Here is a 112172-nt window from a genome sequence, read left to right as displayed (position 1 = left end):
TTCCGCGGCTCGGTGCCCAACGGCCTGCCATTCACCAAGGACTTGTCCTACCTCAAGGGCTTCATCATGGTTTACAACTACATTCAGTTGGCCGTGAAGAAGGGCAAACTGGAACAGATCCCGTTGCTGTTCTGTGGCAAGACCACCCTGGAAGACATGCGTACCCTGCGCCAACTTGTCGAGGAAGGGTTGGTCGAGCCGCCCAAGTACCTGCCTGAACAGTTCCGCGACCTGAGTGCGCTGTCGGCCTGGATGTGCTTCTCCAACTTCCTCAACCACCTGAGCCTGGATCGCATTGAAGCCGACTACGCGAACATTCTCTGAGCACTGCCGCCTGCTCGTCCTCGGCCTGGTCCTGGTGAGCCTTGGCGGCTGCAGCAGCCTGTTGTTCTATCCCGAGCGTGGTCAGGCCTTCACCCCTGAGCGCGCCAAGCTGGAATACCGCGATGTCACGCTGACCACGGCTGATGGCATCCGCCTTCACGGTTGGTGGCTGCCAGCCAAGGCCGGGGTCGAGGTCAAGGGCACGGTGCTGCACCTGCACGGCAACGGCGGTAACCTGCCAGGGCACCTGGGGGGGAGCTACTGGCTGCCGGAGCACGGCTACCAGGTGTTGATGATCGATTACCGCGGCTATGGCTTGTCTCAGGGCCAGCCGAGCCTGCCGGCGGTGTACCAGGACATTGCTGCAGCCATGGCCTGGCTGCAGCAGGCGCCCGAGGTCAAGGGCAAGCCGCTGGTCCTGCTGGGGCAGAGCCTGGGCGGTGCCATGGCCATTCATTACCTGGCGGCCCACCCCGAGCAGCGTCAGCGCTTCAGCGCCCTGGTGTTCGATGGCGTGCCGGCCAGTTACCGCGCGGTGGGGCGCTTTGCGCTCAGCACCTCCTGGATGACCTGGCCAATGCAGGTACCGCTATCGTGGCTAGTGCCGGACGGCGACAGCGCGATCCACTCGATCGAGCGATTGAGCAGCCCGCCCAAGTTGTTTTTCCACAGCATCGACGACAACCTGGTGCCGATGGACAACGGCATCCGCCTGTATCAGCACGCGCCACCACCGCGGGTGCTGCAACTGACCCGAGGGGGGCACGTGCAGACCTTCGCCGACCCTACCTGGCGCCAGGTGATGCTGCGGTTCCTCGATGACCCCAGCCATTTCAACGGCCTGCGGCGGCTTGCCGAAGTGCCCAATTTCCCTGACGAGAAGAACAAGCAATGAGTGAAGAACGCAACGCCATCCCGCTGATCCTGACCGGCGTCGGCAGCATCATCGTGACGGTGGGGGCCTTGTGGTATTACGGTTACCTGCATTTCGCCAAGCCCGAAGATGCCCTGCTGCTGCAGGACTTCACCATGCTCAAGACCATCCCCGGCGAGGACTACAAGGTATCGCTGGACCCGGCGCCGCAAGTGGCCCAGTGCGTCGACGGCGTGCTGGTACTGTTCGACACCCAACAGAAAGGCCTGACCGGCGTGCTGGTGGACAACCGCAAGCGCGCGGTGCGCTGCATGGGCGAGGAAACGCCGCAGCAGGTGCAGTGAGTGTTCGGCGTGGCATTTTTTGCGCCTGCGAGATCGAGCGCCGCGCGGGCGGTGCTCGATCTCGCAGGCGCCAGAGCGTTATCGGCGGACAAAGAAAAGCCCCGCGTCGATCGCGGGGCTTATCCTTTCAGCTAGCCAGCCTTAGCGCTGAACCTGGCTCACCGAGCGTGGTGCCACCGGCTGGTTGTCGTTGGAGATGGTCACCTCCACCCGACGGTTCTGCGCACGTCCCGAGTTGCTCGAGTTGTCCGCTACCGGGTACTCCTTGCCATAGCCCTGGGATACGATACGCGCCGGATCTACACCGGCACGCACCAGTGCCATGCGCACGCTGTTGGCGCGGCGCTCGGACAGGGACTGGTTGTAGTTGGCCGAGCCGACGCTGTCGGTGTAGCCCTCGACGATCACCTTGCGCTCCGGGTTTTCCTGAAGGAACTGCGCCAGCTTGGTGATGTTCGGGTAGGCGTTGCTCTTGAGTTCGGCCTTGTTGAAGTCGAACAGCACGTCACCGAAGGTCACCAGCGTACCGCGGTCGGTCTGCTTGGCGTTGAGGCTGTCCTGCAGCTTGGCGATCTGTGCATCGCGGGCGTCCAGCTTGGCTTTGGCGCGCTCAGCCGAAGCGTTCTTCAGCTCACCTTCGGCGGTGCGCAGGGCAATGGTCTGCTTGGCCACTTCGACGCGCTGGTTGGTCAGGTAGGCCAGTTGGTCGACCTTCTTCTCGTCTTCACGGTCCATGTAGGCCTTGTCGGCCTTGTTCAGCCAGTCCTGGGCGTCCTTGGTCTCCAGTGCCGCGACTTTGCTCGCTTGCGGGTCGCTCTGCAGCGAGGAGAAGTTGGTGCGGGCCGCTTCCAGATTGGCATTCGGATCATGCGAGCAGGCAGCAAGACCGACGCTCAGGGCCAGCAGTGCGGGAATCATGACGTGTTTGCGCATAGTGTTCATCCTTTGATCGTGTGCGAAGGCTAAGGTTGGCGGGGCAGGGCTCACTGAGCGCTGCGCAGGCCTTCCTCACGTACGTCCTGAACGCCTTGGCGGGCATCCTGCACGGCCTTCTGGGCTTTGGCTGCCTGGGCCTTGCGTTCGGCGAGGCGTGCATCCCACTCGGCCTGTTGGGCCAGGCGCTTGGCCTCGTCGTACTTCTTGTCGTGCATGGCGATTTCGGCTTGCTTGAACTTGTCCTGAGCCGCTTTCATTTCCACGGCGGCGAACTCGGTACCGCCAGCACTGACGGCGGAGTTCACGGCGGACTGGGTAACGGCATACTGCTCGGTGGGCGGATTGCCCGCACAGCCGGCCAGGACCAGGCTACTGCCCAGCGCCAGCGCGGCCAGCTTGAACCCGCGCACATGAGTAGATGACAGTCGGCTAGTGCGGGTCTTCATGATGGTCAGCTCCATTGGATCACTCCTGATAACGACGATGTCCGTAGCAGTCCATCGCTCATTCCCTGACAAATCCGCGCGCTTCAGCTCAACGGTGCACGAGGGCAGTGTGCAGGGTTTTAGCGTGATGGCTATTGGCTCCGACTCGAACGTTTTTCGAATAGTTCAGAAAAAAGTGCCGTAATCGAATAACTATTTCTGACTGATCGGTCAGTGCGATTTGCCTGGAACTTTCACCGGCTGGAGTGGTATTCCGGGCCTTGAGCGGGCCCGGAATGCTGGCGCGCAGGCTTATCTGTCGCTGTCGACTGGCGCGTTGCTCAAGTCGTGCAGGTGCTGGCGGGACAGGGAGAGAAAGCGTGGCGTAGGACCCACGTCTTCGTAAAGCGGGTCGCCTTCTTCGTCGGTGGCGATTACCTGGCGGCCCTGCACATAGGGGAAGCTGGCTTCCAGTTCTTCAAGGGCGGCTGCGACCAGTTCGCCGAGCAGTTCTTCGGCGGTGCGCTTGGGGTACATGTCGATCAGCGCGGCCAGGCGCGCTTCGGACTCCAGGTCCAGATGCAGGACATGGCCGGTACGGCTGAGAGCACCGGCGGCATTCTGTTCCCAGTGCTGGGCAAGTTCACGGATTTTCATGATGACCTCTGTTGACGCCTGAAAATGCTGCACTGCATGGGAGTGCTGTGCTTTCACTTTAGTTTGGTTTGGCCGATCACGGCTTGCCATCGTCGCCCGGCTATGGGCACTCTTGGGCTATACCGCTCGCTCCTGCACAGGGCGCGCTGAGGCTGATAGGGATGCAACGGAGAGAGCGCCAATGACCGATATCGATGTGCGTTTGCGTGAAGATGTCCATGTGTTGGGTGAGCTGCTTGGCGAAACCATTCGCCAGCAGCATGGCGATGCGTTCCTGCAAAAAATCGAGGATATCCGCCACAGTGCCAAGGCCGACCGCCGCGGCCCGGGTGAGCAACTGAGCTCGACCTTGGCGGACCTGGCCGAAGAAGACCTGCTGCCCGTCGCGAGGGCGTTCAACCAGTTCCTCAACCTGGCCAACATGGCCGAGCAGTACCAGTTGATCCGCCGCCGCGATGCTGACCAGCCCGAGCCGTTCGAAGCGCAGGTACTGCCCGAGCTGCTGGGGCGCTTGAAGCAGGCCGGCCACAGCAACGATGCCCTGGCCCGGCAACTGGCCAAGCTCGATATCCAGTTGGTGCTCACCGCACATCCCACCGAAGTGGCCCGTCGCACGCTGATCCAGAAGTACGACGCGATCGCCGGCCAACTGGCCGCGCAGGACCATCGTGACCTGACCTCGGCAGAACGCCAGCAAGTGCGCGAACGCCTGCGCCGGCTGATCGCCGAGGCCTGGCACACCGAAGAAATCCGCCGTACCCGACCTACGCCGGTCGACGAAGCCAAGTGGGGTTTCGCCGTGATCGAGCATTCACTGTGGCATGCCATCCCCAGCCACCTGCGCAAGGTCGACAAGGCCCTGCTGGAGGCCACGGGCCTGCGCCTGCCGCTGGAAGCCGCGCCGATTCGCTTTGCCTCGTGGATGGGCGGGGACCGTGATGGCAACCCCAATGTGACTGCTGCCGTCACCCGCGAAGTGCTGCTGCTGGCGCGCTGGATGGCCGCCGACCTGTTCCTGCGCGACATCGATGCACTGGCCGCCGAGTTGTCCATGCAGCATGCCAGCGACGCCCTGCGCAAACAGGTTGGCGATAGTGCCGAACCCTACCGCGCTGTGCTCAAGCAACTGCGCGACCGCCTGCGTGCGACACGCGCATGGGCGCATTCAGCCTTGACCAGCAACCAACCGGCCGGTGCCGACGTGCTGGTGGACAACCGCGAGCTGATTGCGCCGCTGGAGCTGTGTTACCAGTCACTGCACGATTGCGGCATGGGCGTGATCGCCGAGGGGCCGCTGCTTGACTGCCTGCGTCGTGCGGTGACCTTCGGCCTGTTCCTCGGCCGCCTGGATGTACGCCAGGACGCTGCCCGTCACCGTGATGCGCTGACCGAGATTACCGATTACCTGGGCCTGGGGCGTTACGCCGACTGGGATGAGGAGCAGCGCATCGCGTTCCTCCAGGCCGAGCTGAAAAACCGCCGGCCGCTGCTACCTGCGCATTTCAAGCCGCAAGCAGACACCGCCGAAGTGCTGGCGACCTGCAGGGAAGTGGCCGCTGCGCCGGCTGCTTCGCTGGGGTCTTACGTTATTTCCATGGCGGGTGCCGCCTCGGATGTACTGGCGGTGCAGCTGTTGCTCAAGGAAGCCGGCCTGACCCGCCCCATGCGTGTGGTGCCACTGTTCGAGACCCTGGCCGACCTCGACAACGCCGGCCCGGTCATGCAGCGCCTGCTTGGCCTGCCGGGCTACCGCGCGGGCCTGCGCGGCCCGCAGGAAGTGATGATCGGCTACTCCGATTCGGCCAAGGACGCCGGCACCACGGCTGCTGCCTGGGCACAATACCGCGCTCAGGAAGACCTGGTGCGTATCTGTGCCGAGCATCAGGTCGAGCTGCTGCTGTTCCACGGCCGTGGCGGTACGGTTGGGCGAGGTGGTGGCCCGGCCCATGCGGCGATCCTGTCGCAGCCACCGGGTTCGGTGGCGGGGCGTTTGCGCACCACCGAGCAGGGTGAAATGATTCGGTTCAAGTTCGGCTTGCCGGGCATCGCCGAGCAAAACCTCAACCTGTACCTGGCTGCCGTGCTGGAAGCGACGTTGTTGCCACCACCGCCCCCGCAGCCGGCCTGGCGTGAGGTGATGGACCAGTTGGCCGCCGATGGTGTCCAGGCTTACCGCAGCGTGGTACGGGAGAATCCCGATTTCGTCGAGTACTTCCGCCAGTCGACGCCAGAACAGGAGCTGGGGCGCCTGCCGTTGGGCAGCCGCCCGGCCAAGCGGCGTGCCGGGGGCATCGAAAGCCTGCGGGCCATTCCGTGGATCTTCGGCTGGACCCAGACCCGGCTGATGTTGCCGGCCTGGCTGGGCTGGGAAACGGCGCTGACCAATGCCTTGGCCCGTGGTCAGGGTGAGCTGCTGGCGCAAATGCGCGAGCAATGGCCGTTCTTCCGCACCCGCATCGACATGCTGGAAATGGTGCTGGCCAAGGCGGATGCGCAAATTGCCGAGGCCTACGACGAACGTCTGGTGCAACCGCACTTGCGTCCTTTAGGTGCACACCTGCGCGACCTATTGTCGCAGTCATGCCAGGTGGTGCTGGGCCTTACCGGGCAGCCGGTGCTACTGGCGCACAGCCCCGAGACACTGGAATTCATTCGCCTGCGCAATACCTATCTGGACCCGTTGCACCGCCTGCAGGCAGAGTTGCTGGCTCGCTCGCGCAGCCGCGAAGCCGCTCTGGACAGCCCGTTGGAGCAGGCCTTGCTGGTGACCGTGGCGGGTATTGCTGCCGGGCTGCGCAACACCGGCTAAGGGCATGCCTGGGTCCTGTCTGGTGACTGCCATACAGGCCCGGCACAACGACGGGGAGGGTGGTTGCGCCGGGCGCAACCGCCTGCCTGGTCAGCCGCAAGTGGCGCATTCCTGCAACTTTGGGACGCTTGTCTGGCTGCCGGGCGCTGTGTATCTTGAGCAGCCTTCTGACCGATTTATGGTCATACCCGATTTTCCGGACTTGGCCCTGGTTGCCGAATCCATTGAATTTCATACAAAAATTTGAGGAGCACGAGATGCGCGTAATTCTGCTGGGAGCTCCCGGGGCCGGTAAAGGTACTCAGGCAAAGTTCATCACCGAAAAGTTCGGTATTCCACAGATCTCCACCGGTGACATGCTGCGTGCCGCCGTCAAGGCCGGCACCCCGCTGGGCCTGGAGCTGAAGAAAGTCATGGATGCCGGCCAACTGGTCTCCGACGAGTTGATCATCAGCCTGGTGAAGGAGCGCATCGCTCAGCCTGATTGCGCCAACGGCTGCCTGTTCGACGGCTTCCCGCGCACCATCCCGCAGGCCGAAGCCATGGTCGCTGCCGGTGTCGACATCGATGCCGTGGTCGAAATTGCCGTGGACGACGAAGAAATCGTCGGCCGCATGGCGGGCCGCCGCGTCCACCTGGCCTCGGGCCGTACCTACCACATTCAGTACAACCCGCCGAAAGTGGAAGGCAAGGACGACGAGACCGGTGAAGACCTGATCCAGCGTGACGACGACAAGGAAGAAACCGTTCGCCATCGCCTGTCGGTCTACCACAGCCAGACCAAGCCGTTGGTAGATTTCTACCAGAAGCTTTCGGCTGCCAATGGCGGCAAGCCGAAGTACAGCCACATCGAAGGTGTCGGCTCGGTTGAAGCCATCACCGCCAAGGTCCTGGCAGCCCTGAGCTGATCCGGCGCCTGACGCACCTCGACAACGGCCCGCTTGCGGGCCGTTGTCGTTTGTGGGCCGCACAGCGGCCCCCTCGGGACACAACGCCGCTGCTGCTCTATACTGCCGCTCTTTTTCATTCGCACCTGGATACCCGTTCGATGACCACCCTGCTGGCCCTGGATACCGCCACCGAAGCCTGTTCCGTCGCGCTGCTGCATGACGGCAAGGTGACCAGCCATTACGAGGTGATCCCGCGCATGCATGCCCAGAAGCTGCTGCCGATGATCAAGCAGCTGCTGGCCGACTCTGGCTTGGCACTGAATGCGCTGGACGCCATTGCCTTTGGCCGTGGCCCGGGCGCGTTCACCGGCGTGCGTATTGCCATCGGTGTTGTGCAAGGCCTGGCGTTCGCCCTCGAACGCCCGGTGCTGCCGGTGTCCAACCTGGCCGCTTTGGCCCAGGGTGCATTGCGCGAGCATGGCGTGCAGCAGGTGGCAGCTGCCATCGATGCGCGCATGGATGAAGTGTACTGGGGCTGCTACCAGGCCTCGGCAGGCGAAATGCGCCTGGTCGGCCGTGAAGCCGTGTTGCCGCCCGAGCAGGTGGCGCTACCGGCAGGCAGCAATGGCGAGTGGTTCGGTGCCGGTACCGGATGGGGCTATGCCGAGCGCCTGGCGGTACAAGTGGCGGCTAGCAACCCGGGTGCCTTGCCCAACGCCCTGGACGTCCTCAGCCTGGCCACCTTTGCCTGGGCCCGTGGCGAGGCAATCGCCGCCGAGCAGGCGCAACCGGTTTATCTGCGCGATAATGTAGCCACGCCCAAGAAGCACTGAGTGCTGTTTGTCGATTTTGCCGAACACGCCAAAACCTTTTGCGCGATCTGTGGTCCAGTTATCACTCAAGCATTAGCGACGGAACCCTGATGCTGCTAAATTGCCATCATTGGTCCTGAGTGCTCATGCCATGCGTATCGACGGTTTCTCATCGCAGTCCTACCCGCTCAAGCGTATCTCGCGCAAAGCTGCGGTGCGTGACGAGGCCATCGACGATGCCGAGGTGATCGAGGAGGCAGAAGCCGCCCAGCAGGAAGCCACTGCCCGCCGCCCTGGCGGTGGCCTGCCAGCCCGCCAGCAGGACATGGTTTTCCCTCGCGCCCGTGACCGGCGCACCGCCACCGCACTGGCCAGCTACCTGAGCACTGCAGGCTTTACGGACTGGGACATGGAAGTCCTGGGGCTCGACCTGTACATTTGATGGATGAATCCCTCACCACTGCCTTACTTTCTCGGTTGCCCGTCGTGGAGCGAAAACGCCTGGCGCGACTACCTGTACCCCGCTGACGCCAACAGCAATCAAATGCTGGGCTTCTACAGCCAGGTATTCAACGCCGTCGAAGGCAACACCACTTTCTATGCACGCCCCGCTCCCGGCACGCTTGCCCGCTGGGCGCAAGTCATGCCCGAGCACTTTCGCTTCACTGCCAAGTTTCCGCGGGATGTCAGCCATGAGGGCGACCTGCGTGACCAGCTTGAGGCTGCCTTCGACTTCACTCGGCTGATGGCCCCGTTGGGCAGGCGCGTATCACCCTACTGGTTGCAGTTGCCGGCCCAGTTCGGCCCGGCGCGCCTGGGTGAGCTTTGTCACTTCCTCGATCAGATCGCCGTGCCTGTGGCCGTGGAAGTGCGCAATCAGGCCTTTTTTGCCAAGGGCGAGGAAGAACGCCTGCTCAACCGCCTGTTGCATGAGCGCGGAGTGGAGCGTATTTGCCTCGACCCCCGTGCGCTGTTCAGCTGCGCCTCGCGCGACCCTGCCGTGCTGCATGCGCAGTCGAAGAAGCCCAAGGTGCCACCACGTCCGGCAGCCTTCAGCCAGCACCCGCAGGTTCGTTTCATCGGCCATCCGGAACTGGAGGCCAATCAGGCCTTCCTTAGCCCTTGGGTAGAAAAAGTCGCCACCTGGATCGAAGAAGGCCGCAGTCCCTATATCTTCCTGCACACCTCGGACAATCGCCTGGCTGCGGCGCTGGCCCAACGTTTCCATCAGCGCCTGATGGCACGCCTGCCGGGCCTGGCACCTTTGCCGGAATTGCCGCGCGCCCCTGAGGTCGAACAACTGGGGCTACTCTGACCTTTCCCTGACTGCCGGAGGTTGAACCATGGATGTGCAAACCCTGCGAGCCGAGGCCTTCAAGGCACTACACGAGCGCGATGGCGCGTTCGTCATCCCCAACCCGTGGGATGCCGGCTCCGCCAAGTTGCTCGCCAGCCTGGGGTTCGAGGCGCTGGCTACCACCAGTGCTGGCCTGGCCTTCAGACTTGGCCGGCCCGACGCCGAAGGCGCCTTGAGCCTGGACGATACGCTGGACAATGCCGGCGAGATCGTCGATGCCACCGCGCTACCGGTGGCCGCCGATCTGGAAAACGGCTTTGGCGATTTGCCTGAAGACTGTGCCCAGACCATTTTGCGTGCCGCCGAAGTTGGCCTGGTGGGCGGCTCCATCGAAGATGCCAGTGGCCGCAGTGATGCGCCTATCTATGACTTCGGGCTGGCAGTGGAGCGCGTGCGCGCCGCTGTGCAGGCTGCGCGAAGCCTGCCGTTCCCGTTCACCTTGTGCGCCCGTGCAGAAAACCTGCTGCACGGGCGCATGGACCTCGACGACACCATCTTGCGTCTGCAAGCCTATGCCGAAGCCGGTGCCGACGTGCTCTACGCCCCCGGGCTGCGCACCGTTGAGGAAGTCCGTGCCGTGGTGCAGGCAGTTGCACCGCGCCCAGTGAATGTGCTGATGGGCATGGCGGGCGTGCCGCTGAGCGTCAACCAGTTGCAGGACCTGGGCGTGCGCCGTGTCAGCGTTGGTTCGTCGCTGGCCCGTGCGGCAATCGGGGCCTTCTACCGGGCGGCGCAGGAAATTCGCGATGAGGGCACGTTCGGCTACGGGGAGCAGGCAATGCCGTTTGCCCAGCTGAACGACCTGTTCCGCCGCTGATGCGGGCAGTGCTGGCGCTACTGGCTGGCCTGCTGACGGTGGCCGGCCTGGCCTGGCACTTCGGCTGGCGCCTGCCTGCCTCATGGAACCCCTGGGCGCCGCTGGACGTACGCCAGCCGCCCAACCTGCTGACCCCCTACAAACTGTCGCGCCTGCGCGATGACCCCACGCTGTGCCGGCAAGCGCTGGAAACCAGCCACCTGCGTTACCGGGCACAAGCCGACAGCCCGGCGTCGGCCAACTGCCCGCTGCAGAACGTATGGCGCATCGAGAGCGGCCAGGCGCGGTTGAGCAGCAGCTTTCTGGCCAGTTGCCCGCTTGCAGTGGCCTATGCGCTGTTCGAAAACCATGGCTTGCAGCCAGTTGCACAGCGGGTGCTGGGCCAGCCGGTGACGCAGGTTGATCACCTGGGCAGCTTTGCCTGCCGTAACGTTTATCACCGTAAGCGGGGCCGTCTGAGCCAGCACGCTACGGCCAATGCGCTGGATATCAGCGGTTTCCGCCTGCAGGACGGCCAGCGCATCGTGCTGGCGCGTGACTGGCAGGCGGGTGGGCAAAAGGGCGAATTCTTGCGTCAGGTGCAGCAGGCGGCGTGTGAGAGCTTCAGCACGGTACTGGGGCCGGACTACAACGCGGCTCACCACAATCACTTTCACCTGGATATGGGGCGCTGGCAGGTGTGCCGCTAGCCTCAGGCGTGCGCGCGCACGTTGTTCAGCACAACGGGTCGTGCCCAGTGGATGTCGAATTCCAGGTCATTCTGCTGCTTGGCCAGGGTGGCGTCGTCGAACGGTTCGGGCGCTGGGTCCAGCAGGTTGGTCTCGAACTCGGCAATGGGCAGGAACAATGACCGCGGAGTGGGGCCAGGGCCGGGTTCGGCGATCGGCTGACCCTGGCTCATCACCACCGGGCGCAGCCAGCTGTTGTTGATGTCGAGCTGGCGCTGTTGCTCGATCAGTTCCATGGCGCTGTATGGCTCGGGGGCGGGCGGCAGCAGCTTGGCTTCAAGCTCGGCCTTGGGCAGAAACAACGGTTCGGGCGGCGCCACGATGGTGTCGTGCACCGGGCAGGCGCGCTGGGCGTCGATCAATGCCAGTGCACGGGCGCCGCCGATGGGTTCACCGCTGTCCTGGTCGTACTGCACGAACGACTGGCTGATGCTGTCTACCGGCTCTTCCTGCTGCTCGGCCATCGCCCGGGCAAAGAAATCCTGCCACAGGTGGCTGACGCCCCCGAGTGCCTGGGTGTTGTGCTGACTGTAGTTGCCGACAGGCGACAAATAGGTCAAGCCGATGGGAAGAGTATCTGACATGGCAGTCGTGCGCGCTGTGCTCTGGCAGAATAGCGGGATATTGCCTGTATCGGCCGTGGCTGCCGATTAATTAAGGGCTTGGTTTGATTTTTCGGGTGTGAACGATGGAAGAGCAAGGCACGGGTATCAGGGTCGAGGCGATGACAGCTGAGTATGCGCAACAGGCCAGCGCGTGGGCTGAACGCCTGGGCCTGCCGCTGCAGGACGATACCGCCGGCTTCGCTGTGCAGGTGGGTGCCGACGGCTTGCAGATTCAGCAACTGGGCCCGCAGGCGCCTGGGCCGGTGCGTGTGGACTTCGTCGAAGGCCAGGCCGCTCACCGCCGCCAGTTTGGCGGTGGCAACGGGCAGATGATCGCCAAGGCCGTGGGCATTGCCCAGGGCATCCGGCCGCAGGTGCTGGATGCCACGGCGGGGCTGGGCAAGGACGCATTCGTGCTGGCCAGCCTTGGCTGCCAGATGACCCTGATCGAACGCCAGCCGCTGATTGCCGCGCTGTTGGAAGATGGCCTGGCGCGGGCGCGGGTGGATGAAGAGGTGGGCCCGATTGTCGGGCGTATGCGCCTGCTGACCGGCAACGCCATCGAGCGCATGCGCGCCTGGGAAGGGGAGGCGCCGCAGGTGATCTACCTCGACCCGATGTTCCCGCACCGGGACAAGAGCGCCCTGGTGAAAAAGGAGATGCGCGTGTTCCGCCCTTTGGTGGGCGATGACCTGGATGCCCCGGCGCTGCTTGAGGCCGCCCTGGCGCTGGCCAGCCACCGGGTGGTAGTGAAGCGCCCGCGCAAGGCTCCGATCATCGATGGGCCAAAGCCCAGCCATAGCCTTGAGGGTAAGTCGAGCCGGTATGACATTTATCCGAAGAAAGCCCTGAAAGCCTGACCTGCCCCTATCTGGCGGGCTAGCACGATCATTGTAGGAGCGGCTTTAGCCGCGAACACCGGCAACGCCGGTGCCTTCCACTGCGTCGCCTCCTTCGCGGGTAAACCTGCTCCTACAATGACCTGTTATTTCTGCCAGTAGTCATTAGTTGGCTAAGGGCGCGATCCTAACGGAAATTTGATCCTGATTGAGGGTAATGTTCATGTCGCCTGCTCCTGATGCCCGGCAAGCTGGCCGCCAGCTTTTTTACTGTAACAGCAAGATAGCTACTGAATTGAATGGCGATGCCTGCTGGCGTTTCCTTCAGGCTAATGACCTGGTGCTGGCTCAGAAAGATCACCAACCCTCGGGCTTTTCCAGCATGCTGGCGGCATCCGACCAGCAGCGCTCGATCCTATCCATTTATGAAAGGAAACGCCTGGAATCAGAGGCTTACTCGCCCTATGGGCATCACAATCAGGGTAGCGGCTTGCGGTCGTTGCTTGCCTTCAGTGGCGAGCGGCTGGATGCGCGTTCGGGGCTTTACCATCTGGGGAATGGTTACAGGCAATTCAGCCCGGTCATGATGCGCTTTTGCAGCCCGGACAGTTGGAGCCCATTTGGTGCAGGTGGTTTCAATGCGTACGCATACTGCGCCGGAGACCCCATTAATCGCACTGATCCGACTGGACACTTTTGGGGGATTGGAAAGTTCTTCAGAAGACTATTTCGGCTGAAGCCGAAGCGGCCAACGGTAACGAAGACCTTCGCTCCAGAGACTCAAAGCGCCACCATTCAAGCTGCCCAAACCACCTTATTGCCGAAAGCTCAGCAGTCAGGTAGCGGGGAAAGTCAATTCATGAAGGGCTTTAATCAAGTCCAGATTGATGAGCAATTTGCGATCGAGCTACAAAACAAGCGTTCGTCGACTGCCAGTATTACTGGTCAGTCGCAGATGATCACTCCGGTGGCCTCTCAGGCTCCCCGGCCCAGAAAAACCTTGGCCGAACGAAGGTCGGAACAGGAGCAACTCAACAAGAAGGCTGCGATTCAAAGGGCTTTGGCGGAACTTGAAGAGGTTAACGTCAGGACGCGAGACGGGATGAGCACATCGAGAGACGCCATAATTATTGAACAATTGCAGAGCAATATTCGGAGATGGGTGGATTAATTGTCTAAGTTGTTGTCTCTGCCTTCCGTAGATGGCGCACGAAAGGCAGAGACAGAACTTCAGGCCGGTATGTATTTCAACCCTTCAAGGCTGGAACGCTTTCAAGAACACCCCCACCACATCTCTCACATGCACTTCAGCCTCATCGCCCTCCAGCGGCCCCGCACACCCCAGCAGCAAGCGGTAATCCGGCGCGCCCTTGACCAGGCAGAAGAAGTGCTCCGCCGCCCGCAGCGGATTGTCGATGCGCAGCACCCCGCGCTCGTGCGCCCCACGCAGCAGCGCCTCCATTCCAGCCAGCACCCGCTTGGGCCCGGCCTCGTAGAAGTACTCGCCAAAGCTTGGATCCAGGCTGCCCTGGGCCATGATCAGGCGGCTGAGCTTGACCGCTTCGTCACTGCTGATAAGCGCCTGGAAGTTGCGGGCAATGGTCAGCAGCACTTCTTCTACCGGCACCCCCTCGGGATACGCGAACAGCAGGTCAGGCAACTGGACCTGGCAGGTGGCCATGACCGCCGAGCAGAAGAGTGTCTGTTTGTCGGTGAAGTGGCTGTAAACGGTGAGCTTTGAAACACCTGCCGCCGCAGCGACCGCATCCATGCTGGTGTTGGCGTAGCCAAGGCTGAGGAACAGCGTCTTGGCCGCTTCGAGAATCGCCTCGCGCTTGGCCAGGTCCTTGGGCCGGCCCGGGCCGATGGGTGCGTCGTTGGACATTGTGGTCTGCATCTGGTTGAAGGAACACCATCTTAACGGGTCAGGCGGCATCCGGCGAAAGCCAGGCTGCATTACCTGCTCACCGCACCCTCGAAAAACCCGCGCATCCCCTTCCCGCCATGGGTCTGCTGACTTAATATACCCGTCAGTACAAATATTAAATGTGCACTCCGCGAAAGGATTCATCATGTTGCGCCATGCCTTGTCCATCGCTCTGCCTGCCGCCGCTGCCCTGCTTCTGGCGGCGTGTGGCCAGGAAGCCGCCCCACCCGCCGCGCCGCGCCCGGCGCTGGTGGTGCAGCCGCAGCCTGCCGAAGCCGCTGCCGACAGTTACCCCGGCGAAGTGCGCGCGCGCTTCGAGCCGGAGCTGGCCTTCCGCATTGCCGGCAAGGTCAGCAAGCGCCTGGTGGAGGAGGGGCAGCGGGTCAAGGCCGACCAGCCGCTGGCCGAGCTGGACCCGCAGGACGTGCGCCTGCAACTTGAAGCCAACCGCGCCCAGCTGACGGCTGCCGAGGCCAACCTGGCATTGGTGCGCGCCGAGCGCGACCGCTACCAGAAGCTGCTGGAGCGGCAGATGGTCAGCCACTCCCAGTACGACAATGCCGAAAACCTCTACCGTGCAGGCCTTGCCCGTCTGAAGCAGGCCAAGGCCGAGTTCGATGTGGCTGGCAACCAGGCCGAATATGCCGTGTTGCGTGCGCCGCAGGCCGGGGTGATCGCCAAGCGCCAGGTTGAAGTGGGCCAGGTGGTCGCCGCCGGGCAAACCGTGTTTACCCTCGCCGCCGATGGCGAGCGAGAAGTGGCCATTGGCCTGCCGGAGCAGCAGTTCGCCCGCTTCGCTGTGGGCCAACCGGTGAGCGTGGAGCTGTGGTCCAACCCGCAGGCGCGTTTCCAGGGGCGCATTCGCGAGCTGTCACCGGCTGCCGACCCGCGTTCGCGCACATTCGCGGCGCGCATCGCCTTTACCACGGCCGCCGTACCGGCTGAACTGGGCCAGAGCGCCCGGGTGTTCATCGCCAAGGATGGGCTGATCCCGCTGGCGGTACCGCTGTCGGCAGTGACTGCGGAAAACGGCCAGGCCTATGTCTGGCGGGTGAACAAGGAAAGCCGCCTGGAGCGGGCGACCGTGCGCCTGGGGGCTTATGGCAGCGACAGTGTGCCGGTGCTTGAGGGCCTGGCCCCGGGTGACTGGGTGGTTGCCGCTGGCGGCCACGTACTGCGCGAGGGCCAGGAGGTACGCCCCGTGGATCGCAGCAACCGTGTAGTGAACCTGACGGCCAAGGAGTAAGTCCCGATGGGTTTCAACCTTTCTGCCTGGGCGCTGCGCAACCGCCAGATTGTCCTGTTTCTGATGATCCTGCTGGCCGTCATTGGCGCCATGTCGTACACCAAGCTTGGCCAGAGCGAGGACCCGCCATTCACCTTCAAGGCCATGGTCATCCGCACCCTGTGGCCCGGTGCCACGGCGGAGGAAGTGTCACGCCAGGTGACCGAACGCATCGAGAAAAAGCTGATGGAGACCGGCGAGTACGAGAGGATCGTTTCGTTCTCCCGCCCCGGCGAATCCCAAGTCACTTTCATGGCCCGCGACTCGCTGCATTCCAAGGACATTCCCGAGCTGTGGTACCAGATCCGCAAGAAGGTTGCGGACATTCGCCACACCCTGCCGCCAGAAATCCAGGGGCCGTTCTTCAACGACGAGTTCGGCACCACCTTCGGCAACATCTACGCGCTGACCGGTGAAGGCTTTGATTACGCGGTGCTCAAGGATTACGCCGACCGCATCCAGATCCAGCTGCAGCGGGTCAAGGACGTGGGCAAGGTCGAGCTGATCGGCCTGCAGGACGAGAAAGTCTGGATCGAGCTGTCCAACCTCAAGCTGGCCACGCTTGGTGTGCCGCTGGAGGCTGTGCAGAACGCCTTGCAAGAGCAGAACGCGGTGAGCACCGCCGGTTTCTTCGAAACCCCCAGCGAGCGCCTGCAACTGCGGGTGAGCGGGCGCTTCGACAGCGTCGAGCAGATTCGCCAGTTCCCCATCCGGGTGGGTGACCGCACCTTCCGTATCGGCGATGTGGCCGAAGTGCACCGTGGCTTCAATGACCCACCCGCACCGCGGATGCGTTTCATGGGCGAAGATGCCATTGGCCTGGCGGTATCGATGAAGGATGGCGGCGATATCCTGGTGCTGGGCAAGGCCCTGGAAGGCGAGTTCGAACGGTTGGCGCACAACCTGCCGGCCGGCATGGCGCTGCGCAAGGTCTCGGACCAGCCGGCAGCGGTCAAGGCCGGCGTGGGCGAGTTCGTGCAGGTGCTGGTCGAGGCACTGGTCATTGTGCTGCTGGTGAGCTTCTTCTCGCTGGGCCTGCGCACTGGCCTGGTGGTGGCGCTGGCCATTCCGCTGGTGTTGGCCATGACCTTCGCCGCCATGCATTATTTCGGCATCGGCCTGCACAAGATCTCCCTTGGCGCGCTGGTGCTGGCCCTGGGCTTGCTGGTGGACGACGCGATCATCGCCGTGGAGATGATGGCGATCAAGATGGAGCAGGGCTACGACCGCCTCAAGGCGGCCAGCTATGCCTGGACAAGTACGGCCTTCCCGATGCTTACCGGTACGCTGATCACGGCTGCAGGCTTCCTGCCGATTGCCACCGCGGCCTCCAGCACAGGCGAATACACCCGGTCGATCTTCCAGGTGGTCACCATCGCTTTGCTGACCTCCTGGGTGGCGGCCGTGGTGTTCGTGCCTTACCTGGGCGAGCGCTTGCTACCCGACCTGGCCAAGCTGCACGCCGCGCGCCATGGCAAGGACGGCCATGCGCCAGTCCCCTACGCCACCCCGTTCTATCAGCGCGTGCGACGGCTGGTGGAGTGGTGCGTACGGCGGCGCAAGACGGTAATCCTGCTGACCGTTGCCGCTTTTGTCGGCAGCCTCCTGCTGTTCCGCTTCGTACCCCAGCAGTTCTTCCCGGCCTCCGGGCGCCCGGAGCTGATGGTTGACCTGAAACTGGCCGAAGGCGCCTCGCTGGCCAATACCGCCGAGCGGGTCAAGCAGCTGGAGGCGCTGCTCAAGCAGCAGGAGGGTATCGACAACTACGTGGCCTATGTGGGTACCGGTTCGCCGCGTTTCTACCTGCCGCTGGACCAACAACTGCCGGCAGCCAGCTTTGCCCAGTTCGTGGTGCTGGCCAAGTCGATGGAGGACCGCGAGCGCCTGCGCAGTTGGCTGATCAGCACGGTGGACCAGCAGTTCCCCGACCTGCGCGCCCGGGTCACGCGTCTGGAAAACGGCCCACCCGTGGGCTACCCGGTGCAGTTCCGGGTCACTGGCGAGCATATCGAGAAGGCCCGTGCGCTGGCCCGTGAAGTGGCGGACAAGGTGCGCGAGAACCCGCATGTGGTGAACGTGCACCTGGACTGGGAAGAGCCCAGCAAGGCGGTGTTCCTCGAAATCGACCAGGACCGCGCCCGTGCGCTGGGCGTGAGCACTTCGCACCTGGCGAGCTTCCTGCAAAGCTCGCTGATCGGCACCACGGTCAGCCAGTACCGCGAGGACAATGAACTGATCGAGATCCTGCTGCGCGGCACCGTGCAGGAACGCAGCGAGCTGGGCAACCTGGGCAGCCTGGCGTTACCCACCGACAACGGCCAGAGCGTGGCGCTGTCGCAGGTGGCGACTCTGGAATACGGCTTTGAAGAGGGCATCATCTGGCACCGCAACCGCTTGCCGACGGTGACCGTGCGTGCCGATATCTACGACCAGGAGCAACCTGCGACGCTGGTGAAGCAGATTTTGCCGACCCTGCAGGACATCCGCGCCAAGCTGCCCGATGGCTACCTGCTGGAGGTGGGTGGCACGGTGGAAGACTCCGAACGTGGGCAGAAATCGGTGAATGCCGGCATGCCACTGTTCATCGTGGTCGTCCTGAGCTTGCTGATGATCCAGCTACGCAGTTTCTCGCGCACGGTGATGGTGTTCCTTACCGCGCCGCTGGGGCTGATCGGTGTAACCCTGTTCCTGCTGGTGTTCCGCCAGCCCTTCGGCTTTGTCGCCATGCTCGGCACCATTGCCCTGGCGGGGATGATCATGCGCAACTCGGTGATCCTGGTGGACCAGATCGAGCAGGACATCGCAGCGGGGATGGAGCGCTGGCAGGCGATCATCGAGGCTACGGTGCGGCGCTTCCGGCCGATCGTGCTGACCGCGCTGGCGGCGGTGCTGGCCATGATCCCGTTGTCGCGCAGCGTGTTCTACGGGCCGATGGCGGTGGCGATCATGGGCGGGTTGATCGTGGCCACAGTGCTTACACTGCTGTTCCTGCCGGCGTTGTATGCGGCGTGGTTCAGGGTGAAGAAAGGCTGAAGACCGCTCCTACGACGGCCTGTGTCCAACCCCACCGCCGTGGCAGGAGCGGGTTTACCCGCGAATACGGTGGTGGCGGCAACGGTGAATGACTGGTGAGAATTGGCCAGCAGGCCCGGCCCTTTCGCGGGTAAACCCGCTCCTACAGAGGACCGCGCAGTCCAGATCAGTGTAGAGCGGGTTTACCCGCGAATACGGTGGTGGCGGCAACGGTGAATGACTGGTGAGAATTGGCCGGCAGGCCCGGCCCTTTCGCGGGTAAACCCGCTCCTACAGAGGACCGCGCAGTCCAGATCAGTGTAGGAGCGGATTTACCCGCGAATACGGTAGCGGCAGCAACGGTGAACGGCTGGTGAAAATTGGCCAGCAGGCCCGGCCCTTTCGCGGGTGAACCCGCTCCTACAGCGCGCCGAAAACCTTCTTGGCCAGGCTGGTCGCCGCAGCTGCTGGGTTCTGGCGAATGCTCTGCTCCTGTTTGCCGATCATCTCGAACAGGCCATCCAGCGCCTTCTCGGTCACGTAGTTCTCGATATTGGCGTCATCCTTGACCAGCCCCAAGCCTTTGGCCTGGGCGGCGAAGGCATTGTATTGCTGGGCCACGCCCACCTTGTCGGTGGCCTGCTTGACGATTGGCAGGAACCTGGCGCGGATCTGCTCGCGGCTGCTCTTGTTCAGGTACTGAGTGGCCGAGTCGTCACCGCCGCTGAGGATGCCTTTGGCGTCGGTCACGCTCATGTTCTTCACGGCATCCACCAGAATCGCCTGGGCCTGCGGCACGGCGGCCTCGGCGGCCTTGTTCATGCTGGTTTCCAGGGCTTCGACCTGTTCACCCTTGCCGAACATTTTCATCGCCTTGGCGGCTTTGCCCAGGTTGCCTGGCAGCTCGATGCGCACGTCCGGGTTGTTGCTGAAGCCGCCTGGGGTGCTCAGTTGCTTGACGGCCAGCTGCGCACCTTGGGTCAGGGCATCTTTCAGGCCGCCGGTGGCGTCTTTCTGGCTGAGGTCGCCCAGCGACAGGGCCAGGGCACTGGCCGACAGCAGCAGGCCGGCGCACAGGGTGGTGAAGCGCAGGGAAGTGCGGATCATGAAGCTTTCCTTGTAAACGGATGAGTACGGGTATCAGCGAACCTGGTCTACCTTGATGCGTACCGATTGCGGGTCACTGCCGTCGAGCATGACGCCGTGGTGTTCGGTATTGATGAACAGCAGCTTGCCGTCCAGCTCGATGCGCGCGCTCACCGCATAGCGGTGGCCAGGCTTGACCTGCGCGGGGTCATAGGTGAGATGGAACGGCAGCGGCACGTTGCCCTTGACCGGGCCTGCCTGGCGCGCCAGGGTCACGGCAGGGGCGTCCATCAGCGACACATCCTGCAGTTCCACACTCAGGGTGGCGGCAGGCGGCAGGGCAATGCGCTGCAGGTAGAAGACTTCACCGTCCAGGCTGGCCTGGTTGTGTGGGGTTTGGCTGGAACAGGCTGCAAGCAGGGATGCGCAACACAGCATAAAGAGCTTTTTCATGGAATCTCCGTTGTCCTTGGCGCTGGCTTGTGGCCAACCCCAGGGACTTTAACGGATTTTCCCCGGTGATGAACTGTTAGAGGGTGGAAGTTTCCAGCCCGTCGTCACGGTGCAGGGCCACCTGGCGGATGGACAGGCGCAGCTCGGCCGACAGCACACGCTTGGCCACGCCCTCGGCCAGCTCGCCGAGCTTGTCGTGATAACCCAGCTTGCCTTGCGCGTCGGCCTGCAGCACGCCTTGCTGGAGCAGGGTCTGGATGAAGTGGCGGAACAGCGTCTTGTCGAAGAACTCCGGGGCGTTCAGGCCATGCAGGATCGACAGGCGCTGGGCCATCATCACGCACAGGTCTTCCAGCGCTTCGGCGCTCAGGCTGTTCTGTCCGCTGTTGATCAGCAGCGAGGTGGCCATGTAGAAGCGCTGCAGGGTCTGGGTGATGGTGCGGGCGAGCAGGGTCAGCAACACGAACTGCCGCGAGCTGGGCGCCGGGCGCACGTACAGATCGTTGTCCTGGCGCAGCAGGCCCTGTTCTACCAGCGCGACCAGCCATTGGTCGATGACCTCGTCCAGCTGTTCTGGTGTCCAGCGCAGGAACAGTTCGGCCTGTAGATAGGGGTAAAGCGCGTGCACATACTGGCCCAGCAGTTGCCGGCTCAGGCGTGAACTGCTGAGGAAGAAGCTGGCCAGCAGCGCCGGCAGGGCGAAGATGTGCAGCACGTTGTTGCGGTAGTAGGTCATCAGCACCGCGTTGCCTTCATCCAGGTAAAGGATGCGGCCCAGGGCGTCCTTCTGCTCGGCCACCAGGTTCATGCTGCGTACATGTTCGATCAGTGCTTTGCCGTCGCCTTCGGGCAGGGTGGTGTGCGGCGAATAGGGCACTTGGCGCAGCAGCGCCAGGTACAGGTCGAGTACGCGGGTCAGGGCGCGCTCGTCCAGGGCAAGGCGGCTGGTGGACAGCAGTGCCAGGGCCACCAGGTTGACCGGGTTGATGGCGGCCGCCTCGTTGAGGTGGCGGGCCACGGTTTCTCCCAGGCGGGCGGTGGTGGCGTTGAGCCAGTCTGGACGGTACTGAGGACCGTGATCCTGTTCACGCCAGCCGGGCTGCTGCTGGTCGAGGAAGCCAGCCAGGCGGATGGGTTCGCCGAAGTTGACGTAGACCTGGCCAAAGCGCTGCTTGAGTGCGCCGAACACCTTGAAGATGTCGAACACCGACTCCTTCCTCTTGCTGGCGCCGCGCAGTTCGCCCAGGTAGGTACGGCCTTCAAGCACGCGCTCGTAGCCAATGTACACGGGCACGAACACGATGGGCGTACGCGACGAACGCAGGAAGCTGCGCAGGGTAATGGCCAGCATCCCGGTGCGCGGCTGCAGCATGCGCCCGGTGCGCGAGCGGCCGCCTTCGACGAAGTACTCGACCGGGAAGCCCTTGGTGTACAGGGTGTGCAGGTACTCGTTGAACACCGCCGTGTAGAGTGGGTTGCCCTTGAACGTGCGGCGCATGAAGAAGGCGCCACCACGGCGTAGCAGGTTACCCACCACCGGCATGTTGAGGTTGATGCCGGCAGCCACGTGCGGCGGAGTGAGGCCGTTGCGGAACAGCAGGTACGACAGCAGCAGGTAGTCGATGTGGCTGCGGTGGCACGGCACGTAGATCACTTCATGGCCAGGGGCGATACCCTGTACCTGTTCGATGTGGTTGACCTTGATGCCGTCGTAGATCTTGTTCCAGAACCAGCTGAGCACCACTTCGAGGAAGCGGATGGCGGTATAGGTGTAGTCAGAGGCGATCTCGTTGCCATAGCGCAGTGCCTGGGCCTCGGCTTTGGCCAGCGGCAGGTTCTCGCGCTGTGCTTCGTCGGCAATCGCCTGGCGCACTTGCGGGGCATGGACCAGGCCTTTGACCAGGGTGCGTCGGTGCGAGATGTCCGGGCCGATGACGGCCGTCTTGAGGTTGCGAAAGTGCACGCGCATCAGGCGCTGGGCCATGCGCACGGTGCGCTCGTGGCCTTTGTTGTGCTGCACCAGTTCGCGCAGGTGGATTGGCGCGGAGAACTGAACCCGGGTCTTGCGGCCCAGGATCAGTACGGTCAGCAGTCGGCGCAGGCGCCCGGTTACCGCCCAGCTGTCGGCGAACAGCAGCTTCCAGGGGCTGGACTCGCTGGCCGGGGTCTGGCCCCAGAACACGCTGACAGGAATGATCTGGGCATCTTCTTCGGCATGCTGGCTGACGGCAGCCACCAGGCGCTCGAGCGTGGGGGGCGCGCCGCTTTTGTCCTGGCGGCCGAGCCAGTCCGGGTCGGGGGTCAGGTAGAAGAAGGCGGCGGGCTCCTGCAGTGGGCCGACAGCTACCGGCAGCACCGGGCGCGGTAGCCCCGCCTTGGTGCACTCGTGGTCGAGCACCGCCAGGTCAGTGAGCGCGGGCGAGGGCAGCGCATAGAACACCGGCCGGCTGCGGTCGAGGTTGAGGGTCATGGAAGACTGGTTGATGGTCTCGGAGCGCACCCACAGGTACAACAGGCGACGCAGGCCGCCGAAGATCAGGCGGTGCAGGGGGGAACGGGTCATGGGTTGTGTGCCCTGGGTGTGATTTTCAGGTGAGTATTCTGCTATTTAGTCTGCCGTATCGGCGTAAGTTCAGCAAAATTCGGCCAACGACGGGACCGTCATCAATTTTTTTTGTTCTGTGTCATATACTCGGCCTGCCACTTGCAGGATATTTCGGCAAGCGGCGTTGGCACGGGGCAGATGACCTCATGCCTGCAAGGCGATCTTCACAATAAAAATCCGGAGTAGTTCAGATGTCGTCTCGTGAGACTGGGAATGTAAAGTGGTTCAACGATGCCAAGGGTTATGGCTTCATTCAGCGCGAAGGTGGTGCGGATGTGTTCGTCCACTATCGGGCGATCCGTGGTGAGGGGCATCGTACCCTGGTCGAAGGGCAGCGGGTGGAGTACGCCTGCGTGCAGGGCCAGAAAGGCCTGCAAGCCGAAGACGTAGTGGGCCTCTGAACCTCTGGTTTCAAGCCGTAGGAGCGGGCTTGCCCGCGAAGCAGCCACCATGGTGGCTGCCACGGGCCTAGCCCGTGTTCTCGGGTAAACCCGCGCCTACAGAAACGAGCCAGTCTGCAGTTTCATGATGTACGCCAGGTGATTTCCTCTTCACCGTCGGCGCTGATGCGAACCCAGCGGTCGGCATCTTCTTCCCCGTCTTCCTCAACCCAGCCACCCGGCGCACAGCGCACTTCCACACCCAGCGCGGCAAATGCGGCGCGGGCGCAGGCAACGTCATCGGCCCACGGCGTCTGGTCGCTTTCCAGGTACAGGCTGTTCCATTTCCCTACAGCCTTGGGTAACCACGTGACCGGAATGTTACCGGCCTGGCATTTGAAGGTATGGCCTTTCTGCTTCCACTCGGTGCACGGGCCGATTGCCTGGGCGAGCCACTCGGCAATCTGCTTGTGGTCGACGTCGGCGTCCTTCAGGTAGATCTCGATATCAGGTTGACGCATAAGGGCTCCGGGTGTGCTCAGTCTTGGCGCACGAAATAGTCATAACGCATGGAAACCGTGACCTCGAACGGCTCGGGCTGGTCGATCACCCGGGCACGTTTTTCGGCGCTGGCGCGCCATCCGTGTGGGGTCATTGCCAGCAGATCGGCGCGGGCCTTGGGCGCGGCCAGGCTCAGGCGGAACTCGAGGGTTTCGCTGTGAGCATGGGCCATGCCTTCAGGGACCAGGGCCAGGTGCTTGTCGTCGGCGTAAGGGCGTACTTCATCGTAGAGCACTTCACGCAGTTCCATCAGGTGACCGCTGGTCGGGCCGACCCGCATCAGGCCGCCGCCGGGGCTGAGCAAACGCTTGGCCTCGGCCCAGTCCAGCGGGCTGAAAACGCTGGCGATGAACTGGCAGCTGGCGTCGGTCAGCGGCACGCGGGCCATGCTGGCGACCATCCAGGTGACCGCCGGTGCTCGGCGGCAGGCACGCTTGACCGCTTCGCGGGAGATGTCCAGCGCATAGCCGTTGGCGGCCGGCAAGGCCTGGGCGATCTGTGCGGTGTAGTAACCCTCGCCGCAGCCGATGTCCAGCCAGGCGCCAGGCTGGCGCTCGGCAGCCAGCTCGGCCAGGCGGTGGGCGACTGGCGCGTAATGGCCGGCGTCCAGAAAGTCGCGGCGTGCCTCGACCATGGCCTGGTTGTCACCGGGGTCGCGGCTGTTCTTGTGCTGCACCGGCAGCAGGTTCAGGTAACCCTGGCGGGCGCGGTCGAAGCGGTGGCCGGCCGGGCACACCACACCATTGTCGAGCCGGCTCAGCGGCGCCTGGCAAAGCGGGCAGGCAAGCATCAGGCGAGCAACCGGACCAGGGTCTGGTAGTAGATTTCGGTCAGCAGATCGAGGTCGCTGGCCAGGATCCGCTCGTCAACCTGGTGGATGGTGGCGTTGACCGGGCCGAGTTCGACCACCTGGGTGCCCATGGTTGCGATGAAGCGGCCATCGGAGGTGCCGCCGCTGGTGGAGGGCTGGGTATCGCGACCGGTGACGCCCTTGATGCTGGCCGCCACGGCGTCGAGCAGCTCGCCTGGTTCAGTCAGGAACGGCAGACCAGACAGTGCCCAGTCGACTGACCAGTCCAGTTCATGCTTGTCGAGAATCGCCGATACCCGCGCCTGCAGGCCTTCAACGGTGGACTCGGTGGAAAAGCGGAAGTTGAACAGCGCAGTCAGCTCGCCTGGGACCACGTTGGTGGCGCCGGTGCCGGAATTGAGGTTGGAGATCTGGAAGCTGGTTGGCGGGAAGAACGCATTGCCTTCGTCCCAGTGTTCGGCAGCCAGTTCCGCCAAGGCCGGGGCGGCTAGGTGGATCGGGTTGCGCGCCAGGTGCGGGTAGGCCACATGGCCTTGTTTGCCGCGTATGCTCAGCTTGGCGCCCAGCGAACCACGGCGACCGTTCTTGACCACGTCACCCAGCAAGGTGGTGCTGGACGGTTCGCCGACGATGCACCAGTCCAGGCGTTCGTTGCGCGCTTTCAGGCGCTCGACCACGGCTTTGGTGCCGTGGTGGGCGGGGCCTTCCTCGTCGCTGGTGATCAGAAACGCGACCTTGCCACGGTGGTTCGGGTAGTCCTGCACGAAGCGCTCGCTGGCGATCACCATGGACGCCAGGCTGCCCTTCATGTCGGCGGCGCCTCGGCCGCAGAGCATGCCGTCGGCGTCGATCAGCGCCTCGAACGGTTCATGCTGCCATTGCTGGACCGGGCCGGTAGGCACCACGTCGGTGTGGCCGGCAAAACACAGTACCGGGCCGTCCTGGCTGCCGTGAGTAGCCCAGAAGTTGTCAACGTCTTCAATGCGCATCGGCTCCAGCTGGAAACCGACGGCCCCCAGACGGTTCATCATCTGCGCCTGGCAATCGGCGTCGACGGGGGTGACCGAAGGGCGACGGATCAGGTCGCAGGCCAGTTGAAGGGTAGGCGAGAGCTCGGCAGGGGCCGTCATGGGGAACTCCGGGGCAAGGCAAGGCTGGGAAATCTGAGGGGCGTTATCTTATATCAAACCGAAGGGCCAATGGGGCCGCTTTGCGGCCCTATCGCGACCCAAGGCCGCTCCTACATGGGGATGCGGTTACTTGTGGGAGCGGCCTTGGGTCGCGATAGGGGCGCAAAGCGCCCCTGGCAATCTCAAGCCTGCTGCGGTTCGGCAGCCTTTTCCTGCGGCTTGGGCAACGACGACAGGAATGCCATTACCAGCGCCGCCACATAAGGCAACGACTGCACCAGCAACATCGCCACCCAGAAGCGCATGTCCGAGCTCGGCAGCCCCTGAACCAGGTAAATGCCCAGCGCCGCGCCCCACAGCAGCAACATGATGAACAGCTCTTCGCGTGCTTCGGAAATCGCCACCAGCAACCCATGGCTGTCAGCGTTCTTCGGCGTGCGGAAGAACGGCATGCTGCTGGTGAAGAAACCATACAGCACCGCCTTGGCGATGGTGTGCGACAGTGCCAGCCCGGCCAGCGCAGCTGCAAAGGCATCCTTGAGGTTCACCCCCACCGCTCGGCGGTACAGGAAGATGATCTTGCCGACCTTGAAGAAGAACAGCGCAAGCGGCGGGATGGCGAAGATCATCAGTGGCGGATCGACCCGATGCGGCACGATGATCATCGCCGCCGACCACAGCAGCGCGCCGATGGTGAAGAAGATGTTCATGCCATCGGCGATCCACGGTAGCCAGCCGGCCAGGAAGTGGTAGCGCTGGCCACGGGTCAGCTGGCTGCCTTTGCCGCGCAGCAGTGCGCCGGCGTGGTGCTTGATGATCTGGATGGCGCCGTAGGCCCAGCGGAAGCGTTGCTTCTTGAAGTCGATGAAGGTGTCGGGCATCAGGCCCTTGCCGTAGCTGTTGTGGGCGTAGGCGGCGGACAGGCCTTTCTCGAACACACGCAGGCCCAGTTCGGCGTCCTCGCAGATGCACCATTCGGCCCAGCCCAGTTCTTCCAGCACACTGCGCCGGGTCATGGTCATGGTGCCGTGCTGGATGATGGCGTCACGGTCGTTGCGGGTGACCATACCGATGTGGAAGAAGCCCTTGTATTCGCTGTAGCACAGCTTCTTGAAGGCGCTTTCGTGCTGGTCGCGGTAATCCTGCGGTGACTGCACCACGGCAATTTTCGGGTCGGCGAAGTGAGGCACCATGTGCTTGAGCCAGTTGCGGTCGACGCAGTAGTCCGAGTCGATTACCGCGATCACTTCGGCGTCCTTGGCCGTGTGCGGGATCAGGTAGTTCAGCGCGCCCCCCTTGAAGCCGGCCAGAGGTGCAACGTGGAAGAACCTGAAGCGCTCGCCAAGCTTCTCGCAGTGAGCCTTGAGCGGCTCCCACACGGCCGGGTCCTTGGTGTTGTTGTCGATCACCAGCACTTCGTAGTCGGGGTAGTCCAGGGCGGCCAGGGCGTCCAGGGTTTGTTTCACCATTTCAGGTGGCTCGTTGTAGCACGGCACATGCACCGACACCTTGGGCCGGTAGGCACTGTCGGCCTGCACGGGCAGGAATTCGCGGCGGCGCTTGTGTATCCAGACCGCTTCGGCCAGTTCGTGGGCCTCGGTGAGCAGCACGATGAACACGCCCAGCGCGCCGAGGGCCAGCAGCACGCCCACGGTCAGGCTGAACCAGGTGCTGTATTGCTGGCTGTAGTCATAGGCGATCCACACCAGCACCGACCCGCACAGGAAGGTGATGAACGTCAGGAAGGTACGGCCACGCTGGCGCAGGGCCGAGCCGTCGATGAACAGCACCATCAGGGCGATCATTGCCAGCACCACCGACGCCACTGCCAGGGCCCGCCACTGCGGGATCGCCACCACGGGGCCGTCGAAGTTGAACTTCTGCTGGCGCTCGGCGTTGTAGACGCCCCAGTAGGCGCCTACCGAACCTTCGTCGCTGGCCTTCCAGGGTTGGTCATAGGCTTCAATGACAAAGTAGTTGTAGCCACGGCGGTTGAGGGTATTGACCAGGGTGCGCAAGTAGATGGCCTGGTCGGCCTGTGTGGCATCGCCCCCCCCGCGCATGCGGCCGTTGCTCGGCCAGCCCACTTCCGACAGCAGCAGGGGTTTGCGCGGGAACTGTTGTTTCAGTTCACGGGCACGGTCGAGGACGAACTCGACCGAATCCTTCATCGGCACGAACTCCCAGTAGGGCAGGATGTGCGCGGCAATCAGGTCGACGTGCCTGGCCAGCTCGGGATGTTCCTTCCAGATGTGCCATTGTTCACTGGTGGTCACGGGCACCTTCACGGCTGCGCGTACCCGGTCCAGGTATTTGATCAGGTTCTCCGGTGTGACTTCTTCACGGAACAGCGCCTCGTTGCCGACCACCACCCGCACCACGCTGCGCGACGTGTTGGCCAGCTGGATGGCTGTGGCGATTTCGCGCTCGTTGCGCTCCAGGTCCGGGCTGATCCATATCCCCAGCGTTACCCGCAGGCCTAATTCCTCGGCCAGGCGCGGGATGTCGGCCTGGGTGCCCTCCACGGTATAGATGCGGATGCTGTCGGTCAGTTTGCTCAGCTGCTCCAGGTCCTGGCGCATTTCGTCGTCGGTGGGGTACTGCCCCTTCTGTGGGCTTTCGCCCAGGCGGAACGGCGAATACGAAAAGCCAGAGATCTGCTCTGGCCAGGCGGGGGCCGAGACCGGGCGGTTTATCAGTGCCCAGAACCCGGTGAACAGTGCGGCGATGGCCAGCACCACTACCAGGTTCAGGCCGAATTTACGTGAAGACATCGTCGTCCATTCATGTCGAAGTGATAGGACATTAAAGCAGGGTTGGTAGTCTCTTTCCTAACGATGCAGGCCAACGGTTCACTGGCATATAATGCGCGCCGGCTTTTTGGGGGTATGAACATGAGCACAGAAGATCCACGCTTTGCCGGCGTTGCCCGGCTGTATGGCGACCAGGGGCTGCAACGTCTGGGCCAGGCCCATGTGGCTGTGGTCGGTATTGGCGGGGTGGGCTCGTGGGTGGCCGAAGCACTGGCACGCAGTGGCGTGGGCGAGATTACCCTGTTCGACCTGGACGATGTCTGCGTCAGTAACACCAATCGCCAGGCCCATGCGCTGGAAGGGCAGGTGGGGCGGCCCAAGGTCGAGGTCATGGCCGAGCGCCTGCGGGCGATCAACCCGGGGTGCACGGTGCATGCGGTGGCCGACTTCGTCACTCGCGAGACCATGGCCGAGTACATCACCGAGCAGCTCGACTGCGTGATCGACTGCATCGACAGCGTCATGGCCAAGGCGGCGCTGATCGCCTGGTGTCGGCGGCGCAAGATTGCCATCGTTACTACCGGTGGCGCGGGCGGGCAGATCGACCCGACGCAGATCCAGATCGCCGACCTGAACAAGACCTTCAACGACCCGTTGGCTTCACGGGTGCGTTCCACCCTGCGCCGCGACTACAACTTCTCGCGTAATGTCAGCCGCAACTATGGCGTGCCGTGCGTGTTCTCCAGTGAACAGCTGCGTTACCCCAAGGGTGATGGCAGCGTTTGCCTGCAGAAAAGCTTTGTCGGTGAGGGCGTGCGGCTGGACTGCTCGGGTGGCTTTGGTGCGGTGATGATGGTGACTGCAACCTTTGCCATGGTAGCGGCAAGCAAGGCGATCGAGAAGCTGGTGGCCGGGGCGCGCCGGCCGTCGGAGCGGGTCAAGCCTGAATAGGCCGCGTGGGGCTCTACGCGGGCCGATTCAGCGATTGGACGCCATCTCCGCCATCCGCTGCAACACCGCATGCAGCCCATTGCTGCGCGACGGCGACAATTGGCGTTCCAGCCCGAGCTGGGTAAACCACTCGCGCAGATCAATCCCGGCCAGCTCCTCACTGGCCAGTCCCTGCACCCGCACCAGCAACAGCGCCAGCAGCCCACGCAACAAGCGGGCATCGCTGCTGGCCTTGAACCGCCACACGCCCTCGCTCTGCTCGGCCACCAGCCACACCTGGCTCTCGCAGCCATGCACCCGGTTGGCCTCGGTCTTTTCTGCGTCTGCCAGCGGCTCCAGGCGGTCACCCCACTGCATCAGCAGCCGCGCACGCTGTTCCCAGCCTTTGCCCTGTTGAAACGCTTCCAGTGCTTGGTGCGCCTGTTCCGGCAGGCTCATCGCAACAGCTCCAGGCCTTGGTCCAGCGCGTCGAAGAAACGCTGCAAGTCATCGCTGTCGTTGTACAAACCCAGCGAGACCCGTATCGCGCCCTCCAGCCCCAGCCCCTTCAGCAATGGCATGGCACAGTGGTGACCGGCACGCACGGCAATGCCCTGTTCCGTCAGCAGATGAGCGATATCGGCGTTGTGCACGCCCTCGATGACGAAGCTGGCCAGGGCCGTCTGCGGTGCGCCCAACACCCGCACACCCTCGCGGTCGCCCAGGCCACGCAGCAGGTGCTGGTGCAGGCTGGCTTCATGCGCTGAGACCGCATGGGCATCGAGGCTGGCCAGATAGTCCAGCGTTGCACCCAGGCCGATCACACCGGCAATCGGCGGCGTACCCGCTTCGAAGCCCAGGGGGGCGGGACGGAAGCTGGCGCTGTGGTACTCGGCCAGCTGCACCATCTCGCCACCGAACTGCCAATGGCGTAACAGCGCCAGGGCCTGGCTGCGGCCATAGAGCACGCCGACGCCGTCCGGACCGTATAGCTTGTGGCTGGAAAACACATAGAAGTCGCAGCCCAGTTGCTGCACGTCATGGCGACCATGCACCACGCCTTGGGCACCATCGACCACAGTCAACGCGCCCTGGGCGCGGGCATGGGCCAGCAGCGCTGGCAGCGGCTGCCACGTACCCAGCACGTTGGACAGCTGGCTGACGGCGAGCACCCGGGTGCGCGGGCCTATCAGTTGCAGTGCCTGGTCCTGGTCGATACAACCATCGGCATTCAGCGGCAGCACCACCAGGCGCAGGTTGCGCCGGTGCGCCAGCTGTTGCCACGGCAGCAGATTGGCATGGTGCTCCAGGGCGCTGACGGCAATCTCGTCACCGGCCTCGAAGCGGTGTTCCAGGCCATAGGCCAGCAAGTTCAGCGCCGAGGTGGCGCCGTGGGTGAACACGACCTGCCGTGAGTCTGCGGCATTGAGCCATGCGGCGACCTTGTCGCGGCTGGTTTCGAAGGCCTGGGTCGCCAGCGCACCCGGCAAATGCTGGGCACGGTGCACGTTGGCTGCGCCATGGCCGTAGTAATGGCTCAGGGCATCGAGCAGGGCTTGCGGCTTCTGGGTGGTGGCGGCGCTGTCCAGATAGGTCTGGTGCTGCCGTTGCAGGGCGGCGATGGCGGGGAAGTCGGCACGCCAGGGAGAGGGCTGGAACATGTTTGCGAGGCCTGGAATGAAAATCGGGTCTGGTGCATTGGCGCCAGACCCGATCTTAACACCTCAAACCCGGCGAGGTTCTCAGTTGTGAGCGTGCAGCGCTTCGTTCAGCTCGATGGCCGACTTGTGGGTCTTGCACTCCACCGCGCCGTTCAGCGAGTTGCGACGGAACAGCAGGTCGGTCTGGCCAGCCAGGTCGCGGGCCTTGACCACTTTGACCAGCTCGTTTTTCTCGTCCAGCAGGTTCACCTTGGTGCCCGCGGTGATGTACAGGCCGGCTTCGACGGTGTTGCGGTCGCCCAACGGAATACCGATACCGGCGTTGGCGCCGATCAGGCAGCCCTCGCCAACCTTGATGACGATGTTGCCGCCACCGGACAGAGTGCCCATGGTCGAGCAGCCGCCGCCCAGGTCCGAGCCCTTGCCAACGAATACGCCAGCGGACACGCGGCCTTCGATCATGCCTGGGCCTTCGGTGCCCGCATTAAAGTTGACGAAGCCTTCGTGCATGATGGTGGTGCCTTCGCCGATGTAGGCGCCCAGGCGCACACGGGCGGTGTCGGCGATACGCACGCCGGCCGGGACCACGTAGTCGGTCATTTTCGGGAACTTGTCCACCGAGAACACTTCCAGCAGTTCGCCCTTCAGGCGTGCTTCCAGTTGCAGTTCGGCCAGTTCGCCCAGGTCGACTGCGCCCTGGTTGGTCCAGGCCACGTTCGGCAGCAGCGGGAAGATGCCGGCCAGGCTCACGCCATGCGGCTTGACCAGGCGGTGCGACAGCAGGTGCAGCTTGAGGTAGGCCTCTGGGGTCGAGCTCAGTGCGGCGTCTTCGGCCAGCAGGGTGGCGACCAGCGGCTTGTGGCTCTCTGCCAGGCGGGTCAGCAGGGCGGCCTGGGCAGCGTCCACGCCTTTCAGGGCTTCGGCCAGTTGTGCGGCCTGGGCGTTGCTGAAGGCGATGGCCTGGTTGCCACCTTCGTAACCGAGAACAGGGGCTACTGCAGCAACCAGTTCGGCGCTCGGGTTGAGCAGCGGTTGTGCGTAGAACACTTCCAGCCAGGCGCCCTGGCGGTTCTGGGAGCCGACACCGAAGGCCAGGCTGAACAGGGTATTGGACATGTGATTACCTCGTGCGAAATAGGGTAGGGCTCAGGCCAGGGCAGTGGCGTACAGGTCGGGCTTGAAGCCCACCAGGGTACGCGCGCCAAGGTCGAGCACCGGGCGTTTGATCATCGACGGCTGGGCCAGCATCAGCTCGACGGCCTTGGCCTGGTCGAGGTCTGCCTTGCTGGCGTCGTCCAGCTTGCGGAAGGTGGTGCCGGCACGGTTGAGGATGACTTCCCAGCCGTGTTCGTCGCACCAGCGGTTCAGGCTGTCACGGTCGATGCCTTGGGTTTTGTAATCATGGAATTCGTAGGCGATGGCGTTGTCTTCGAGCCAGGTACGCGCCTTTTTCATGGTGTCACAGGCTTTGATGCCGTAGAGCGTGTAGGTCATTGTGCACATTGGGGATACAGGTTGCCCCAATCTCTCCGTTTTTCGATGTCAGTCGCGGGATTATGCGGGAACGTAACTGGGAGCGCCACGGGTGTGCATGTCTTGGGTTTTGGTGGGGCGTGGTTGGGGCTGCCGTGAGTCTTGCAGCGGCGTGGTCAGACCTGCCTTGAGTCTTGTAGCGCCTGTGAGATCGAGCGCCGCGCGGGCGGCGCTCGATCTCACAGGCGCTGAATGACTTAAGCCGGGAGCGCGCTGCAGACTCAAGCCAGGCCCTACCATCAAACCGAAGTATCATCATGTTACATATTCAACCACCACCTGCGACTATCGTGCAGCGGCCCCGAACCGTCGGTCGCCGCTAACATATTGTTCCAATGGCGATGTTTCGCCTTGCTATCGTTTCTGGTTCACAAAGGAAGCCTTACCGGATGCAGTCCGCCTACACCGTCCTCATCCTGCTGACACTGGTCAGCCTGTCGAAGCTGGTCGGCCGTGTGATCCCGCTGCCATTGCCGCTGGTACAGATTGCCGCCGGTGCCTTGCTGGCGTGGCCGACGCTGGGCCTGCATGTAGCCCTTGACCCCGAATTGTTCCTGTTCCTGTTCCTGCCTCCGCTGCTGTTCGCCGACGGCTGGCGCATCCCCAAGCGTGAGTTATGGCGCATTCGTGGCCCGGTAGTGGCGCTGGCCGTGGGGCTGGTGTTGTTCACCGTGGTCGGCGCCGGTTACTTCATCCACTGGTTGCTGCCGAGCATCCCGTTGCCGGTGGCCTTCGCCCTGGCCGCAGTGCTTTCGCCGACCGACGCCGTGGCCGTTTCGGCCATCGCCCAGGACCGCCTGCCCACTCCCCTGATGCACATGCTGCAGGGCGAGGCGCTGATGAACGACGCGTCGGGCCTGGTAACCTTCAAGTTCGCCTTGGCGGCGGCGATCACCGGGGTGTTTTCGTTGGCTGACGCCAGCTTCAGCTTTGTGTTGGTCGCACTGGGCGGCCTTGCGGTGGGCGTGGTACTGAGCTGGTTGATCGGTCGCCTGCGCATGTGGATGATCACCCGGGGCTGGGACGATCCGGCTACCCATGTGGTGTTCATGTTGCTGCTGCCGTTCGCAGCCTACGTGCTGGCCGAGCGCCTGGGCGTTTCGGGTATTCTCTCGGCGGTGGCGGCCGGCATGATGCAGAGCTGGCTCGACCTGCTGCCGCGTCAGACCAGTACCCGCCTGCTCAACCGCAGTGTGTGGTCGTTGCTGGAGTTTGCCTTCAATGGCCTGATCTTCCTGTTGTTGGGCTTGCAGTTGCCAGACATCATCAAGGCTGTGGTCAGCCACGAAGCTACCCTGTGGCCGACATTGGCCTACCGCTGCCTGGACGTGGTGGCTATCTTTGCCGCTCTGATTTTGTTGCGGTTCATCTGGGTCCAGAGTATCTGGCGCTCGATCGATGTGGTACGTCGCTGGCGCGGCAAGCCGGCACTGGTGCTGATGCCTACGGCGCGTTCCTGCTGGTTGCTGACCTTGGGTGGTGTGCGCGGCGCTGTCACCCTGGCGGGTGTCATGTCGATCCCGTTGCTGATAGGGGCTGGCACAGCTTTCCCGGAGCGTGACCTGCTTATCTTCATTGCGGCGGGGGTCATACTGCTGTCGTTGATCAGCGCCTGCATCGCGCTGCCGGTATTACTGCGCGGGGTGACCAAGAGCCCGGACGAGCGCTTGCACCAGGAAGTGCAGGAAGCCTGGCGGCGCACGGCCGAAGCGGCGATTCATGCCTTGGAGGCAGAAGAGGTGATTGACAGCAACGCCCCGCAGGATGCTGCGCAGGCAACCTTGGCGACCGAGTTGAAGGCGCGCCTGATGGCTGAATACCGGGATGAGCTGGACAGTTATAACGACAGTGCCGAGGCCAAGGCCCTGGCCGAACAGATGGACTTGCTGGAGCGGCGCTTGCGCTTACGTGCCCTGAGGGCGCAGCGGCTGGAATTGTATAACCTGCATCGCCAGCACCTGGTGGGGGATGAGGTGGTGCGGCAAGTACTGGGTGAGCTGGATATGAGTGAGGCGAACCTGGGTTCAGTCAAATAGACCCCAAAAGGGCTGCGTTGCAGCCCTGTAGGAGCGGGTTCACCCGCGAAGAATCCAACGCGGTATGCCGGTGTTCGCGGGTAAACCCGCACCCACAGGCCTCTGCCAGATCAGCGGTTTTGCAGGAAGGTGCGAATCCGCTCGGCCGCCTCGATGCATTCGGCCAGCGGTGCAACCAATGCCATGCGCACGCGCCCGGCACCCGGGTTCACCCCATCCACTTCACGCGACAGGTACGACCCCGGTACCACGGTCACATGCTGGGCTTCGAACAGGTCACGGGTGAACTCGGCATCGTCGCCCGGTACCTTGGCCCACAGGTAGAAACTGCCGTCCGGCCGTTGCACGTCCAGTACCGGTTGCAGAATATCCAGCACGGCATCGTACTTGGCTCGGTATTGGTCGCGGTTTTCGCGCACATGCGCCTCGTCCTGCCAGGCGGCGATGCTGGCCAGCTGGGTTTGCACCGGCATCGCGCAGCCGTGGTAGGTGCGGTACAGCAGAAACGGCTTGATGATCTGGGCATCGCCCGCGACGAAGCCCGAGCGCAGCCCAGGCAGGTTGGAGCGCTTGGACAGGCTGTGGAACACCACGCAGCGCGCAAAATCGCTACGGCCAAGCTCGGCGCATGCCGACAGCAGGCCTGGCGGTGGCGCGTCCTCGTCGAAGTACAGCTCGCTGTAGCACTCGTCGGCGGCGATCACAAAGTCGTGTTCGTCAGCCAGGGCAATCAGCTTCTTCAGGGTGTTCATTGGCACCAGCGCACCGGTGGGGTTGCCCGGCGAGCACAGGAACAGGATCTGGCAACGTTTCCACACCTCGGCCGGTACGGCGTCGAAGTCCGGGTTGAAACCGTTGTCTTCAAGGCATGGCAGGTAGTGCGGGGTGGCACCGGCCAGCAGCGCTGCGCCTTCGTAGATCTGGTAGAACGGGTTGGGGCTGATCACCAGGCCGTCATCGGCGCGGTTGACCACGGCCTGGGTGAAGGCGAACAGCGCTTCCCGGGTACCGTTGACCGGCAGGATGTGGCGGTCGGCGTCCAGCCAGCCGGCTGGCACGCCAAAGCGTTGTTCGCACCACTGGCCGATGGCCTGGCGCAGGGCTGGCAAACCCAGGGTGCTGGGGTAAACCGCCAGCTTGTCGAGGTTGTCGGCCATGGCCTTGGCGACGAACGCCGGCGATTCGTGCTTCGGCTCACCAATCGACAGGGCGATGGCGCGTTTGTCTGCCGCAGGCTTCACGCTGCCCAGCAGGGCGCGAAGCTTTTCGAATGGATATGACTGAAGCTGGGTCAAGGCATGGTTCATCGGCGCAAGGTCTCGTCAATCGTCTAATCGTTAAAAGGTCACGCGGGTCTGATGGGTGTCGCTGCCTTGGCCGGCCTGCAGTTGCTGCACGATGGCTTCCTGCAGGCGGCTGCACAGCTGCGGGTCTGACAGCGGCTGGTTGTCGGCATCGGTAATGAAGAACACGTCTTCTACCCGCTCGCCGAGCGTGGCGATCTTGGCGTTTTGCAGTGACAGGTCGAACTCCAGGAAGATCCGCCCCAGCCGAGCCAGCAGGCCCGGGCGGTCTGGCGCGGTGATTTCGAGGATGGTCACCGGCCGCTGGGCATCGTTGAGGATGGTCACTTGCGGCGGGAAGTCGAAGTGTTTGAGCTGGCGCGGCACCCGGCGCTGGATGATGGTCGGGTAGTCCTCCGGGTTGCGCAGCGCTTCTGTCAGGCCGTCGCGAATCTGCTTGACCCGCTGTGGGTTGTCGCCAATCGAGCCGCCGTCGTTGTCCAGCACAATATAGGTGTCGAGGGTGAACTGGCTGCTCGACGTGATGATTCGTGCGTCGTGGATGTTCAGGTTCAACTGCGACATGGCCGCCACCGTCACGGCGAAGAAATCGTGCTGGTCGGGGGCATAGATGAAGATCTGCGTGCCGCCTTCGAACTCGCGCTGGGTGGTTTCCTTGATCAGCACCAGCGGCCCGCCATCGGCCGGTTGCTGCAGGATCGCATCCGTGTGCCAGGCCACGTCGGCGGCAGTGTGCTTGAGGAAATAGTCATCGCCCAGTTGCGCCCACAGCTGCTCGACGTCATCCGGGTCGGTGCCCTCGCGCACCAGGATATCCAGCGCTGACGACTGGGTCTGGCGAATCTGCTCTTCACGGTCCAGCGGGTTTTCCAGGCCGCGGCGCAGGGCGCGCTTGGTTTCGGTGTACAGCTGGCGCAGCAGGCTGGCCCGCCACGAGTTCCACAGGCTGGGGTTGGTGGCGTTGATGTCGGCCACAGTCAGTACATACAGGTAGTCAAGGCGCGTCTCGTCGCCCATGTGCAGGGCGAAGTCGTTGATCACCTGCGGGTCGGACAAGTCCTTGCGCTGAGCGGTGGTCGACATCACCAGGTGGTTCTGCACCAGCCAGACGATCAGGCGGCTGTCCCAGGCCGGCAACTGGTGCCGTTCGCAGAACTTCTGCGCGTCCACTGCACCGATTTCCGAATGGTCGCCCTGGCGACCCTTGCCGATGTCGTGGTACAGGCCGGCCAGGTAGATCAGCTCGGGTTTGGGCAGGCGCCCCATGAGCTTGCTGGCCAGCGGGAATTTCTCGGACACCGGCGTGTATTGCAGCTTGCGCAGGTGCTTGATGAGATTGAGGGTGTGTGCGTCGACCGTATAGATGTGGAACAGGTCATGCTGCATCTGCCCGACGATCAGGCCGAACTCCGGCAGGTAACGGCCGAGAATGCCGTAGCGGTTCATCCGTCGCAGGTTGCGGTGGATGCCGATTTCGCACTTGAACAGCTCGATGAACAGGCTGGTATTGCGGATGTCGGTGCGGAACGTGTCGTCGATCAGGTGGCGGTGTTCGCGCAGCAGGCGCACGGTATCGGCACGTACGCCCTTGATCTCGGGGTGTTGGGCCATCAGCACGAAGATTTCCAGCATGGCGAATGGCGTGCGCTTGAACACGTTCGGGTGGGCGGCCTCGATATAACCGTCATGCAGCCGGAACCGCGCGTTCAGCGGCTGGGTGCTGCCACTTTCCTCATCGGCGAGGATAACCTCTTCGAAGTGCTGGATGATCAGGTCGCACAGCTGGCTGATGCTCATCACCACCCGGTAGTACTGCTGCATGAATTGTTCGATCGCCCGCTTGGGGTTTTCATCGCTGTAGCCCAACAGCGTGGCGATGCTGCGCTGGTGGTCGAACAGCAGGCGGTCTTCGGCGCGTCCGGCCAGCATGTGCAGGGCATAACGGACTTTCCAGAGGAAGTCCTGGGACGAGGCCAGCAGTTCATTCTCGCTTTCCAGCAAGAAGCCTTCGCCGGCCAGTGCATGCAGGTTGAGCGTCCCGTACTGGCGGCGGGCCACCCACAGTACCGTCTGGATGTCACGCAGGCCACCTGGCGAACCCTTGACGTTGGGTTCGAGGTTGTACTCCGTATCGTTGTACTTGTGGTGGCGGGCCTTGAGTTCGGCACGTTTGGCCAGGAAGAACTCCTTGCTCGGCCACATGTGCCCGGTGCTGGTGACTTCCAGCATGCGCTGGCGCAGGGCCTCGGGGCCGGCGATGGTGCGGCTTTCCATCAGGTTGGTGATTACCGTCAGGTCGGCGCGGGCCTGTTCGACGCACTCGTCGACGGTGCGCACGCTCTGGCCGACTTCCAGGCCAATGTCCCACAGCAAGGTCAGAAAGCGCTCGATGGCGTCGCGGTACTGCTCGTGCTCGGCAGCGCCCAACAGAATCAGCAGGTCGATGTCCGAGTGCGGGTGCAGTTCACCGCGCCCGTAGCCGCCCACCGCAACCAGGGCAATGCCGCTCTGGTCGCCCCAGTCGAACTGGTTCCACGCCTGTTGCAGGATATTGTCGACGAGCCAGGCGCGGGCCTCGATCAGCGGGCGAATGTCGCTGCCGGCGCGAAAACGTTTGTCGAGCACCTCGCCGGCCAGGCGAATGGCTTTCTTGAAGGCGGCAATGGGGCTCGCCTTGAGGGCCAGTTCCGCCTGGAACTGACCACGGTCGAACAGCTCGGGGTCCACCTGGGGCATCGCGTCACGTTCCTGTCGTGGGGTGGCCTGTCGGCGTGCGGTCAGGCCGAAGTGCGCGGGATGGTGTCGTCCTTGCGCAGGGTGAAGATCTCGTAGCCCGTCGCGGTCACCACCAACGTGTGTTCCCACTGGGCCGAGAGCTTGCGGTCCTTGGTGATGGCGGTCCAGCCGTCGCCCAGCACCTTGGTGTCGGCCTTGCCCTGGTTGATCATCGGCTCGATGGTGAAGGTCATGCCTTCCTTCAGCTCCATGCCCGTGCCGGCGCGGCCGTAGTGGAGGATCTGCGGCTCTTCGTGGAACACCTTGCCGATGCCATGGCCGCAGAACTCGCGTACTACCGAGAAACCGTTCTTTTCCGCGTGCTTCTGGATCACTTCACCGATGTCGCCCAGGCGGCAGCCCGGCTTGACCAGCTCGATGGCCTTGTACATGCATTCCTGGGTGACCTTGGACAGGCGCTCGGCCCAGACCGGCACGTTACCGACGTGGAACATGCGGCTGGTGTCACCGTGGTAGCCGTCCTTGATCACGGTGACGTCGATATTGAGCGTGTCACCGTCCTTGAGCGGCTTGTCGTTGGGGATGCCGTGGCAGACCACATGGTTGATCGAGGTGCAGATCGACTTCGGGTAGCCCTTGTAGTTGAGCGGTGCCGGGATGGCCTGCTGGACGTTGACGATATAATCGTGGCACAGGCGGTCGAGCTCTTCGGTGGTGACACCGGGCTTGACGTGTTCTTCGATCATTTCCAGCACTTCGGCGGCCAGGCGGCCAGCGATGCGCATCTTCTCGATGTCTTCTGCGGTCTTGATGGTGACGGTCATTACAGGCTCTCTACGGCGCCGTGCACGGCGCGAACAAACGGGAAAGGCCGGATTCTAGCAGAGCAGGGCGCCGATCGGTCGGGATAAAGGCGGCCATGCTGTTGTCTACAGCTGGCATTCTGGCGCGAAAGCCGGGGTGCTGCAAAAAGTGCTGACGGACGCAACAGTATCCGGGTTTCGTTCGCTCGCGGTCTGTGGTATAAAATGCGCCGCTTTCGGGGACGCCCCCGTCAGTACTTAACCCACACACGTGTCGACACGATGACCTGGGTGCCCCGAGTTGCAGAATTCGCGGGTTGGTCATTGGGATACGTGGAGGCCCAACCCGACTTATCAAGGAACTATCATGTCCCAAGTCAACATGCGCGATATGCTGAAGGCCGGTGTGCACTTCGGCCACCAGACCCGTTACTGGAACCCGAAAATGGGCAAGTACATTTTCGGCGCGCGTAACAAGATCCACATCGTCAACCTGGAAAAAACCCTGCCAATGTTCAACGACGCTCTGTCGTTCGTAGAGCGCCTGGCCCAGGGCAAGAACAAGATCCTGTTCGTCGGCACCAAGCGTTCCGCCGGCAAGATCGTCGCCGAGCAAGCAGCTCGTTGCGGTTCGCCGTACGTTGACCACCGTTGGTTGGGCGGCATGCTGACCAACTACAAGACCATCCGTGCTTCGATCAAGCGCCTGCGCGACCTGGAAACCCAGGCCGAAGACGGCACTTTCGCCAAGCTGACCAAGAAAGAAGCCCTGATGCGCTCCCGCGACCTGGAAAAACTGGATCGCAGCCTGGGTGGCATCAAGGACATGGGCGGTCTGCCAGACGCTCTGTTCGTTATCGACGTTGATCACGAGCGCATCGCGATCACCGAAGCCAACAAGCTGGGTATCCCGGTTATCGGCGTTGTCGATACCAACAGCAGCCCGGAAGGTGTTGACTACATCATCCCAGGTAACGATGACGCCATTCGCGCTATCGAGCTGTACATGACTTCGATGGCTGACGCAGTCATCCGCGGCCGCAACAACGTTGCCGGCGGCACTGAAGTTTACGCTGAAGAAGCGGCTGCACCTGCTGCTGAGTAATAGGCGCTAGCGTCTACTTGGCACGCAAAAAGGGGGCTTTGCCCCCTTTTTGCCACCTTGAAATCCTGCTGTCAGCATCGCCCCCGCATGATGGGCCTGCTGAAATGAAAACAGCGGATTTGCAGAATTGAACGCCCGTGATTGACGGGTGGAATGGTTGAAAAACTTTCCAAGAGGATTTTGAAATGGCAGCAATTACTGCAGCGCTGGTAAAAGAACTGCGCGAGCGTACCGGCGAAGGCATGATGGATTGCAAAAAGGCCCTGGAAAAGGCCGGCGGCGACATCGAGAAAGCCATTGACGACATGCGTGCCTCGGGCGCCATCAAGGCCGCCAAGAAGGCTGGCAACGTCGCTGCTGAAGGCGCTATCGCCGTCAAGACCGACGGCAAATCCGCCGTCCTGCTGGAAGTGAACTCGCAGACCGACTTCCTGGCCCTGCAAGACGACTTCAAGAACTTCGTGGCCGAAAGCCTCGAAGAAGCCTTCGCCCAGAAGCTGACCGACGCCGCTCCGCTGATCGCCTCGCGTGAAGCTGCTCGTGAAGCCCTGGTTGCCAAGTGCGGCGAGAACGTCAACATCCGTCGCCTGGTGCGCGTTGAGGGTGACGTTGTCGGTGCCTACCTGCACGGCAACAAGATCGGCGCTGTCGTCGTTCTGAAAGGCGGTGACGTTGAGCTGGCGAAGAACATCGCCATGCACGTTGCAGCTTCGAACCCTGAGTTCCTGGATTCGTCGGAAATCTCCGCCGAGGCCATCGAGCGCGAGAAGAACGTCTTCCTGCAGCTGAACGCCGACAAGATCGCCGGCAAGCCGGAAAACATCGTTGAGAACATGATCAACGGTCGTATCACCAAGTTCAAGGCCGAAGCCTCGCTGAAAGAGCAAGCCTTCGTCATGAACCCGGAAATCAAGGTTGGCGAGCTGGCCAAGAAAGCCGGTGCTGAAATCGTTTCCTTCACCTACTTCAAAGTAGGCGAAGGCATCGAGAAGCCAGTCGACGACTTCGCTGCTGAAGTTGCCGCTCAGGTAGCTGCTGCCAAGCAGTAAGACAGCCCCGTCTGTCGCCCCAAAGAGGCTGCCCGCTCACGCGCGCAGCCTCTTTGTCAAAACGGGGAGGGGTTTATACGACTCCCTCTTCGCTGGCACCGAAGCGGTGCCACGCTACAGTTAGCAGGCTGCAAGCAGCCCGCACGAATTTTCTAAAAGTACGCCGCAGGAGAGACTCGCAATGGCTCAGCAGGTGAGTGGTCGCCAACCTCGCTATAAACGCATTTTGCTCAAACTTAGCGGCGAGGCCCTGATGGGCTCGGAAGACTTCGGGATCGACCCGAAAGTGCTGGATCGCATGGCGCTTGAAGTTGGCCAGCTGGTAGGGATCGGCGTCCAGGTCGGCCTGGTGATCGGTGGTGGCAACCTGTTCCGCGGCGCCGCGCTCAGCGCAGCCGGCATGGACCGCGTCACGGGTGACCACATGGGGATGCTGGCTACCGTGATGAACGGCCTGGCCATGCGCGATGCGCTGGAGCGCTCGAACATCCCGGCCCTGGTCATGTCGGCCATTTCCATGGTGGGTGTCACCGATCATTACGATCGCCGCAAAGCTATTCGTCACCTCAACTCCGGGGATGTGGTAATTTTCTCCGCCGGTACCGGCAACCCGTTCTTCACCACCGACTCCGCGGCCTGCCTGCGCGCCATCGAAATCGATGCTGACGTGGTGCTGAAAGCGACCAAGGTCGATGGCGTGTACACTGCCGATCCATTCAAGGACCCGCATGCCGAGAAATTCGATCACCTGACCTACGATGAGGTTCTGGATCGCAAGCTGGGTGTGATGGACCTGACCGCAATCTGCCTGTGCCGTGACCACAAGATGCCATTGCGGGTATTCAACATGAACAAGCCTGGCGCCCTGCTGAACATCGTGGTGGGTGGCGCTGAAGGTACTCTGATCGAGGAAGGCCAAGCATGATCAACGACATCAAGAAAGACGCGCAGGAGCGCATGGGCAAGTCCATCGAAGCCCTGTCCCGCAACCTGGCTGCAATCCGCACCGGTCGCGCTCACCCAAGCATCCTGGACAGCGTCAAGGTTACCGCCTGGGGTAGCGAAATGCCGCTGAACCAGGTCGCCGCGATCACCGTCGAAGATGCCCGCACCCTGAAGATCGTCGCACACGACAAGAACCTCAGCGCTGCCATCGAAAAGGCCATCCTCACCTCCGATCTGGGCCTTAACCCGTCCAGCGCCGGTACCACCATCCGTGTCCCGATGCCGGCCCTGACCGAGGAAACCCGCAAGGGCTACACCAAGCAGGCCAGCGGTGTTGCCGAGGATGCCAAGGTCGCCGTGCGCAACGTGCGCCGCGACGCCCTGGCTGACCTGAAGAAGCTGACCAAGGACAAGGAAATCAGCGAAGACGAAGAGCGTCGCGCCGCTGACGAGATCCAGAAGCTGACCGACAAGTTCGTCGCCGAAGTCGATGCTGCCTTCAAAGCCAAGGAAAAGGACCTCATGGCCGTCTAAGGCCGGGGTTTTTTAATGGAAAAGACCAAGCCAGCGGCGCCGTCCTCGGTGCCGCGTCATGTCGCGATCATCATGGATGGCAACAATCGCTGGGCGAAAAAACGCCTGCTGCCCGGCGTGGCCGGGCACAAGGCGGGTGTGGACGCCGTTCGCGCGGTCATCGAAGTCTGTGCCAAGTCCGGGGTCGAGGTACTGACCCTGTTCGCCTTCTCCAGCGAGAACTGGCAGCGTCCTGCCGAAGAGGTCGGTGCGCTGATGGAGCTGTTCTTCTCGGCGCTGCGCCGTGAGGCCAAGCGCCTTGACGAGAACAACATCAGCCTGCGCATCATCGGCGACCGATCGCGTTTTCATCCTGAGCTGCAGGCCGCCATGCGCGAGGCCGAGGCAGTGACTGCCGGCAACAACCGCTTCATTCTGCAAATAGCCGCCAACTACGGTGGCCAGTGGGACATCGCCCAGGCGGCCCAACGGCTGGCGCGCGAAGTGCAAGCCGGGCACCTGCGCCCCGAAGACATCACTCCGGGCCTGCTGCAGACCTGTCTGGCCACCGGCGAGTTGCCGTTACCGGACCTGTGCATTCGCACCGGTGGTGAGCACCGCATCAGCAATTTCCTGTTGTGGCAGCTGGCCTATGCCGAGTTGTACTTCTCCGACCTCTACTGGCCGGACTTCAAACACGAGGCCATGCGCAATGCCCTGGCCGATTTCGCTTCGCGCCAGCGCCGCTTCGGTAAGACCAGCGAGCAGGTCGAGGCTGGAGCTCGTGCTTAATGCTTAAACAACGCATCATTACTGCGCTGATCCTGCTGCCGGTCGCGCTGGGTGGTTTCTTCCTGCTCAATGGCGGGGATTTCGCCCTGTTCATCGGCTTCGTAGTGACCCTCGGTGCCTGGGAGTGGGCGCGCCTGGCCGGGCTGATGGCCCAGCCGCTGCGCATTGCCTATGCAGCAGTGGTCGCGGGGGCGCTGATGCTGCTCTACATCCTTCCGGAACTGGCGCCCTGGGTACTGGGCGCTGCGGTGATCTGGTGGGGGCTGGCCACCTGGCTGGTGCTTACCTACCCGCGCAGCAGCGACCTGTGGGCCAGTGCTGCCTGTCGGTTGTTGATCGGCCTGCTGGTGTTGCTGCCGGCCTGGCAAGGGTTGGTGCTGCTCAAGCACTGGCCTTTGGGAAACTGGCTGATCCTGTCCGTCATGGTGCTGGTGTGGGCCGCCGACATCGGTGCGTACTTTTCTGGCCGGGCGTTCGGCAAGCGCAAGCTGGCTCCGCAGGTCAGCCCGGGCAAGAGCTGGGAAGGCGTGTACGGCGGCCTGGCGGTCAGCCTGTTGATTACCCTGGGTGTCGGCATCAGCCGCGACTGGGGCTTTGGTCAGATCCTGCTGGGCCTGTTGGGCGCTGGGTTGCTGGTGATGTCCTCGGTGGTCGGTGACCTGACCGAGAGCATGTTCAAGCGACGCTCCGGCATCAAGGACAGCAGCAATCTGCTGCCGGGGCATGGGGGTGTGCTCGATCGCATTGACAGCCTGACTGCGGCAATCCCGATCTTCGCCGTACTGTTGTGGGCTGCCGAATGGGGTGTGATGTGAGTAGCCCACAGCGTATTACCGTGCTCGGGGCCACCGGCTCCATTGGCCTGAGCACGCTGGATGTGATTGCGCGTCATCCTGACCGTTATCAAGCGTTTGCCCTCACTGGCTATTCGCGCATCGATGAGCTGTTGGCGCTATGTGTGCGTCATCGTCCGGCATTCGCTGTGGTGCCGAGCACTGAGGCGGCGGTCAGGTTGCGTGCGGGTCTGGCTGCAGCCGGTTGCACCACCGAGGTGCTGGAAGGTGAGGCCGGGCTTTGCCAGGTGGCATCGGCCGCTGAAGTGGATGCAGTGATGGCAGCCATTGTCGGTGCTGCCGGCCTGCGCCCCACGCTGGCGGCGGTCGAGGCAGGCAAGAAGGTGTTGCTGGCCAACAAGGAAGCACTTGTGATGTCCGGCGCACTGTTCATGGAGGCGGTGCGGCAAAACGGCGCCGTGCTGCTGCCGATCGACAGCGAGCACAACGCTATCTTCCAGTGCATGCCAGGCGACTACGCCCGTGGCCTGAGTGCCGTCGGTGTGCGCCGGATCCTGCTTACCGCGTCCGGCGGGCCGTTCCGCGAAACGCCGGTCGAGGCGCTGCTGGACGTCACCCCGGAGCAAGCCTGTGCGCACCCTAACTGGTCCATGGGGCGCAAGATCTCCGTGGACTCGGCCAGCATGATGAACAAAGGCCTCGAGTTGATCGAAGCCTGTTGGTTGTTCGATGCCATGCCGTCCAAGGTTGAGGTGGTGGTGCACCCGCAGAGCGTAATCCACTCGCTGGTCGACTACGTGGATGGGTCGGTACTCGCGCAGTTGGGCAACCCGGACATGCGTACGCCGATCGCCAACGCGTTGGCCTGGCCGGAACGGATCGACTCCGGGGTTGCGCCTCTGGACCTGTTCGCCATCGCCCGTCTGGATTTCCAGGCGCCCGACGAACAACGCTTCCCTTGCCTGCGCCTGGCGCGGCAGGCTGCCGAGGCCGGCAACAGCGCGCCTGCCGTGCTCAATGCAGCCAACGAGGTTGCGGTCGAGGCATTTCTTGAACGGCGCATCCGCTTCCCGGAGATCGCGGGTATGATCGAACAAGTACTCGACCAGGAACCGGTCGTGCCGCTGCCGTCGCTGGATGCGGTATTCGCCGCCGATCAGCGTGCCCGGGAGCTTTCCCGTGAGTGGCTGAGGCGTCACGGTCGCTGATGCAGCCCCGCCAAGGTTAGTGAGGGGACTGGGCAGGCGTGCCCGCCCGCTGAACATCATTCGGAGATGAACATGACAGCGCTCTACATGATTATCGGCACTCTCGTGGCGCTGGGTGTGCTGGTCACTTTCCACGAATTCGGTCACTTCTGGGTGGCGCGCCGCTGTGGCGTCAAGGTGCTGCGTTTCTCGGTGGGTTTCGGCACGCCGCTGCTGCGCTGGCATGACCGCCACGGCACCGAATTCGTTGTTGCGGCCATTCCTCTGGGTGGCTATGTCAAGATGCTCGACGAGCGCGAAGGCGATGTGCCGCCGGCACTGGCCGGGCAGTCGTTCAACCGCAAGTCGGTGCGCCAGCGTATCGCGATTGTCGCGGCAGGCCCGATCGCCAATTTTCTGCTGGCTATCCTGTTTTTCTGGGTGCTGGCGATGCTGGGGACCCAGCAGATCCGCCCGGTTATCGGCGCGGTCGACAGTGGCAGCCTGGCAGCCTCTGCAGGGCTGACCGCGGGTCAGGAAATCGTTTCTGTGGACGGCAAACCGACCAACGGTTGGTCGGCGGTCAACCTGCAGCTGGTTCGTCGTCTGGGCGAGAGCGGTACCTTGCAGATTGGTGTGCGCGATGAAGGTGCCAGCGCCGAGCGCCAGCTGCAGGTCAAGCTGGACAGTTGGCTCAAGGGCGACGACGAGCCGGACCCCATTCAATCCCTGGGGCTGCGCCCTTGGCGACCGGCGATCACACCTGTGCTGGCCGAGATCGACCCGAAGGGGCCGGCTGCCGCTGCGGGCCTGAAAACCGGTGACAAGCTGCTGGCGCTGGATGATGTGGCAGTGACCGAATGGCAGCAGGTTGTCGACCGCGTGCGCGCCCGCCCGGATGCCAAGGTAGTGGTGCGCGTGGAGCGCGATGGCGCTGCCCTGGAACTGCCGGTGACCTTGGCCCGCAAGGGGGAGGGTAAGGCGGTCGGTGGCTATCTTGGCGCTGGCGTCAAAGGTGGCGAATGGCCTGCCAGCATGCTCCGCGAAATCAGCTACGGCCCGCTGGATGCGGTGGGTGAGAGCTTGTCGCGTACCTGGAGCATGAGCGTCCTTACCCTTGAATCGATGAAGAAAATGCTGTTCGGGGAGCTCTCGGTAAAAAACTTGAGTGGACCGATAACCATTGCTAAAGTGGCGGGCGCTTCAGCCCAGTCCGGCGTGGGGGATTTCCTGAATTTCCTGGCCTACCTGAGCATAAGCCTGGGGGTTCTTAACCTGCTGCCCATTCCAGTACTGGACGGGGGGCATTTGCTGTTTTACCTGGTCGAGTGGGCGCGCGGTCGTCCACTGTCGGATCGGGTGCAAGGTTGGGGGGTTCAGATCGGTATCAGTTTGGTCATAGGGGTGATGTTGCTCGCTCTGATCAACGATCTGGGTCGACTATAAAGCTTCGCTCAATTGCGAACCTGTCGTTTTGTGACGGCAGGTTGTTTATTGCCAGTTGGAATAAAAGGACTTCATGAAACGTCTGCTGCTAACTGCGGTCATGTCCGCACTGATGATCGCTGAAGTTCACGCCGAGTCCTTCACCATCTCCGATATCCGCGTCAACGGTCTGCAGCGGGTTTCCGCCGGCAGTGTGTTCGGCGCCTTGCCGCTGAACGTCGGTGACCAGGCCGACGACCGCCGCCTGGTGGACTCGACCCGTTCCCTGTTCAAGACCGGGTTCTTCCAGGACATCCAGTTGAGCCGCGATGGCAATGTGCTGATCATCAACGTGGTCGAGCGCCCGTCGGTGTCGAGCATCGAGATTGAAGGCAACAAGGCGATCAGCACCGAAGACCTGATGAAGGGCCTGAAGCAATCGGGCCTGGCCGAAGGCGAGATCTTCCAGCGTGCCACCCTCGAAGGTGTGCGTAACGAACTGCAGCGCCAGTACGTGGCCCAGGGGCGCTACTCGGCCGAGGTCGACGCCGAGGTGGTGCCGCAGCCGCGCAACCGTGTGGCGCTGAAGATCAAGATCAACGAAGGCACCGTCGCCGCCATCCAGCACATCAACATCGTGGGCAACAACGTATTCGATGATGAGACCCTGGGGCAGCTGTTCGAGCTGAAGACCACCAACTGGCTGTCGTTCTTCAAGAACGACGACAAGTACGCCCGTGAAAAACTTTCCGGTGACCTGGAGCGCCTGCGTTCCTACTACCTGGACCGCGGCTACATCAACATGGACATCGCCTCCACCCAGGTGTCCATCACGCCGGACAAAAAGCACGTCTACATCACCGTCAACATCAACGAAGGCGAGAAATACACCGTTCGCGACGTGAAGCTGTCCGGTGACCTCAAGGTGCCGGAAGACCAGGTCAAGTCGCTGCTGCTGGTGCAGCCGGGTCAGGTATTCTCGCGCAAGGTGATGACCACCACGTCCGAGTTGATCACCCGCCGCCTGGGTAACGAAGGCTACACCTTCGCCAACGTCAACGGCGTGCCGCAACCGAACGACCAGGACCATACCGTCGACATCATGTTCGTGGTCGACCCGGGCAAGCGTGCCTACGTCAACCGCATCAACTACCGCGGCAACACCAAGACCGAAGACGAAGTGCTGCGCCGCGAAATGCGCCAGATGGAAGGTGGCTGGGCTTCGACCTACCTGATCGACCAGTCCAAGACCCGCCTGGAGCGCCTGGGCTTCTTCAAGGAAGTCAACGTCGAGACCCCGCCGGTGCCAGGCACCGACGACCAGGTCGACGTCAACTACAGCGTCGAAGAGCAGGCCTCCGGTTCGATCACCGCCAGCGTCGGTTTCGCCCAGAGCGCCGGCCTGATCCTGGGTGGTTCGATCAGCCAGAGCAACTTCCTCGGTACCGGTAACAAGGTATCCATCGGCCTGACCCGTTCGGAATACCAGACCCGTTACAACTTCGGCTTCGTTGATCCCTACTTCACCGCCGATGGCGTCAGCCTGGGCTACAACGCCTTCTACCGCAGCACCGATTACGACGACCTCGACGTCGACGTTGCCAGCTATGCGGTGGACAGCTACGGTGCCGGCGTCAGCCTGGGCTACCCGATCAGCGAAACCTCGCGCCTGACCTACGGCCTGAGTGTGCAGCAGGACAAGATCAAGACTGGCAAGTACACCGTTGACGAGATCTTCGACTTCCTCGAGCAGGAAGGTGACAACTTCCTGAACTTCAAGGCCTCGATCGGCTGGTCCGAGTCGACCCTGAACAAAGGCGTACTGGCCACGCGTGGTCACTCGCAAAGCCTGACCCTGGAATCCACCGTCCCGGGCAGCGACCTGTCGTTCTTCAAGCTTGACTACCGTGGTCAGCTGTTCAAGCCGATCACCAGCGATTACACCCTGCGCCTGCATACCGAGCTGGGCTATGGTGATGGTTACGGCAGCACTTCCGGCCTGCCGTTCTACGAGAACTACTTCGCGGGTGGTTTCAACTCCGTCCGTGGCTTCAAGGACAGCAGCCTGGGCCCGCGCAGTACCCCGAGCATAGGCGAGGCCGCGGGTGGCAAGCCAGGCACCATCGCCGACCCGGATCAGGATCCGTTGCCGTTTGGTGGTAACGTGCTGGTGCAAGGCGGTGCCGAGCTGCTGTTCCCGCTGCCGTTCGTCAAGGACCAGCGTTCACTGCGCACTTCCGTGTTCTGGGACGTGGGTAACGTGTTCGACACCAATTGCGGCAACAAACCTGATTGCGAGAAGGTCGGGTTCTCGGGCATGGCCAGTTCGGTCGGCCTGGGCGTGACCTGGATTACCGCACTGGGCCCGCTGAGCTTCAGCCTGGCAATGCCGGTCAAGAAGCCGGACGATGCCGATACCCAGGTGTTCCAATTCTCTCTGGGCCAGACCTTCTAAGGTCGGCCCTTGCTTAATGACAACGGTTTATCCAGGAGTGCATCGTGCGTAAATTGGCTCAATTGGCCGTAGTGGCCGCGGCGCTGGTCGCCACCCCGGCTTTCGCCGAAATGAAGGTTGCCGTCCTGAACTACCAGATGGCGCTGCTTGAGTCGGATGCCGCCAAGAAGTATGCGGTTGATGCCGAGAAGAAATTCGGCCCGCAACTGACCAAGCTGAAAAGCCTGGAAAGCAGCGCCAAGGGCATCCAGGACCGCCTGATCAAGGGCGGCGACAAGATGCAGCAGCAGGAGCGTGAGCGCCTGGAGCTCGAGTTCAAGCAAAAGGCCCGCGATTTCCAGTTCCAGTCCAAGGAACTGAACGAAGCCAAGGCCGTTGCCGATCGCGACATGCTCAAGCAACTGAAGCCGAAGCTGGATGGTGCTGTCGAGGAAGTGATCAAGAAGGGCGGCTACGACCTGGTCCTCGAGCGTGGTGCGGTCATCGATGTCAAACCTCAGTACGACATCACCCGCCAAGTCATCGAGCGCATGAACCAAGCCCGTTGATATGAGTGTGACCATGACGCTAGGCCAGCTGGCCGAGGTACTCGGAGCGACCCTCAAGGGGCCCGAGGCGCTGCAGATTACCGGGCTTGCCACCTTGCAGGAGGCTGGCCCCGGTCAATTGAGCTTCCTCGCCAACCCGCAGTACCGCAAGTACCTGGATAACAGCCAGGCCGGCGCGGTGCTGCTCAAGGCTGCGGATGCCGAAAGCTTTGCCGGCAATACCCTGGTCGTAGCGGATCCGTACCTGGCTTACGCGCGGATTTCGCACCTGTTCGATCCCAAACCCAAGGCTGAGGCGGGAATACATCCCAGCGCCGTGGTGGCGGAAGATGCCCAGGTGGACGCCAGTGCCAGCATCGGGCCGTTCGCGGTCATCGAAAGTGGTGCGCGCATCGGCGCCAACGTCAGCATCGGCGCCCACTGCTTCATCGGTGCCCGCTGTGTGGTCGGTGAAGGTGGTTGGCTGGCACCGCGGGTCACGCTGTATCACGACGTGACCATCGGTAAGCGTGTGGTCATCCAGTCGGGTGCCGTGATCGGCGGCGAGGGCTTCGGCTTTGCCAACGAGAAGGGCATCTGGCGCAAGATTGCACAGATCGGCGGCGTCACCATTGGTGATGACGTGGAGATCGGCGTCAATACTGCTGTCGACCGTGGCGCGCTGTCCGACACCCGGATCGGCGACGGGGTCAAGCTGGATAATCAGATCCAGATCGCTCACAACGTGCAGATCGGTGATCACACTGCCATGGCCGCTTGCGTCGGAATCTCCGGCAGCACGCGCATCGGCAAGCACTGCATGCTGGCCGGTGGTGTGGGGCTGGTTGGGCACATTGATATTTGCGATAACGTTTTCGTTTCCGGAATGACCATGGTTACCCGTTCGATCACTGAACCGGGTTCCTATTCTTCCGGCACTGCCATGCAGCCGCTGGCTGACTGGCGCAAGAGCGCCGCGCGTATCCGCCACCTGGACGACATGGCCAAGCGTCTCCAGCAGCTGGAAAAACGCGTCGATACCGTGACCTCAGGTGGCCTGCCGACATCAGAAGGCTGATACCATTCCCTGAGCAAGAGTGAACAGTCGCTAGCTGGCTCCTCTTTGGATTGCAAAAGGAGCGTGTGGTCAGCACCTGCGCTCCCTATTCTTATTACAGGCTTCCCCACCGAAATGATGGACATCAACGAGATTCGCGAATACCTGCCTCACCGCTACCCGTTTCTGCTGGTAGACCGTGTGACGGATCTGGACTTCGAGGCCCAGAGCATTCGTGCCTACAAGAATGTCAGCATCAACGAGCCGTTTTTCAATGGCCACTTCCCAGCACACCCGATCATGCCGGGTGTCCTGATCATCGAAGCCATGGCCCAGGCGGCCGGCATCCTTGGTTTCAAGATGCTCGATGCCAAGCCGGCCGATGGCACCCTGTACTACTTTGTCGGTTCCGACAAACTGCGTTTCCGTCAGCCGGTTCTACCGGGCGACCAGCTCGTGCTGGAAGCCAAGTTCCTCAGCCGTAAAAGCATGATCTGGAAGTTCGAGTGCCGCGCCCTTGTCGATGGCAAGCCGGTGTGCTCGGCAGAAATCACCTGCGCGGAACGCTCCCTATGAATTCGATTGATCCTCGGGCCATTATCGATCCGTCGGCCAAGCTGGCCGACGGCGTCGAGGTCGGCCCTTGGTCGATCGTTGGCCCTGATGTAGAAATCGGGGAGGGCACCGTTATCGGCCCGCATGTTGTGCTCAAAGGCCCGACCCGCATCGGCAAGCACAACCGTATCTTTCAGTTTTCCTCGATCGGTGAAGACACCCCGGACCTTAAGTACAAGGGTGAGCCGACGCGCCTGGTGATCGGCGATCACAATGTGATTCGCGAAGGGGTGACCATCCACCGCGGTACTGTTCAGGACCGCTCGGAAACCACCGTGGGTGACCATAACCTGATCATGGCCTATGCCCACATTGGCCACGACAGTGTCATCGGCAACCACTGCATCCTGGTCAACAATACAGCGCTGGCAGGTCATGTGCATGTGGGCGATTGGGCGATCCTGTCCGGTTACACCCTGGTTCACCAGTACTGCCATATTGGCGCCCACGCGTTTTCCGGCATGGGCACGGCCATTGGCAAGGACGTTCCAGCCTTCGTTACCGTGTTCGGCAGCCCGGCCGAAGCCCGCAGCATGAACTTCGAGGGCATGCGCCGCCGCGGTTTCAGCGACGAGGTGATCCATGTGCTGCGTCGTTGCTACAAGATTGTCTACCGTCAGGGTCTGACCGTCGAAGACGCGCTCAAGGAGCTGGCCGAACCGGCCACGCAACACCCTGAGGTGGAGCTGTTCCGTCAGTCGATCCTAAGCTCCGCTCGCGGCATCACGCGCTGATATGGCCCAGCTTTGCGTAGCGCTGGTCGCCGGTGAGGCCAGTGGCGATATCCTTGGTTCAGGCTTGATGCGTGCCCTCAAGGCACGCCACCCCGACGTGCGTTTCATCGGGGTTGGCGGCCCTTTGATGGAGGCTGAGGGCCTGCAATCCTATTTCCCCATGGAGCGCCTGGCCGTCATGGGGCTGGTCGAGGTTCTGGGGCGTCTGCGCGAGCTGCTCAAACGCCGCAAGTTGCTGATCCAGACCCTGATCGAAGAAAAGCCCGACGTGTTCATTGGCATCGACGCCCCTGACTTCACCCTCAATATCGAGCTGAAGCTGCGCCAGGCCGGGATCAAGACCGTGCACTATGTCAGCCCGTCAGTGTGGGCCTGGCGGCAGAAGCGCGTGCTGAAGATTCGCGAGGGCTGCGACCTGATGCTGACGCTGTTGCCGTTCGAGGCGCGGTTTTACGAAGAGCAGGGCGTGCCAGTGCGTTTTGTCGGCCACCCGCTGGCAGACACTATCCCGCTTGAAGCCGATCGCCCGGCTGCGCGCGCCGCGCTGGGCCTGGGCGACGGACCGGTGGTGGCACTGATGCCGGGCAGCCGGGGTGGCGAAGTAGGGCGCCTGGGTGCGGTATTCCTCGACGCCGCCGAGCGCCTTTGCCAACAGGTGCCGGGTGTGCGCTTCGTGTTGCCCTGCGCCAACGCCGCACGGCGCGCCCAGATCGAACAGATGCTTGAAGGGCGCCAACTGCCGCTGACCCTGCTCGATGGCCAGTCGCACCAAGCGCTGGCAGCCTGTGACGCGGTGCTGATCGCTTCGGGCACTGCCACCCTCGAAGCGCTGCTGTACAAGCGGCCGATGGTGGTGGCGTACCGCCTGGCGCCGTTGACCTTCTGGATTCTCAAGCGTCTGGTGAAAAGCCCTTACGTGTCATTGCCGAACCTGCTGGCCCAGCGAGCGCTGGTGCCCGAGTTGCTGCAGGACGACGCTACCAGCGAAGCGCTGGCCAACACCCTGGCGCCGCTGGTGCGCGATGGAAGCCAGCAGACCGAACGTTTCGACGAAATTCACCGCACCCTGCGCCGTGACGCTTCCAATCAGGCGGCCGAGGCGGTACTGGCCCTGCTCAAGGACCGCTGACATGCAAATTGGACTGGACTTCAACCTGGTAGAAGACCTGGTCGCCGGCGTTGACGAAGTGGGCCGTGGTCCGCTGTGTGGCGCGGTGGTAACGGCGGCAGTGATTCTTGATCCTGCGCGGCCGATTCTCGGTCTGAACGATTCGAAAAAACTCACCGAAGCCAAGCGTGAGGCGCTGTTCGACGAGATCTGCGAAAAGGCCTTGAGCTTCTGTGTCGCCCGCGCCGAGGTCGAGGAAATCGACCACCTGAACATCCTGCAGGCCACCATGCTGGCCATGCAGCGGGCAGTGGAGGGCTTGCACATTACGCCGAAGCTGGCCCTGATCGATGGCAATCGCTGCCCGAAGCTGGCAGTGCCGGCAGCACCGGTGGTCAAGGGGGATAGCCAGGTGCCGGCCATTGCGGCGGCATCGATCCTGGCCAAGGTGACCCGTGATCGGGAGATGAGTGCGTTCGAGCTGATCTACCCGGGGTATGGCATTGGCGGGCACAAGGGTTACCCGACCCCGGTGCATCTGGAAGCCTTGGCGCGCCTTGGGCCTACGCCCATTCATCGGCGTTCCTTCGCCCCGGTGCGGGCGGCCTGGGAAGCGCGCGAAGGCGTCACCGATTCCCTGATCTGACCTATTGGGGCCGCTTAGCGGCCCCAAAAAAAGCCCCCAGTTAGGCTACAATCCCGCCCTTGTCGTTCGCCTCTGCTACAGGATCTTCCATGTCGGTTCCCTTCGTTCACCTGCGCGTCCACTCCGAATTCTCGCTGGTCGACGGCCTGGTGCGGATCAAACCGCTGGCCAAGGCGCTGACCGGGATGAACATGCCGGCGGTCGCGATCACCGATCAGAGCAACATGTGCTCGCTGGTGAAGTTCTACAAGACTGCCATGGGCGCCGGCATCAAACCGATCTGCGGTGCCGACATGTGGCTGGCCGGTGCCGACCCGGAAGCCCCGCTATCGCGCATCTGCTTCCTGGCCATGGACCCCAAGGGCTATCGCAACCTCACCGAACTGATCTCGCGCGGCTGGACCGATGGCCAGCGCAACGGTCTGGTCATCCTCCAGCGTGAATGGATCGCCCCTGCCAGCGAGGGCCTTATTGCCCTGTCGGCGGGCAAGGAAGGCGACATCGGTATGGCGTTGCTGGCGGGCCGGCAAGACGAAGCCGAAGTGCTTCTTCAAGACTGGATGGGCATGTTCCCCGAGCGCTTCTACGTTGAAGTGCAGCGCACCAATCGCGCACGCGACGAAGAATACGTGCACGCGGCCGTGGCATTGGCCGACAAGCTTGGCGCCCCGCTGGTGGCTACCAACGACGTACGCTTCATCAAGCAGGCTGACTTCGACGCCCACGAAACCCGCGTCTGTATCGGCGAGGGCTGGACCCTCGACGACCCGCGCCGTCCGCGCTGCTACAGCGACCAGCAGTACCTGAAGTCTGCCGAGGAAATGGCCGAGCTCTTCAGCGACCTGCCAGACGCCATCGCCAACACCGTCGAAATTGCCAAGCGCTGCAATATCCAGGTACAGCTGGGCAAGTACTTCCTGCCTGACTTCCCCACGCCCAACGGCATGGGCATCGACGATTACCTGCGGCATGTGGCCCACGAAGGCCTGGAAGAGCGCCTGGCCGTGCTGTGGCCGAAAGAGACCACGCCCAATTACGAAGAAAAGCGCCAGGTCTACCTGGACCGCCTGAAGTTCGAGCTGGACATCATCATCCAGATGGGCTTCCCCGGTTACTTCCTGATTGTTATGGACTTCATCAAGTGGGCCAAGAACAACGACGTACCGGTTGGCCCGGGCCGTGGTTCGGGTGCTGGCTCGCTGGTGGCCTATGTACTGAAGATCACCGATCTCGACCCGCTGGCCTACGACCTGCTGTTCGAGCGCTTCCTCAACCCTGAACGTGTTTCCATGCCCGACTTCGACGTCGACTTCTGTATGGACGGCCGTGACCGGGTGATCGACTACGTGGCCGAGGCCTACGGCCGTAATGCAGTAAGCCAGATCATCACCTTCGGTACCATGGCCGCCAAGGCGGTGGTGCGTGACGTGGCGCGGGTGCAAGGCAAATCCTATGGCCTGGCCGACCGCCTGTCGAAGATGATCCCCTTCGAAGTGGGCATGACCCTGGAGAAGGCCTACGAGCAGGAAGAAATCCTGCGTGACTTCCTCAAGGGCGACGAAGACGCCCGTGAAATCTGGGACATGGCCCTGAAGCTGGAGGGTGTGACCCGGGGTACCGGCAAGCACGCCGGTGGTGTGGTTATCGCACCGACCAAACTCACCGACTTTTCGCCGATCGCCTGTGACGAAGAGGGTGGTGGCCTGGTAACCCAGTTCGACAAGGATGACGTCGAGGCCGCCGGCCTGGTGAAGTTCGACTTCCTCGGCCTGCGGACCTTGACCATCATCAAGTGGGCGATGGAGATCATCAACCGCGAGCAGGCCAAGAAGAACCTGCCCGACCTCAACATCGACTTCATCCCGCTGGACGACCGCAAGACTTACGAGCTGTTGCAGAAGGCCGAAACCACGGCGGTGTTCCAGCTTGAATCGCGTGGCATGAAGGAGCTGATCAAGAAGCTCAAGCCCGACTGCCTGGAAGACCTGATCGCACTGGTTGCGTTGTTCCGCCCGGGCCCTTTGCAATCGGGCATGGTGGACGACTTCATCAACCGCAAGCACGGCCGCGCCGAGCTGGCCTACCCGCACTCCGACTACCAGTACGAAGGCCTCAAGCCGGTACTGGCGCCGACCTACGGCATCATCCTGTATCAGGAACAGGTGATGCAGATTGCTCAGGTGATGGCAGGTTATACCCTGGGTGGCGCCGACATGCTGCGCCGCGCCATGGGTAAGAAAAAACCCGAGGAAATGGCCAAGCAGCGCGGCGGTTTCATCGAAGGGTGCGTGGCCAACAATATCGATGCGGACCTTGCCGGTAACATCTTCGACCTGGTAGAAAAGTTCGCGGGCTACGGCTTCAACAAATCCCACTCCGCCGCCTATGGTCTGGTGTCGTACCAGACCGCCTGGCTGAAAACCCACTACCCGGCGCCGTTCATGGCCGCGGTGCTGTCGGCGGATATGCACAACACCGACAAGGTGGTGGTGCTGGTGGAGGAGGTGCGCAGCATGAAGCTGCGCCTCGACGCGCCGGACGTGAACTTCTCGGACTTCAAGTTCACCGTCAACAACGACGGCCGTATCGTCTACGGCCTTGGTGCCATCAAGGGTGTCGGTGAAGGCCCGGTGGAGGCGATTGTCGAGGCCCGTGCCCAGGGCGGTCCCTTCAAGGACCTGTTCGATTTCTGTGAACGCATCGACCTCAAACGGGTCAACAAGCGTACCCTCGATGCGCTGGTGCGCAGTGGCGCGCTGGACCGCCTTGGCCCGCACTTTCATGACGAGATCAAGGCCTACCACGCCAACATCGACATCAACCGGGCAACCTTGCTGTCGGCGCTGGGCGAGGCCATCAAGGCAGCCGAACAGGCCGCACACACCGCTGACAGTGGTCATGTCGACCTGTTCGGCGGCATGTTCGACGCGGCAGATGTCGATGTCTATGCCAACCATCGCAAGGTGCGCGAGCTCACCCTCAAGGAGCGTCTGAAGGGGGAGAAAGACACCCTTGGCCTGTACCTCACCGGCCACCCGATCGACGAGTACGAGACCGAGATCCGCCGCTTTGCCCGCCAGCGCATCGTCGACCTCAAGCCGTCGCGCGAAACCCAGACCATCGCTGGCATGATCATTGCGCTGCGGGTGATGAAGAACAAGAAGGGCGACAAGATGGGCTTCGTCACCCTGGATGACCGTTCCGGGCGGATCGAGGCATCGCTGTTTGCCGATGCCTTCATGGCGGCACAGTCCTTGCTGCAGACCGATGCCATGGTGGTGGTGGAAGGCGAGGTCAGCAATGACGACTTCTCCGGGGGCTTGCGCCTGCGGGTGAAGCAGGTGATGACCATGGAAGACGCACGCACCAAGCTGGCCGAGAGCCTGCGCCTGAAGGTGGCGCACGACGCGCTGAAGGGCGACCGACTGAAGTGGCTGGGCGAGCTGATCACCCGCCATCGCGGTGCCTGCCCGATCACGCTGGAGTACACCGGCAGCGACGCCAAGGCCATGCTGCAGTTTGGCGAGCAGTGGGCAATCGACCCGGCCGATGGGCTGATTCAGGCGCTGCGTGACCAGTTCGGGCGTGAGAACGTCTTCCTGCAATATCGTTGAACCGACAAAAATTTAATCTCGACCTGAATGCGCCTGATCCCTTAAGGTATGGCGCCAAACGGATCAACCGGCCGGCCGCCTGGCCGTAGACCCAAGACGGATGACTATGAACCCGAATTTCCTCGACTTCGAACAGCCGATTGCCGACCTGCAAGCCAAGATCGAAGGCCTGCGCCTGGTGGGCAACGACAACTCGCTGAACATCAGCGATGAAATTGCCCGTCTGCAAGACAAGAGCAACACCCTGACCGAAAGCATCTTCGGCAACCTGACCAGCTGGCAGATCGCGCGCCTGGCCCGTCACCCGCGTCGTCCTTACACCTTGGACTACCTGGAGCACATCTTCACCGAATTCGAAGAGCTGCACGGGGACCGTCACTTCTCCGATGACGCCGCCATCGTGGGTGGTACTGCGCGTCTGGACGGCAAGCCGGTCATGGTCATTGGCCACCAGAAGGGCCGTGAGGTGCGCGAGAAAGTGCGTCGCAACTTCGGCATGCCGCGCCCGGAAGGCTACCGCAAGGCCTGCCGCCTGATGGAAATGGCCGAACGCTTCAAGATGCCGATCCTGACCTTCATCGACACGCCGGGCGCCTACCCGGGCATCGACGCCGAAGAGCGCAACCAGAGTGAAGCCATCGCCTGGAACCTGCGGGTCATGGCTCGCCTGAAAACCCCGATCATCGCTACCGTGATCGGTGAGGGTGGTTCCGGCGGGGCGCTGGCCATTGGCGTGTGCGACCAACTGAACATGCTGCAGTATTCCACCTACTCGGTTATCTCGCCGGAAGGCTGTGCTTCGATTCTGTGGAAAACGGCCGATAAAGCAGCAGACGCGGCCGAGGCCATGGGCATCACCGCCGAGCGTCTGAAGAGCCTGAACATTGTCGACAAGGTCATCCAGGAGCCGCTGGGCGGAGCCCACCGTGATCCAGCCAAGATGTCCGAAAGCATCCGTGCCGATCTGGTGCAGCAGCTTGACATGCTCGGCAAGTTCGACAGCGATGCGCTGCTGGCCCGTCGTTACGAGCGTCTGATGAGCTACGGCCTCTGATTCTGATTTGCCCCGGGGGCCGTTTTGCGGCCCTTGTTATTGATGGCACCGGCTTCGCCGGTGTTCGCGGGTAAACCCGCTCCTACAGGTCATGCACGGCCCCCTGTAGGAACGGGTTTACCCGCGAATGCGACATCAAACCTTTCGAGGTCCTGATGATTGATCTCGCCCCCTGGCTCAACGCCCCCGCCTGGTGCATCGCGTTCTCTGGCGGCCTCGACTCCACCGTCCTCCTGCACCTGCTGGCCGAATACGCCTGCACTCACGTTTCCCCCCCGCTGCGCGCCATCCATATTCACCACGGCCTGCAAGCCGCTGCCGACGCCTGGCCCGCCCACTGCCAAGCCATCTGCGACAATTTCGACGTCGAACTCCAGGTCATCCATGTCCAGGTCTCCCCAGGCGCCAGCCTGGAACAGGCTGCTCGAGATGCCCGCTATGCCGCCTTCAGGCAAGTGCTCGGCCCGGGCGATGTCCTGTTCACCGGCCAGCACCGCGACGATCAGGCCGAGACCTTGCTGTTGCGCCTGTTGCGCGGCGCCGGCCTGCGTGGCCTGGCGGCAATGCCGAGGCAGCGGGCGCTGGGGCAGGGCAGCCTGGTCAGGCCGTTACTGGCCTGTTCCCGGCAACATTTGCAGGAATATGCCCAAGCCCAAGGGCTGGCCTGGATCGAAGACCCGTCAAACGCCGACACACAATTCGCCCGCAACTACCTGCGCGGCGAAGTGATGCCGCACTTGCAGCAGCGTTGGCCACAGGCCAGCCAGAACTTCGCCCGTGCAGCAGAGCATCTGGGCGAGGCGTTGGGTTTGCTGGACGAACTGGCCCGGGAGGATCTGGCGCTTGCGGGCAAGGGGGCGCCCATCGCTTGGCCGGGGATGGATTCCCTCGACCTGGCCGCCCTGTTGGCGTTATCGCCGGCCCGCCAGCGCAATGCCTTGCAGTACTGGCTGAGCCAGCGCACCCGTTTGCCCGATACCCGGCACTGGGCCGGCTGGGCAGACCTGCGCGATGCCGCTGCCGATGCCCGGCCTGTCTGGCGGCTTGCCGATGGACGGTTGGTGCGTAGCCACGGACGCATCTGGTGGTTGAGCGGTGATTGGCTACAGCAACCCACTGGCTCGCTGGCCTGGCCCGACCCTGATGGGCCGTTGCGGTTGCCTGGCAATGGTTGCGTGCGTCTTGTTGGCGCAGCCGTGCCGAGCGGGTTGCGTGTCGCCTACCGTCAGGGTGGTGAAATGCTGGAGGTTCCCGGCCGTGGTCGGCGTGACCTCAAGCGCCTGCTCAACGAACAGCAGGTGCCGCATTTCCTGCGCTCGCGCCTGCCGTTGCTGTATCACGGCGAACGCCTGCTGGCGGTGGCCAACCTGCCCGGGCTGGTGCAGGCGAATTGCCAACTGCACTGGCAGTTACCGACGAACGCGCAAGGTTTGAGCTGAAGGGTACATTCCGGTAGACTACCCTCCCTTCTTGATACAACTTCTGTGGGTTCCGCGAAAACACAGGAGTTGCCGATTACCAAGCAGTTTTTTGCCGAGCTGATTCTGGAAATGACGAGCGAACGCCATGCCGGGTATACCCTGGCTGTACAGACGCGGCAGTTTTTCGAGATGCACTGTGATTGACGCAGGTGATCGGGGGCTTCGGCCTTCCTTCGCTTTCTCCGGCGGCGCTGGCCGCCTTAACGCAGACTTCTAGGGTTTTTCATGACGCGCTACATATTCGTCACGGGCGGTGTTGTTTCTTCATTGGGGAAAGGCATTGCCTCGGCTTCCCTGGCGGCCATCCTGGAAGCGCGGGGCCTGAAGGTCACCATGCTCAAGCTGGATCCGTACATCAACGTCGACCCGGGCACCATGAGCCCGTTCCAGCACGGTGAAGTTTTTGTCACCCACGATGGCGCCGAGACCGACCTCGACCTGGGTCACTACGAGCGGTTCATCCGCACCACCATGACCCAGAACAACAACTTCACCACTGGCCGCATCTACGAGCACGTGCTGCGTAAGGAGCGTCGTGGTGATTACCTGGGCGCGACCATCCAGGTCATCCCGCACATCACCGACGAAATCAAGCGTCGCATCATCAAGGGTGCCGGCGATGCCGACGTGGCCCTGGTGGAAATCGGCGGTACCGTGGGTGATATCGAATCGCAGCCGTTCCTCGAGGCGATTCGCCAGCTGCGTGTCGAAGTGGGCTCCAAGCGTGCCATGCTGATGCACCTGACCCTGGTCCCGTACATCGCCACCGCTGGCGAAACCAAGACCAAGCCGACCCAGCACTCGGTCAAGGAGCTGCGCTCCATCGGCCTGCAGCCTGACGTGCTGATCTGCCGCTCCGACCACCCGGTGGATGCTTCGTCGCGTCGCAAGATCGCGCTGTTCACCAACGTTGAAGAGCGTGCGGTGATTTCGCTGGAAGACGTCGACACCATCTACAAGATCCCGGGCGTACTGCACGCTCAGGGCCTGGACGACTTCGTCGTCGAGCGCTTCGGCCTGCAGTGCAATGGCGCCGACCTGTCCGAGTGGGACAAGGTGGTCGATGCCAAGCTCAACCCCGAGCACGAAGTGACCATCGCCATGGTCGGCAAGTACATGGAGCTGCTGGATGCGTACAAGTCGCTGATCGAAGCGATGAGCCACGCCGGCATCACCAACCGTACCAAGGTCAACCTGCGTTACATCGACTCCGAAGACATCGAGAACCAGGGCACCAGCCTGCTCGAAGGCGCCGATGCCATCCTGGTGCCGGGCGGTTTCGGCCTGCGCGGTGTGGAAGGCAAGATCACTGCGGTGCAATACGCCCGTGAAAACAAGGTGCCGTACCTGGGTATCTGCCTGGGCATGCAGGTGGCCGTCATCGAGTTCGCCCGTAACGTGATGGGCTGGAAAGACGCCAACTCCACCGAGTTCGACCGTAACAGCGGCCACCCAGTGGTCGGCCTGATCACCGAGTGGGCCGATGCCACCGGTGCCGTCGAGACCCGCGACGAGGCTTCCGACCTGGGCGGCACCATGCGCCTGGGCGCACAGGACTGCCAGCTGGCTGCCGGTTCCAAGGTGCACGACTGCTACGGCAAGGACGTGATCACCGAGCGTCACCGTCACCGCTACGAAGTGAACAACAACCTGCTGCCACAACTGGTGGAAGCTGGTCTGGTGGTTTCCGGCCGTTCCGAAGACGGCGCGCTGGTGGAAGTGGTCGAGTCCAAGGACCACCCATGGTTCGTCGCTTGCCAATTCCACCCGGAGTTCACTTCGACGCCGCGTGACGGCCACCCGCTGTTCAGCGGCTTCGTCAAGGCAGCCCTGGCTCAGAAGAACAAGGCCTGATCGATGACCCAGAAGATCATCCGCGTCGGTAACATCGAGATCGCTAACGACAAGCCTTTCGTCTTGTTCGGCGGCATGAATGTTCTGGAATCCCGTGACCTGGCGATGAAGGTCTGTGAAGAGTACGTGCGGGTTACCGAGAAGCTCGGTATCCCGTATGTGTTCAAGGCCAGCTTCGACAAGGCCAACCGTTCGTCGGTGACGTCCTACCGTGGCCCTGGCATGGAAGAGGGGCTGAAGATCTTCGAAGAGATCAAGCGCACCTTCAACGTGCCGGTGATCACCGACGTGCACGAGCCTTACCAGGCCGAGCCCGTCGCCAAGGTATGCGACATCATCCAGTTGCCGGCTTTCCTGTCGCGGCAAACTGACCTGGTGGTGGCCATGGCCAAGACCGGCGTGGTGATCAACATCAAGAAGGCTCAGTTCCTCGCACCTCAGGAAATGAAACACATCCTGGCCAAGTGCGAAGAGGCCGGTAACGACCGGTTGATACTCTGCGAGCGCGGTTCGAGTTTCGGCTACAACAACCTGGTGGTCGACATGCTGGGCTTCGGCATCATGAAGCAGTTCGACTACCCGGTGTTCTTCGACGTGACCCACGCCCTGCAGATGCCGGGTGGCCGCGCCGATTCCGCCGGCGGCCGTCGTGGCCAGGTCACTGACCTGGCCAAGGCCGGCATGAGCCAGGGCCTGGCCGGGCTTTTCCTCGAGGCCCACCCCGATCCGGACAACGCCAAGTGCGATGGCCCATGCGCCTTGCGCCTGGATAAACTGGAGCCGTTTCTGGTCCAGCTCAAGCAATTGGATGACCTGGTGAAAAGTTTTCCGACGGTAGAAACCGCGTAAAGCTCATTTCTCGGGTAAAGTACCGCCCGATCCACCCCTGACCAGTCGGTCAGGGGCTCCCTTCATCAGGCCTGCCCAAAGCAAGTTCGCCTGGTGAACGGCAAGAATTTCCTAAGCTAAGTTGTTTTCGTCAAATTCTGGAGTGCTTACAACAATGGCAAAAATCGTCGACATCAAAGGTCGTGAAGTTCTCGATTCGCGTGGCAACCCCACTGTGGAAGCCGATGTACTGCTCGACAACGGCATCATCGGCAGCGCTTGCGCGCCGTCCGGTGCTTCTACCGGCTCGCGCGAAGCGCTGGAGCTGCGTGATGGCGACAAGAGCCGTTACCTGGGCAAGGGCGTGCTGAAGGCCGTCGCCAACATCAACGGCCCGATCCGTGACCTGCTGCTGGGCAAGGATCCTTCCGACCAGAAGGCGCTGGACCGCGCCATGATCGAGCTGGACGGTACCGAGAACAAGGCCAAGCTGGGCGCCAACGCCATCCTGGCTGTTTCCCTGGCTGCCGCCAAAGCTGCTGCCCAGGACCAGGACCTGCCGCTGTACGCGCACATTGCCAACCTTAACGGTACCCCGGGCCAGTACTCGATGCCGGTGCCGATGATGAACATCATCAACGGTGGCGAGCACGCCGACAACAACGTCGACATCCAGGAGTTCATGGTTCAGCCGGTTGGCGCCAAGACTTTCTCCGACGGCCTGCGCATGGGCACCGAAGTCTTCCACCACCTCAAGGCCGTCCTCAAGGCCCGTGGCCTGAACACTGCCGTAGGTGATGAAGGTGGTTTCGCCCCGAACCTGGCATCCAACGAAGACGCCCTGGGCGCCATCGCTGAAGCTGTCGAAAAAGCCGGCTACAAGCTGGGTACCGACGTGACCCTGGCCCTGGACTGCGCGGCTTCCGAATTCTACGAAGACGGCAAGTACAACCTGTCCGGCGAAGGCAAGTCGTTCGACGCCGAAGGCTTCGCCGACTACCTGAAAGGCCTGACCGAGCGTTTCCCGATCATTTCGATCGAAGACGGCCTGGACGAGTCCGACTGGGCTGGCTGGAAAATCCTCACTGACAAGATCGGTGAAAAAGTCCAGCTGGTCGGTGACGACCTGTTCGTAACCAACACCAAGATCCTCAAGGAAGGCATCGAGAAAGGCATCGGTAACTCGATCCTGATCAAGTTCAACCAGATCGGCTCGCTGACCGAAACCCTGGAAGCCATCCAGATGGCCAAGGCTGCTGGTTACACTGCAGTGATCTCGCACCGTTCCGGTGAAACCGAAGACTCGACCATTGCCGACCTGGCTGTGGGTACTGCTGCTGGCCAGATCAAGACCGGCTCACTGTGCCGTTCCGACCGCGTTTCCAAGTACAACCAGCTGCTGCGCATCGAAGAGCAACTGGGCGCCAAAGCGGTTTACCGCGGTCGTGCCGAGTTTCGCGGCTAAGCAAGAGATGGTAAAAAGGCAGCAGCCGAAGTTGTAGGAACGTTCGTACTGAACTTTCCTACGTACCAACGGGTTTCTGTCGACGAAGCCTGGCCTCGGCCAGGCTTCGTGCTATTCGAGGCCCCGAAGTAAAACACGCGGCAGCCTTTTTAACCTGGATAACGTGATGCGCAGTCCCTATTGGTTGTTCCTCGTTCTGCTCTTGCTGTTGGGTGGCCTGCAGTACCGCCTGTGGGTGGGTAACGGCAGCCTGGCGCAAGTGACCGAACTGAAGCAGCAGATTGCCGATCAGCATGCCGAGAACGAGCGCTTGCTCGAGCGTAATCGTGTGCTCGATGCTGAGGTGCTAGAGCTGAAAAAAGGCATGGAGACCGTTGAAGAACGGGCCCGCCATGAATTGGGGATGGTCAAAGAGGGCGAAACCCTCTTCCAGTTGCCACAGAAATGATCGATACCTTGCCGGCCTTCTGGGCCGTGATTCCTGCGGCGGGTGTAGGTGCCCGCATGGCTGCCGACCGCCCCAAGCAATACCTGGAGCTGGCTGGGCAGACCCTTCTCGAGCACAGCCTCGACTGTTTTCTTGGCCACCCGGCGCTTAAAGGCGTGGTGGTCAGCATTGCCGAAGACGACCCGTACTGGCCTGACCTGCGCTACGCCCGCGACCCACGCATCCAGTGTGCGGCGGGCGGGCGTGAACGCGCTGACTCGGTGCTCAACGCCTTGCTGGTGCTGCATGCCCAGGGGGCGTTGGACAGCGACTGGGTGCTGGTGCACGATGCTGCGCGGCCGAACCTGGCGCGCAGCGACCTGGACAAGCTGTTGTCGGAGCTGGCGGACGACCCGGTGGGTGGCCTGCTGGCGGTGCCTGCGCGCGATACCCTCAAGCGTGCCGACAGCCATGGCCGGGTGAGTGCTACCGTGGACCGCAGCACGATCTGGCAGGCATACACACCACAGATGTTCCGCCTTGGCGCGTTGCACCGGGCGCTGGCCGAGTGCCTGGTGTCGGATGTGGTGGTGACCGACGAGGCTTCTGCCATCGAATGGTCCGGTCAGGCGCCGCGGCTGGTGGAAGGGCGCAGTGACAACATAAAGGTCACCCGGCCCGAAGATCTCGAATGGTTGCGCCAGCGCTGGGCGGGTAAACGCTGAGCGTTCTCCTGGGCCGGCCTCTTCGCGGGAACCCGCCCTACAGGGCGGTGGACACACATCGGTGGTTGGACACAGGCCCTTGTGTAGGAGCGGGTTTACCCGCGAAGAGGCCGGTACATGCAGCACATCCCGTCAGCCGAAACGATACTCCGGCAACCCCGCCAACCCCTCCTTCAGGTAATCCACCAGCCGCCGCACCTTCGGCGACAGGTGCCTCTGCTGCGGATACAGCGCCCACACCGCCGTATTCGGCGGTTGATGCGCCTCCAGCAGCGACACCAGCGCACCACTGTTCAGGTGTTCCAGCACGTAGTAATCCGGCAACTGGCACAACCCGATCCCTTGCAGCGCCGCATCCAGCACTGCCTGGCCACTGTTGCAGCGCCAGTTACCCTGTACCCGCTGGCTGATCTCACGGCCATCCTGCTGTAGCGCCCACACGTCCGAACTCCCCACCAGGCAATTGTGCCGCGCCAGTTCCGACAGGCTGTGTGGCCGACCATAGTGCTCAAGATAGGCTGGCGAGGCGCACAGGTACATGCGCCGTGGCGCCAGGCGGGTAGCCACCAGGCGAGAGTCGGCCAGGCGACCCAGGCGGATTGCCAGGTCCATGCCTTCATGCAGCAGATCGAGGGTGTGGTTGCTCAGCTCAACATCCACGCGCAGCTGCGGGTACAGCGCCATGAATCGCGTCACCAGCGGCACGATGAAGCGCTCGCCGTAGGCCACTGCGCACGTCATGCGCAGCAAGCCCTTCGGTTCGCTGGCCAGGTCGCCCATGGCGCGCAGCGCTTCCTCGCGGCCATCCTGCAAGCGCTGGCAATGCTGCAGGAAGGTCTGCCCGGCCTCGCTCAGGGTTACCCGGCGGGTACTGCGGTACAGCAAGCGCGTTTGCAGGCGTTCTTCCAGGCGGGCGATCTGCCGGCTGATGTGCGACGAGGAGACCCCCAGGCGCTCGGCGGCGGCTGTGAACTGGCCCGATTCAGCTACGGCGACAAATTCGTCGATGCCTTCCCATCGGCTGCTCATCGATTATCCCTGTATGGCAATAATGTTTTGTCTTTGGGCTGATTATTCATCAAAAGTCGCTGAATTACACTGCAAGACTGAATCGATCCACTGTCTGGAGACCTTTGATGATCAAGTCCCGTGCTGCCGTTGCCTTCGAAGCCAAGAAACCCCTGGAAATCGTCGAAGTCGACGTGGCCATGCCAAAAGCCGGTGAAGTGCTGTTGCGTGTGGTCGCCAGCGGTGTCTGCCACACCGATGCCTATACCCTGTCCGGTGCCGACCCGGAAGGGATCTTCCCATCGATCCTCGGCCACGAGGGCGGTGCCATCGTCGAAGCGGTAGGCGAGGGGGTGACCTCGGTCGCCGTGGGTGACCACGTCATCCCGCTGTACACCCCGGAATGCGGCAAGTGCAAGTTCTGCCTCTCGGGCAAGACCAACCTGTGCCAGGCCATCCGCGCCACCCAGGGCAAGGGCCTGATGCCGGACGGCACCACGCGCTTCTCGTACAAGGGCCAGCAGCTGTTCCACTACATGGGCACCTCGACGTTCTCCGAATACACCGTGCTGCCGGAAATTTCCGTGGCCAAGATCCAGAAAGAAGCACCACTGGAAAAGGTCTGCTTGCTGGGCTGTGGCGTCACCACCGGTATTGGCGCAGTACTCAACACTGCCAAGGTCAAGCCGGGTGATACCGTGGCCATCTTCGGCCTCGGTGGCATCGGCCTGTCGGCCGTGATCGGTGCGGTCAAGGCCAAGGCCTCGCGTATCATCGCCATCGACATCAACCCGGCCAAGTTCGAAATCGCCCGTCAATTGGGTGCCACCGATTGCGTCAACCCGAAAGACTACGATCGCCCGATCCAGGAAGTGATCGTCGACCTCACCGATGGTGGTGTGGACTTCTCCTTCGAGTGCATCGGCAACGTTCAGCTGATGCGTGCCGCCCTGGAATGCTGCCACAAGGGCTGGGGTGAGTCGGTGATCATCGGTGTGGCCGGTGCCGGCCAGGAAATTTCCACGCGTCCGTTCCAGCTGGTTACCGGTCGGGTTTGGCGGGGGTCGGCGTTCGGCGGCGTGCGTGGCCGCAGCGAGCTGCCGAGCTACGTGGAAATGTCCGAGAAAGGCGAGATCCCGCTGGACACCTTCATCACCCACACGATGGGTCTGGAAGACATCAACAAGGCCTTCGACCTGATGCATGAAGGCAAGAGCATCCGTAGCGTGATCCACTTCTGAGGTCTGCCATGAGCCTGGATAATATCTCCTGCCAGAAGAGCTTCGGCGGCTGGCACAAGCGTTACCGGCATCATTCCAAGGTGCTGGGTTGCGATATGGTGTTCGCTGTGTACCTGCCACCGCAGGCCGAGCAGGGCGAAAAGCTGCCGGTACTGTACTGGCTCAGCGGCCTCACCTGCACCGACGAGAACTTCATGCAGAAGGCCGGCGCCCAGCGTCTGGCCGCCGAGCTGGGGCTGATCATCGTGGCCCCCGATACCAGTCCGCGTGGCGAGCAGGTGCCGGGCGATCCGGACGGCGCCTGGGACTTCGGTCTGGGCGCTGGCTTTTACCTCAACGCCACCCAGCAACCCTGGGCCCAGCACTACCGCATGCACGACTATGTGGTGGAGGAGTTGCCAGCCCTGATCGAGGCACACTTCCCGGCGTCGGGCGCGCGCAGCATCAGTGGCCACTCCATGGGTGGGCATGGCGCGCTGGTGTGCGCCTTGCGCAATCCGGGGCGCTATCGTTCGGTGTCGGCATTCTCGCCGATCAGCAATCCGATGGATTGTCCTTGGGGCGAGAAGGCCTTCAGCCGCTACCTGGGTGAAGACCGTGGGCGCTGGCGGGAGTGGGATGCCAGCGTGCTGCTGGCCGAAACCCCTGCTGGCAAATGCCCGCCGTTGCTGGTGGACCAGGGCGACCGTGACGACTTTCTCGAGAAGCAACTCAAGCCTGAAGCGCTGGAACAGGCGGCACGCAAAGGTGGCCATGAAATGACCCTGCGTATGCAGCCGGGCTATGACCATAGCTACTACTTCATTGCCAGCTTCATCGAGGAACACCTGCGCCATCATGCGGTGGCACTGGGGCGGGTTTAACGCAACCTGTGGGCGCGGGCCTGCCCGCGAAGGGCTGCACAGCAGCCCCAATCCCACACATCCCCTGCAAAGCAGGTAGAATCACGCCCTGACTCATTCAGGGCGTTTTTTTATGCGTATTGGCCACGGCTACGATGTGCACCGGTTCTGCGACGGTGATTTCATTACCCTGGGCGGGGTGCGTATCCCCCACAAATACGGCCTGCTGGCCCACTCCGACGGTGACGTGCTGCTGCACGCCCTGAGCGATGCCTTGCTGGGCGCTGCTGCGCTGGGCGATATCGGCAAGCACTTCCCTGACACTGACCCGCAGTTCAAGGGCGCTGACAGCCGCGCGCTGCTGCGCCATGTGGTCGGTATCGTCAAGGCCAAGGGCTGGAAGGTCGGCAACGTTGACGCCACCATTGTCGCCCAGGCACCGAAAATGGCCCCGCACATCGAAACCATGCGCCAGTTGATCGCCGAAGACCTGCAGGTCGGACTGGACCAGGTCAATGTCAAGGCCACCACCACAGAGAAGCTGGGCTTTACCGGCCGCGAGGAGGGCATCGCCGTGCATTCGGTCGCCCTGCTGCTGCCAGCATGACCGAACTGGAACTGCTGGGCCCGCGCGCATCGGGCGAACCCCTGGGCACCGCCGTCCTCAAAGCGGTTGCCGAAGACTTTCAGGTTGACGAAGTCCTGGACATACCGCTATCGGGCCAAGGCGAGCACCTGTGGCTGTGGGTCGAGAAGCGTGATCTGAACACTGAAGAAGCCGCCCGGCGCCTTGCCCGCGCCGCTGGCGTGCCGGTGCGCAGCATCAGCTACGCCGGCCTGAAGGACCGCCAGGCGCTGACTCGCCAGTGGTTCAGCCTGCACCTGCCAGGCAAGGCCGACCCGGATCTGTCACGTGCCGAGGATGCCAGCCTGCGTGTGCTCAAACAGGTGCGTCACCAGCGCAAACTGCAGCGCGGCGCGCATTCGGCCAACGGGTTCACCCTGCGCCTGACGGCCCTGGCTGCCGATCACCAAGCGGTGGATGCGCGCCTGGAGCAGCTCAAGCAGCAAGGTGTGCCCAACTACTTCGGCACCCAGCGCTTCGGGCACGGTGGTGGCAACGTCCATGACGCCCTCGATTGGGCTGCGCGCAAGGCTTTGCCTGAACAGCGCAACGTGCGTTCGCGGCTGCTGTCGGCCGGGCGCAGCTACCTGTTCAACCAGTTGTTGGCTGCGCGTGTCGCTGACGGTAGCTGGGCCCGGGCCCAGGTCGGGGACCTGCTGGCGTTCACCGACAGCCGCAGTTTCTTCCCGGCGGGTGAGGCGGAATGTGCCGACCCGCGCCTGGCGATTCTCGACTTGCACCCAACCGGCCCGATGTGGGGGGAGGGCGCTTCGCCTGCTGGCGGTGCACCCGCCCAGCTGGAAAACACGATCGGCGCACGTCAGCCGGCACTTTGCCAGTGGCTGGCCCAGGCGGGCATGGATCACGAACGGCGAATTCTGCGGCTCCCTATTGGCAGCCTGACGTGGCATTATCCCGAGCCTGATATCCTGCAACTGGAATTCGTCCTGCCGGCCGGATGCTTCGCCACCGTGGTGGTGCGTGAAGTCGTGGATCTGGTGTCGGCAGGGCAGACGGACAGCCCATGCGTATTCTGATTTCGAATGACGACGGTGTTACCGCACCTGGCATCGCCGCGCTGCACGCTGCGCTGGTGGATTATGCCGAGTGCGCGGTGATCGCCCCGGATCAAGACAAGAGCGGCGCCAGCAGTTCGCTGACGCTGGACCGGCCACTGCATCCGCAGACCCTGGCCAATGGCTTCATCAGCCTCAACGGCACGCCGACCGACTGCGTGCACCTGGGGCTCAATGGGCTGTTGCCGCAGGCGCCGGACATGGTCGTGTCGGGGATCAACCTCGGTGCCAACCTGGGCGATGACGTGCTGTATTCGGGAACGGTCGCTGCGGCGCTGGAAGGCCGCTTCCTCGGCGGTACCTCGCTGGCGTTCTCGCTGTTGTCGCGCCAGCCGGACAACCTGCCGACTGCGGCCCATATCGCCCGTCGTCTGGTCGAGGCACAGTCGCGCCTGGTGTTGCCGCCACGCACCGTACTCAACGTCAATATTCCCAACTTGCCACTGGAGCACATCCGTGGCATCCAGCTCACCCGTCTCGGTCACCGGGCGCGGGCAGCGGCGCCAACCAAGGTGGTCAACCCGCGTGGCAAGGAAGGCTACTGGATTGCCGTGGCCGGTGATGCCGAGGACGGCGGCCCGGGCACCGACTTCCACGCGGTGATGCAAGGCTACGTATCGATTACCCCGTTGCAGCTCGACCGCACCTTCAATGATGCCTTCGAGCAGCTCGATGGATGGCTGGAGGGCCTGCTCTGATGCGCGAGGACGATATGCTGCGGCGTGGCATCGGCATGACCTCTCAGCGTACCCGGGAGCGGCTGATCCAGCGCTTGTGCGAAGAGGGGGTTTCGAACGCCAAGGTGCTCGACGTGATCCGTCGTACGCCGCGCCACCTGTTCGTCGACGAGGCGCTGGCGCATCGGGCTTACGAAGACACCGCGCTGCCGATCGGCCACAACCAGACCATCTCCCAGCCGTTCATGGTTGCTCACATGAGCGAACTGCTGCTCGAGGCTGGGCCGCTGGACAAGGTGCTGGAAATTGGCACCGGTTCGGGCTACCAGACGGCGATCCTGGCCCAGCTGGTCGAGCGGGTGTTTTCGGTAGAGCGCATCAAGGTGCTGCAGGACCGGGCCAAAGAGCGCCTGGTGGAGCTTAACCTGCGCAACGTGGTATTCCGCTGGGGTGACGGGTGTGAGGGGTGGCCGGCGCTTGCGCCGTACAACGGCATCATCGTCACCGCCGTGGCGCCGGAAGTGCCACAGGCCCTGCTCGACCAACTGGCACCCGGTGGACGCATGGTCATCCCGGTAGGGCCCGCCGGCGAAGCGCAGCAACTGATGCTGATCGTGCGCGAGGAGCACGGATTCTCCCGTCGCGTACTGGGGGCTGTGCGTTTCGTGCCGCTGCTCAATGGGCCGCTGGCCTGAGGCCTGTTGATCCGAGCTGTGCAGGCATGAGGCTCGGTGTATTTTTGTGCCGGTGGCGAATTCTTGTCGCTTCGCCCTGTCTATCAGGCGGTGCGAAGCGCTAACGCACGGCGTGCACCGGGTTTTGCCCGTCATTTGAACCCGTCTGCCATTACCGGCTGGCTTGGTTATAATTGCAACAATATTGCATTTCTTGTCTTCATATCGATTTTCGGCACCATGAGGGGAGCGCGGGTGGGTCACACAGTCATTCGGCAGCGCAAGGACGGGTCGGGTTTCAAGCTTCTGGTGATTGCATTGGCCATGGGCACGTTTCTGGTGGGTTGCTCAAGCACCAGCAGCACCAGCGCGCGGGTGGTCGACCGCAACAGCACCGTGCCCAAGCGCCCGGCGGTGACGTCTGGGCAGTACATCGTCAAGCCTGGCGATACCCTGTTCTCCATCGCCTTCCGTTATGGTTGGGACTACAAGGAGCTGGCTGCACGCAACGGCATTCAGGCGCCTTATACCATCCGCCCGGGCCAAGCGATTCGTTTCAGCAGCGGTTCCAGCAGCCGCACCACGGTGGTGTCCAGCCCGTCCTCGTCAAGCCGCACCACGGTCACGCGGCGGCCTGTGGGCAGCACTGCCACCGCGCCTGCCAGCACCAGCAAGCCGGCCACGCCGGCCTCTTCGAGCAGCGCGCCAGTGGTTGCCACCGTACCGGCTGCGGAGCGTGCGGTAGGCGGCTGGACCTGGCCTGCCAATGGCGTGCTGATTGGAAAATTTGCTTCAAACGGTAGTTTGAATAAAGGCATTGATATCGCCGGTGATTTGGGACAGCCTGTTTTTGCTGCGTCTGATGGTGCGGTGGTTTATGCCGGGAGTGGTTTGAGGGGCTACGGCGAGCTGATCATCATCAAGCACAGCGACACCTACGTCAGTGCCTACGGTCATAACCGCAGGCTGTTGGTTCGGGAGGGGCAGCAGGTCAAGGCAGGGCAGTCGATTGCTGAAATGGGGTCTACGGGCACAGATCGGGTGAAGCTGCATTTCGAGATTCGCCGCCAGGGAAAACCCGTCGATCCGCTCCAGTTCCTGCCACGTCGTTGACCGTTGTACCCAGCCTGTTCCTGTGATGTAGAGGGGACAGGCTCAAGCGCTGCCAGGGAGAAAGGTGCCGCTCGAGTCTGAGTTCGAACTCAGCAAAGGATTATAACAATGGCTCTCAGTAAAGAAGTGCCGGAGTTTGACATCGACGATGACGTACTCCTGATGGAGACGGGTATCGTTTTGGAAACGGATGTGGTGTCAGACGAACCTGCTGTATCTTCGGTTCGGACGAGGGCCAAGTCGGGCTCTTCGCTCAAGCAACACAAGTACATCGATTACAGCAGGGCGCTCGATGCCACCCAGCTGTATCTCAACGAGATTGGTTTCTCGCCGCTGCTTTCGCCGGAAGAAGAAGTGCATTTTGCGCGCTTGTCGCAAAAGGGTGACCCTGCCGGGCGCAAGCGCATGATCGAAAGCAACCTGCGCCTGGTTGTCAAAATTGCCCGTCGTTACGTGAACCGTGGCCTGTCGTTGCTCGACCTGATCGAGGAGGGCAACCTGGGGCTGATCCGTGCGGTCGAAAAGTTCGACCCGGAGCGTGGTTTCCGTTTTTCGACCTACGCGACCTGGTGGATTCGCCAGACCATCGAACGGGCGATCATGAACCAGACCCGCACCATTCGCCTGCCGATCCACGTGGTCAAGGAACTGAACGTCTACCTGCGCGCCGCGCGCGAGCTGACGCAGAAACTCGACCACGAGCCCTCGCCGGAAGAAATCGCCACCTTGCTGGAAAAGCCGGTCGCCGAGGTCAAGCGTATGCTCGGCCTGAACGAGCGGGTGTCTTCGGTAGACGTGTCGCTTGGCCCGGATTCGGACAAGACCCTGCTCGATACCCTCACCGACGACCGCCCGACCGACCCATGCGAACTGCTGCAGGATGACGACCTGTCGCAGAGCATAGACCAGTGGCTGGGTGAGTTGACCGACAAGCAGCGCGAGGTGGTGGTGCGTCGCTTCGGCCTGCGAGGGCATGAAAGCAGTACACTCGAAGATGTTGGCCTGGAGATTGGCCTGACCCGGGAACGGGTGCGGCAGATTCAGGTAGAAGGGCTCAAGCGCTTGCGCGAGATCCTTGAAAAGAATGGTCTGTCCAGCGAGTCATTGTTCCAGTAGCCAGTGCTGCAACAAAGGACGCCCCGATAATCTCGGGGCGTCTTTGTTTGTGGCGAAAAGCGAGTTTCCGTTCAGATTGCCGGGGCGAATGACGCCCAGACTCTGCCAGGCAGGACACCTATCAAATGTGTACAGCGCTACCCCAGTAACATCGCGTGTAAGCCTTTGCTTACTCGTTGTGTAAGCTTTCCATACAACCTTCAGTAAATCAAAGCCGTTTCCAAAGGCTGCATTTTTACAACCCATTGAAAAGCATGGTTTATTCACCGGTGAGTAAATGTGTCCGCGGAAATACCTTGCAAGCTCCATCGCTTGCTCGTGTGGCTGAACCCGCTAGTATTCGAACTGTGCACAGGGACATGCACAGGCTTTCAGGATGAAGGCCAGGGACATCGCAAGAAGCGATTTCATCAGGATGATGTTCGGGACAAGCAGGGACTACGGAAAAAATGTGGGCGGGTCAAACCGCCCCTTTTTTTTGCCCGTAGGAAAACAAAAAAAGGCCCCGAAGGGCCTTTTTTGCGTCTGGGCGCTATCAGCGCTCCAGGTCGGCAATCTTGCCAGGCTTGCCGTCCCATTCTTCAGCGTCCGGCAGGGCGTCCTTACGCTCGGTGATGTTAGGCCAGATTTCCGCCAGCTCGGCGTTCAGCTCGATGAAGTTTTCCATGCCAGAAGGCACTTCGTCTTCCGAGAAGATGGCTTGCGCTGGGCACTCCGGCTCGCACAAGGCGCAGTCGATGCACTCGTCCGGGTGGATGACCAGGAAGTTCGGGCCTTCGTAGAAGCAGTCCACCGGACAGACTTCCACGCAGTCGGTGTATTTGCATTTGATGCAGTTGTCGGTGACGACGAAGGTCATTTCTAATTCTCTCCTCAGGCGACGGCGGCGGCCCTTCCTCTCAGGGCCGCGCGGTTTACGGGTATGTGGCTGCAGGCCAGGCTAATAACCTGCAGCACCAGCAAACCGCGGCGGATTCTACCAGCTTGTAATGGGCGCCGTTATAACAGGTTCTTTAGTTGATATAGCATTTCGATAGCTTGACGCGGGGTCATGTCGTCCAACTGCAGCTTGCCCAGCTTCTCGATGGCTGGATGAGGCAGGCTGGCAAACAAGTCGCTCTGGTGCGGCACTTGCGGCGCATCCTTGGCCTTGTGGGCCGCAGGCTGCTCATGGGGCAGGCTGTTGGTTTCCAGCCGGCCAAGGTGTTCGCGGGCACGCTGGATCACCGCCGTTGGTACGCCGGCCAGCTGCGCGACGGCCAGGCCGTAGCTTTGGCTGGCAGGGCCGGGGAGCACGTGGTGCAGGAACACGATGCGTTCATTGTGCTCGGTGGCGTTCAGGTGCACGTTGGCCACCAGCGGCTCGCTCTCCGGCAGCACGGTCAGTTCGAAGTAGTGGGTGGCGAACAGTGTGTAGGCACGCAGCTGGGCCAGGCGCTCGGCGGCGGCCCACGCCAGCGACAGGCCGTCGAAGGTGCTGGTACCGCGGCCCACCTCGTCCATCAGCACCAGGCTGCGGTCGGTGGCGTTGTGCAGGATGTTGGCGGTTTCGCTCATCTCGACCATGAAGGTCGAGCGCCCGCCGGCCAGGTCGTCACTGGAGCCGATGCGGGTGAAGATGCGATCGACCAGCGACAGCTCGCAGCTGGCTGCCGGCACGAAGCTACCGATGTGGGCCAGGAGCACGATAAGCGCAGTCTGGCGCATGTAGGTAGATTTACCGCCCATGTTTGGGCCGGTGATGATCAGCATGCGCGTGCTGTTGTCCAGGCCCAGGTCGTTGGCCACGAACGGCGTGGTCAGTACCTGTTCCACCACCGGGTGGCGGCCCTGCTCGATGCGCAGGCACGGTTCGTCGACAAAGCGCGGGCAGTTAAGGTCGAGGTTCAGCGCCCGCTCGGCCAGGTTGCTGAGCACATCCAGTTCGGCCAGGGCGGCGGCGCTGTCCTGCAGCGGCGCCAGGTGGCTGATCAGGGTTTCCAGCAGGGCGTCGTAGAGCATCTTCTCACGGGCCAGGGCGCGGCTCTTGGCCGACAAGGCCTTGTCCTCGAACGCCTTCAGTTCCGGGGTGATGAAGCGCTCGGCGCCTTTGAGGGTCTGGCGGCGGATGTAGTCGCCCGGGGCCTGCTCGGCCTGCTTGGTCGGCAGTTCGATGAAGTAGCCGTGCACGCGGTTGTAGCCGACCTTTAGGTTGGCAAGGCCGGTGCGAGCCTTTTCCCGGGTTTCCAGGTCGATCAGAAACTGGCCGGCGTTCTCGCTGATTGCCAGCAGCTCGTCCAGTTCGTTGTCATAGCCGGCCTTCAGCACACCGCCGTCGCGGATCACCGCCGGCGGGTTATCGATGATCGCCCGCTCCAGCAGGCTGGCCAGCTCCGGATAGGTGCCGGTAATGGCCGCCAGACGCGCCAGGTGCGGCGCTTCGAGCTCGGTCATGGCGTTCTGCAACTCTGGCAACGCGCCCAGCGCATCGCGCAGGCGTGCCAGGTCGCGCGGGCGGGCATTGCGCAGGCCAATACGGGCGAGTATCCGCTCGATATCGCCAATCTCCTTCAGCTGCGGCTGCAGCTTCTCGAAGCGGTAGCCGTCGAGCAGACAGCGGATCGAGTCCTGGCGTGCCTGCAGCACCTTGAGGTCGCGCAGTGGACGGTTCAGCCAGCGGCTCAGCAGGCGGCTGGCCATGGCAGTCTGGCAGCGGTCGATCACCGATTGCAGGGTGTTGTCGCGCCCGCCAGCCAGGTTGATGTCCAGCTCCAGGTTGCGCCGGCTGGCTCCATCGAGGATGACCGTATCGTCCAGGCGCTCGTGGCGCAGGCTGCGCAGGTGCGGCAGGGCGGTGCGCTGGGTTTCCTTGGCGTAGGTCAGCAGGCAGCCGGCGGCACCGATGGCCAGGGTCAGCTTGTCGCAGCCGAAGCCCTTGAGGTCCTTGGTCGCGAACTGTTGGCACAGGGCCTTGCGTGCCGAGTCGCGGTCGAAGTCCCAGGGGGCGCGGCGGCGGGCGCCTGGGCGTTTTTCCGCAGGCAGGTCCCGTGGCCAGTCGTCGGGGATCAACAGCTCGACCGGGTTCAGGCGCTCGAGTTCGGCCAGCAGGTTTTCCCAGCCCTTGATCTCCTGCACGCTGAAATTGCCGCTGGTGATGTCCAGTACCGCCAGGCCGAACAGGCGCTCGTCACCGAGCAGTGCGGCAATCAGGTTGTCGCGGCGCTCGTCGAGCAGTGCCTCGTCACTGACCGTGCCGGGGGTGATGATGCGCACCACCTGGCGCTCCACCGGGCCCTTGCTGGTGGCGGGGTCGCCGATCTGCTCACAGATCACCACCGACTCGCCGAGCTTGACCAGCTTGGCCAGGTAGCCCTCCAGCGAATGGAACGGGATCCCGCACATGGGGATGGACTGGCCGGCCGACTGACCGCGGGCGGTCAGGGTGATATCCAGCAGTTTCGCGGCCTTTTTCGCATCTTCGTAGAAGATCTCGTAGAAGTCGCCCATGCGGTAGAACATCAGCTGGTCCGGGTGCTGGTTTTTCAGCTTCCAGTACTGCTGCATCATCGGGGTGTGTGCGGAAAGATCTGACATTCAGGGCCTTACAGGGGGGATCTGGTTGGCGATGGTAAACCGGTAATGGTACAGGCTTTTTCGTTGCGATGCAGGCGCGCGCTATGGGGCATGCGCGCGCAGCCTGGCGGGCAGTGGTGGAGCTGCGCCGCGTAACCCTCTAAAATGCGCGCCCCTCGACGAATGCCCCTAGCCCTGATTTGCAAGATGAATGTGTCCAGCCCTGTCCCTTATGTAACGCAACAGCTGATCTACCTCCTTTATGGCGAGCGCCGGATCTATCAGCTGGAGGCAAAACTCAGCATCCTCACCGCCCTGGCCCGTTGCAAGCCGGCTGAGCTGCCGGTGATCCGCGTGCTTACCGACCAGCCACAGGCTTTTGCCGGCTGGCCGGTGGAAGTGATCGCACTGGACGAGCAGACCTTGCAGGCCTGGGCTGGCGACGGCGGCTACACCCACCGGCGCAAGGCCTGTGCCATTGCCCAGGCCGGGCAGTGGGCGGACAAGACCGTGTTCATCGATACCGATACGGTATTTTTGCAGTCGCCGCAAAAACTGTTCAGCCAGGTCGATGCCGGGCAATTCCTGGTCGACGAGGTGGAACTGAGCTGGGCCGAGGCCTCGCGCAGCAGTTATTACCGCAGCTTCACCGAGGGCCTTGCGGGGGCGGGCGAAGCACCGGCCGATGACTTGCGGCTGTGTAACAGCGGTGTCATGGGCTTTACCCGCGACAACGTTGGCATCGCCAAGCGCGCCATCGGGCGGATCGACCACTGGACGCCGTATGCCCGTGACCTGCATACGATCGAGCAGATCGCCTTTTCCTTCGAATTGCACGGCGCGCCGATCAACGAGGCGCGCGGCGTGATCAGCCATTACTTTGCGATGAAGCAGTACGTGCATGCCATCCTGGAAATCTTCTTTGCCCGGCACGGCGAGCATTTCCATTCGAAGATGCCAGGTCTGGCCCTGAAGGTGCCGGCGCATCGCCCGGCACCCTCGTGGCTGGGTCGGCTCTCGGTGAAATGGAGCCTCAAGCATGTACCCCGCGAGCTGCGTGGCATCGGCCGCAAGTTGCTCTACGGCAGTGTGATGAGTGGTGATGACTATCAGCGTGCGTGCAAGGTGGTCTGGTGGCGTTCGGCAATCGAGGACATGCGCAAGCTGGGCGGCTTCGACTGGAGCCAGGACTGGCCTGACGGGCTGCCGCGGCTGGGGCAGCGTGACGAACTGGCGTTCAGCGAAATCGCCCGGGACAGCCTGAAAGTTTCCTGAGCCAGAGCCCGAAGCAGGGTGATAGGGTAGAGAACCGCCCTCAAGGAGCACCCTGCATGGACCCGATCACCACGCTCGCCACCCGCCTGGGTGAGCACCTGCGCCGATTCAATGCGCAGGTGACTACCGCCGAATCATGCACCGGTGGTGGCATTGCCGAAGCCATCACCCGCATTCCTGGCAGCTCGGCCTGGTTCGAGGCCGGTTACGTCACCTATTCCAATCCCCAGAAAACCCGCCAGCTGGGGGTGCCTGAAGCGTTGTTCGGTCAGGTGGGGGCCGTCAGCCAGGAAGTGGTCGAAGCCATGGTCCGCGGGGCTCAGGCTGCCAGTGGCGCACGGTTTGCCGTGGCGGTGAGTGGTGTGGCCGGGCCGGACGGCGGCTCGCCAGCCAAACCGGTGGGCACTGTGTGGCTGGCCTGGGGTGACGGCAACCAGGTGTTCAGCGAGCGCCGGCAGTTCGACGGTGACCGCGAGGCGGTGCGCCGACAGACGGTGATCGCCGCGTTAGACGGCTTGTTACAGCTTGGTGCCGAGTAAATCGACAACAGGGGTTTGCGCGAGCGTCTGCCTGTGGAATAATACTGGCTACTTATACAGGTATTCCGGCCGTCAGGGCCAAGTCGAACACGTGAGGATTTCAATGGACGACAACAAGAAGCGCGCCTTGGCTGCGGCCCTGGGTCAGATCGAACGCCAATTCGGTAAAGGCGCGGTCATGCGCATGGGTGACCATGAGCGTCAAGGCATTCCGGCCATCTCCACCGGCTCGCTGGGCCTGGATATCGCCCTGGGCATTGGCGGTCTGCCAAAAGGCCGTATCGTCGAGATCTACGGCCCGGAATCGTCGGGTAAGACCACGCTGACCCTGTCTGTCATCGCTGAAGCGCAGAAGAACGGTGCCACCTGCGCCTTCGTCGACGCCGAACATGCTCTTGACCCTGAGTACGCCGGCAAGCTGGGTGTCAACGTCGATGACCTGCTGGTTTCGCAGCCAGACACCGGTGAGCAGGCCCTTGAAATCACCGACATGCTGGTGCGTTCCAACGCGGTCGACGTGATCATTGTCGACTCCGTTGCCGCGCTGGTGCCGAAGGCCGAGATCGAAGGCGAGATGGGTGACATGCATGTGGGCCTGCAGGCCCGTCTGATGTCCCAGGCGCTGCGCAAGATCACCGGTAACATCAAGAACGCGAACTGCCTGGTCATCTTCATCAACCAGATCCGTATGAAGATCGGTGTGATGTTCGGCAGCCCGGAAACCACTACCGGTGGTAACGCCCTGAAGTTCTACGCTTCGGTCCGTCTGGACATCCGCCGTACCGGCGCGGTCAAGGAAGGCGACGAGGTGGTTGGCAGCGAAACCCGCGTCAAGATCGTCAAGAACAAGGTCTCGCCTCCGTTCCGTCAGGCTGAGTTCCAGATTCTTTACGGAAAAGGCATCTACCGTAACGGCGAGATCATTGACCTGGGTGTATCTCAGGGCCTGGTCGAGAAGTCCGGTGCCTGGTACGCCTACCAGGGCAACAAAATCGGTCAAGGCAAAGCCAACGCTGCCAAGTACCTGGCTGAGAACCCGGCTATTGGTGCCGAGATCGAGAAGCAGATTCGTGAGAAGTTGCTGAAAGCCGGTGCTGCTGCTGAGGCTGGCAAGGCTGCTGCTGTTGCCGAAGCTGATGCGGATGACATGGCCGACGCTGACGCCGGTTATTAATTGCGCAGTAGATAGCCGAATATGTCTGCCGTACTCGACACCCCCGTCGCCATCCGGCGGACAGCCATGGACCTGCTTGCACGACGTGAGCACGGTAGAGTCGAGCTGACGCGCAAGTTGCGTCAGCGCGGCGCTTCGGACGAGTTGATCGAGCCTGAACTCGATCGGCTCGCCGAAGAAGGGTTGCTTAGTGAAGCCCGCTACCTCGAGAGTTTCATCCGCTATCGTTCCGGCTCTGGCTATGGCCCTGCGCGTATTCGCGAAGAGCTGTGTCAGCGTGGTTTGGCGCGTGCAGATATCGACCAAGCCCTGCGTGAAAGCGAGGTGGATTGGGGCGAGCGTATGCGAGACGTGTGGCAGCGCAAGTTTGCAGGGCAACGCCCGCAAGACCCGCGTAGCCGCGCCCAGCAGAGCCGGTTCCTGGCTTACCGTGGGTTCCCCATGGACATGATCGGCCGTCTGCTCAGCGGGCGTGATCTCGACGATTATTGACTCTCCAAACTACAGGGGGACGTGCACGTCGCGGACAATCTGTTTTGCCCAATGCCCCCAGCTGTCTCCCTTCCATTGTAGGAGCGGGTTCACCCGCGAATACGGTGGCGGCCACGACGGTAAATGGCCGGGGATATTGGCCAGCAGGCCCGGCCCTTTCGCGGGTAAACCCGCTCCTACGGCGGGCTGCGCTGCTCATCAACATCAACTCACTTTCAGCGCCTGCCTGGCCCTCTGTGTGGTGTGCATGGGTTGCGGCTTGGCCCAGTTCTCCGGCAGGTTGATGAAATCCACCAGCTCACGCAAGCGGCCCTGATCCCGGCCGTTGAAGGCGAATGAAAGGCGGGTCAGATGGCTGTAATTGCCAACTTCGTGCTCGGCGCTGCTATCCGCTTGCTGGTGAAATTTGCCACTCAGGCGTAAATCGGCAAACCCTTCCTGAATGTCATACAACGCCGCGTCGCTGAGCGCATGGTGCATGCGGATCACAAACTGGCTCTTCAGCCAGCGGCTGGAGTGATAGTTGCTGTAGAACTGGTTGATTTCCTCAACCGCCTCGTCAGCACTGTGTACCAGGCGCACCAGCTTCAGGTCGCTGGGCAGGATGTAGCGGTTTTCTTCCAACTGGCGGCTGATGAAGTCCAGGCAGTCACGCCAGAAGCTGCCGCCCGGTGAGTCCAACAGTACCACCGGCACCAGTGGGCTCTTGCCGGTCTGGATCAGGGTCAGTACCTCCAGCGCTTCATCCAGGGTGCCGAAGCCGCCAGGGCACAACACCAGGCCATCGGCCTCCTTGACGAAGAACAGCTTGCGGATGAAGAAAAAGTGGAACGGCAGCAGTTTGTCGGTACCGTTCACCGTCGGGTTGGCGTGTTGTTCGAAGGGTAAGGTGATGTTGAAGCCCAGGCTGTGCTCGCTGCCGGCGCCTTCGTGGGCGGCCGCCATGATGCCGCCGCCGGCGCCGGTGATAACCATCAGATCGGAGCGCGCAAGCGTGGCGCCCAGCTCGCGGGCCAGGGCGTACATCGGATGCTCGAGCGGGGTGCGTGCCGAACCGAATACGGTCACTTTGCGTCGGCCCTTGTAGCGCTGCAGGGTGCGGAACGACTGGTCCAGTTCGCGCAGGGCCTGCAGGGTGATCTTGGCGCTCCAGCGGTCGCTGTCGTCATGGGCCATGCGCAGGATGGTCAGCATCATGTCGCGGTAGAGCGGCAGGTTAGGGCTGTTGGGGGCAACCAGTTGCAGTTGTGCTTCGATATTGCTCAGGTCGATATTGTTGTCGCGGAAATGGCTGAACAGCAGTTCATTCGAATGGTAAGGCATGCGACGTCTCCTTCTGCACCAATACCTCTGACCTCAATCTAGACCCTGGCGCCCGATTGTGCCGAGGTGTTCGGCGCAGCCGCCTGTCGGGCTGCGGCCATCGCCAGCACGGGTTTGGTTAACTGGTAGAGCGAAACGTGTCGATGCAGGAGGTGGCGGTATGCATCGCTTGGTCATCGAAGTGGACTGGCAGCTCTACCAGCAGCTGGAGAATGCGGCCCAGGTGCATCACCTGAGCCTTGAAGCCGAGTGCCGCCGCAGGCTGTCGGGGCTAGAGTGTCGGTCACGATACTTGCAGGCGTTGTTGGCGGAAATGCGCGCCGATGCCGTTGAAGGGCGCTGGCGCGCTCATGAGGACGAGAAGGTGTAGCGTTATCGCTGTGCTTACTTCTTCTTGTTGCCGGCCACGCAGCTGGCGTTGTCGAAGGCCTGGTCCATGACGGGCTGGTTGGTCTTGTAGACCGTGAAGCGGTAGACCATGACGGCGCCCTTGGACATCAGCTTGCGGAAGCCGTTGTTGCGGCACACGCTGTCGCCGAGCTGGCTACGCACCTGCTCAGGGTTGGCCTGCATGCGCTCTGCGTGGCTCTGGCGTACGCTCAGATGGTTGACCAGCGCCTTGCCTTCAACGGTGTAACCCTGATCGAGGATGTCCTCGTTGATTGCGCGTGGGGTGCCGACGCTGCTCTCTTTAGCGACCTTCTGCAGCAGGGTGTTCAGGTCGTAATCCTGCTTGGATGCCGCCTGGGCTGCCAGAGGCAGGGCGAGCAGCAGGCTCAGGGCGGGGGCGATAAGGCGCAGCATGAATCTCTCCTGGTTCGATGACTGGCGCTTTGACATGCGCGGGTCGACGGCGTTCCGTGAAATTGCGTGCGGCGAGGTCCGGCACGGTCAAAAAAAACGATTATAAGGAGCGCTTTGCCGGCTGCACAGCAATTGCCACCTGTTCTGGTAGACTGGCCGTCTTGTTTTCGCCGAGTCATCCTTGTGTCCATTTTCAATCTGTCCAGAGGCCTGCCGGCATGAGCCATGCGGTAGCGCGTCTGCGCGCCGAACGCCTGGCCCGCAGCAACAAGCCTTTCATCGCCCGAGGCTCGCGTGCCGAGCGTTGCCCGGATTGCCGGGTCATCGCCACCCATTGCCTGTGTGCCTGGAAGCCCAGGGTGCAGGCTGACGCAGGTGTGTGCCTGCTGATGCACGACACCGAGCCGCTGAAACCCACCAACACCGGCTGGTTGATTGCCGACCTGGTTGAAGACACATGGGCCTTCGGCTGGTTGCGCACTGCGGTTGACGAGCGCCTGCTGGCCTTGCTCGATGACCCGCGCTGGCAGCCTTATATCGTTTTTCCGGGCGAGTTCGTTGCCCAGGAGCGGGTGGTCAGCGAGGTGGTGCGCGAGCCGGGCAAGCGTCCACTGTTCATCCTGCTAGATGCCACCTGGACCGAAGCGCGCAAGATGTTCCGCAAAAGCCCGTACCTGGACCGCTTCCCGGTGTTGAGCCTGCAAGCCGAGCAAATGTCGCGCTACCGCCTGCGGCGCTCAAAGCGCGATGATCATTTCTGTACGGCAGAAGTTGCGGCCATGTGCCTGGACCTTGCTGGCGATAGCCAGGCTTCGCAGGCGCTGGATGCCTATCTGGATGTGTTCAGCCTGCATTACCTGAGCGGCAAGCGGCGTCTGCCGCTTGACGAGCAGGACGACACCCACCAGCGTTTGCATACCTTCCTATAGTACAAGGGGCACAACCCCTGCTTTGGTTCATAATGACGGAGCTGGCAGCCAGGGTGGGCGAGACGGCAGGGCGATTGGCTAGATCCCCCTTGACCGCGCTCGGCCTCCTTGGCGCCGATTCCCCGCCGGGCGCTTTCCTTCCCTTCGAGTGCCTGGCACAGAACAGGATCCTTAGATCGATGGCCACATACGAAATCCTGATTGCCGATGACCACCCACTGTTCCGTGGCGCCCTGCGCCAGGCCGTTACCCTCGGGCTGGGCTCCGATGTGCGTCTGGTCGAAGTCGCGAGCATTGCCGAACTGGAAACCCGCCTGAGCGAAAAAGCCGACTGGGACCTGGTGCTGCTGGACTTGAACATGCCGGGTGCCTACGGTTTTTCCGGTCTGGTGCTGCTACGTGGGCAGTACCCGCAGATCCCCGTGGTGATGGTTTCGGCACAGGAAGAGGCCGCCGTGGTGGTCAAGTCCCGCGAATTCGGCGCCAGTGGTTTCATTCCCAAGTCCAGCCCCCTGGAAGTGATCCAGGATGCGGTGCGCAAGGTGCTGGACGGCGAGGTCTGGTGGCCGCCGCAGGCGTTCGAAAAGGTCGATGTTTCGGCCGAGGCCAAGGCCGCCAGCGAAGGCTTGGCCAGCCTCACGCCGCAGCAGTTCCGCGTATTGACCATGGTCTGCGAAGGCTTGCTGAACAAGCAGATCGCCTATGAGCTGAGCGTGTCGGAAGCAACCATCAAGGCCCACGTGACCGCGATCTTCCGCAAGCTGGGCGTGCGTACCCGGACCCAGGCTGCGTTGCTGCTGCAACAACTTGAATCGGTTGCCAGCAACTGACAGCATGTGGCTTCACGCTTTTTTGACCCGAGCCGGTCTAGTCTGCTGGCCTTTCTGCTGTGAAGTGACGCACATGACATCACCATTCAAGGGCCAGACCGGCCTCAAACGCATCTTCAACGCCGCTGGCTACTCGCTGGACGGCCTGCGTGCCGCCTTCACTGGCGAGGCCGCGTTCCGCCAACTGGTGCTGCTCAACGTGCTGCTGATCCCGATCGCCTTCTGGCTGCCGGTCAGCCGCGCCGAGCGGGCAATAATGATCGCCGTTTGCCTGCTGGGGCTGATAGTCGAGCTGTTCAACTCGGCGGTGGAAGCGGCCATCGATCGCATTTCGCTGGAGCGCCACCCGCTGTCGAAAAATGCCAAGGACATGGGCAGCGCCGCACAGCTGGTGGCACTGACCATGGTGGCGCTGGTGTGGGGTGTGATCCTGCTTTAAGCGATCGGCGGCAGCACGATCTCGTCACTGCGGGTAAAGCCCGCAGTGAAGCTGCGGCATAGCTCGAGAAACTCACGCATGGCCGAGGTCTGGTACTTCTGTTTGTGCCAGATGAAGTAGAACTGACGCAGCAGGTCCAGCTCCGGTGTTTCCACAGGTACCAGGCTGCCACGGCGAAAGGCGTCACGCAGGGCCAGACGTGAAATGCAGCCGATGCCCAGGCCCGACTCCACCGCGCGCTTGATCGCTTCGGTGTGCTCCAGCTCCAGGCGAATATTAAGGTTGGCGCGGTGGTGGCGCATGGCCTGGTCGAAGGTCAGGCGCGTGCCTGAGCCTTGCTCGCGCAGGATCCACGCCTCTTGCGAAAGGCTTTCGATATCGGCGCGGCCCAGTTTTGCCAAGGGGTGCTGTGGCGCACAGAACACCACCAGTTCGTCCTCGACCCACGGCTGAACTTCCAGGTCGGGGTGACTGCAGTCACCTTCGATTAGACCCAGATCAATTTCGTAGTGCGCGACCTGTTGCACGATATGCGCAGTATTTTGAACGTGCAGTTTCACCTGGCTTTCCGGGTGTGTCTGCATGTAGTTGCCGATCAGTAGGGTGGCCAGGTAGTTGCCGATGGTGAGCGTGGCGCCGACCGCCAGTGAGCCGAAACCGGATTTTCCGTTGAGCAGGTCTTCGATTTCCTTGGCCTGGTCAAGCAGGGCGACTGCTTGTGGCAGCAATTGATGGCCCAGGGCATTGAGGGCCAGGCGCTTGCCGGCGCGGTCGAACAGCTGGCAGCTCGATTGCCGCTCCAGTTCCGTGATAGAGGTACTGGCGGCCGACTGCGACAGCGCCAACAGGCTGGCGGCCCGAGAGACGCTTTGGTGCTGGGCGACGGCGACGAAGACTTGCATTTGACGGAGTGTGAATCGCATATCGATATAACCGATAACACATATCTTGATAATCCAGTTAACAGATATTGTCGCTGCCCCTAAACTATTGCGCAACTGTGCGCTTTGCGCGCGCGTTTTTCTTCAGGAGCCCCATCGATGAGCAACATGAACCACGAACGTGTCCTCAGTGTGCACCACTGGAACGACACCCTGTTCAGCTTCAAGTGCACCCGCGACCCGGGTCTGCGCTTCGAGAACGGTCAGTTCGTGATGATCGGCCTGCAGCAGGAAAGCGGCCGTCCGCTCATGCGTGCCTACTCCATCGCTTCGCCGAACTGGGAAGAGCACCTTGAATTCTTCAGCATCAAGGTGCCGGACGGCCCGCTGACCTCGCAGCTGCAACACCTGAAGGAAGGCGATGAGATCATCATCAGCAAGAAGCCTACCGGCACCCTGGTGCTCGACGACCTGAATCCTGGCAAGCACCTGTACCTGCTGAGCACCGGCACTGGCCTGGCGCCGTTCATGAGCGTCATCCAGGACCCGGAAACCTACGAGCGCTTTGAAAAAGTGATCCTGGTGCATGGCGTGCGCTACGTGAACGAAGTGGCCTACCGCGAGTTCATCACCGAGCACCTGCCGCAGAACGAGTTCTTCGGTGAGTCGGTTCGCGACAAGCTGATCTACTACCCGACCGTGACCCGCGAGCCGTTCGAAAACCAGGGCCGTCTGACCGACCTGATGCGCAGCGGCAAGCTGTTCAGCGACATCGGTCTGCCGCCGATCAACCCGCAAGACGACCGCGCGATGATCTGTGGCAGCCCGAGCATGCTCGACGAGACCAGCGAAGTGCTGGACAGCTTCGGCCTGAAGATCTCCCCGCGCATGCGCGAGCCGGGTGACTACCTGATCGAGCGTGCCTTCGTCGAGAAGTAAGGCGCAGGCGGGTACAGCAAGGCGACTCTCGGGTCGCCTTTCTTATGCCTGGGATTTGTATAGTGGCTGTACCGGCCCTTTCGCGGGTGAACCCGCTCCTACGGGGGCAGCGCACGTCTCGGGAATTGTGCGCCCCGATCTATTCGACCCGCGTTTCGCCGCTGTACACCAGGATTGCCCGGCACCGCTTGCACAGGTATCGCCGCCCTTGGTGCACCAGCTTGTGCCGTTGCGCGGTAAACGGGAAGTCGCTTTGCGGGCATGGGCAGCGGTAGATGTAGCGGGTCACTGCGCGCCGTTGCACGTCATAGTTGTGGCAACGATTGGGTGGCAGTTCATACACCCCGCGCATGATCAGCTGCCACTCTTCACCATGGGCCTGGATGCGGTCGCCAAACAACTGGTGGGCAACCAGGTGCGCCACTTCATGGGCCACGGTCTGGCGCAGGAAGTCTTCTTGGTTCTCGCGGTAGAGCTGCAGGTTGAAGCGCAGCAGATTCTCGTGCAGGTGGGCGACGCCGGCTTTTTGCCCGCGCAGTTTGAAGCTGACTTCGGGGCGCGGGAAGCGGCGTTTGAAAAAGGCTTCGGCTTGCTGGTAACAGGTTTCGACGCGTTGTTTGAGCTGCTCGGGCATGGCGGGGCGGTTCTCCTGGCCCGGCATTATGCCGCAAGCGCAGGTGGCTTGCCGAGTCACCGGTCAGTGCACAGCCAGAGGCCGCCTTGCGGCGGCCCCTGGTTGATGCCCCAGTGTTGGTTCGGTCTGTTCTAGTTGGTGTAGACGGGCCCCACGCCCAGTCCCCAGATAATAACGGTAGCGGCCATGATCGCCACCAGTACCACCAGGCCCACTGCCAGCACCGAGCTGGAAAACAGGAAGCCTTCATCCGACGGTATGTTCATGAACGTCGGCAAGCCGACATACAGCAGGTATACCGTGTAGCAGATGGCGGCAGTGCCGATCAGCATGCCCAGCCACAGGTGCGGGTATAGCGCCGCCAGGCCACCGACGAACAAGGGAGTGGCGGTGTAGGTGGCAAAAGCGATGCATTGCGCCATGGACGGGTTGGCATCGTAGGTGCGGGCCATCCAGTGGATGAATGCGCCCATTACCGCCACCCCGGCGAGCATGGCCAGGTATGACATGATGCTCATCCAGATTGCGCTTTCCATGGTCAGCATCACTGCTGGCCGGTCACCGATCACCCAGCCCACCTGGGTAGTGCCGATAAACGCCGAAACGGCAGGAATCGCCGCGAGGATCAGGGTGTGCGTCAGGTACATGTGGCTGATGGTTTCTTCTTCGCCACGAATCTCCCGCCATTCCTGATCGGGATGGGTAAACAGCCCCACAACGTGATGAATCATGCCGATCACTCCTCTCAATGTTGCCAAACGCCCCCCGATATGGAGCGCAAGCGGCCCGAGGCCCTAACACCGATGCAAGCGGTAATGTGGCCTTATGTCGCAGTATAGGAAGCCGTTACCCACACCAACCGCGCTTTTTAGAGCAAATTGCGCTGTAAGCCGTGCTGTTGATTACGTTGAAGTCTTTATCGGAATGCCTACAGCGGCGTCGCGTTTGTGCGTAAAATAGCCGCCTTTTGTCACACCTCGCGGATCCAAGCGCTATGGGCACCCTCTCGGTCAACCAGAACAAACTGCAAAAACGCCTGCGTCGTCTCGCTGGCGAAGCCATCACCGACTACAACATGATCGAGGATGGCGACAAGGTCATGGTCTGCCTGTCCGGCGGCAAGGACAGCTACACCATGCTCGACGTTCTGTTGCACCTGCAGAAGGTGGCACCGATCTCGTTCGAGATCGTTGCGGTGAACATGGACCAGAAACAGCCGGGCTTCCCTGAGCACGTATTGCCGGCCTACCTCAAGGAACTGGGGGTCGAATACCACATCGTCGAGAAGGATACCTACTCGGTGGTGAAGGAGCTGGTACCCGAAGGCAAGACGACCTGCTCGCTGTGTTCGCGCCTGCGCCGCGGTACCCTTTACACCTTCGCCGACGAAATCGGCGCTACCAAGATGGCGCTGGGGCACCACCGCGACGACATCGTCGAAACCTTCTTCCTCAACATGTTCTTCAACGGCGCGCTCAAGGGCATGCCGCCGAAACTGCGCGCCGACGACGGCCGCAACGTGGTGATCCGCCCGCTGGCCTATTGCAGCGAGAAGGACATCCAGGCCTACTCGGACATGAAGGCATTCCCGATCATCCCGTGCAACCTGTGCGGCTCGCAGGAAAACCTGCAGCGCCAGGTGGTCAAGGACATGCTGGTGGAGTGGGAGCGCAAGCACCCGGGCCGTACCGAGAGCATCTTCCGTGCCCTGCAGAACGTGGCACCGTCGCAGTTGGCCGACCGGAACCTGTTTGACTTCACCAGCCTGAAGATTGACGAAAACGCTACCCCGCGTTTCCTCGACGTGCTGAACATCTGAGCCCATGCGCGATTACCAGTGGTTGCATGAGTACTGCCTGAACCGCTTTGGTTCGGCCCAGGCGCTGGAAGCTTTCCTGCCGCAGCCGCGCACGCCGGCGCAACTGCGCGACATCACTGACGACCGCTACCTGTCGACACTGGCCCTGCGCGTGTTCCGCGCGGGGCTCAAGCACAGCCTGGTGGATGCCAAGTGGCCGGCGTTCGAGCAGGTGTTCTTCGGCTTCGACCCGGAGAAAGTGGTGCTGATGGGTGCCGAGCATCTGGAGCGGCTGATGCAGGATGAGCGCATTATCCGCCACCTGGGCAAGCTCAAGAGCGTGCCGCGCAATGCGCAAATGGTGCTGGATATCGCCAGGGCGCATGGCAGTTTTGGTGCATTCATTGCCGACTGGCCAGTGACCGACATTGTCGGCTTGTGGAAGTACCTGGCCAAGCACGGCAACCAGTTGGGCGGGTTGTCGGCGCCGCGGTTCTTGCGCATGGTCGGCAAGGACACGTTCATCCCGACTGATGACATGGCAGCGGCGTTGATTGCGCAGAAGGTGATCGCCAAGCAGCCGACCAGCCAGCGCGACCTGGCTCTGGTACAGCAGGCGTTCAACCAGTGGCATGCAGAGAGCGGGCGGCCGCTGTGCCAGTTGTCGGTGATGCTGGCGCATACCGTCAACCATTGAGTCTTGTGTTGCTCCCATTCGCGGGCACGCCCGCTCCTACAGGTACTGCACAGGCCTTAGGCGCGGTGCGATCCTGTGGGAGCGGGCATGCCCACGAAAAATCTAACTGCCTTCGCCCGCCATGCGCCGCTCATGCTGGAACTTCCAGCGCACGTACAGTAACCCGGCAATGAACAGCCCCAGGCTCACCAGCACTTCAAGCCAGCCGAACACCGCCCGCGCTGGGTCGAACGCCGCCAGCACACCCTTGATGAAATAAATATTCACCACGAAGCAGGTCCAGGCATGCGCCCGGGCGCTGCCTTTCAGCATGCCTGGCAGCAACAACAGCAACGGCACCAGTTCGATCGCCAGGATCACCTCGACCCGGGCCCCATGCAGGTTGGCGAACCACAGGTTGTTCACCACCAGCAGGGCGATCAGGCCGAAGAAGCATGCCAGGCTAAGTGCCCGCGTCAGGCGCAGGCGTGGTACCAGCCATTGGACCGGCGGCAATGCCTTGGGCTTTCTAGCCACGCGCCGCCTCCAGGGCCTGGGCCGTGGTCGCCAGGCGTTGGCCCAGGGCGCGGCACAGGGCGATTTCGTGTGGGTCGAGTTCGCGTTTGCCATCGGCGCCTGCGTGGTGGCTGGCGCCATAAGGGGTGCCGCCGCCACGGGTCTCGAGCAGTGCCGACTCGCTGTAGGGTAGGCCCATCACCAGCATGCCGTGGTGCATCAGCGGCAGCATCATCGACAGCAGGGTGGTTTCCTGGCCGCCGTGCAGGCTGGCGGTGGAGGTGAAAACGCCAGCCGGTTTGCCGACCAGCTCACCGCCTAGCCAAAGGCTGCTGGTGCCATCGAGGAAGTACTTGAGTGGCGCTGCCATGTTGCCGAACCGGGTCGGGCTGCCCAGTACCAGGCCAGCGCAGTGGCGCAGGTCGTCAAGGGTGGCGTACAGCGCGCCACTAGCCGGAATATCCGGGGCCACCGCTTCGCATTCGGTGGAAATCGCGGGCACCGTGCGCAGGCGTGCCTCCATGCCCGCCAGCTCGATACCGCGGGCGATGTGCCGGGCCATTTCGCTGGTCGCTCCATGGCGGCTGTAATACAGCACCAGGATGTAGGGCGCGCTCACGGCAGGATCTCCAGCACTTTTTCAGGCGGGCGACCCACCACAGCCTTGTCACCGGCAACCAGGATCGGCCGCTCGATCAGTTTGGGGTGCTGGACCATGGCCTCGATCAGTTGCGCGTCGGTCAGTGCCGGGTCGGCCAGGTTCAGCGTCTTGTATTCGTCCTCGCCGCTGCGCAGCAATTGACGCGGGGCGATGCCCAGCTTGCCGAGCAGGGCCTTGAGGGTGACTGCGTCGGGCGGGGTTTCCAGGTAGCGCACGATGGTCGGGGTCAAGCCGCGGGCTTCGAGCAGTTCAAGGGCGCCGCGGGATTTCGAGCAGCGCGGGTTATGATAGAGCGTAAGGTCGGTCATGTCGGGTCGCATCCAGCTGGGTGTGGCGGCTATTCTAACCGCAGCGACTGACCAATTTGCTTTAAAACTCGAGAAGGATTGACCCATGGCAAGGCGTCTGGCAGCAGTACTGGCCATCACCGCGAGCCTGTTGCTCGGTGGTTGCGGTGCCGATTATGGCGTGGACCAACACGGTAATACGGTTAAGGCCGAACAGATCGAAGGGCACTGGCTGGTGCTCAACTACTGGGCGGAATGGTGCGGACCGTGCCGTACCGAAATCCCGGAACTGAACGCGGCGGCCAAGCAATGGGCGGCTGATGGCATCAAGGTGGTGGGGGTGAACTTTGACGGCTTGCAGGGGCAGGACCTGAAACAGGCCTCTGAAACCCTGGGCATCGGTTTTACCGTGCTAGCCCAGGACCCGGCCGAGCGCTATGACCTGCCGCGTAGCGAGGCCTTGCCGGTGACCTACATCATTGACGACAAGGGCAAGGTGCGTGAGCAGTTGATGGGCGAGCAGACCCTGGAAGGGCTGCAGGCCAAGATCAAGGCCCTGAAAGGCGCCTGATGCATTCGGGGCCGCAATGCGGCCCCGGCAATCCTCAGCCTTCCTCAGGCCAGAAGCGCAGCGGCTTGCCTTCGGCCGGCCAGAAGCGCATCTGCTCCACCGGTGACACATCCCAACGCTCTACCGTTTCCAGCGCCTGCAGGAAGCGTTTTTCCTGTTCCATCAGCGCGGGTGCGCACAGCTTGCGGGTCTTGCCGACCTTGCCGAAGCTCAGGTGCTCGCCATTGAGCGTGTAAGGTGCAAACCAGTGGTTGCAGCCGCCGTTGCCATAGGCACGGCCGTCGCTGGCCAGGGTCAAGGTCAGGTGGCTGTAGTCGATCAGTGGTCGTTCGCCAATCCACTCCAGCACGTAGCTGCGTTCCTGCTGCAGCCTGGAAGGTTCCGTGGCGCAGCCGAGCAGGCCGGTGGCAATCAGCACGCCGGTCAGCAGATTCTTCACTCGGCGCTCTCCTGGCAACGCGGGCACAGGTGTTTTTCGCCACGGCTGGCCCAACCCAGCTCTGCGATGCGGGCGCTGGCAGCCGGCTGACGAGCGGCCTTGCCGAGCTTGGCATCTACCGCGAACTCGAAGCCCAGCACCGACTCGCAGCTGTCGCACTCGACCTGCCAGGTGAGGATTTCCAGCTCGTTGAACACCGGGCCGCTCGCCACGGCCACCCACTGGCCGCGCGGGTTGATCAGGTGGCGCACGCTTTCCACGGTCAGGCGCATGGACAAGTCCTTGCTGCCCTTGAGCGTGACCAGCAGGCTGTCGCCTTTTTGCATCGAGCCGCCGTTGCCCGTGACCTGATAGCGGCCCGGCACCAAAGCGCGGCACTCGATCAGGGTGTGTTGCGGGTTGAAAAGGGTGTAGCGAAAATCGTGTTCGACCATGGGTCCTCCAGAAATGCCGCGTATCCTAGCACTAACCCATCACCAGATTCTGTGGATTGCCTGCCGCCCAGCGGTTGATGTTGTCCAGTGTGGTCGCGGCAATGGCATCCAGCGCCTCGCGGGTCAGGAAAGCCTGGTGGGCGGTGATGATCACGTTGGGGAAGGTCAGCAGTCGAGCCAGCACATCGTCTTGCAAGGGCAGGTCGGAGCGGTCCTCGAAGAACAGTTGGGCTTCCTCTTCGTAGACGTCCAGGCCCAGGTAGCCAAGCTGGCCACTTTTCAGTGCGTCGATCAGCGCCGGGGTGTCGACCAGCGCACCGCGACCGGTGTTGATCAGCATGGCGCCGGGCTGCAACTGGGCCAGGCTTTGCGCGTTGATCAGGTGGCGAGTGTGCTCGGTCAGCGGGCAGTGCAGGCTGATGATGCGGGCTTCGCGCAACAGCTCGGGCAGGGGCATGTAGCGGGCGCCAAGGGCCAGCAGCTCTGGGTTGGGGTAGGGGTCGTACGCCAGCAGCTGGCAGCCGAAACCGGCCATGATGCGAGCGAAGGCAGCCCCGATCTGGCCGGTACCGACCACCCCGACGGTTTTGCCGTGCAGGTCGAAGCCGGTCAGCCCGTGCAGGGTGAAGTCGCCTTCGCGGGTGCGGTTGTAGGCTCGATGCAGGCGCCGGTTGAGCGCCAGAATGAGCGCCACGGCGTGCTCGGCAACGGCGTGTGGCGAGTAGGCCGGCACTCGCACCACGGCCAGGCCCAGGCGCTGGGCGGAGGCCAGGTCGACGTGGTTGTAGCCGGCCGAGCGCAGGGCGATCAACCGCGTGCCAGCTGCGGCCAGGCGCTGCAGCACCGGCGCGTCGAGCTCGTCATTGATGAAGGCGCAGACCACCTCAAAGCCATCTGCCAGGGCAGCGGTGTCGAGGGTCAGGCGGGCGGGCTGGAAATGCAGCTCCAGGGGGGTGCCGCTGGCAGCCTTGATAAAGCTTTCCTGGTCGTAGTGCTGGCTGCTGAACAACAGGGCGCGCATGGTGAAACTCCTTTGCAATGCATGTCTTGGGTGAGCGCTGCCTGTCAAGGCTACCCGGCGTGGCCCCGATCCACTCAAGCGCTCAATCTGGCCTGTGCCGCCAGCCGGCTGATCGCGCTGTCCAGTTCATCCAAGGCCTGCTGGGCCTGCGGATTGTCCTGTTTCAGCAAGGTCTCGCTGCGTTGGCACGCTGCCCGCAACTGCGGTACGCCGCAATAGCGTGAGGCACCATTCAGACGGTGGACTTGCTCGATCAGGCCATTGCGGTCATCGGCTGCGCGGGCGGCGCGTATGGCTTCGCGGTCCGTATCCAGGGAGGCCAGCAGCATGCTCAGCATGTCAGCCGCCAGATCTGCCTTGCCAGCGGCCAGGCGCAGGCCCTCTTCGGGGTCGAGTACCTGCAGTTCGTCGCTATTGGTCAGTAGCTCGGCCTGCGCCTGCTGCGGTGTGCCCAGGCTCAGGCCGGTCCACTTCATCACCACCTGGGCCAGTTGCCGTTCGCTGATCGGTTTGGTCAGGTAGTCGTCCATGCCGCTGTGCAACAAGGCGCGCTTTTCGTTGGCCATGGCATGGGCAGTGAGGGCGACGATCGGCAGCGGGTTACCGCTCTGGGTGTTTTCCCACAGGCGGATCTGTTCAGTACAGGCACGGCCGTCCATGCCGGGCATCTGCACATCCATCAGCACCAGGTCGAACAACTCGTCCTGCACGGCCTGTACCGCCGCATAACCATTGTTGACGGCCAGCACCTCGGCACCCAAGTCTTCGAGCAGGGTTTTGACCAGCAGCAGGTTGGCGGCATTGTCGTCGACGCAGAGTATTTTCGGTCGTCGCTGGCCATTGGCGTTGCTCACCTCGGCCAGCGGACGGCGAGGTTGCACAAGTTCCAGCAAGAGACGCCGCAGCTTGCGGGTGCAGGTCGGCTTGGACAGCAACTGGCCATGGCCGTTGGGCAGGTACGGGTGGTACAGCGCCTGCTCGGTGGTTGGGCACAGCACCACGCATTGGCAGTGGTAGCGCTCCAGCTGCTGATGATAATGGCCCAGTTGCTCGGGCGACAGATTACCCAGGTTGGCCCCGAGCACCGCGAAGTCGAAGGGCAGCCCGGCCTGGCTGGCGGCCTGCACCCCCTGCAGCAACTGGTCGTAGGTGGCGAACAGGCTCACGCTTAGGCCGCAGTCTTCCAGCTGGTGCTCCAATGCCTGGCGCGCCAGTTCGTGGCCATCGACAATGGCGGCACGGCGGCCCAACAATGGCTGCGGTGGCAGCGCTTCGGTATCGTCATGAGCCTTGGGCAGGTTGAGGCTGATCCAGAACTGCGAACCTTCGCCCGGGGTACTGTCGACGCCGATCTCGCCGCCCATCTGTTCGATCAGGCGCTTGGAAATCACCAGCCCCAGCCCGGTGCCACCAGGCTGGCGGGCCAGTGAGTTGTCAGCCTGGCTGAAGGCCTGGAACAGTGTGCGCACATCCTGTGGTGACAGGCCGATGCCGGTGTCCTGCACGCTGATGCGCAACTGCGCGCAGTCTTCGTGCTCGTCTTCCAGCATGGCGCGCACGACGATGGTGCCTTCGCGGGTGAACTTGATGGCGTTGCTGACCAGGTTGGTGAGGATCTGCTTGAGGCGCAACGGGTCGCCAACCAGCGAAGCAGGCGTATCGCGGTAGATCAGGCTCAGCAATTCCAGCTGCTTGGCGTGCGCGGCCGGAGCGAGGATGGTCAGGGTGTCCTGGATCAGGTCGCGCAGGTTGAACGGTATGCTGTCGAGCACCAGCTTGCCGGCTTCGATCTTGGAGAAATCGAGGATCTCGTTGATGATTCCCAGCAAGTTGTCAGCAGACTTCTCGATGGTGTTCAGGTAGTCGAGCTGGCGCGGTGTCATCTCGCTTTTTTGCAGCAGGTGGGTAAAGCCGAGGATGCCATTGAGCGGGGTGCGGATTTCGTGGCTCATGTTGGCCAGGAACTCCGACTTGATGCGGCTGGCCTCAAGTGCCTCTTTGCGCGCCATGTCCAGCTCGATGTTCTGGATTTCGATGGTTTCCAGGTTCTGGCGCACGTCTTCGGTGGCCTGGTCGATGCTGTGTTGCAGTTCTTCGTGGGCGTTTTGCAGGGTTTCGGCCATGCGATTGATGCCGTGGGCCAGTTCGTCCAGCTCATGGCTGCCCAGGGTCGGCAGGCGTTCTTCGAGGTGGCCGTCCTTGAGCTGATTGACCGCGTGCTTGATGCGCTCGATGGGGTCGTTGATGGTGCGGCTCATGCGCAGCGCCAACAGGCCGCTGAGTGCCAGGCAGGCGAGGATCAGCAACAGGCTGGTGAACAGGTTGCGGTAGCCGCGCAGCAGCGTGCCGTCGTGCGACAACTCGATCTCTACCCAGCCCAGCAGGCGCTCGGCTTCGGCCGGCACGGCGTCGGTGGCCAGGTCGCGGTGGTGGCCGAACACCGGCATCAGGTAGCGGGTGGCGTCGTTGCCACTGCGCTGCAGTAATTGGGTGCCGGTACCGCCGCTGGGCGGCAGGTTGAGCATGCTCGGGCCGGCGTGGGCCAGGCGCGTGCGGTCCGGGGCCAGAAACGCCACTGCGCGCACATCGGCCTGCTCCAGGGTTTGTGCGGCAATTCTCTCCAGTTGCGCAGGCGCGAGCCGGGCCATGGCGGGTGCGGCCAGGGGCGCCAGTTGTTCGGCGATCATCTTGCCGCGCTGCAGCAGCTGGGTGCGCAGGTCGTTCTGTTGCAGCCAGGTGAAGTAGCTACCCAGCACCAGGGCCATCAAGCCGGCCGGTAGCAGTGCCAGCAGCAGTACCCGGCTGCGGATTCCCAAGCGATCGAGCACACTCGCCTCCTCTGATGTGCCTGAATGCCGTCAAGTGGCAACGGCCAAGCCGCGAAGTTACTCCGCCTGCCGCACCATTGCATCTCTTTAGTACGTGTTATGCGACGTTGCCGGGACATTGGTCGCAGTGCGGTTGCCTGGCAGGTGGCGAATGCTCAATAATCACGCAATTGAGAATGTATGACAGTTGCCAATGAATCCTGTGTCTATTTACAACACCAACATCCTTGCCATCGAGGACGACCCGGTGCTTGGCGCCTATCTGCAGGAAGAGCTGCAGCGTGGCGGTTTCCAGGTCACCTGGTGCCGCAATGGCCTGGAGGGCCTGGAAACGGCTGGCCGCCAGGCTTTCGATGTTGTGCTCATGGACATCCTGCTGCCTGGGATGGACGGGCTGGACGCCTTGGCGCAGTTGCGCAGGCACAGCGCGACCCCGGTGATCATGATGTCGGCGCTGGGGGCCGAGGCGGATCGTATCAGCGGCTTTCAGCGCGGCGCCGACGATTACCTGCCCAAGCCATTCAGCATGGCTGAGTTGCAGGTGCGCATCGAGGCGATTCTGCGCCGCGTGGCATTGGAGAGGCGGCATCACGGCCCGCTGGAGCAACCCGGCTGCGGCGAACTGCAGTTCGATGAGGGGCTGTGTGACGTGTGCCTGAATAGCCGCCTGGCAGGCCTGACCCCCAGCGAATACCGCCTGCTGGACATCCTCAACCGCAACTTCGACGAAGTCCTCAGCAAGCCGTTCCTGTACCAGCAGGTGTTGCAGCGCGGCTATTCACGGCATGACCGCAGCCTGGACATGCACGTCAGCCAGATCCGTCGCAAGCTCAAGGGCATCGGTTATCACGAACGGCAGATCCGCACCGTGTGGGGCAAGGGTTACGTGCTCAGTGCCAGCGAGGCGGAGTAAACCATGCTAGACCGCCATTCGCTGTTCTGGAAGCTGGCCATCCTGCTGGTGGGCTTCTGCCTGCTGATGATCGGCCTCAGTTATACCTGGGGCCGGCACATGGAAACCCAGAATGCCTTCCTCTCGGAGCCGGCACGGCAGACCTTGCGTGGGTATGCCGCCGAAGCTGAACAGGCCTGGCGCAGCGGCGGGCGGGCAGGGCTGGACCAGTGGGTGGCAGCCATGCATCAGCGCGAACGGGGCTGGGTCGGCGTGCTCGACATCAACCTGCGCCCGCTCGACAACGCCACACTCAACCCACAGATCATGCAGCGTCTGACCCGCCTGCGCGGTGTCGATTGGCCGATGAGTCGGCGCAGCGTCGACCAGCCGTGGGTGCGCATACCGTTCCCAGGGGCGCCGGAGCAGGGCATGCTGGTGATCGAACTGCCGCAGCGCTTCAATCCGGGCCAGCACCGCTTGCTGTGGCGCATTGTCACCAACGGCATCATCCCGGGGCTGTTCACCTTGCTGTTGTGTGTCGGCCTGTACCGCATGCTGATCGTGCCACTGAATCAACTTCGCGAGCAGGCCAATGCCTGGCGGGCCGATCAGCTGTCCGCCCGCCTGGACTCGCGCACCATCGCCCGGCATGACGAGCTGGGCGAACTGGCGCGGGCCTTTGACCAGATGGCCGAGCGGCTGCAAGGTACGGTGGCGATGCAGCAGCAGTTGCTGCGCGACCTGTCCCACGAAATGCGTACGCCGCTGAGCCGATTGCGGGTGGCGTGCGATGGCGAAACCGACCTGCAACGCCTGCGCGAGCGCCTGAGCCGTGAAGTGGACTGCATGCAGCAACTGGTCGAAGACACCCTGCAACTGGCCTGGCAGGACGCCGAGCGTGCGCCGATGAACCTTGAACCCATCGAAATCCACGCGCTTTGGGAGCTGCTGGCCGAGAATGCCAGCTATGAGAGCGGCTGGTCGCCCGCGCGCCTGCGCTGCGAAGTACCGGCCGACTGCTGGGTGCAGGGCAACCTCAATCACCTGGCTCAGGCGCTGGAGAACATCTTGCGCAATGCCATTCGTCATTCGCCGGCCGAAGGTGTGGTGCGGCTGGGTGGGCAGCGCGAAGGCAGCCATTGGTGGCTGTGGCTGGAGGATGAGGGTGGCGGTGTGGCTGAAGAGGACCTGGAGCGGATTTTTGCACCATTCTCGCGGCTGGACGGTTCGCGGCCGGGGGATGGTGGCTTCGGCCTGGGCTTGAGCATCGCCCGCAGTGCCATTCAGCGCCAGGGCGGCACATTGTGGGCTCAGAATGGCAAACGCGGGTTGCGCTTGTGGATGAGGTTGCCGTTGCATGTGCCGGCCTCTTTGCGGGTAAACCCGCTCCTACAGGTCAGCGGATCGCCGTAGAATCGGGTTTGCCCGCGAAGAGGGCAGCATTTGTCACGCCGTTATAGCTTGTAGCTATATGCACTACAGATTGCGTGATATGGCCGCGAAGGGTTTGCCGGTATGATAGGCACCCCTGCCGTCCGGATTGCGAAATACGCCATGACCTTGCAGTACCCAACCATCGCCGATTGCGTCGGCAATACGCCACTGGTTCGCCTGCAGCGCATCGCTGGCGAAACCAGCAATACCCTCCTGCTCAAGCTCGAAGGTAACAATCCTGCCGGCTCGGTGAAAGACCGCCCGGCACTGTCGATGATCGCTCGCGCCGAACTGCGGGGCCAGATCAAGCCAGGCGATACCCTGATCGAAGCCACCTCCGGCAACACGGGCATCGCCCTGGCGATGGCGGCGGCGATCAAGGGCTACAAGATGATCCTGATCATGCCCGACAACTCCACTGCCGAGCGCAAGGCCGCCATGACGGCCTATGGCGCCGAGCTGATCCTGGTGTCCAAGGAGGAGGGTATGGAAGGCGCCCGTGACCTGGCCGAGAAGCTGCAGGCCGAAGGCCGTGGCCTGGTGCTCGACCAGTTCGCCAACGGCGACAACCCGATCGCCCACTACAACAGTACCGGCCCGGAGATCTGGCAGCAGACCCAGGGCACCATTACCCATTTCGTCAGCTCCATGGGTACCACCGGTACCATCATGGGCTGCTCGCAGTACCTCAAGGAACAGAACCCCGCGGTGCAGATCATCGGCCTGCAACCGATGGAAGGCTCGGCTATTCCCGGCATCCGCCGCTGGCCCGAGGAGTACCTGCCGAAAATCTTCGACGCCACCCGCGTCGACCGCGTGGTCGACATGTCGCAGCAGGAAGCCGAAGACACCACCCGCCGCCTTGCCCGTGAAGAGGGCATTTTCTGCGGCGTGTCTTCGGGTGGTGCGGTCGCGGCCATGTTGCGCCTGTCCCGCGAAGTGGAAAATGCGGTAATGGTTGCGATCATTTGCGACCGCGGCGACCGTTATCTGTCCACCGGCCTGTTTGATCCACGCTAAATGTCCAAGAAAAAAAGCAACAGCGGCCTGCGCTTCCAGCCGGCTGGCGGCAATCGCACCCCGCAGGTCCCCGTAGGCAAGAAGCAGCGCCTGGACATCGAGCGCCTGGCCGGTGACGGCCGTGGCATCGCCTTCCTCGACGGGCGCACCTGGTTCGTCAGTGGTGCCCTGGCCGGTGAGGCCGTAGAGGCGCGGGTGCTCAACGCCCGTGGCAAAGTGGTCGAGGCCCGCCTGGAGCGGCTGCTGCAGGCCAGCCCCGAGCGCCGTGAGGCACCGTGCCGCCATTATGCGCGCTGTGGTGGCTGCAACCTGCAGCATCTGCCGCATGAAGCGCAGCTGGCGCTCAAGCAGCGTACCCTTGCCGAGCAACTGCAGCGGGTGGCCGGCGTGCAACCCGAGGAATGGGCCGCCCCCCTGAGCGGGCCGGAATTCGGCTACCGGCGCCGGGCCCGCGTGGCCGTGCGCTGGGACGTCAAGGCGCGCCAGCTGGAGGTTGGCTTCCGTGCCGAAGCCAGCCAGGACATCATTGCCATCGACGATTGTGCAGTGCTGGTACAACCCTTGCAGTCCATTTTGCGCCACTTGCCGACTGTGCTGCGTTCGTTGAGCAAGCCGCAGGCGCTGGGCCACGTGGAGCTGTTCAGCGGCACCGCCGAGGCGGTGCTGGTGCGCCACGTTGCCCCGCTGCCGGCAGAAGACCTGGTAAAGCTGCAGGCGTTCTGCGAACAGGCCAATGCCCAGCTGTGGCTGCAGGGTGAAGATGAGCCGGCGCCGGTGGACCCTGCCGCGCAACTGGGCTTTGCCCTGGCGCCATGGCAGCTTGAGCTGGCCTGGCGCCCGGGTGACTTCGTGCAGGTGAATGCCCAGGTCAACACGGCGATGATCGAGCAGGCCCTGGCCTGGCTTGCCCCGCAGGCGGACGAGCGGGTGCTGGACCTGTTCTGCGGCCTGGGCAACTTTGCCCTGCCGCTGGCCCGCCAGGCGCGTGAGGTGGTGGCGGTGGAAGGTGTACAGGCCATGGTCGATCGTGCCGCGGCCAATGCCCGGAACAACAATGTGCATAACGCACGGTTTTTTCAGGCCGATTTATCGCAGCCTTTGGCAGGCACCGGATGGGCCGCCGAGGGCTTTTCTGCGGTACTCTTGGATCCACCGCGCGACGGTGCATTCGAGGTGGTGCAAGGCATCGCCCGCCTCAAGGCCAGAAGGCTGGTTTACGTATCGTGCAACCCGGCCACGCTGGCGAGAGACGCCCAAGTGCTGGTCGGCCAGGGGTACCGGTTAAAAAGGGCCGGGATTCTCGACATGTTTCCTCAGACGGCGCATGTCGAGGCCATGGCGTTATTCGAAGCGGGCTAGCTGACTGGCCCCTTGGTGCGGTTGCCACGGAATGGCGGCCGCACGGTGATCGCCAGCACACCCGTATGGTGTGCTGCATGGAAAGGTAAAACAAAGATGGTACAGGTGAGAGTGCACCAGCCGGTCAACACCGACGGCAGTATCAATCTCGAAGCATGGTTGGACCATGTGGTAAGCGTCGATTCGGCACTGGATCGCGCAGCGCTGAAAGAAGCCTGCGAGTTTGCCCTTGAGGTAGAGAAAAAGGGCAACCCGGCCAAGCATTCCTGGGCCGATGGTACGTCCAGCTTCCAGGCAGGCCTGGAAATCGCCGAAATTCTTGCTGACCTCAAGCTCGACCAGGACTCTCTGGTGGCTGCGGTCATCTACCGCTCGGTGCGCGAGGGCAAAGTCACCCTCGCCGAGGTCAGTCAGCGTTTTGGCCCGGTGGTGTCCAAGCTGATCGACGGCGTGCTGCGCATGGCCGCCATCAGTGCCAGCCTCAGCCCACGGCAGTCGCTGGTGCTGGGCTCGCAGGCGCAGGTCGAGAACCTGCGCAAGATGCTGGTGGCCATGGTTGACGACGTGCGCGTGGCGCTGATCAAGCTGGCTGAACGCACGTGCGCAATCCGGGCGGTCAAGTCTGCCGATGACGAAAAACGCCTGCGTGTCGCGCGTGAAGTGTTCGACATCTATGCGCCGCTCGCGCACCGCCTGGGTATCGGTCACATCAAGTGGGAGCTGGAAGACCTGTCCTTCCGCTACCTGGAGCCCGACCAGTACAAGCAGATCGCCAAGCTGTTGCATGAGCGGCGGCTGGACCGCGAGCGCTTCATCAGCGACGTGATGAACCAGCTGCAGAACGAGTTGCTCGCCACTGGCGTGAAGGCAGACATCAGCGGTCGGGCGAAACATATCTATTCGATCTGGCGCAAGATGCAGCGCAAGGGCCTGGAGTTCAGCCAGATCTACGACGTGCGTGCGGTGCGCGTGCTGGTGCCGGAAATCCGCGACTGCTACACCGCGCTGGGCATCGTGCACACCTTGTGGCGGCATATTCCCAAGGAGTTCGACGACTACATCGCCAACCCCAAGGAGAACGGCTACCGCTCGTTGCACACAGCGGTAATCGGCCCCGAGGGCAAGGTGCTGGAGGTGCAGATCCGTACCCACGGCATGCACGAAGAAGCCGAACTTGGTGTATGCGCCCACTGGCGCTACAAGGGCACCGACGTCAAGCCCAGCTCCAACCACTACGAAGAGAAGATTTCCTGGTTGCGCCAGGTGCTGGAATGGCACGAAGAGCTGGGCGACATCGGTGGCCTGGCCGAGCAGTTGCGGGTCGACATCGAGCCTGACCGGGTGTATGTGTTCACCCCCGACGGCCACGCCATCGACCTGCCCAAGGGCGCCACGCCACTGGACTTCGCCTACCGCGTGCACACCGAGATCGGCCACAACTGCCGCGGCGCCAAGATCAACGGCCGTATCGTGCCGCTGAACTACAGCCTGCAGACCGGCGAGCAGGTGGAGATCATCACCAGCAAGCACGGCAACCCCAGCCGTGACTGGTTGAACTCCAACCTGGGCTACGTCACCACCTCGCGGGCGCGGGCCAAGATCGTCCACTGGTTCAAATTGCAGGCCCGCGACCAGAACGTTGCTGCCGGCAAGACCTTGCTTGAACGCGAGCTCAGTCGTCTGGGCCTGCCGCAGGTTGATTTCGAGCGCCTGGCCGAGAAGACCAACGTCAAGACCGCCGAGGACATGTTTGCCTCGCTCGGTGCGGGCGACCTGCGCCTGGCTCATCTGGTCAACGCTGCCCAGCAGTTGCTGGAGCCTGAGCGTATCGAGCAGATCGAGCTGGTGCCGCGCAAGCCTACCGGGCCGCGTACCGGCAAGCGTGGCGACATTCAGATCCAGGGTGTCGGCAACCTGCTGACACAGATGGCCGGCTGCTGCCAGCCGCTACCGGGCGATGCCATTGTCGGCTACATCACCCAGGGCCGTGGCGTGAGCATTCACCGCCAGGACTGCGCCTCGGTGCTGCAGCTGGCGGGAAAGGAGCCAGAGCGCATGATCCAGGTGAGCTGGGGGCCGATCCCGGTGCAGACCTACCCGGTCGACATCGTCATCCGTGCCTACGACCGCCCGGGCCTGCTGCGCGATGTGTCGCAGGTGCTGCTGAACGAGAAGATCAACGTGCTGGCGGTGAACACCCGTTCGAACAAGGAAGACAACACCGCGCTGATGTCGCTGACCATCGAGATTCCAGGCCTGGACGCGCTGGGGCGCCTGCTGGGGCGGATCTCGCAGTTGCCGAACATCATCGAGACGCGGCGTAATCGTACCCCTTGAGACCGCGGCGTCTGCTTCGCGGGTAAACCCGCTCCTACAGGTAGGGTGCAGATTTCGAAAGCTGCACCTTACCTGTAGGAGCGGGTTTGCCCGCGAAGAAGGCTCCACCGAAAGGACCTGATTGAATGACCTACACCCTCGAAGACCTGCTACACCTCATGGCCCGCCTGCGCGACCCGCAGTACGGCTGCCCGTGGGACCTGAAGCAGAACTACGCCAGCATCGTCCCGCACACCCTCGAAGAGGCCTACGAAGTCGCCGATACCATCGAACGCGGCGATTTCGAGCACCTGCAAGGTGAGCTGGGCGACTTGCTGTTCCAGGTGGTCTACTACAGCCAGCTGGCCCGCGAAGAAGGGCGTTTCGAGTTCGATGGCGTGGTCGACAGCATCACCCGCAAGCTCATCCGCCGCCACCCGCATGTTTTCCCCACCGGTGAGTTGTACGCGCCGGTGGATACCCCCAGCCTGAGCGAAGCCCAGGTCAAGTCGCGCTGGGAAGAAATCAAGGCCGAAGAGCGCGCGGAAAAAAGCCAGCCTGAACAGCTGTCGCTGCTTGACGACGTTCCGGCAGCCTTGCCGGCGCTGTCGCGGGCAGCCAAACTGCAAAAGCGCGCGGCCACGGTCGGTTTCGACTGGCCAGCGGCCTTGCCGGTGCTGGACAAGGTCCGCGAAGAGCTTGATGAAGTGCTGCAGGCCATGGCCGACGGCGATGCCGATGCCCTTGAAGATGAAATGGGTGACCTGCTGTTTGCCACAGTCAACCTGGCACGCCACCTCCAGCAGGACCCGGAACACGCTCTGCGCCGCGCCAATCGCAAGTTCGAACGACGTTTCCGTTTTATCGAACAGGCATTGCGCGACAGCGGCCGCCCCATTGAAGATTGTGACCTTGACGAGCTGGATGCCCTTTGGGGGGAAGCCAAACGTCAGGAAAAGAACCTGCCCAGCTGCGGCTGAGCTGTTGCATAAGTGAGTGAATATTCATGAGCCTTTCCCTTCGCGACCAATTGCTCAAAGCCGGTCTGGTCAACCAGAAACAGGTCTCGCAGACCAATAAAGCTGAAAAGAAACAGAAGCGCATGGAGCACAAAGGCCAGGTCGAAGTCGACGACAGCCAGCAGCGCCTGGCCAAGGAGGCCATGGCTGAAAAAGCCAGGCGCGACCAGGAACTGAACCGCCAGCAGCAGGAAAAGGCCGAGCAGAAGGCCCGTGCGGCGCAGGTCAAGCAATTGATCGAGGCCACTCGTCTGCCCAAGCTGACCACCGAGGATTACTACAACTTCGTCGACGACAAGAAGGTCAAGCGCATCGCCGTCAACGCCCTGATGCGTACCAAGCTGAGCAACGGCGCGCTGGCCGTGGTAGCCCATGCCGGGGGTTACGAGGTTATCCCCCGTGAAGCCGCTTTGAAGATCCAGGAGCGCGACCCTGGCCGTATTCTGCTGCTCAACAGCCATGTCGAGGAAACCGACGAAGACGACCCGTACGCGGCTTACAAGATCCCTGATGATCTGATGTGGTAAACAGCAAATCCCCGCCTTGGCGGTAACGCGGTTCATTCAAAGTCGCGGGGCCGCCGTGCGGCCCTTTCGCGACACAAGGTCGCTCCGGCGGCGGGGCGCTTAGTCCGTTGCACTGTCGTCTTGGTTCCCTCCGTTCGTCGGACATTTCTTAGGATTCCGGCACAACGGCTAGCCTCCAGCTTAGCGTCAGGGATAGCGCTGAACATCCGGTCCAGGAAGGGCCACTACGCCTCGTCGTCCCGACGCTTTATCTGCTGAGGAGACGACAATGAAAATAACCCTGAAACGGTTGGCGTGCCTGGGTGCGAGCTTCACCAGTGCGTTCGCCATCGCCGATGCGGCCAGCCCGCCGGTGCTGTCACCCGCGATTCCCTTCGATGTCACCGCCAATCCCCCCTTCACCCTGGACAACCTGCAACACGATTTCGACGTGCTGTCGTGGCAAACCTTCGTCGCCCTGAACTGGCCTGCCAACGCCGACGGCAGTGCCAACACCTCGGCGAAGATCGGCGCGCCCGGCAAGACGGTGTGGGAATCGTGGAAAGAAAGCTACGAGATTTTCCTGCCCAAGGGGCAGAAACCCGTCGCCTGGGACCAGCAGGCGCCCGTGCCCGCGGCCTGCCAAGGCAAGGGTGACTTGCCGGTGCTGCAACAGATGGGCAAGGTCGCCGGGGTGCTCGATGAGTTTATCCAGCCGTTCAAGACCGGCCCGCTGGTCGACCAAAGCGGCACCTACACGCGCAACGCGATCATGGTCAACCAGCCGATGTTCGATGACATCGTCAACAATGGCCTGTACAGCAAGGAAGGCCAGCAAGCGTTCCTGAGCAAGGCCGACAACCGCATCGCTTTCGCCTGCGGTTCGCAAAAGGCCCAGCAGGTTGGCGCGATCATGGTCAAGTCGGCCTGGAAAGTGCTCGATGGCAGCGACAACCCACAGGCGTTCCACGCCGTCGACGCGCTGGTCTACACCCCCGGCAATGCCGACCCGAACAAGGGGGCGGTGATCCCGGAATCATGCAATGCACAGAAGGTCGGGCTGGTAGGCCTGCACATCGTGCACAAGACCGAGGGCGCACCGCAGTGGGTATGGTCGACGTTCGAGCACGTGCGCAACGTGCCGGAAAAGACCACGCCAATGAACGAGCGCAAGGGGCCTTACCTGTTCTACGACGCCCAGGCCAGCGACCGCCCGGTGAACGAGCCGCCCGCGCAACCGTGGGACCCGTCGAAGAAGGCCATCCCCTCGCAGATCGTGCGTGAAATTCCCATCACCGCCGCCACCCAACAGCTCAACGCGCAGTGGCAAGGCGCGCTCAAGGGCACGGTGTGGGCCAACTACCACCTGATCAGCACACAGTGGCCCACCGCCCCGGCCGATGACTGCCAGGTGCCTTCGCCGACCAACCCGTTAGGTACGCCTGCGCCGAACTTCCTGGCCAACGCCACCCTGGAGACCTACAACCAGGGCACCACCCCGCAGGCTTCGTCCAGCTGCATGGAGTGCCACAACAACGCGACCACCCGCGTGACCCAGTCACCGCGCACCAGCTTCGCCGATTTCACTTTCCTGCTTGAACGTGCCCAATCCACCGGCGCCAAGGAGTGATGCCATGAGCGACCAGAACCTGCAAAACTTCATCGGCGTGTCCGCTGTACTCACTGGCCTGTCGGCCAAGCTGCTGGCGCCTTCCGTCGACCCGATCAACCTGCCGCCGGTGTTCTTCGCCACCGCCCAGCAAGGCATGGGCCTTGAGGCGTTCAGCAGCCTGCTGGAGCTGTACGCCAGCATCCAGAGCCAGCCGCCCGCGCAAATTGCCAGTGCCGTGCTCGATAACGCGAACCCGCAAATCGCCCAGGGCGCCCGCTCGATCATGAAGCTGTGGCTGCTCGGCAGTTGGTACCAACCCTACGACCTGGGCAACGCCCGCACGGGTGACACGCGTGTAGTCTCCGACCAGGCCTACAAGGAGAGCTGGGCGTGGAAGATCGCTCAATCCCACCCCATGGGCTACAGCCAGTTCCACTTCGGATACTGGGGTGAGCAGCCACCGACCCTCAAGCAATTCACCGGTGTTGACGCCAAGGAAGGGCAGCAGCCATGAGCAATGTACAAACCCAGAACATCGAAATTGCCGATGTGATCGTGGTGGGCGCCGGCATGGCTGGCAGTGTCATGGCCTACCAGTTGGGCCTGGCCGGGTTGAAAGTGCTGGTGCTCGAATCGGGCCCGGCCATTCCGCCGAATCGCAGCGAGTACCTGGAGCGCTTTTACACCGCGGTCCTCAAAGCGCCCGAGTCGCCGTACCCACCTGAGCAGAGTGAGCAGACCCCGGCTACGCAGTTCGCGCCACGGGCGACCATCCAGGACCTGATCACCGCGGGTAGCCAAGACCCGAACAAGGCGCAGAAGAGTTACCTGGTGCAGAAGGGACCGCACCTGTTCGCCAGCACCTACGAGCGGGTAGGCGGCGGCACCATGTGGCACTGGATGGGCACGGCCCTGCGCCTGTTGCCCAACGACTTTCGCATGCGTTCTGCGTACAACGTCGGGGTCGACTGGCCGATCAGTTACGACGACCTGCAGACCGCCTACTGCCGCGCCGAGGAGGAGATGGGCGTGTCCGCGGATGTCGCCTCGCAGACATACCTGGGCGTGACCTTCCCGCAGGGCTACAAATACAGCATGCATGGCATCCCGCCGTCGCTGGTCGACCAGGGCCTGGGCAAGCACATCACGGGCACCGTGTACCAAAGCCCGGAGAAGGGGCCCGACGGCAAACCGTACCCAGGTGTCACCCTCAACGTCCGGCAAACCCCGGCCGGGCGCAACTCGCAGAATGATAACGGCCGCCGGGTGTGCGCGGGCAACACCAGCTGTACGCCGATCTGCCCGATCCAGGCCAAGTACGACGCCACCGTGACCATGGCCAAGGCACTGGATACCGGCAACGTGCGCATCCTCTACCAGACTGTGGCGAGCCAGGTGCAGGTCGATGCCAATGGGGTCACGGGGATCGATTTCATCCAGTACCAGAACAATGGTACGCGCCAGAACGGCACGGCCCAGGGCAAACGCTACGTGATCGCCGCCCACGCGATTGAAACGCCGAAGCTGCTGCTCAACTCCATCGGCCCGAACAGCCCTAAAGGGGTCGCCAACAGCAGCGGCCAGGTCGGCCAGGCGTTGGCTGACCACCCGGTTTACCTGGCCTGGGGCCTGATGCCCGAAGGCAAGCCGCTGTTCCCGTTCCGTGGGCCGTTGTCCACTTCGGGGATTGAGGACATGCGTGATGGCCCGTTCCGCAGCCAGCGTGCTGCCTGGCGTATCGAAATCGGCAACGAGGGCTGGAACTGGTCGGTGAACGACCCCTATACCTCGGTCTGCGATTTCATCGACGGCACCAACCACGGCGGCGCAAACCCCAACAAGCTGGCGTTGTCCGGCCAGGCGCTGGTGCAGCAGCTCAACAGCGTGCTGACCCGCCAGTTCCGTCTGGGCTTCTTGGTCGAGCAGGTGGAGAAAGACCCCGACAATGCGTTGTGCCGGGTGGAGAGGAGTACGGAGTTCGCCGACGGCCTGGGCCTGCCTCGGCCGCAGATCACCTACGAACTGTCCGACTACACCAAGGAGGGTTTCAAGCAGGCGCGCCTGGCTGCCACGCACATCATCACCGAGCTGATGGGCGCCACCGAGCTTACCGACCTGAACCCTAAGCTCGAGCCCGGCTCGCAAACGGTGTTCGAGTACGACGGCCAGAACTATGCGTTCTACGGCGCTGGCCACCTGATGGGCACCTACCGCATGGGCTCGGACCGCACCAAGTCGGTAGTGGACAAGGACCAGCGCAGCTGGGACCACCCCAACCTGTTCCTGGTCGGCGACGGCGTGTTCCCCACTACCGGCACCGCCAACCCGACCTTGACCATCACCGCGTTGACTTTCCAGGCCGCCGACGTGGTGGCCAGCGACCTGCTCAAGCGCACCGTGCAGGTGCAGGCCAACCAGGCATGGCAGGGCACAGGCATGCAGGTCAATGGGCAGAGCTGGCAGTTGGCGGTATGCACGGGCGGGCAGTGGACGGCGAACCCGGCCACCGGCATGGTGGGCGCGGCGGGCAACCCAAGGCTGATTGCCAAGCCCGGCTATGCCTTGCCTGGTCAACCTGAAGGGGCGTTGGTCGGGCGTATCGGCAACAGCGGCGTTCCGTTCCTGGTCGGCAACCAGATGCAGTTGCCGCGTGGCCAGCAAGGTGAGTTGCAGTTGTGCATCAATGACGACCTGGACGGGCGTTACGGGGCTGGCCTGAGCGATAACCTGGGCAGCCTGTCGGTGGAGGTGCGTTTCGGGGCGGTGTAGGCCCTGACATGGCAACCCCACAATGCTCCGGCAATGCCGCAGGATTGTGGGGTTGCTCTCTGAGCCCAGGTGAATCAGGGGTTCGCAATGGGCAGGGTCATTGTGTGGCGCGCTGGTTTTCCAGGTCTTCAAGCTCAACGCGGTATTGGTGTGCTTCGTGTTCGTTATGGAACATGCCCACCAGTTGGCCTTGCTGATATACATCCCAGATCCGCACGCCAGCGGCCAGGCCTTCGTGGGACATTCTCGATTCGTCGCGTTCGGTTACTTGGACAGTCATCGGTAAACTCCACTTCTTCAAGATGGCTGCGACAGTGTGTCGCACGTCTTCTTTATAGAGTTTGTTAGCAGACTAAGTAAGTAAAACAGCCATGAAACAAGTTTCATGAAACTCAAAGGTGGGCTGCCTGGGTGGGCTTCTTCGCCGCAAAGAAAAGCCCCGCACTGGGCGGGGCTTCGGGTGTTGCAGGCAGTGGGCGATCAGTTGCCCTTCACCGGTTTGCCATCGACCGTGCCATCCTGCAGCACGATCACGTACTCCTTGCCATCGTTCTCTACCTGGCGCAGTTGCACCAGCAGGTAGTCCCAGTTCTTGGCGAACCACAGCTCGGTGATGCGCTTGCTCTGGCTTGGATCGCGCACGCGCTCGACCTTCACTGCATCGACCTGGCCGGTCTTGGTAGTAACCTTTTCGGTGCCCAGTACGCGGAAGTCGTAGGTGTCGATTTCGTCGCCGTCCACCACCTGGTAGGTCATGCTCTTCTTGCCAGCGGCTACGTCGTGCTGCAGGGCCAACTGGTAGGACGACTTGTCCAGCACGCCACGGTTCAGTGGCAGGCTGACGGCATCGCCACGGTCGCTGCCGGTGACCTTCTTGGTGCTCCAGTCGAAGTTAAGGTCGACCTTCTTGGCCTTGCCCAGGCCGCCACGCTCGAAGTGGTACTTCTGCGGCAGCAGGGTGTCGTTTTCCAGGCGCAGGGTGCTTTGCTCGGTCAAGCTGGCGATCATCATGGAAGCCTTGAAGTTAAGGTCCCAGGTACCGTTGGCATTTTTGACCAGGCTGCGCTCGGCGGTGCCGCTCATGGGTAGCTGCTTCCAGTCGGCGGTGTAGCTGGCCGAGAAGGGCTTCAGATCAGCTGCCTGGAGGGGCAGGGCGAGCACGGCGAGAGCCAAGAGCAGGGCGCGACGCATAAATTCTCCTAGGATCGAATCAAGTGACCGCTGGCTGCCAGTGGCTGGCCGTCCAGTAATGCACCGTGTTCGCCGAGACGCAAGCGCCCTTCAGCGAACCAGCGCACCGCCAGTGGGTAGATCAGGTGTTCCTGATGGTGTACCCGCTGTGCCAGGCTTTCGACGGTGTCATCAGACGCCACCGGTACCACAGCCTGTACGACCAGTGGGCCGCCATCGAGTTCCTCAGTCACGAAGTGTACGCTGCAGCCATGCTCGGCGTCGCCCGCTTCCAATGCCCGGCGATGCGTATGCAGGCCCTTGTACTTGGGCAGCAGCGACGGGTGGATGTTGAGCAGGCGGCCCTGATAGTGGCGCACGAAGTCGCCGCTGAGAATGCGCATGAACCCGGCCAGCACGACCAGGTCCGGGGCAAAGCCGTCGATGCGCGCCATCAGCGCGGCATCGAAGGCTTCACGGCCGTCGAACTGGGTGTGGTCGAGCACGACGCTGTCGATGCCGGCCGCTGCGGCGCGTTGCAGGCCGTAGGCATCGGCGCGGTTGGAAACCACCGCACGGATACGCACAGGGCTGTCCTGCCCTTGGCAGCTGTCGATCAGGGCTTGCAGGTTGCTGCCGGAGCCCGACAGCAGTACCACTACATTGCAGGTCTTGCTCGGCATCAGTGTGCCTTGAGGTTCTGCAGCTCGACCTGGGCAGCGCCTTCGGCGGCTTCGGCGATGTGGCCGATGACCCAAGGTTGCTCACCGGCGGCGCGCAGTTCGTTCAGGGCGGCCTCGACCTGGTCCTGGGCCACGCAGATGACCATGCCCAC

108 protein-coding genes (2 of these 108 cut by a window edge) are annotated in these 112172 nt (G+C 62.6%); 70 read left to right on the top strand and 38 right to left on the bottom strand.

Annotation, left to right across the window (positions count from 1 at the left end):
- The 3 genes in view from LVS58_RS04860 to LVS58_RS04850 are tightly spaced (each overlapping or abutting the next) and all read left to right on the top strand, a layout consistent with a single transcriptional unit that may run on beyond the window.
- On the top strand, positions 1–324 hold the 3' end of the coding sequence (locus LVS58_RS04860) for a flavohemoglobin expression-modulating QEGLA motif protein (RefSeq protein WP_233690104.1). 954 nt of this gene lie to the left of the window's left edge; only the last 324 of its 1278 coding nucleotides appear in the window; its start codon lies off the left edge, out of view; the stop codon is at positions 322–324.
- Complete coding sequence (locus tag LVS58_RS04855; protein WP_233690103.1) at positions 296–1219, top strand: alpha/beta hydrolase; 924 nt, start codon at positions 296–298, stop codon at positions 1217–1219. The genes LVS58_RS04860 and LVS58_RS04855 overlap by 29 nt, the downstream gene beginning before the upstream one ends.
- Positions 1216–1542 carry a hypothetical protein gene (locus LVS58_RS04850; RefSeq protein WP_003252219.1) on the top strand — a complete coding sequence of 109 codons (327 nt, stop codon included), beginning with the start codon at positions 1216–1218 and terminating at the stop codon, positions 1540–1542. Before LVS58_RS04855 ends, LVS58_RS04850 begins: the two co-directional genes overlap by 4 nt.
- A gap of 141 nt (positions 1543–1683) precedes the next feature.
- Here the strand turns inward: LVS58_RS04850 and LVS58_RS04845 are convergent, their stop codons facing one another.
- The 3 genes from LVS58_RS04845 to LVS58_RS04835 all read right to left on the bottom strand — a co-directional run bounded on the left by LVS58_RS04845 (position 1684) and on the right by LVS58_RS04835 (position 3560).
- Positions 1684–2475, bottom strand: a complete 792-nt coding sequence (locus LVS58_RS04845) for an OmpA family protein (protein ID WP_233690102.1) — start codon at positions 2473–2475, stop codon at positions 1684–1686.
- Positions 2476–2525: 50 nt separating this feature from the next.
- Positions 2526–2939 (bottom strand): DUF4398 domain-containing protein, encoded by a 414-nt coding sequence (locus LVS58_RS04840; protein ID WP_233690101.1) that lies wholly within the window; start codon positions 2937–2939, stop codon positions 2526–2528.
- A 276-nt stretch (positions 2940–3215) separates the two neighbouring features.
- The gene (locus tag LVS58_RS04835) at positions 3216–3560 is read right to left on the bottom strand and encodes a pilin assembly protein (RefSeq protein ID WP_233690100.1); all 345 of its coding nucleotides are present in this window, start codon (positions 3558–3560) and stop codon (positions 3216–3218) included.
- A 181-nt stretch (positions 3561–3741) separates the two neighbouring features.
- On the opposite strand from LVS58_RS04835, the gene ppc reads away from it, so the two are divergent.
- From ppc to LVS58_RS04800, 7 genes are all read left to right on the top strand, one after another.
- Positions 3742–6369: a phosphoenolpyruvate carboxylase gene (ppc, locus tag LVS58_RS04830; protein ID WP_233690099.1), complete on the top strand. Its 2628-nt coding sequence runs from the start codon at positions 3742–3744 to the stop codon at positions 6367–6369.
- A 257-nt stretch (positions 6370–6626) separates the two neighbouring features.
- Positions 6627–7277 (top strand): adenylate kinase, encoded by a 651-nt coding sequence (gene adk / locus LVS58_RS04825; RefSeq protein ID WP_004575467.1) that lies wholly within the window; start codon positions 6627–6629, stop codon positions 7275–7277.
- A 140-nt stretch (positions 7278–7417) separates the two neighbouring features.
- Complete coding sequence (tsaB, locus tag LVS58_RS04820; protein ID WP_233690098.1) at positions 7418–8092, top strand: tRNA (adenosine(37)-N6)-threonylcarbamoyltransferase complex dimerization subunit type 1 TsaB; 675 nt, start codon at positions 7418–7420, stop codon at positions 8090–8092.
- A gap of 130 nt (positions 8093–8222) precedes the next feature.
- Entirely contained in the window at positions 8223–8513 is a 291-nt protein-coding gene (locus tag LVS58_RS04815) for a hypothetical protein (protein WP_233690097.1), read from the top strand.
- Positions 8514–8516: 3 nt separating this feature from the next.
- Positions 8517–9386: a DUF72 domain-containing protein gene (locus LVS58_RS04810; protein ID WP_233690096.1), complete on the top strand. Its 870-nt coding sequence runs from the start codon at positions 8517–8519 to the stop codon at positions 9384–9386.
- Positions 9387–9414: 28 nt separating this feature from the next.
- Positions 9415–10245 carry an isocitrate lyase/PEP mutase family protein gene (locus tag LVS58_RS04805; RefSeq protein ID WP_233690095.1) on the top strand — a complete coding sequence of 277 codons (831 nt, stop codon included), beginning with the start codon at positions 9415–9417 and terminating at the stop codon, positions 10243–10245.
- The gene (locus tag LVS58_RS04800; RefSeq protein WP_233690094.1) at positions 10245–10934 is read left to right on the top strand and encodes an extensin-like domain-containing protein; all 690 of its coding nucleotides are present in this window, start codon (positions 10245–10247) and stop codon (positions 10932–10934) included. The genes LVS58_RS04805 and LVS58_RS04800 overlap by 1 nt, the downstream gene beginning before the upstream one ends.
- A gap of 2 nt (positions 10935–10936) precedes the next feature.
- Here LVS58_RS04800 and LVS58_RS04795 read toward each other — a convergent pair whose 3' ends face one another.
- Positions 10937–11557, bottom strand: a complete 621-nt coding sequence (locus LVS58_RS04795; protein WP_233690093.1) for an energy transducer TonB — start codon at positions 11555–11557, stop codon at positions 10937–10939.
- Positions 11558–11661: 104 nt separating this feature from the next.
- On the opposite strand from LVS58_RS04795, the gene LVS58_RS04790 reads away from it, so the two are divergent.
- On the top strand, positions 11662–12438 hold the full coding sequence (locus LVS58_RS04790) for a class I SAM-dependent methyltransferase (RefSeq protein WP_233690092.1): 777 nt from the start codon (positions 11662–11664) through the stop codon (positions 12436–12438).
- Positions 12439–12640: 202 nt separating this feature from the next.
- Positions 12641–13588, top strand: a complete 948-nt coding sequence (locus LVS58_RS04785; protein WP_233690091.1) for an RHS repeat-associated core domain-containing protein — start codon at positions 12641–12643, stop codon at positions 13586–13588.
- 84 nt (positions 13589–13672) lie between these two features.
- On the opposite strand, the gene LVS58_RS04780 is transcribed toward LVS58_RS04785, so the two are convergent.
- Complete coding sequence (locus LVS58_RS04780; protein ID WP_233690090.1) at positions 13673–14314, bottom strand: TetR/AcrR family transcriptional regulator; 642 nt, start codon at positions 14312–14314, stop codon at positions 13673–13675.
- Between the two features lie 175 nt (positions 14315–14489).
- Between LVS58_RS04780 and LVS58_RS04775 the strand changes: the two genes are divergently transcribed.
- Both LVS58_RS04775 and LVS58_RS04770 read left to right on the top strand, forming a co-directional pair.
- Complete coding sequence (locus LVS58_RS04775) at positions 14490–15590, top strand: efflux RND transporter periplasmic adaptor subunit (RefSeq protein WP_233690089.1); 1101 nt, start codon at positions 14490–14492, stop codon at positions 15588–15590.
- A gap of 6 nt (positions 15591–15596) precedes the next feature.
- Positions 15597–18662, top strand: coding sequence for an efflux RND transporter permease subunit (locus LVS58_RS04770; RefSeq protein ID WP_233690088.1), 3066 nt, complete (start codon positions 15597–15599; stop codon positions 18660–18662).
- Positions 18663–19061: 399 nt separating this feature from the next.
- On the opposite strand, the gene LVS58_RS04765 is transcribed toward LVS58_RS04770, so the two are convergent.
- The 3 genes from LVS58_RS04765 to plsB form a co-directional block, all read right to left on the bottom strand.
- Positions 19062–19748, bottom strand: coding sequence for a DUF4197 domain-containing protein (locus LVS58_RS04765; RefSeq protein WP_161774680.1), 687 nt, complete (start codon positions 19746–19748; stop codon positions 19062–19064).
- Positions 19749–19781: 33 nt separating this feature from the next.
- Positions 19782–20180 (bottom strand): YbaY family lipoprotein, encoded by a 399-nt coding sequence (locus tag LVS58_RS04760; RefSeq protein ID WP_233690087.1) that lies wholly within the window; start codon positions 20178–20180, stop codon positions 19782–19784.
- Between the two features lie 76 nt (positions 20181–20256).
- A complete protein-coding gene (gene plsB, locus LVS58_RS04755; RefSeq protein WP_233690086.1) occupies positions 20257–22743 on the bottom strand; it encodes a glycerol-3-phosphate 1-O-acyltransferase PlsB in 2487 nt (828 codons plus the stop codon).
- 233 nt (positions 22744–22976) lie between these two features.
- On the opposite strand from plsB, the gene LVS58_RS04750 reads away from it, so the two are divergent.
- Positions 22977–23186 carry a cold-shock protein gene (locus LVS58_RS04750; RefSeq protein ID WP_003252255.1) on the top strand — a complete coding sequence of 70 codons (210 nt, stop codon included), beginning with the start codon at positions 22977–22979 and terminating at the stop codon, positions 23184–23186.
- Positions 23187–23308: 122 nt separating this feature from the next.
- Here the strand turns inward: LVS58_RS04750 and LVS58_RS04745 are convergent, their stop codons facing one another.
- From LVS58_RS04745 to LVS58_RS04730, 4 genes are all read right to left on the bottom strand, one after another.
- Positions 23309–23686, bottom strand: a complete 378-nt coding sequence (locus LVS58_RS04745; RefSeq protein ID WP_010952612.1) for a hypothetical protein — start codon at positions 23684–23686, stop codon at positions 23309–23311.
- A gap of 17 nt (positions 23687–23703) precedes the next feature.
- Positions 23704–24516 carry a putative RNA methyltransferase gene (locus tag LVS58_RS04740; RefSeq protein ID WP_233690085.1) on the bottom strand — a complete coding sequence of 271 codons (813 nt, stop codon included), beginning with the start codon at positions 24514–24516 and terminating at the stop codon, positions 23704–23706.
- Positions 24516–25667 carry a succinyl-diaminopimelate desuccinylase gene (gene dapE / locus LVS58_RS04735; RefSeq protein ID WP_233690084.1) on the bottom strand — a complete coding sequence of 384 codons (1152 nt, stop codon included), beginning with the start codon at positions 25665–25667 and terminating at the stop codon, positions 24516–24518. The genes LVS58_RS04740 and dapE overlap by 1 nt, the downstream gene beginning before the upstream one ends.
- Before the next feature lie 182 nt (positions 25668–25849).
- Positions 25850–28441 carry a glycosyltransferase gene (locus tag LVS58_RS04730; protein ID WP_233690083.1) on the bottom strand — a complete coding sequence of 864 codons (2592 nt, stop codon included), beginning with the start codon at positions 28439–28441 and terminating at the stop codon, positions 25850–25852.
- Positions 28442–28561: 120 nt separating this feature from the next.
- Between LVS58_RS04730 and tcdA the strand changes: the two genes are divergently transcribed.
- Positions 28562–29371, top strand: coding sequence for a tRNA cyclic N6-threonylcarbamoyladenosine(37) synthase TcdA (gene tcdA, locus LVS58_RS04725; RefSeq protein ID WP_233690082.1), 810 nt, complete (start codon positions 28562–28564; stop codon positions 29369–29371).
- A gap of 27 nt (positions 29372–29398) precedes the next feature.
- On the opposite strand, the gene LVS58_RS04720 is transcribed toward tcdA, so the two are convergent.
- The 4 genes from LVS58_RS04720 to LVS58_RS04705 all read right to left on the bottom strand — a co-directional run bounded on the left by LVS58_RS04720 (position 29399) and on the right by LVS58_RS04705 (position 32505).
- Complete coding sequence (locus tag LVS58_RS04720) at positions 29399–29809, bottom strand: SufE family protein (protein WP_233690081.1); 411 nt, start codon at positions 29807–29809, stop codon at positions 29399–29401.
- Positions 29806–31011, bottom strand: a complete 1206-nt coding sequence (locus tag LVS58_RS04715; protein WP_233690080.1) for a cysteine desulfurase — start codon at positions 31009–31011, stop codon at positions 29806–29808. Before LVS58_RS04715 ends, LVS58_RS04720 begins: the two co-directional genes overlap by 4 nt.
- Before the next feature lie 81 nt (positions 31012–31092).
- Positions 31093–32127, bottom strand: coding sequence for a 2,3,4,5-tetrahydropyridine-2,6-dicarboxylate N-succinyltransferase (gene dapD / locus LVS58_RS04710; protein WP_233690079.1), 1035 nt, complete (start codon positions 32125–32127; stop codon positions 31093–31095).
- Positions 32128–32157: 30 nt separating this feature from the next.
- Positions 32158–32505 (bottom strand): ArsC family reductase, encoded by a 348-nt coding sequence (locus tag LVS58_RS04705; protein WP_233690078.1) that lies wholly within the window; start codon positions 32503–32505, stop codon positions 32158–32160.
- A gap of 428 nt (positions 32506–32933) precedes the next feature.
- Between LVS58_RS04705 and LVS58_RS04700 the strand changes: the two genes are divergently transcribed.
- On the top strand, positions 32934–34580 hold the full coding sequence (locus LVS58_RS04700) for a Na+/H+ antiporter (RefSeq protein WP_233690077.1): 1647 nt from the start codon (positions 32934–32936) through the stop codon (positions 34578–34580).
- A 110-nt stretch (positions 34581–34690) separates the two neighbouring features.
- Here the strand turns inward: LVS58_RS04700 and dapC are convergent, their stop codons facing one another.
- Genes dapC through map form a run of 3 tightly spaced genes read right to left on the bottom strand, consistent with a single transcriptional unit; the run spans position 34691 to position 39444 of the window.
- Positions 34691–35887, bottom strand: coding sequence for a succinyldiaminopimelate transaminase (gene dapC, locus LVS58_RS04695; protein ID WP_233690076.1), 1197 nt, complete (start codon positions 35885–35887; stop codon positions 34691–34693).
- 30 nt (positions 35888–35917) lie between these two features.
- On the bottom strand, positions 35918–38620 hold the full coding sequence (locus LVS58_RS04690; RefSeq protein ID WP_233690075.1) for a [protein-PII] uridylyltransferase: 2703 nt from the start codon (positions 38618–38620) through the stop codon (positions 35918–35920).
- Positions 38621–38661: 41 nt separating this feature from the next.
- The gene (gene map / locus LVS58_RS04685) at positions 38662–39444 is read right to left on the bottom strand and encodes a type I methionyl aminopeptidase (protein WP_003252286.1); all 783 of its coding nucleotides are present in this window, start codon (positions 39442–39444) and stop codon (positions 38662–38664) included.
- A 346-nt stretch (positions 39445–39790) separates the two neighbouring features.
- On the opposite strand from map, the gene rpsB reads away from it, so the two are divergent.
- From rpsB to ispD, 23 genes are all read left to right on the top strand, one after another.
- Positions 39791–40528: a 30S ribosomal protein S2 gene (gene rpsB, locus LVS58_RS04680; RefSeq protein WP_003252287.1), complete on the top strand. Its 738-nt coding sequence runs from the start codon at positions 39791–39793 to the stop codon at positions 40526–40528.
- A gap of 185 nt (positions 40529–40713) precedes the next feature.
- Complete coding sequence (gene tsf, locus LVS58_RS04675) at positions 40714–41577, top strand: translation elongation factor Ts (RefSeq protein WP_233690074.1); 864 nt, start codon at positions 40714–40716, stop codon at positions 41575–41577.
- Between the two features lie 181 nt (positions 41578–41758).
- On the top strand, positions 41759–42502 hold the full coding sequence (gene pyrH / locus LVS58_RS04670; RefSeq protein WP_003252294.1) for a UMP kinase: 744 nt from the start codon (positions 41759–41761) through the stop codon (positions 42500–42502).
- Complete coding sequence (gene frr, locus LVS58_RS04665) at positions 42499–43056, top strand: ribosome recycling factor (protein ID WP_003252296.1); 558 nt, start codon at positions 42499–42501, stop codon at positions 43054–43056. Before pyrH ends, frr begins: the two co-directional genes overlap by 4 nt.
- A gap of 15 nt (positions 43057–43071) precedes the next feature.
- Positions 43072–43827 carry a polyprenyl diphosphate synthase gene (gene uppS, locus LVS58_RS04660; protein ID WP_003252299.1) on the top strand — a complete coding sequence of 252 codons (756 nt, stop codon included), beginning with the start codon at positions 43072–43074 and terminating at the stop codon, positions 43825–43827.
- On the top strand, positions 43827–44642 hold the full coding sequence (locus tag LVS58_RS04655; RefSeq protein WP_233690073.1) for a phosphatidate cytidylyltransferase: 816 nt from the start codon (positions 43827–43829) through the stop codon (positions 44640–44642). The genes uppS and LVS58_RS04655 overlap by 1 nt, the downstream gene beginning before the upstream one ends.
- A complete protein-coding gene (gene ispC, locus LVS58_RS04650) occupies positions 44639–45829 on the top strand; it encodes a 1-deoxy-D-xylulose-5-phosphate reductoisomerase (protein WP_233690072.1) in 1191 nt (396 codons plus the stop codon). Before LVS58_RS04655 ends, ispC begins: the two co-directional genes overlap by 4 nt.
- 72 nt (positions 45830–45901) lie before the next feature.
- On the top strand, positions 45902–47254 hold the full coding sequence (gene rseP, locus LVS58_RS04645; RefSeq protein WP_233690071.1) for an RIP metalloprotease RseP: 1353 nt from the start codon (positions 45902–45904) through the stop codon (positions 47252–47254).
- 73 nt (positions 47255–47327) lie between these two features.
- Positions 47328–49688 carry an outer membrane protein assembly factor BamA gene (gene bamA / locus LVS58_RS04640; protein ID WP_233690070.1) on the top strand — a complete coding sequence of 787 codons (2361 nt, stop codon included), beginning with the start codon at positions 47328–47330 and terminating at the stop codon, positions 49686–49688.
- Positions 49689–49732: 44 nt separating this feature from the next.
- On the top strand, positions 49733–50236 hold the full coding sequence (locus LVS58_RS04635) for an OmpH family outer membrane protein (protein ID WP_003252311.1): 504 nt from the start codon (positions 49733–49735) through the stop codon (positions 50234–50236).
- Between the two features lies 1 nt (position 50237).
- Positions 50238–51293, top strand: coding sequence for a UDP-3-O-(3-hydroxymyristoyl)glucosamine N-acyltransferase (gene lpxD, locus LVS58_RS04630; protein ID WP_233690069.1), 1056 nt, complete (start codon positions 50238–50240; stop codon positions 51291–51293).
- 114 nt (positions 51294–51407) lie between these two features.
- Positions 51408–51848: a 3-hydroxyacyl-ACP dehydratase FabZ gene (gene fabZ, locus LVS58_RS04625; protein WP_003252314.1), complete on the top strand. Its 441-nt coding sequence runs from the start codon at positions 51408–51410 to the stop codon at positions 51846–51848.
- Complete coding sequence (lpxA, locus tag LVS58_RS04620; RefSeq protein WP_003252316.1) at positions 51845–52621, top strand: acyl-ACP--UDP-N-acetylglucosamine O-acyltransferase; 777 nt, start codon at positions 51845–51847, stop codon at positions 52619–52621. The genes fabZ and lpxA overlap by 4 nt, the downstream gene beginning before the upstream one ends.
- Before the next feature lies 1 nt (position 52622).
- Positions 52623–53750, top strand: a complete 1128-nt coding sequence (gene lpxB / locus LVS58_RS04615) for a lipid-A-disaccharide synthase (protein WP_233690068.1) — start codon at positions 52623–52625, stop codon at positions 53748–53750.
- A gap of 1 nt (position 53751) precedes the next feature.
- On the top strand, positions 53752–54375 hold the full coding sequence (gene rnhB, locus LVS58_RS04610) for a ribonuclease HII (RefSeq protein ID WP_233690067.1): 624 nt from the start codon (positions 53752–53754) through the stop codon (positions 54373–54375).
- A gap of 89 nt (positions 54376–54464) precedes the next feature.
- Entirely contained in the window at positions 54465–57989 is a 3525-nt protein-coding gene (dnaE, locus tag LVS58_RS04605) for a DNA polymerase III subunit alpha (RefSeq protein WP_233690066.1), read from the top strand.
- 106 nt (positions 57990–58095) lie between these two features.
- Positions 58096–59043, top strand: a complete 948-nt coding sequence (locus LVS58_RS04600; protein WP_233690065.1) for an acetyl-CoA carboxylase carboxyltransferase subunit alpha — start codon at positions 58096–58098, stop codon at positions 59041–59043.
- Positions 59044–59198: 155 nt separating this feature from the next.
- The gene (gene tilS, locus LVS58_RS04595) at positions 59199–60482 is read left to right on the top strand and encodes a tRNA lysidine(34) synthetase TilS (RefSeq protein ID WP_233690064.1); all 1284 of its coding nucleotides are present in this window, start codon (positions 59199–59201) and stop codon (positions 60480–60482) included.
- Between the two features lie 267 nt (positions 60483–60749).
- Complete coding sequence (locus LVS58_RS04590) at positions 60750–62378, top strand: CTP synthase (RefSeq protein ID WP_003252329.1); 1629 nt, start codon at positions 60750–60752, stop codon at positions 62376–62378.
- Positions 62379–62381: 3 nt separating this feature from the next.
- On the top strand, positions 62382–63227 hold the full coding sequence (gene kdsA / locus LVS58_RS04585; protein WP_233690063.1) for a 3-deoxy-8-phosphooctulonate synthase: 846 nt from the start codon (positions 62382–62384) through the stop codon (positions 63225–63227).
- A gap of 154 nt (positions 63228–63381) precedes the next feature.
- Positions 63382–64671 carry a phosphopyruvate hydratase gene (gene eno / locus LVS58_RS04580; RefSeq protein WP_233690062.1) on the top strand — a complete coding sequence of 430 codons (1290 nt, stop codon included), beginning with the start codon at positions 63382–63384 and terminating at the stop codon, positions 64669–64671.
- A 166-nt stretch (positions 64672–64837) separates the two neighbouring features.
- Positions 64838–65119: a cell division protein FtsB gene (gene ftsB, locus LVS58_RS04575; RefSeq protein ID WP_004576849.1), complete on the top strand. Its 282-nt coding sequence runs from the start codon at positions 64838–64840 to the stop codon at positions 65117–65119.
- Positions 65116–65823, top strand: coding sequence for a 2-C-methyl-D-erythritol 4-phosphate cytidylyltransferase (ispD, locus tag LVS58_RS04570; protein ID WP_233690061.1), 708 nt, complete (start codon positions 65116–65118; stop codon positions 65821–65823). The genes ftsB and ispD overlap by 4 nt, the downstream gene beginning before the upstream one ends.
- 132 nt (positions 65824–65955) lie before the next feature.
- Here the strand turns inward: ispD and LVS58_RS04565 are convergent, their stop codons facing one another.
- The gene (locus LVS58_RS04565; protein ID WP_233690060.1) at positions 65956–66852 is read right to left on the bottom strand and encodes a LysR substrate-binding domain-containing protein; all 897 of its coding nucleotides are present in this window, start codon (positions 66850–66852) and stop codon (positions 65956–65958) included.
- 107 nt (positions 66853–66959) lie between these two features.
- On the opposite strand from LVS58_RS04565, the gene LVS58_RS04560 reads away from it, so the two are divergent.
- From LVS58_RS04560 to rpoS, 8 genes are all read left to right on the top strand, one after another.
- Positions 66960–68072, top strand: coding sequence for an S-(hydroxymethyl)glutathione dehydrogenase/class III alcohol dehydrogenase (locus LVS58_RS04560; protein ID WP_088513567.1), 1113 nt, complete (start codon positions 66960–66962; stop codon positions 68070–68072).
- Positions 68073–68080: 8 nt separating this feature from the next.
- A complete protein-coding gene (fghA, locus tag LVS58_RS04555) occupies positions 68081–68935 on the top strand; it encodes an S-formylglutathione hydrolase (protein WP_233690059.1) in 855 nt (284 codons plus the stop codon).
- A gap of 112 nt (positions 68936–69047) precedes the next feature.
- Complete coding sequence (ispF, locus tag LVS58_RS04550; RefSeq protein ID WP_233690058.1) at positions 69048–69521, top strand: 2-C-methyl-D-erythritol 2,4-cyclodiphosphate synthase; 474 nt, start codon at positions 69048–69050, stop codon at positions 69519–69521.
- Positions 69518–70576 (top strand): tRNA pseudouridine(13) synthase TruD, encoded by a 1059-nt coding sequence (truD, locus tag LVS58_RS04545; RefSeq protein WP_233690057.1) that lies wholly within the window; start codon positions 69518–69520, stop codon positions 70574–70576. Before ispF ends, truD begins: the two co-directional genes overlap by 4 nt.
- Entirely contained in the window at positions 70564–71313 is a 750-nt protein-coding gene (gene surE, locus LVS58_RS04540; protein WP_233690056.1) for a 5'/3'-nucleotidase SurE, read from the top strand. The genes truD and surE overlap by 13 nt, the downstream gene beginning before the upstream one ends.
- Before the next feature lie 35 nt (positions 71314–71348).
- On the top strand, positions 71349–71987 hold the full coding sequence (locus LVS58_RS04535) for a protein-L-isoaspartate(D-aspartate) O-methyltransferase (protein WP_233690282.1): 639 nt from the start codon (positions 71349–71351) through the stop codon (positions 71985–71987).
- A 234-nt stretch (positions 71988–72221) separates the two neighbouring features.
- Entirely contained in the window at positions 72222–73079 is an 858-nt protein-coding gene (locus LVS58_RS04530) for a peptidoglycan DD-metalloendopeptidase family protein (RefSeq protein WP_233690281.1), read from the top strand.
- Positions 73080–73187: 108 nt separating this feature from the next.
- Positions 73188–74195 (top strand): RNA polymerase sigma factor RpoS, encoded by a 1008-nt coding sequence (gene rpoS / locus LVS58_RS04525; protein ID WP_003252351.1) that lies wholly within the window; start codon positions 73188–73190, stop codon positions 74193–74195.
- A gap of 535 nt (positions 74196–74730) precedes the next feature.
- Here rpoS and fdxA read toward each other — a convergent pair.
- A complete protein-coding gene (gene fdxA, locus LVS58_RS04520; RefSeq protein ID WP_003252355.1) occupies positions 74731–75054 on the bottom strand; it encodes a ferredoxin FdxA in 324 nt (107 codons plus the stop codon).
- Positions 75055–75194: 140 nt separating this feature from the next.
- Entirely contained in the window at positions 75195–77768 is a 2574-nt protein-coding gene (mutS, locus tag LVS58_RS04515; RefSeq protein WP_233690055.1) for a DNA mismatch repair protein MutS, read from the bottom strand.
- Positions 77769–77954: 186 nt separating this feature from the next.
- Between mutS and LVS58_RS04510 the strand changes: the two genes are divergently transcribed.
- The 4 genes from LVS58_RS04510 to recX all read left to right on the top strand — a co-directional run bounded on the left by LVS58_RS04510 (position 77955) and on the right by recX (position 81227).
- Positions 77955–79022 carry a hypothetical protein gene (locus tag LVS58_RS04510; RefSeq protein WP_233690054.1) on the top strand — a complete coding sequence of 356 codons (1068 nt, stop codon included), beginning with the start codon at positions 77955–77957 and terminating at the stop codon, positions 79020–79022.
- Positions 79023–79078: 56 nt separating this feature from the next.
- The gene (locus LVS58_RS04505) at positions 79079–79561 is read left to right on the top strand and encodes a CinA family protein (RefSeq protein WP_233690053.1); all 483 of its coding nucleotides are present in this window, start codon (positions 79079–79081) and stop codon (positions 79559–79561) included.
- 103 nt (positions 79562–79664) lie between these two features.
- Positions 79665–80735 (top strand): recombinase RecA, encoded by a 1071-nt coding sequence (gene recA, locus LVS58_RS04500; RefSeq protein WP_233690052.1) that lies wholly within the window; start codon positions 79665–79667, stop codon positions 80733–80735.
- Positions 80736–80756: 21 nt separating this feature from the next.
- A complete protein-coding gene (recX, locus tag LVS58_RS04495) occupies positions 80757–81227 on the top strand; it encodes a recombination regulator RecX (RefSeq protein WP_233690051.1) in 471 nt (156 codons plus the stop codon).
- A 204-nt stretch (positions 81228–81431) separates the two neighbouring features.
- Here recX and LVS58_RS04490 read toward each other — a convergent pair whose 3' ends face one another.
- The gene (locus LVS58_RS04490; RefSeq protein ID WP_233690050.1) at positions 81432–82550 is read right to left on the bottom strand and encodes an LOG family protein; all 1119 of its coding nucleotides are present in this window, start codon (positions 82548–82550) and stop codon (positions 81432–81434) included.
- Between the two features lie 160 nt (positions 82551–82710).
- Here LVS58_RS04490 and LVS58_RS04485 point away from each other — a divergent pair, with 160 nt between their 5' ends.
- Entirely contained in the window at positions 82711–82920 is a 210-nt protein-coding gene (locus LVS58_RS04485) for a hypothetical protein (RefSeq protein WP_003252370.1), read from the top strand.
- Positions 82921–82934: 14 nt separating this feature from the next.
- Here LVS58_RS04485 and LVS58_RS04480 read toward each other — a convergent pair whose 3' ends face one another.
- Positions 82935–83354: a quorum-sensing-regulated virulence factor family protein gene (locus tag LVS58_RS04480; RefSeq protein WP_233690049.1), complete on the bottom strand. Its 420-nt coding sequence runs from the start codon at positions 83352–83354 to the stop codon at positions 82935–82937.
- Between the two features lie 218 nt (positions 83355–83572).
- Here LVS58_RS04480 and LVS58_RS04475 point away from each other — a divergent pair, with 218 nt between their 5' ends.
- From LVS58_RS04475 to LVS58_RS04465, 3 genes are all read left to right on the top strand, one after another.
- On the top strand, positions 83573–84283 hold the full coding sequence (locus LVS58_RS04475) for a tRNA-uridine aminocarboxypropyltransferase (RefSeq protein WP_233690048.1): 711 nt from the start codon (positions 83573–83575) through the stop codon (positions 84281–84283).
- A 179-nt stretch (positions 84284–84462) separates the two neighbouring features.
- The gene (gene erdR, locus LVS58_RS04470) at positions 84463–85113 is read left to right on the top strand and encodes a response regulator transcription factor ErdR (protein ID WP_233690047.1); all 651 of its coding nucleotides are present in this window, start codon (positions 84463–84465) and stop codon (positions 85111–85113) included.
- 73 nt (positions 85114–85186) lie between these two features.
- Positions 85187–85552, top strand: a complete 366-nt coding sequence (locus tag LVS58_RS04465; RefSeq protein WP_233690046.1) for a diacylglycerol kinase — start codon at positions 85187–85189, stop codon at positions 85550–85552.
- Here the strand turns inward: LVS58_RS04465 and finR are convergent.
- A complete protein-coding gene (finR, locus tag LVS58_RS04460; protein ID WP_233690045.1) occupies positions 85549–86475 on the bottom strand; it encodes a LysR family transcriptional regulator FinR in 927 nt (308 codons plus the stop codon). The genes LVS58_RS04465 and finR overlap by 4 nt on opposite strands.
- 117 nt (positions 86476–86592) lie before the next feature.
- On the opposite strand from finR, the gene fpr reads away from it, so the two are divergent.
- Positions 86593–87372, top strand: a complete 780-nt coding sequence (gene fpr / locus LVS58_RS04455; RefSeq protein WP_004375483.1) for a ferredoxin-NADP reductase — start codon at positions 86593–86595, stop codon at positions 87370–87372.
- Between the two features lie 139 nt (positions 87373–87511).
- Here fpr and LVS58_RS04450 read toward each other — a convergent pair whose 3' ends face one another.
- Both LVS58_RS04450 and LVS58_RS04445 read right to left on the bottom strand, forming a co-directional pair.
- Positions 87512–88006 (bottom strand): SprT family zinc-dependent metalloprotease, encoded by a 495-nt coding sequence (locus LVS58_RS04450; RefSeq protein WP_233690044.1) that lies wholly within the window; start codon positions 88004–88006, stop codon positions 87512–87514.
- 131 nt (positions 88007–88137) lie between these two features.
- Positions 88138–88737: a Yip1 family protein gene (locus tag LVS58_RS04445; RefSeq protein WP_233690043.1), complete on the bottom strand. Its 600-nt coding sequence runs from the start codon at positions 88735–88737 to the stop codon at positions 88138–88140.
- Positions 88738–89000: 263 nt separating this feature from the next.
- Between LVS58_RS04445 and ttcA the strand changes: the two genes are divergently transcribed.
- Positions 89001–89825 (top strand): tRNA 2-thiocytidine(32) synthetase TtcA, encoded by an 825-nt coding sequence (gene ttcA, locus LVS58_RS04440; RefSeq protein ID WP_233690042.1) that lies wholly within the window; start codon positions 89001–89003, stop codon positions 89823–89825.
- 4 nt (positions 89826–89829) lie between these two features.
- Positions 89830–90501, top strand: coding sequence for a DNA-3-methyladenine glycosylase I (locus LVS58_RS04435; RefSeq protein ID WP_233690041.1), 672 nt, complete (start codon positions 89830–89832; stop codon positions 90499–90501).
- 102 nt (positions 90502–90603) lie between these two features.
- On the opposite strand, the gene LVS58_RS04430 is transcribed toward LVS58_RS04435, so the two are convergent.
- From LVS58_RS04430 to arsC, 3 genes are read right to left on the bottom strand one after another with little or no spacing between them, the layout of a single operon-like run.
- Positions 90604–91017, bottom strand: a complete 414-nt coding sequence (locus LVS58_RS04430) for a DUF2069 domain-containing protein (RefSeq protein WP_010952704.1) — start codon at positions 91015–91017, stop codon at positions 90604–90606.
- Positions 91010–91615, bottom strand: coding sequence for an NAD(P)H:quinone oxidoreductase (wrbA, locus tag LVS58_RS04425; protein ID WP_233690040.1), 606 nt, complete (start codon positions 91613–91615; stop codon positions 91010–91012). Before wrbA ends, LVS58_RS04430 begins: the two co-directional genes overlap by 8 nt.
- Complete coding sequence (arsC, locus tag LVS58_RS04420; protein ID WP_233690039.1) at positions 91612–91965, bottom strand: arsenate reductase (glutaredoxin); 354 nt, start codon at positions 91963–91965, stop codon at positions 91612–91614. Before arsC ends, wrbA begins: the two co-directional genes overlap by 4 nt.
- 85 nt (positions 91966–92050) lie before the next feature.
- Here arsC and LVS58_RS04415 point away from each other — a divergent pair, with 85 nt between their 5' ends.
- Complete coding sequence (locus LVS58_RS04415) at positions 92051–92515, top strand: peroxiredoxin family protein (protein ID WP_019472617.1); 465 nt, start codon at positions 92051–92053, stop codon at positions 92513–92515.
- A gap of 34 nt (positions 92516–92549) precedes the next feature.
- On the opposite strand, the gene LVS58_RS04410 is transcribed toward LVS58_RS04415, so the two are convergent.
- The 4 genes from LVS58_RS04410 to LVS58_RS04395 all read right to left on the bottom strand — a co-directional run bounded on the left by LVS58_RS04410 (position 92550) and on the right by LVS58_RS04395 (position 97237).
- Complete coding sequence (locus LVS58_RS04410) at positions 92550–92954, bottom strand: META domain-containing protein (protein ID WP_233690038.1); 405 nt, start codon at positions 92952–92954, stop codon at positions 92550–92552.
- Positions 92951–93388 carry a hypothetical protein gene (locus LVS58_RS04405; protein ID WP_233690037.1) on the bottom strand — a complete coding sequence of 146 codons (438 nt, stop codon included), beginning with the start codon at positions 93386–93388 and terminating at the stop codon, positions 92951–92953. The genes LVS58_RS04410 and LVS58_RS04405 overlap by 4 nt, the downstream gene beginning before the upstream one ends.
- 31 nt (positions 93389–93419) lie before the next feature.
- A complete protein-coding gene (locus tag LVS58_RS04400) occupies positions 93420–94409 on the bottom strand; it encodes a 2-hydroxyacid dehydrogenase (RefSeq protein ID WP_233690036.1) in 990 nt (329 codons plus the stop codon).
- Between the two features lie 74 nt (positions 94410–94483).
- Positions 94484–97237: a response regulator gene (locus LVS58_RS04395; protein ID WP_233690035.1), complete on the bottom strand. Its 2754-nt coding sequence runs from the start codon at positions 97235–97237 to the stop codon at positions 94484–94486.
- A gap of 193 nt (positions 97238–97430) precedes the next feature.
- Here LVS58_RS04395 and LVS58_RS04390 point away from each other — a divergent pair, with 193 nt between their 5' ends.
- The 10 genes from LVS58_RS04390 (at position 97431) to LVS58_RS04345 (ending at position 110167) form a co-directional block, all read left to right on the top strand.
- A complete protein-coding gene (locus tag LVS58_RS04390) occupies positions 97431–98150 on the top strand; it encodes a response regulator transcription factor (protein ID WP_233690034.1) in 720 nt (239 codons plus the stop codon).
- A gap of 3 nt (positions 98151–98153) precedes the next feature.
- Positions 98154–99545, top strand: a complete 1392-nt coding sequence (locus tag LVS58_RS04385; protein WP_233690033.1) for a sensor histidine kinase — start codon at positions 98154–98156, stop codon at positions 99543–99545.
- Positions 99546–99686: 141 nt separating this feature from the next.
- A complete protein-coding gene (gene cysM / locus LVS58_RS04380; RefSeq protein WP_233690032.1) occupies positions 99687–100586 on the top strand; it encodes a cysteine synthase CysM in 900 nt (299 codons plus the stop codon).
- Positions 100587–101945 carry a 23S rRNA (uracil(1939)-C(5))-methyltransferase RlmD gene (gene rlmD / locus LVS58_RS04375; RefSeq protein ID WP_233690031.1) on the top strand — a complete coding sequence of 453 codons (1359 nt, stop codon included), beginning with the start codon at positions 100587–100589 and terminating at the stop codon, positions 101943–101945.
- A 96-nt stretch (positions 101946–102041) separates the two neighbouring features.
- Positions 102042–104282, top strand: coding sequence for a GTP diphosphokinase (gene relA, locus LVS58_RS04370; RefSeq protein WP_010952715.1), 2241 nt, complete (start codon positions 102042–102044; stop codon positions 104280–104282).
- Between the two features lie 125 nt (positions 104283–104407).
- Positions 104408–105241, top strand: coding sequence for a nucleoside triphosphate pyrophosphohydrolase (gene mazG, locus LVS58_RS04365; protein WP_233690030.1), 834 nt, complete (start codon positions 104408–104410; stop codon positions 105239–105241).
- Between the two features lie 26 nt (positions 105242–105267).
- Entirely contained in the window at positions 105268–105807 is a 540-nt protein-coding gene (locus LVS58_RS04360) for a DUF2058 domain-containing protein (RefSeq protein ID WP_233690029.1), read from the top strand.
- A gap of 268 nt (positions 105808–106075) precedes the next feature.
- The gene (locus LVS58_RS04355) at positions 106076–107416 is read left to right on the top strand and encodes a cytochrome C (protein ID WP_233690028.1); all 1341 of its coding nucleotides are present in this window, start codon (positions 106076–106078) and stop codon (positions 107414–107416) included.
- Between the two features lie 4 nt (positions 107417–107420).
- A complete protein-coding gene (locus tag LVS58_RS04350) occupies positions 107421–107912 on the top strand; it encodes a sorbitol dehydrogenase (RefSeq protein WP_233690027.1) in 492 nt (163 codons plus the stop codon).
- Positions 107909–110167 carry a GMC oxidoreductase gene (locus LVS58_RS04345; protein ID WP_233690026.1) on the top strand — a complete coding sequence of 753 codons (2259 nt, stop codon included), beginning with the start codon at positions 107909–107911 and terminating at the stop codon, positions 110165–110167. Before LVS58_RS04350 ends, LVS58_RS04345 begins: the two co-directional genes overlap by 4 nt.
- Before the next feature lie 97 nt (positions 110168–110264).
- Here LVS58_RS04345 and LVS58_RS04340 read toward each other — a convergent pair whose 3' ends face one another.
- The 4 genes from LVS58_RS04340 to purM all read right to left on the bottom strand — a co-directional run.
- On the bottom strand, positions 110265–110447 hold the full coding sequence (locus tag LVS58_RS04340; RefSeq protein WP_003252431.1) for a hypothetical protein: 183 nt from the start codon (positions 110445–110447) through the stop codon (positions 110265–110267).
- Between the two features lie 200 nt (positions 110448–110647).
- Complete coding sequence (locus LVS58_RS04335; RefSeq protein WP_233690025.1) at positions 110648–111358, bottom strand: DUF3108 domain-containing protein; 711 nt, start codon at positions 111356–111358, stop codon at positions 110648–110650.
- 8 nt (positions 111359–111366) lie between these two features.
- The gene (purN, locus tag LVS58_RS04330) at positions 111367–112020 is read right to left on the bottom strand and encodes a phosphoribosylglycinamide formyltransferase (RefSeq protein WP_003252434.1); all 654 of its coding nucleotides are present in this window, start codon (positions 112018–112020) and stop codon (positions 111367–111369) included.
- Positions 112020–112172, bottom strand: partial view of a phosphoribosylformylglycinamidine cyclo-ligase gene (purM, locus tag LVS58_RS04325; RefSeq protein ID WP_233690024.1) — the 3' end only. Its footprint extends 906 nt past the window's final position; only the last 153 of its 1059 coding nucleotides appear in the window; the start codon falls outside the window, past its right edge; it ends in the stop codon at positions 112020–112022. Before purM ends, purN begins: the two co-directional genes overlap by 1 nt.

It is taken from the genome of Pseudomonas sp. JR33AA, assembly GCF_021378985.1.
Classification (GTDB): domain Bacteria; phylum Pseudomonadota; class Gammaproteobacteria; order Pseudomonadales; family Pseudomonadaceae; genus Aquipseudomonas; species Aquipseudomonas alloputida.
The sequence above is the reverse complement of the archived record's forward strand: the minus strand, read 5'-3'. Positions and strand labels throughout refer to the sequence as shown.

What these genes read in the sequence shown, in the direction of transcription:
- dapD (WP_233690079.1), bottom strand. Translation starts at nt 32,127, where the DNA reads ATGTCCAATACCCTGTTCAGCCTGGCCTTCGGTGTCGGCTCCCAGAAC.
- fpr (WP_004375483.1), top strand. Translation starts at nt 86,593, where the DNA reads ATGAGCAACATGAACCACGAACGTGTCCTCAGTGTGCACCACTGGAAC.
- finR (WP_233690045.1), bottom strand. Translation starts at nt 86,475, where the DNA reads ATGCGATTCACACTCCGTCAAATGCAAGTCTTCGTCGCCGTCGCCCAG.
- ftsB (WP_004576849.1), top strand. Translation starts at nt 64,838, where the DNA reads ATGCGCAGTCCCTATTGGTTGTTCCTCGTTCTGCTCTTGCTGTTGGGT.
- LVS58_RS04505 (WP_233690053.1), top strand. Translation starts at nt 79,079, where the DNA reads ATGGACCCGATCACCACGCTCGCCACCCGCCTGGGTGAGCACCTGCGC.
- LVS58_RS04445 (WP_233690043.1), bottom strand. Translation starts at nt 88,737, where the DNA reads ATGATTCATCACGTTGTGGGGCTGTTTACCCATCCCGATCAGGAATGG.
- pyrH (WP_003252294.1), top strand. Translation starts at nt 41,759, where the DNA reads ATGGCTCAGCAGGTGAGTGGTCGCCAACCTCGCTATAAACGCATTTTG.
- LVS58_RS04800 (WP_233690094.1), top strand. Translation starts at nt 10,245, where the DNA reads ATGCGGGCAGTGCTGGCGCTACTGGCTGGCCTGCTGACGGTGGCCGGC.
- LVS58_RS04775 (WP_233690089.1), top strand. Translation starts at nt 14,490, where the DNA reads ATGTTGCGCCATGCCTTGTCCATCGCTCTGCCTGCCGCCGCTGCCCTG.
- ispF (WP_233690058.1), top strand. Translation starts at nt 69,048, where the DNA reads ATGCGTATTGGCCACGGCTACGATGTGCACCGGTTCTGCGACGGTGAT.
- LVS58_RS04745 (WP_010952612.1), bottom strand. Translation starts at nt 23,686, where the DNA reads ATGCGTCAACCTGATATCGAGATCTACCTGAAGGACGCCGACGTCGAC.
- LVS58_RS04415 (WP_019472617.1), top strand. Translation starts at nt 92,051, where the DNA reads ATGGCAAGGCGTCTGGCAGCAGTACTGGCCATCACCGCGAGCCTGTTG.
- mutS (WP_233690055.1), bottom strand. Translation starts at nt 77,768, where the DNA reads ATGTCAGATCTTTCCGCACACACCCCGATGATGCAGCAGTACTGGAAG.
- LVS58_RS04400 (WP_233690036.1), bottom strand. Translation starts at nt 94,409, where the DNA reads ATGCGCGCCCTGTTGTTCAGCAGCCAGCACTACGACCAGGAAAGCTTT.
- fghA (WP_233690059.1), top strand. Translation starts at nt 68,081, where the DNA reads ATGAGCCTGGATAATATCTCCTGCCAGAAGAGCTTCGGCGGCTGGCAC.
- LVS58_RS04795 (WP_233690093.1), bottom strand. Translation starts at nt 11,557, where the DNA reads ATGTCAGATACTCTTCCCATCGGCTTGACCTATTTGTCGCCTGTCGGC.
- tilS (WP_233690064.1), top strand. Translation starts at nt 59,199, where the DNA reads ATGATTGATCTCGCCCCCTGGCTCAACGCCCCCGCCTGGTGCATCGCG.
- LVS58_RS04535 (WP_233690282.1), top strand. Translation starts at nt 71,349, where the DNA reads ATGACCTCTCAGCGTACCCGGGAGCGGCTGATCCAGCGCTTGTGCGAA.
- LVS58_RS04805 (WP_233690095.1), top strand. Translation starts at nt 9,415, where the DNA reads ATGGATGTGCAAACCCTGCGAGCCGAGGCCTTCAAGGCACTACACGAG.
- LVS58_RS04560 (WP_088513567.1), top strand. Translation starts at nt 66,960, where the DNA reads ATGATCAAGTCCCGTGCTGCCGTTGCCTTCGAAGCCAAGAAACCCCTG.
- plsB (WP_233690086.1), bottom strand. Translation starts at nt 22,743, where the DNA reads ATGACCCGTTCCCCCCTGCACCGCCTGATCTTCGGCGGCCTGCGTCGC.
- rlmD (WP_233690031.1), top strand. Translation starts at nt 100,587, where the DNA reads ATGTCCAAGAAAAAAAGCAACAGCGGCCTGCGCTTCCAGCCGGCTGGC.
- surE (WP_233690056.1), top strand. Translation starts at nt 70,564, where the DNA reads ATGCGTATTCTGATTTCGAATGACGACGGTGTTACCGCACCTGGCATC.
- ppc (WP_233690099.1), top strand. Translation starts at nt 3,742, where the DNA reads ATGACCGATATCGATGTGCGTTTGCGTGAAGATGTCCATGTGTTGGGT.
- dapE (WP_233690084.1), bottom strand. Translation starts at nt 25,667, where the DNA reads ATGACGGCCCCTGCCGAGCTCTCGCCTACCCTTCAACTGGCCTGCGAC.
- relA (WP_010952715.1), top strand. Translation starts at nt 102,042, where the DNA reads ATGGTACAGGTGAGAGTGCACCAGCCGGTCAACACCGACGGCAGTATC.
- LVS58_RS04790 (WP_233690092.1), top strand. Translation starts at nt 11,662, where the DNA reads ATGGAAGAGCAAGGCACGGGTATCAGGGTCGAGGCGATGACAGCTGAG.
- LVS58_RS04770 (WP_233690088.1), top strand. Translation starts at nt 15,597, where the DNA reads ATGGGTTTCAACCTTTCTGCCTGGGCGCTGCGCAACCGCCAGATTGTC.
- dnaE (WP_233690066.1), top strand. Translation starts at nt 54,465, where the DNA reads ATGTCGGTTCCCTTCGTTCACCTGCGCGTCCACTCCGAATTCTCGCTG.
- tsf (WP_233690074.1), top strand. Translation starts at nt 40,714, where the DNA reads ATGGCAGCAATTACTGCAGCGCTGGTAAAAGAACTGCGCGAGCGTACC.
- tcdA (WP_233690082.1), top strand. Translation starts at nt 28,562, where the DNA reads ATGAGCACAGAAGATCCACGCTTTGCCGGCGTTGCCCGGCTGTATGGC.
- LVS58_RS04565 (WP_233690060.1), bottom strand. Translation starts at nt 66,852, where the DNA reads ATGAGCAGCCGATGGGAAGGCATCGACGAATTTGTCGCCGTAGCTGAA.
- arsC (WP_233690039.1), bottom strand. Translation starts at nt 91,965, where the DNA reads ATGACCGACCTTACGCTCTATCATAACCCGCGCTGCTCGAAATCCCGC.
- rpoS (WP_003252351.1), top strand. Translation starts at nt 73,188, where the DNA reads ATGGCTCTCAGTAAAGAAGTGCCGGAGTTTGACATCGACGATGACGTA.
- dapC (WP_233690076.1), bottom strand. Translation starts at nt 35,887, where the DNA reads ATGAACCATGCCTTGACCCAGCTTCAGTCATATCCATTCGAAAAGCTT.
- LVS58_RS04435 (WP_233690041.1), top strand. Translation starts at nt 89,830, where the DNA reads ATGCGCGATTACCAGTGGTTGCATGAGTACTGCCTGAACCGCTTTGGT.
- LVS58_RS04600 (WP_233690065.1), top strand. Translation starts at nt 58,096, where the DNA reads ATGAACCCGAATTTCCTCGACTTCGAACAGCCGATTGCCGACCTGCAA.
- LVS58_RS04780 (WP_233690090.1), bottom strand. Translation starts at nt 14,314, where the DNA reads ATGCAGACCACAATGTCCAACGACGCACCCATCGGCCCGGGCCGGCCC.
- map (WP_003252286.1), bottom strand. Translation starts at nt 39,444, where the DNA reads ATGACCGTCACCATCAAGACCGCAGAAGACATCGAGAAGATGCGCATC.
- LVS58_RS04340 (WP_003252431.1), bottom strand. Translation starts at nt 110,447, where the DNA reads ATGACTGTCCAAGTAACCGAACGCGACGAATCGAGAATGTCCCACGAA.
- LVS58_RS04715 (WP_233690080.1), bottom strand. Translation starts at nt 31,011, where the DNA reads ATGTTCCAGCCCTCTCCCTGGCGTGCCGACTTCCCCGCCATCGCCGCC.
- LVS58_RS04700 (WP_233690077.1), top strand. Translation starts at nt 32,934, where the DNA reads ATGCAGTCCGCCTACACCGTCCTCATCCTGCTGACACTGGTCAGCCTG.
- LVS58_RS04850 (WP_003252219.1), top strand. Translation starts at nt 1,216, where the DNA reads ATGAGTGAAGAACGCAACGCCATCCCGCTGATCCTGACCGGCGTCGGC.
- LVS58_RS04815 (WP_233690097.1), top strand. Translation starts at nt 8,223, where the DNA reads ATGCGTATCGACGGTTTCTCATCGCAGTCCTACCCGCTCAAGCGTATC.
- fabZ (WP_003252314.1), top strand. Translation starts at nt 51,408, where the DNA reads ATGATGGACATCAACGAGATTCGCGAATACCTGCCTCACCGCTACCCG.
- LVS58_RS04385 (WP_233690033.1), top strand. Translation starts at nt 98,154, where the DNA reads ATGCTAGACCGCCATTCGCTGTTCTGGAAGCTGGCCATCCTGCTGGTG.
- LVS58_RS04810 (WP_233690096.1), top strand. Translation starts at nt 8,517, where the DNA reads ATGAATCCCTCACCACTGCCTTACTTTCTCGGTTGCCCGTCGTGGAGC.
- LVS58_RS04485 (WP_003252370.1), top strand. Translation starts at nt 82,711, where the DNA reads ATGCATCGCTTGGTCATCGAAGTGGACTGGCAGCTCTACCAGCAGCTG.
- cysM (WP_233690032.1), top strand. Translation starts at nt 99,687, where the DNA reads ATGACCTTGCAGTACCCAACCATCGCCGATTGCGTCGGCAATACGCCA.
- LVS58_RS04740 (WP_233690085.1), bottom strand. Translation starts at nt 24,516, where the DNA reads ATGCTTGCCTGCCCGCTTTGCCAGGCGCCGCTGAGCCGGCTCGACAAT.
- LVS58_RS04845 (WP_233690102.1), bottom strand. Translation starts at nt 2,475, where the DNA reads ATGCGCAAACACGTCATGATTCCCGCACTGCTGGCCCTGAGCGTCGGT.
- LVS58_RS04390 (WP_233690034.1), top strand. Translation starts at nt 97,431, where the DNA reads ATGAATCCTGTGTCTATTTACAACACCAACATCCTTGCCATCGAGGAC.
- tsaB (WP_233690098.1), top strand. Translation starts at nt 7,418, where the DNA reads ATGACCACCCTGCTGGCCCTGGATACCGCCACCGAAGCCTGTTCCGTC.
- LVS58_RS04840 (WP_233690101.1), bottom strand. Translation starts at nt 2,939, where the DNA reads ATGGAGCTGACCATCATGAAGACCCGCACTAGCCGACTGTCATCTACT.
- LVS58_RS04335 (WP_233690025.1), bottom strand. Translation starts at nt 111,358, where the DNA reads ATGCGTCGCGCCCTGCTCTTGGCTCTCGCCGTGCTCGCCCTGCCCCTC.
- rseP (WP_233690071.1), top strand. Translation starts at nt 45,902, where the DNA reads ATGACAGCGCTCTACATGATTATCGGCACTCTCGTGGCGCTGGGTGTG.
- LVS58_RS04450 (WP_233690044.1), bottom strand. Translation starts at nt 88,006, where the DNA reads ATGCCCGAGCAGCTCAAACAACGCGTCGAAACCTGTTACCAGCAAGCC.
- rpsB (WP_003252287.1), top strand. Translation starts at nt 39,791, where the DNA reads ATGTCCCAAGTCAACATGCGCGATATGCTGAAGGCCGGTGTGCACTTC.
- LVS58_RS04360 (WP_233690029.1), top strand. Translation starts at nt 105,268, where the DNA reads ATGAGCCTTTCCCTTCGCGACCAATTGCTCAAAGCCGGTCTGGTCAAC.
- LVS58_RS04480 (WP_233690049.1), bottom strand. Translation starts at nt 83,354, where the DNA reads ATGCTGCGCCTTATCGCCCCCGCCCTGAGCCTGCTGCTCGCCCTGCCT.
- fdxA (WP_003252355.1), bottom strand. Translation starts at nt 75,054, where the DNA reads ATGACCTTCGTCGTCACCGACAACTGCATCAAATGCAAATACACCGAC.
- LVS58_RS04785 (WP_233690091.1), top strand. Translation starts at nt 12,641, where the DNA reads ATGTCGCCTGCTCCTGATGCCCGGCAAGCTGGCCGCCAGCTTTTTTAC.
- LVS58_RS04750 (WP_003252255.1), top strand. Translation starts at nt 22,977, where the DNA reads ATGTCGTCTCGTGAGACTGGGAATGTAAAGTGGTTCAACGATGCCAAG.
- recX (WP_233690051.1), top strand. Translation starts at nt 80,757, where the DNA reads ATGTCTGCCGTACTCGACACCCCCGTCGCCATCCGGCGGACAGCCATG.
- recA (WP_233690052.1), top strand. Translation starts at nt 79,665, where the DNA reads ATGGACGACAACAAGAAGCGCGCCTTGGCTGCGGCCCTGGGTCAGATC.
- LVS58_RS04405 (WP_233690037.1), bottom strand. Translation starts at nt 93,388, where the DNA reads ATGGTCGAACACGATTTTCGCTACACCCTTTTCAACCCGCAACACACC.
- LVS58_RS04475 (WP_233690048.1), top strand. Translation starts at nt 83,573, where the DNA reads ATGAGCCATGCGGTAGCGCGTCTGCGCGCCGAACGCCTGGCCCGCAGC.
- LVS58_RS04490 (WP_233690050.1), bottom strand. Translation starts at nt 82,550, where the DNA reads ATGCCTTACCATTCGAATGAACTGCTGTTCAGCCATTTCCGCGACAAC.
- LVS58_RS04765 (WP_161774680.1), bottom strand. Translation starts at nt 19,748, where the DNA reads ATGATCCGCACTTCCCTGCGCTTCACCACCCTGTGCGCCGGCCTGCTG.
- eno (WP_233690062.1), top strand. Translation starts at nt 63,382, where the DNA reads ATGGCAAAAATCGTCGACATCAAAGGTCGTGAAGTTCTCGATTCGCGT.
- ttcA (WP_233690042.1), top strand. Translation starts at nt 89,001, where the DNA reads ATGGGCACCCTCTCGGTCAACCAGAACAAACTGCAAAAACGCCTGCGT.
- mazG (WP_233690030.1), top strand. Translation starts at nt 104,408, where the DNA reads ATGACCTACACCCTCGAAGACCTGCTACACCTCATGGCCCGCCTGCGC.
- LVS58_RS04690 (WP_233690075.1), bottom strand. Translation starts at nt 38,620, where the DNA reads ATGCCCCAGGTGGACCCCGAGCTGTTCGACCGTGGTCAGTTCCAGGCG.
- kdsA (WP_233690063.1), top strand. Translation starts at nt 62,382, where the DNA reads ATGACCCAGAAGATCATCCGCGTCGGTAACATCGAGATCGCTAACGAC.
- purN (WP_003252434.1), bottom strand. Translation starts at nt 112,020, where the DNA reads ATGCCGAGCAAGACCTGCAATGTAGTGGTACTGCTGTCGGGCTCCGGC.
- LVS58_RS04760 (WP_233690087.1), bottom strand. Translation starts at nt 20,180, where the DNA reads ATGAAAAAGCTCTTTATGCTGTGTTGCGCATCCCTGCTTGCAGCCTGT.
- erdR (WP_233690047.1), top strand. Translation starts at nt 84,463, where the DNA reads ATGGCCACATACGAAATCCTGATTGCCGATGACCACCCACTGTTCCGT.
- LVS58_RS04835 (WP_233690100.1), bottom strand. Translation starts at nt 3,560, where the DNA reads ATGAAAATCCGTGAACTTGCCCAGCACTGGGAACAGAATGCCGCCGGT.
- bamA (WP_233690070.1), top strand. Translation starts at nt 47,328, where the DNA reads ATGAAACGTCTGCTGCTAACTGCGGTCATGTCCGCACTGATGATCGCT.
- truD (WP_233690057.1), top strand. Translation starts at nt 69,518, where the DNA reads ATGACCGAACTGGAACTGCTGGGCCCGCGCGCATCGGGCGAACCCCTG.
- LVS58_RS04510 (WP_233690054.1), top strand. Translation starts at nt 77,955, where the DNA reads ATGAATGTGTCCAGCCCTGTCCCTTATGTAACGCAACAGCTGATCTAC.
- ispD (WP_233690061.1), top strand. Translation starts at nt 65,116, where the DNA reads ATGATCGATACCTTGCCGGCCTTCTGGGCCGTGATTCCTGCGGCGGGT.
- lpxB (WP_233690068.1), top strand. Translation starts at nt 52,623, where the DNA reads ATGGCCCAGCTTTGCGTAGCGCTGGTCGCCGGTGAGGCCAGTGGCGAT.
- LVS58_RS04350 (WP_233690027.1), top strand. Translation starts at nt 107,421, where the DNA reads ATGAGCGACCAGAACCTGCAAAACTTCATCGGCGTGTCCGCTGTACTC.
- LVS58_RS04465 (WP_233690046.1), top strand. Translation starts at nt 85,187, where the DNA reads ATGACATCACCATTCAAGGGCCAGACCGGCCTCAAACGCATCTTCAAC.
- LVS58_RS04345 (WP_233690026.1), top strand. Translation starts at nt 107,909, where the DNA reads ATGAGCAATGTACAAACCCAGAACATCGAAATTGCCGATGTGATCGTG.
- adk (WP_004575467.1), top strand. Translation starts at nt 6,627, where the DNA reads ATGCGCGTAATTCTGCTGGGAGCTCCCGGGGCCGGTAAAGGTACTCAG.
- LVS58_RS04590 (WP_003252329.1), top strand. Translation starts at nt 60,750, where the DNA reads ATGACGCGCTACATATTCGTCACGGGCGGTGTTGTTTCTTCATTGGGG.
- LVS58_RS04355 (WP_233690028.1), top strand. Translation starts at nt 106,076, where the DNA reads ATGAAAATAACCCTGAAACGGTTGGCGTGCCTGGGTGCGAGCTTCACC.
- uppS (WP_003252299.1), top strand. Translation starts at nt 43,072, where the DNA reads ATGGAAAAGACCAAGCCAGCGGCGCCGTCCTCGGTGCCGCGTCATGTC.
- rnhB (WP_233690067.1), top strand. Translation starts at nt 53,752, where the DNA reads ATGCAAATTGGACTGGACTTCAACCTGGTAGAAGACCTGGTCGCCGGC.
- LVS58_RS04730 (WP_233690083.1), bottom strand. Translation starts at nt 28,441, where the DNA reads ATGTCTTCACGTAAATTCGGCCTGAACCTGGTAGTGGTGCTGGCCATC.
- LVS58_RS04655 (WP_233690073.1), top strand. Translation starts at nt 43,827, where the DNA reads ATGCTTAAACAACGCATCATTACTGCGCTGATCCTGCTGCCGGTCGCG.
- lpxA (WP_003252316.1), top strand. Translation starts at nt 51,845, where the DNA reads ATGAATTCGATTGATCCTCGGGCCATTATCGATCCGTCGGCCAAGCTG.
- LVS58_RS04720 (WP_233690081.1), bottom strand. Translation starts at nt 29,809, where the DNA reads ATGAGCCTGCCGGAACAGGCGCACCAAGCACTGGAAGCGTTTCAACAG.
- lpxD (WP_233690069.1), top strand. Translation starts at nt 50,238, where the DNA reads ATGAGTGTGACCATGACGCTAGGCCAGCTGGCCGAGGTACTCGGAGCG.
- LVS58_RS04705 (WP_233690078.1), bottom strand. Translation starts at nt 32,505, where the DNA reads ATGACCTACACGCTCTACGGCATCAAAGCCTGTGACACCATGAAAAAG.
- frr (WP_003252296.1), top strand. Translation starts at nt 42,499, where the DNA reads ATGATCAACGACATCAAGAAAGACGCGCAGGAGCGCATGGGCAAGTCC.